This window comes from uncultured Psychroserpens sp. (genome assembly GCF_947492715.1).
Classification (GTDB): Bacteria; Bacteroidota; Bacteroidia; order Flavobacteriales; family Flavobacteriaceae; genus Psychroserpens.
On sequence record NZ_CANLNS010000007.1, the window covers coordinates 1 to 115,343 of the forward strand.

Annotated in this window: 111 protein-coding genes and 1 other RNA gene (1 of these 112 running past the window's edge); 63 read left to right on the plus strand and 49 right to left on the minus strand. The window is 33.1% G+C overall.

The features are described from left to right. The first annotated feature begins 103 nt into the window (after nucleotides 1-103). From Q0787_RS15735 to Q0787_RS15810, 16 genes are all read left to right on the plus strand, one after another. Complete coding sequence (locus tag Q0787_RS15735) at nucleotides 104-664, plus strand: hypothetical protein (RefSeq protein WP_298903796.1); 561 nt, start codon at nucleotides 104-106, stop codon at nucleotides 662-664. Between the two features lie 152 nt (nucleotides 665-816). Beyond that, nucleotides 817-1,317: a hypothetical protein gene (locus Q0787_RS15740; protein ID WP_298903797.1), complete on the plus strand. Its 501-nt coding sequence runs from the start codon at nucleotides 817-819 to the stop codon at nucleotides 1,315-1,317. Nucleotides 1,318-1,411: 94 nt separating this feature from the next. After that, on the plus strand, nucleotides 1,412-2,131 hold the full coding sequence (locus Q0787_RS15745; RefSeq protein WP_298903798.1) for a hypothetical protein: 720 nt from the start codon (nucleotides 1,412-1,414) through the stop codon (nucleotides 2,129-2,131). 172 nt (nucleotides 2,132-2,303) lie between these two features. After that, nucleotides 2,304-3,179, plus strand: a complete 876-nt coding sequence (locus Q0787_RS15750) for a hypothetical protein (protein WP_298903799.1) — start codon at nucleotides 2,304-2,306, stop codon at nucleotides 3,177-3,179. 161 nt (nucleotides 3,180-3,340) lie between these two features. Beyond that, nucleotides 3,341-3,730: a hypothetical protein gene (locus tag Q0787_RS15755; protein WP_298903800.1), complete on the plus strand. Its 390-nt coding sequence runs from the start codon at nucleotides 3,341-3,343 to the stop codon at nucleotides 3,728-3,730. Between the two features lie 160 nt (nucleotides 3,731-3,890). Next, nucleotides 3,891-4,466 carry a hypothetical protein gene (locus Q0787_RS15760; RefSeq protein ID WP_298903801.1) on the plus strand — a complete coding sequence of 192 codons (576 nt, stop codon included), beginning with the start codon at nucleotides 3,891-3,893 and terminating at the stop codon, nucleotides 4,464-4,466. Nucleotides 4,467-4,630: 164 nt separating this feature from the next. Beyond that, complete coding sequence (locus tag Q0787_RS15765) at nucleotides 4,631-5,308, plus strand: DUF6624 domain-containing protein (RefSeq protein WP_298903802.1); 678 nt, start codon at nucleotides 4,631-4,633, stop codon at nucleotides 5,306-5,308. Between the two features lie 210 nt (nucleotides 5,309-5,518). After that, nucleotides 5,519-6,046 carry a hypothetical protein gene (locus tag Q0787_RS15770; protein WP_298903803.1) on the plus strand — a complete coding sequence of 176 codons (528 nt, stop codon included), beginning with the start codon at nucleotides 5,519-5,521 and terminating at the stop codon, nucleotides 6,044-6,046. Nucleotides 6,047-6,278: 232 nt separating this feature from the next. Continuing rightward, nucleotides 6,279-6,575, plus strand: a complete 297-nt coding sequence (locus tag Q0787_RS15775) for a hypothetical protein (RefSeq protein ID WP_298903804.1) — start codon at nucleotides 6,279-6,281, stop codon at nucleotides 6,573-6,575. Between the two features lie 266 nt (nucleotides 6,576-6,841). Further along, nucleotides 6,842-7,987 (plus strand): restriction endonuclease, encoded by a 1,146-nt coding sequence (locus tag Q0787_RS15780; RefSeq protein ID WP_298903805.1) that lies wholly within the window; start codon nucleotides 6,842-6,844, stop codon nucleotides 7,985-7,987. Between the two features lie 301 nt (nucleotides 7,988-8,288). After that, nucleotides 8,289-8,555, plus strand: coding sequence for a hypothetical protein (locus tag Q0787_RS15785; RefSeq protein WP_298903806.1), 267 nt, complete (start codon nucleotides 8,289-8,291; stop codon nucleotides 8,553-8,555). 234 nt (nucleotides 8,556-8,789) lie between these two features. After that, the gene (locus tag Q0787_RS15790) at nucleotides 8,790-9,881 is read left to right on the plus strand and encodes an AraC family transcriptional regulator (RefSeq protein ID WP_298903807.1); all 1,092 of its coding nucleotides are present in this window, start codon (nucleotides 8,790-8,792) and stop codon (nucleotides 9,879-9,881) included. 120 nt (nucleotides 9,882-10,001) lie between these two features. After that, entirely contained in the window at nucleotides 10,002-11,483 is a 1,482-nt protein-coding gene (locus Q0787_RS15795) for a serine hydrolase (protein ID WP_298903808.1), read from the plus strand. Nucleotides 11,484-11,491: 8 nt separating this feature from the next. Beyond that, on the plus strand, nucleotides 11,492-12,181 hold the full coding sequence (locus tag Q0787_RS15800) for a DUF6624 domain-containing protein (protein WP_298903809.1): 690 nt from the start codon (nucleotides 11,492-11,494) through the stop codon (nucleotides 12,179-12,181). A 153-nt stretch (nucleotides 12,182-12,334) separates the two neighbouring features. Next, nucleotides 12,335-12,814 (plus strand): hypothetical protein, encoded by a 480-nt coding sequence (locus Q0787_RS15805; protein ID WP_298903810.1) that lies wholly within the window; start codon nucleotides 12,335-12,337, stop codon nucleotides 12,812-12,814. Nucleotides 12,815-13,036: 222 nt separating this feature from the next. Continuing rightward, nucleotides 13,037-13,582 carry a TIGR00730 family Rossman fold protein gene (locus tag Q0787_RS15810; protein WP_298903811.1) on the plus strand — a complete coding sequence of 182 codons (546 nt, stop codon included), beginning with the start codon at nucleotides 13,037-13,039 and terminating at the stop codon, nucleotides 13,580-13,582. A 205-nt stretch (nucleotides 13,583-13,787) separates the two neighbouring features. Here Q0787_RS15810 and Q0787_RS15815 read toward each other — a convergent pair whose 3' ends face one another. Together Q0787_RS15815 and Q0787_RS15820 are read right to left on the minus strand one after the other, a co-directional pair. Beyond that, complete coding sequence (locus Q0787_RS15815; protein ID WP_298903812.1) at nucleotides 13,788-14,543, minus strand: LytTR family DNA-binding domain-containing protein; 756 nt, start codon at nucleotides 14,541-14,543, stop codon at nucleotides 13,788-13,790. A gap of 2 nt (nucleotides 14,544-14,545) precedes the next feature. Beyond that, entirely contained in the window at nucleotides 14,546-15,625 is a 1,080-nt protein-coding gene (locus Q0787_RS15820) for a sensor histidine kinase (protein WP_298903813.1), read from the minus strand. Nucleotides 15,626-15,766: 141 nt separating this feature from the next. Here Q0787_RS15820 and Q0787_RS15825 point away from each other — a divergent pair, with 141 nt between their 5' ends. From Q0787_RS15825 to Q0787_RS15865, 9 genes are all read left to right on the plus strand, one after another. Next, complete coding sequence (locus Q0787_RS15825; RefSeq protein WP_298903814.1) at nucleotides 15,767-16,603, plus strand: hypothetical protein; 837 nt, start codon at nucleotides 15,767-15,769, stop codon at nucleotides 16,601-16,603. A gap of 72 nt (nucleotides 16,604-16,675) precedes the next feature. After that, the gene (locus Q0787_RS15830) at nucleotides 16,676-17,314 is read left to right on the plus strand and encodes a type II CAAX endopeptidase family protein (protein WP_298903815.1); all 639 of its coding nucleotides are present in this window, start codon (nucleotides 16,676-16,678) and stop codon (nucleotides 17,312-17,314) included. Between the two features lie 78 nt (nucleotides 17,315-17,392). Further along, the gene (locus Q0787_RS15835; protein ID WP_298903816.1) at nucleotides 17,393-17,905 is read left to right on the plus strand and encodes an SMI1/KNR4 family protein; all 513 of its coding nucleotides are present in this window, start codon (nucleotides 17,393-17,395) and stop codon (nucleotides 17,903-17,905) included. A gap of 244 nt (nucleotides 17,906-18,149) precedes the next feature. After that, nucleotides 18,150-18,542 carry a hypothetical protein gene (locus Q0787_RS15840; RefSeq protein WP_298903817.1) on the plus strand — a complete coding sequence of 131 codons (393 nt, stop codon included), beginning with the start codon at nucleotides 18,150-18,152 and terminating at the stop codon, nucleotides 18,540-18,542. Nucleotides 18,543-18,719: 177 nt separating this feature from the next. After that, the gene (locus Q0787_RS15845) at nucleotides 18,720-18,923 is read left to right on the plus strand and encodes a hypothetical protein (protein WP_298903818.1); all 204 of its coding nucleotides are present in this window, start codon (nucleotides 18,720-18,722) and stop codon (nucleotides 18,921-18,923) included. Nucleotides 18,924-19,104: 181 nt separating this feature from the next. Then, nucleotides 19,105-19,314, plus strand: coding sequence for a hypothetical protein (locus Q0787_RS15850; protein ID WP_298903819.1), 210 nt, complete (start codon nucleotides 19,105-19,107; stop codon nucleotides 19,312-19,314). A gap of 142 nt (nucleotides 19,315-19,456) precedes the next feature. After that, the gene (locus Q0787_RS15855; RefSeq protein WP_298903820.1) at nucleotides 19,457-20,566 is read left to right on the plus strand and encodes an HNH endonuclease; all 1,110 of its coding nucleotides are present in this window, start codon (nucleotides 19,457-19,459) and stop codon (nucleotides 20,564-20,566) included. Between the two features lie 271 nt (nucleotides 20,567-20,837). Beyond that, nucleotides 20,838-21,515 (plus strand): DUF6624 domain-containing protein, encoded by a 678-nt coding sequence (locus tag Q0787_RS15860; RefSeq protein ID WP_298903821.1) that lies wholly within the window; start codon nucleotides 20,838-20,840, stop codon nucleotides 21,513-21,515. A gap of 124 nt (nucleotides 21,516-21,639) precedes the next feature. After that, entirely contained in the window at nucleotides 21,640-23,190 is a 1,551-nt protein-coding gene (locus Q0787_RS15865) for a prolyl oligopeptidase family serine peptidase (RefSeq protein ID WP_298903822.1), read from the plus strand. Nucleotides 23,191-23,389: 199 nt separating this feature from the next. Here Q0787_RS15865 and Q0787_RS15870 read toward each other — a convergent pair whose 3' ends face one another. After that, the gene (locus tag Q0787_RS15870; RefSeq protein WP_298903823.1) at nucleotides 23,390-24,457 is read right to left on the minus strand and encodes a methyltransferase; all 1,068 of its coding nucleotides are present in this window, start codon (nucleotides 24,455-24,457) and stop codon (nucleotides 23,390-23,392) included. Nucleotides 24,458-24,609: 152 nt separating this feature from the next. Further along, a complete protein-coding gene (locus Q0787_RS15875; protein ID WP_298903824.1) occupies nucleotides 24,610-25,662 on the minus strand; it encodes a hypothetical protein in 1,053 nt (350 codons plus the stop codon). A 215-nt stretch (nucleotides 25,663-25,877) separates the two neighbouring features. Between Q0787_RS15875 and Q0787_RS15880 the strand changes: the two genes are divergently transcribed. The 14 genes from Q0787_RS15880 to Q0787_RS15945 all read left to right on the plus strand — a co-directional run bounded on the left by Q0787_RS15880 (nucleotide 25,878) and on the right by Q0787_RS15945 (nucleotide 36,656). Then, nucleotides 25,878-26,873 (plus strand): hypothetical protein, encoded by a 996-nt coding sequence (locus tag Q0787_RS15880; RefSeq protein ID WP_298903825.1) that lies wholly within the window; start codon nucleotides 25,878-25,880, stop codon nucleotides 26,871-26,873. Nucleotides 26,874-27,058: 185 nt separating this feature from the next. Further along, complete coding sequence (locus tag Q0787_RS15885) at nucleotides 27,059-27,769, plus strand: class I SAM-dependent methyltransferase (RefSeq protein ID WP_298903826.1); 711 nt, start codon at nucleotides 27,059-27,061, stop codon at nucleotides 27,767-27,769. A gap of 99 nt (nucleotides 27,770-27,868) precedes the next feature. Continuing rightward, nucleotides 27,869-28,966 carry a glycoside hydrolase family 3 N-terminal domain-containing protein gene (locus tag Q0787_RS15890; protein WP_298903827.1) on the plus strand — a complete coding sequence of 366 codons (1,098 nt, stop codon included), beginning with the start codon at nucleotides 27,869-27,871 and terminating at the stop codon, nucleotides 28,964-28,966. A 151-nt stretch (nucleotides 28,967-29,117) separates the two neighbouring features. Continuing rightward, nucleotides 29,118-29,849, plus strand: a complete 732-nt coding sequence (locus Q0787_RS15895) for a hypothetical protein (protein WP_298903828.1) — start codon at nucleotides 29,118-29,120, stop codon at nucleotides 29,847-29,849. A gap of 56 nt (nucleotides 29,850-29,905) precedes the next feature. Further along, entirely contained in the window at nucleotides 29,906-30,925 is a 1,020-nt protein-coding gene (locus Q0787_RS15900) for a hypothetical protein (RefSeq protein WP_298903829.1), read from the plus strand. A 192-nt stretch (nucleotides 30,926-31,117) separates the two neighbouring features. Then, nucleotides 31,118-32,248 carry an AraC family transcriptional regulator gene (locus Q0787_RS15905; RefSeq protein WP_298903830.1) on the plus strand — a complete coding sequence of 377 codons (1,131 nt, stop codon included), beginning with the start codon at nucleotides 31,118-31,120 and terminating at the stop codon, nucleotides 32,246-32,248. Between the two features lie 101 nt (nucleotides 32,249-32,349). After that, on the plus strand, nucleotides 32,350-32,766 hold the full coding sequence (locus Q0787_RS15910) for a lipocalin family protein (RefSeq protein WP_298903831.1): 417 nt from the start codon (nucleotides 32,350-32,352) through the stop codon (nucleotides 32,764-32,766). Nucleotides 32,767-33,190: 424 nt separating this feature from the next. Beyond that, nucleotides 33,191-33,454, plus strand: coding sequence for a hypothetical protein (locus tag Q0787_RS15915; protein ID WP_298903832.1), 264 nt, complete (start codon nucleotides 33,191-33,193; stop codon nucleotides 33,452-33,454). Nucleotides 33,455-33,689: 235 nt separating this feature from the next. After that, nucleotides 33,690-33,875 carry a hypothetical protein gene (locus Q0787_RS15920; RefSeq protein ID WP_298903833.1) on the plus strand — a complete coding sequence of 62 codons (186 nt, stop codon included), beginning with the start codon at nucleotides 33,690-33,692 and terminating at the stop codon, nucleotides 33,873-33,875. Between the two features lie 13 nt (nucleotides 33,876-33,888). Next, nucleotides 33,889-34,347, plus strand: a complete 459-nt coding sequence (locus Q0787_RS15925; RefSeq protein ID WP_298903834.1) for a hypothetical protein — start codon at nucleotides 33,889-33,891, stop codon at nucleotides 34,345-34,347. 43 nt (nucleotides 34,348-34,390) lie between these two features. Next, nucleotides 34,391-34,897, plus strand: a complete 507-nt coding sequence (locus Q0787_RS15930) for a hypothetical protein (protein WP_298903835.1) — start codon at nucleotides 34,391-34,393, stop codon at nucleotides 34,895-34,897. 16 nt (nucleotides 34,898-34,913) lie between these two features. Continuing rightward, a complete protein-coding gene (locus tag Q0787_RS15935; protein ID WP_298903836.1) occupies nucleotides 34,914-35,336 on the plus strand; it encodes a DUF695 domain-containing protein in 423 nt (140 codons plus the stop codon). Nucleotides 35,337-35,399: 63 nt separating this feature from the next. After that, the gene (locus Q0787_RS15940; protein WP_298903837.1) at nucleotides 35,400-36,035 is read left to right on the plus strand and encodes a hypothetical protein; all 636 of its coding nucleotides are present in this window, start codon (nucleotides 35,400-35,402) and stop codon (nucleotides 36,033-36,035) included. A 9-nt stretch (nucleotides 36,036-36,044) separates the two neighbouring features. After that, nucleotides 36,045-36,656 carry a DUF6705 family protein gene (locus Q0787_RS15945; protein ID WP_298903838.1) on the plus strand — a complete coding sequence of 204 codons (612 nt, stop codon included), beginning with the start codon at nucleotides 36,045-36,047 and terminating at the stop codon, nucleotides 36,654-36,656. A gap of 16 nt (nucleotides 36,657-36,672) precedes the next feature. Here Q0787_RS15945 and Q0787_RS15950 read toward each other — a convergent pair whose 3' ends face one another. The 12 genes from Q0787_RS15950 to Q0787_RS16005 form a co-directional block, all read right to left on the minus strand. Then, on the minus strand, nucleotides 36,673-38,211 hold the full coding sequence (locus Q0787_RS15950; protein WP_298903839.1) for a YifB family Mg chelatase-like AAA ATPase: 1,539 nt from the start codon (nucleotides 38,209-38,211) through the stop codon (nucleotides 36,673-36,675). A gap of 106 nt (nucleotides 38,212-38,317) precedes the next feature. Then, nucleotides 38,318-39,652: an NAD-dependent dihydropyrimidine dehydrogenase subunit PreA gene (preA, locus tag Q0787_RS15955; protein ID WP_298903840.1), complete on the minus strand. Its 1,335-nt coding sequence runs from the start codon at nucleotides 39,650-39,652 to the stop codon at nucleotides 38,318-38,320. A 93-nt stretch (nucleotides 39,653-39,745) separates the two neighbouring features. Next, entirely contained in the window at nucleotides 39,746-41,068 is a 1,323-nt protein-coding gene (locus Q0787_RS15960; protein WP_298903841.1) for an FAD-dependent oxidoreductase, read from the minus strand. Nucleotides 41,069-41,071: 3 nt separating this feature from the next. Next, the gene (locus Q0787_RS15965) at nucleotides 41,072-41,938 is read right to left on the minus strand and encodes a nitrilase-related carbon-nitrogen hydrolase (protein ID WP_298903842.1); all 867 of its coding nucleotides are present in this window, start codon (nucleotides 41,936-41,938) and stop codon (nucleotides 41,072-41,074) included. 11 nt (nucleotides 41,939-41,949) lie between these two features. After that, nucleotides 41,950-43,335: a dihydropyrimidinase gene (gene hydA / locus Q0787_RS15970; RefSeq protein WP_298903843.1), complete on the minus strand. Its 1,386-nt coding sequence runs from the start codon at nucleotides 43,333-43,335 to the stop codon at nucleotides 41,950-41,952. 49 nt (nucleotides 43,336-43,384) lie between these two features. Further along, entirely contained in the window at nucleotides 43,385-44,899 is a 1,515-nt protein-coding gene (locus tag Q0787_RS15975) for a sodium/proline symporter (protein WP_298903844.1), read from the minus strand. 1 nt (nucleotide 44,900) lies between these two features. Then, nucleotides 44,901-46,586 carry an NCS1 family nucleobase:cation symporter-1 gene (locus tag Q0787_RS15980; protein WP_298903845.1) on the minus strand — a complete coding sequence of 562 codons (1,686 nt, stop codon included), beginning with the start codon at nucleotides 46,584-46,586 and terminating at the stop codon, nucleotides 44,901-44,903. A 3-nt stretch (nucleotides 46,587-46,589) separates the two neighbouring features. Next, complete coding sequence (locus Q0787_RS15985) at nucleotides 46,590-47,924, minus strand: aminotransferase class III-fold pyridoxal phosphate-dependent enzyme (protein ID WP_298903846.1); 1,335 nt, start codon at nucleotides 47,922-47,924, stop codon at nucleotides 46,590-46,592. Nucleotides 47,925-47,979: 55 nt separating this feature from the next. Continuing rightward, a complete protein-coding gene (locus tag Q0787_RS15990; protein ID WP_298903847.1) occupies nucleotides 47,980-49,449 on the minus strand; it encodes a CoA-acylating methylmalonate-semialdehyde dehydrogenase in 1,470 nt (489 codons plus the stop codon). Nucleotides 49,450-49,678: 229 nt separating this feature from the next. Then, nucleotides 49,679-50,500 (minus strand): hypothetical protein, encoded by an 822-nt coding sequence (locus Q0787_RS15995; protein WP_298903848.1) that lies wholly within the window; start codon nucleotides 50,498-50,500, stop codon nucleotides 49,679-49,681. A 78-nt stretch (nucleotides 50,501-50,578) separates the two neighbouring features. After that, nucleotides 50,579-51,562 carry an alpha/beta fold hydrolase gene (locus Q0787_RS16000; RefSeq protein ID WP_298903849.1) on the minus strand — a complete coding sequence of 328 codons (984 nt, stop codon included), beginning with the start codon at nucleotides 51,560-51,562 and terminating at the stop codon, nucleotides 50,579-50,581. A gap of 10 nt (nucleotides 51,563-51,572) precedes the next feature. Further along, entirely contained in the window at nucleotides 51,573-53,321 is a 1,749-nt protein-coding gene (locus Q0787_RS16005) for a CocE/NonD family hydrolase (RefSeq protein WP_298904017.1), read from the minus strand. A 272-nt stretch (nucleotides 53,322-53,593) separates the two neighbouring features. On the opposite strand from Q0787_RS16005, the gene Q0787_RS16010 reads away from it, so the two are divergent. Beyond that, the gene (locus tag Q0787_RS16010; protein ID WP_298903850.1) at nucleotides 53,594-54,733 is read left to right on the plus strand and encodes a sodium:calcium antiporter; all 1,140 of its coding nucleotides are present in this window, start codon (nucleotides 53,594-53,596) and stop codon (nucleotides 54,731-54,733) included. A 5-nt stretch (nucleotides 54,734-54,738) separates the two neighbouring features. Here Q0787_RS16010 and Q0787_RS16015 read toward each other — a convergent pair whose 3' ends face one another. The 5 genes from Q0787_RS16015 to pabB all read right to left on the minus strand — a co-directional run bounded on the left by Q0787_RS16015 (nucleotide 54,739) and on the right by pabB (nucleotide 61,786). Then, nucleotides 54,739-56,676: a hypothetical protein gene (locus tag Q0787_RS16015; RefSeq protein WP_298903851.1), complete on the minus strand. Its 1,938-nt coding sequence runs from the start codon at nucleotides 56,674-56,676 to the stop codon at nucleotides 54,739-54,741. Between the two features lie 35 nt (nucleotides 56,677-56,711). Beyond that, nucleotides 56,712-57,338 (minus strand): TerB family tellurite resistance protein, encoded by a 627-nt coding sequence (locus Q0787_RS16020; RefSeq protein ID WP_298903852.1) that lies wholly within the window; start codon nucleotides 57,336-57,338, stop codon nucleotides 56,712-56,714. Between the two features lie 57 nt (nucleotides 57,339-57,395). After that, on the minus strand, nucleotides 57,396-59,018 hold the full coding sequence (ade, locus tag Q0787_RS16025; protein WP_298903853.1) for an adenine deaminase: 1,623 nt from the start codon (nucleotides 59,016-59,018) through the stop codon (nucleotides 57,396-57,398). Continuing rightward, entirely contained in the window at nucleotides 59,015-60,292 is a 1,278-nt protein-coding gene (tilS, locus tag Q0787_RS16030; RefSeq protein WP_298903854.1) for a tRNA lysidine(34) synthetase TilS, read from the minus strand. The genes ade and tilS overlap by 4 nt, the downstream gene beginning before the upstream one ends. A gap of 192 nt (nucleotides 60,293-60,484) precedes the next feature. After that, the gene (gene pabB, locus Q0787_RS16035; protein WP_298903855.1) at nucleotides 60,485-61,786 is read right to left on the minus strand and encodes an aminodeoxychorismate synthase component I; all 1,302 of its coding nucleotides are present in this window, start codon (nucleotides 61,784-61,786) and stop codon (nucleotides 60,485-60,487) included. A gap of 85 nt (nucleotides 61,787-61,871) precedes the next feature. On the opposite strand from pabB, the gene Q0787_RS16040 reads away from it, so the two are divergent. Further along, nucleotides 61,872-63,239, plus strand: a complete 1,368-nt coding sequence (locus Q0787_RS16040; RefSeq protein WP_298903856.1) for a DEAD/DEAH box helicase — start codon at nucleotides 61,872-61,874, stop codon at nucleotides 63,237-63,239. A gap of 218 nt (nucleotides 63,240-63,457) precedes the next feature. On the opposite strand, the gene Q0787_RS16045 is transcribed toward Q0787_RS16040, so the two are convergent. The 6 genes from Q0787_RS16045 to Q0787_RS16070 form a co-directional block, all read right to left on the minus strand. Continuing rightward, nucleotides 63,458-64,285, minus strand: a complete 828-nt coding sequence (locus Q0787_RS16045; protein WP_298903857.1) for a hypothetical protein — start codon at nucleotides 64,283-64,285, stop codon at nucleotides 63,458-63,460. A 35-nt stretch (nucleotides 64,286-64,320) separates the two neighbouring features. Beyond that, nucleotides 64,321-64,497, minus strand: a complete 177-nt coding sequence (locus tag Q0787_RS16050; RefSeq protein WP_298903858.1) for a hypothetical protein — start codon at nucleotides 64,495-64,497, stop codon at nucleotides 64,321-64,323. Next, nucleotides 64,497-65,051, minus strand: coding sequence for a sigma-70 family RNA polymerase sigma factor (locus tag Q0787_RS16055; RefSeq protein ID WP_298903859.1), 555 nt, complete (start codon nucleotides 65,049-65,051; stop codon nucleotides 64,497-64,499). The genes Q0787_RS16050 and Q0787_RS16055 overlap by 1 nt, the downstream gene beginning before the upstream one ends. 191 nt (nucleotides 65,052-65,242) lie before the next feature. Beyond that, nucleotides 65,243-66,493: an alpha/beta hydrolase-fold protein gene (locus Q0787_RS16060; RefSeq protein ID WP_298903860.1), complete on the minus strand. Its 1,251-nt coding sequence runs from the start codon at nucleotides 66,491-66,493 to the stop codon at nucleotides 65,243-65,245. 1 nt (nucleotide 66,494) lies between these two features. After that, a complete protein-coding gene (locus Q0787_RS16065) occupies nucleotides 66,495-66,902 on the minus strand; it encodes a MotA/TolQ/ExbB proton channel family protein (protein WP_298903861.1) in 408 nt (135 codons plus the stop codon). Nucleotides 66,903-66,917: 15 nt separating this feature from the next. Beyond that, on the minus strand, nucleotides 66,918-68,249 hold the full coding sequence (locus tag Q0787_RS16070) for a serine hydrolase (protein ID WP_298903862.1): 1,332 nt from the start codon (nucleotides 68,247-68,249) through the stop codon (nucleotides 66,918-66,920). 189 nt (nucleotides 68,250-68,438) lie between these two features. On the opposite strand from Q0787_RS16070, the gene Q0787_RS16075 reads away from it, so the two are divergent. The 3 genes from Q0787_RS16075 to Q0787_RS16085 all read left to right on the plus strand — a co-directional run bounded on the left by Q0787_RS16075 (nucleotide 68,439) and on the right by Q0787_RS16085 (nucleotide 70,867). After that, nucleotides 68,439-69,500, plus strand: coding sequence for a sensor histidine kinase (locus Q0787_RS16075; protein ID WP_298903863.1), 1,062 nt, complete (start codon nucleotides 68,439-68,441; stop codon nucleotides 69,498-69,500). Then, the gene (locus tag Q0787_RS16080; RefSeq protein WP_298903864.1) at nucleotides 69,493-70,209 is read left to right on the plus strand and encodes a LytTR family DNA-binding domain-containing protein; all 717 of its coding nucleotides are present in this window, start codon (nucleotides 69,493-69,495) and stop codon (nucleotides 70,207-70,209) included. The genes Q0787_RS16075 and Q0787_RS16080 overlap by 8 nt, the downstream gene beginning before the upstream one ends. Nucleotides 70,210-70,276: 67 nt before the next feature. Beyond that, on the plus strand, nucleotides 70,277-70,867 hold the full coding sequence (locus Q0787_RS16085) for a hypothetical protein (RefSeq protein ID WP_298903865.1): 591 nt from the start codon (nucleotides 70,277-70,279) through the stop codon (nucleotides 70,865-70,867). Here Q0787_RS16085 and Q0787_RS16090 read toward each other — a convergent pair whose 3' ends face one another. Further along, entirely contained in the window at nucleotides 70,868-71,191 is a 324-nt protein-coding gene (locus Q0787_RS16090) for a hypothetical protein (protein WP_298903866.1), read from the minus strand. A gap of 168 nt (nucleotides 71,192-71,359) precedes the next feature. Here Q0787_RS16090 and Q0787_RS16095 point away from each other — a divergent pair, with 168 nt between their 5' ends. Continuing rightward, nucleotides 71,360-73,087 carry a tetratricopeptide repeat protein gene (locus Q0787_RS16095; protein ID WP_298903867.1) on the plus strand — a complete coding sequence of 576 codons (1,728 nt, stop codon included), beginning with the start codon at nucleotides 71,360-71,362 and terminating at the stop codon, nucleotides 73,085-73,087. A gap of 14 nt (nucleotides 73,088-73,101) precedes the next feature. Here Q0787_RS16095 and Q0787_RS16100 read toward each other — a convergent pair whose 3' ends face one another. From Q0787_RS16100 to Q0787_RS16125, 6 genes are all read right to left on the minus strand, one after another. Continuing rightward, entirely contained in the window at nucleotides 73,102-73,893 is a 792-nt protein-coding gene (locus Q0787_RS16100; RefSeq protein WP_298903868.1) for a DUF6090 family protein, read from the minus strand. A gap of 169 nt (nucleotides 73,894-74,062) precedes the next feature. Continuing rightward, nucleotides 74,063-75,847: a serine hydrolase gene (locus Q0787_RS16105; protein WP_298903869.1), complete on the minus strand. Its 1,785-nt coding sequence runs from the start codon at nucleotides 75,845-75,847 to the stop codon at nucleotides 74,063-74,065. Between the two features lie 166 nt (nucleotides 75,848-76,013). Continuing rightward, a complete protein-coding gene (locus tag Q0787_RS16110; RefSeq protein ID WP_298903870.1) occupies nucleotides 76,014-76,286 on the minus strand; it encodes a hypothetical protein in 273 nt (90 codons plus the stop codon). Between the two features lie 6 nt (nucleotides 76,287-76,292). After that, the gene (gene lpdA / locus Q0787_RS16115) at nucleotides 76,293-77,693 is read right to left on the minus strand and encodes a dihydrolipoyl dehydrogenase (protein WP_298903871.1); all 1,401 of its coding nucleotides are present in this window, start codon (nucleotides 77,691-77,693) and stop codon (nucleotides 76,293-76,295) included. A gap of 97 nt (nucleotides 77,694-77,790) precedes the next feature. Beyond that, on the minus strand, nucleotides 77,791-78,642 hold the full coding sequence (locus tag Q0787_RS16120; RefSeq protein ID WP_298903872.1) for a hypothetical protein: 852 nt from the start codon (nucleotides 78,640-78,642) through the stop codon (nucleotides 77,791-77,793). Nucleotides 78,643-78,727: 85 nt separating this feature from the next. Next, the gene (locus Q0787_RS16125) at nucleotides 78,728-80,146 is read right to left on the minus strand and encodes a serine hydrolase (protein WP_298903873.1); all 1,419 of its coding nucleotides are present in this window, start codon (nucleotides 80,144-80,146) and stop codon (nucleotides 78,728-78,730) included. Between the two features lie 202 nt (nucleotides 80,147-80,348). On the opposite strand from Q0787_RS16125, the gene Q0787_RS16130 reads away from it, so the two are divergent. Continuing rightward, a complete protein-coding gene (locus Q0787_RS16130; RefSeq protein WP_298903874.1) occupies nucleotides 80,349-81,401 on the plus strand; it encodes a sensor histidine kinase in 1,053 nt (350 codons plus the stop codon). Beyond that, the gene (locus tag Q0787_RS16135; protein WP_298903875.1) at nucleotides 81,394-82,080 is read left to right on the plus strand and encodes a LytTR family DNA-binding domain-containing protein; all 687 of its coding nucleotides are present in this window, start codon (nucleotides 81,394-81,396) and stop codon (nucleotides 82,078-82,080) included. The genes Q0787_RS16130 and Q0787_RS16135 overlap by 8 nt, the downstream gene beginning before the upstream one ends. Here Q0787_RS16135 and Q0787_RS16140 read toward each other — a convergent pair. Next, nucleotides 82,077-82,703 (minus strand): type II CAAX endopeptidase family protein, encoded by a 627-nt coding sequence (locus Q0787_RS16140; RefSeq protein ID WP_298903876.1) that lies wholly within the window; start codon nucleotides 82,701-82,703, stop codon nucleotides 82,077-82,079. The two genes, Q0787_RS16135 and Q0787_RS16140, sit on opposite strands and share 4 nt — an antisense overlap. A gap of 22 nt (nucleotides 82,704-82,725) precedes the next feature. Next, the gene (locus tag Q0787_RS16145; RefSeq protein WP_298903877.1) at nucleotides 82,726-83,187 is read right to left on the minus strand and encodes an Lrp/AsnC family transcriptional regulator; all 462 of its coding nucleotides are present in this window, start codon (nucleotides 83,185-83,187) and stop codon (nucleotides 82,726-82,728) included. A 164-nt stretch (nucleotides 83,188-83,351) separates the two neighbouring features. On the opposite strand from Q0787_RS16145, the gene Q0787_RS16150 reads away from it, so the two are divergent. Further along, nucleotides 83,352-84,578, plus strand: coding sequence for an aminotransferase class I/II-fold pyridoxal phosphate-dependent enzyme (locus tag Q0787_RS16150; protein ID WP_298903878.1), 1,227 nt, complete (start codon nucleotides 83,352-83,354; stop codon nucleotides 84,576-84,578). Nucleotides 84,579-84,631: 53 nt separating this feature from the next. On the opposite strand, the gene Q0787_RS16155 is transcribed toward Q0787_RS16150, so the two are convergent. After that, nucleotides 84,632-85,654: a metal-dependent hydrolase gene (locus Q0787_RS16155; protein WP_298903879.1), complete on the minus strand. Its 1,023-nt coding sequence runs from the start codon at nucleotides 85,652-85,654 to the stop codon at nucleotides 84,632-84,634. Between the two features lie 102 nt (nucleotides 85,655-85,756). Here Q0787_RS16155 and Q0787_RS16160 point away from each other — a divergent pair, with 102 nt between their 5' ends. After that, nucleotides 85,757-87,433: a Na+/H+ antiporter NhaC family protein gene (locus Q0787_RS16160; protein WP_298903880.1), complete on the plus strand. Its 1,677-nt coding sequence runs from the start codon at nucleotides 85,757-85,759 to the stop codon at nucleotides 87,431-87,433. Between the two features lie 106 nt (nucleotides 87,434-87,539). Continuing rightward, nucleotides 87,540-88,178, plus strand: coding sequence for a peroxiredoxin (locus tag Q0787_RS16165; RefSeq protein ID WP_298903881.1), 639 nt, complete (start codon nucleotides 87,540-87,542; stop codon nucleotides 88,176-88,178). Nucleotides 88,179-88,240: 62 nt separating this feature from the next. Here Q0787_RS16165 and Q0787_RS16170 read toward each other — a convergent pair whose 3' ends face one another. Further along, nucleotides 88,241-88,708 (minus strand): ankyrin repeat domain-containing protein, encoded by a 468-nt coding sequence (locus Q0787_RS16170; protein WP_298903882.1) that lies wholly within the window; start codon nucleotides 88,706-88,708, stop codon nucleotides 88,241-88,243. A gap of 72 nt (nucleotides 88,709-88,780) precedes the next feature. Further along, on the minus strand, nucleotides 88,781-90,991 hold the full coding sequence (gene katG / locus Q0787_RS16175) for a catalase/peroxidase HPI (RefSeq protein ID WP_298903883.1): 2,211 nt from the start codon (nucleotides 90,989-90,991) through the stop codon (nucleotides 88,781-88,783). Nucleotides 90,992-91,402: 411 nt separating this feature from the next. Between katG and Q0787_RS16180 the strand changes: the two genes are divergently transcribed. Continuing rightward, nucleotides 91,403-91,639: a DUF2007 domain-containing protein gene (locus Q0787_RS16180; RefSeq protein ID WP_298903884.1), complete on the plus strand. Its 237-nt coding sequence runs from the start codon at nucleotides 91,403-91,405 to the stop codon at nucleotides 91,637-91,639. 17 nt (nucleotides 91,640-91,656) lie between these two features. Here the strand turns inward: Q0787_RS16180 and Q0787_RS16185 are convergent, their stop codons facing one another. Next, entirely contained in the window at nucleotides 91,657-93,282 is a 1,626-nt protein-coding gene (locus tag Q0787_RS16185) for an ABC-F family ATP-binding cassette domain-containing protein (protein WP_298903885.1), read from the minus strand. 191 nt (nucleotides 93,283-93,473) lie between these two features. On the opposite strand from Q0787_RS16185, the gene Q0787_RS16190 reads away from it, so the two are divergent. After that, on the plus strand, nucleotides 93,474-94,916 hold the full coding sequence (locus tag Q0787_RS16190) for a hypothetical protein (RefSeq protein ID WP_298903886.1): 1,443 nt from the start codon (nucleotides 93,474-93,476) through the stop codon (nucleotides 94,914-94,916). Nucleotides 94,917-94,970: 54 nt separating this feature from the next. Here Q0787_RS16190 and fsa read toward each other — a convergent pair whose 3' ends face one another. The 4 genes from fsa to ffs form a co-directional block, all read right to left on the minus strand. Further along, nucleotides 94,971-95,624 (minus strand): fructose-6-phosphate aldolase, encoded by a 654-nt coding sequence (fsa, locus tag Q0787_RS16195; protein WP_298903887.1) that lies wholly within the window; start codon nucleotides 95,622-95,624, stop codon nucleotides 94,971-94,973. A 103-nt stretch (nucleotides 95,625-95,727) separates the two neighbouring features. After that, the gene (locus Q0787_RS16200; RefSeq protein WP_298903888.1) at nucleotides 95,728-96,150 is read right to left on the minus strand and encodes a hypothetical protein; all 423 of its coding nucleotides are present in this window, start codon (nucleotides 96,148-96,150) and stop codon (nucleotides 95,728-95,730) included. Nucleotides 96,151-96,195: 45 nt separating this feature from the next. After that, complete coding sequence (locus Q0787_RS16205; RefSeq protein ID WP_298903889.1) at nucleotides 96,196-96,999, minus strand: SDR family oxidoreductase; 804 nt, start codon at nucleotides 96,997-96,999, stop codon at nucleotides 96,196-96,198. Between the two features lie 60 nt (nucleotides 97,000-97,059). Continuing rightward, an RNA gene (ffs, locus tag Q0787_RS16210) (signal recognition particle sRNA small type) lies at nucleotides 97,060-97,158 on the minus strand. 87 nt (nucleotides 97,159-97,245) lie between these two features. Between ffs and Q0787_RS16215 the strand changes: the two genes are divergently transcribed. From Q0787_RS16215 to Q0787_RS16245, 7 genes are all read left to right on the plus strand, one after another. After that, entirely contained in the window at nucleotides 97,246-98,277 is a 1,032-nt protein-coding gene (locus Q0787_RS16215; RefSeq protein ID WP_298903890.1) for a glutaminyl-peptide cyclotransferase, read from the plus strand. A gap of 73 nt (nucleotides 98,278-98,350) precedes the next feature. Next, the gene (locus Q0787_RS16220; RefSeq protein WP_298903891.1) at nucleotides 98,351-99,181 is read left to right on the plus strand and encodes a hypothetical protein; all 831 of its coding nucleotides are present in this window, start codon (nucleotides 98,351-98,353) and stop codon (nucleotides 99,179-99,181) included. 35 nt (nucleotides 99,182-99,216) lie between these two features. Continuing rightward, nucleotides 99,217-99,606, plus strand: a complete 390-nt coding sequence (locus Q0787_RS16225; RefSeq protein ID WP_298903892.1) for a thioesterase family protein — start codon at nucleotides 99,217-99,219, stop codon at nucleotides 99,604-99,606. Between the two features lie 94 nt (nucleotides 99,607-99,700). Next, a complete protein-coding gene (locus Q0787_RS16230) occupies nucleotides 99,701-100,435 on the plus strand; it encodes a hypothetical protein (RefSeq protein WP_298903893.1) in 735 nt (244 codons plus the stop codon). 195 nt (nucleotides 100,436-100,630) lie between these two features. Next, nucleotides 100,631-102,190, plus strand: coding sequence for a hypothetical protein (locus tag Q0787_RS16235; protein ID WP_298903894.1), 1,560 nt, complete (start codon nucleotides 100,631-100,633; stop codon nucleotides 102,188-102,190). Between the two features lie 63 nt (nucleotides 102,191-102,253). After that, complete coding sequence (locus Q0787_RS16240) at nucleotides 102,254-102,856, plus strand: hypothetical protein (RefSeq protein ID WP_298903895.1); 603 nt, start codon at nucleotides 102,254-102,256, stop codon at nucleotides 102,854-102,856. A gap of 73 nt (nucleotides 102,857-102,929) precedes the next feature. Next, nucleotides 102,930-103,373, plus strand: a complete 444-nt coding sequence (locus Q0787_RS16245; RefSeq protein ID WP_298903896.1) for a nuclear transport factor 2 family protein — start codon at nucleotides 102,930-102,932, stop codon at nucleotides 103,371-103,373. 37 nt (nucleotides 103,374-103,410) lie between these two features. Here the strand turns inward: Q0787_RS16245 and Q0787_RS16250 are convergent, their stop codons facing one another. Next, nucleotides 103,411-103,947 (minus strand): RDD family protein, encoded by a 537-nt coding sequence (locus tag Q0787_RS16250; RefSeq protein ID WP_298903897.1) that lies wholly within the window; start codon nucleotides 103,945-103,947, stop codon nucleotides 103,411-103,413. Nucleotides 103,948-104,128: 181 nt separating this feature from the next. Beyond that, nucleotides 104,129-105,403, minus strand: a complete 1,275-nt coding sequence (gene glyA, locus Q0787_RS16255) for a serine hydroxymethyltransferase (protein WP_298903898.1) — start codon at nucleotides 105,401-105,403, stop codon at nucleotides 104,129-104,131. A 190-nt stretch (nucleotides 105,404-105,593) separates the two neighbouring features. Here glyA and fahA point away from each other — a divergent pair, with 190 nt between their 5' ends. Both fahA and Q0787_RS16265 read left to right on the plus strand, forming a co-directional pair. Continuing rightward, nucleotides 105,594-106,886, plus strand: coding sequence for a fumarylacetoacetase (gene fahA / locus Q0787_RS16260; protein ID WP_298903899.1), 1,293 nt, complete (start codon nucleotides 105,594-105,596; stop codon nucleotides 106,884-106,886). A gap of 115 nt (nucleotides 106,887-107,001) precedes the next feature. Further along, a complete protein-coding gene (locus tag Q0787_RS16265; RefSeq protein ID WP_298903900.1) occupies nucleotides 107,002-108,186 on the plus strand; it encodes a hypothetical protein in 1,185 nt (394 codons plus the stop codon). 58 nt (nucleotides 108,187-108,244) lie between these two features. Here Q0787_RS16265 and Q0787_RS16270 read toward each other — a convergent pair whose 3' ends face one another. Both Q0787_RS16270 and ytxJ read right to left on the minus strand, forming a co-directional pair. After that, nucleotides 108,245-109,717, minus strand: a complete 1,473-nt coding sequence (locus tag Q0787_RS16270) for a WG repeat-containing protein (protein WP_298903901.1) — start codon at nucleotides 109,715-109,717, stop codon at nucleotides 108,245-108,247. 15 nt (nucleotides 109,718-109,732) lie between these two features. Next, complete coding sequence (gene ytxJ, locus Q0787_RS16275) at nucleotides 109,733-110,116, minus strand: bacillithiol system redox-active protein YtxJ (RefSeq protein ID WP_298903902.1); 384 nt, start codon at nucleotides 110,114-110,116, stop codon at nucleotides 109,733-109,735. Nucleotides 110,117-110,323: 207 nt separating this feature from the next. Between ytxJ and clpB the strand changes: the two genes are divergently transcribed. Then, nucleotides 110,324-112,933: an ATP-dependent chaperone ClpB gene (gene clpB / locus Q0787_RS16280; RefSeq protein WP_298903903.1), complete on the plus strand. Its 2,610-nt coding sequence runs from the start codon at nucleotides 110,324-110,326 to the stop codon at nucleotides 112,931-112,933. 181 nt (nucleotides 112,934-113,114) lie between these two features. Further along, entirely contained in the window at nucleotides 113,115-114,701 is a 1,587-nt protein-coding gene (locus Q0787_RS16285) for a T9SS type A sorting domain-containing protein (RefSeq protein WP_298903904.1), read from the plus strand. Here the strand turns inward: Q0787_RS16285 and mqo are convergent. Then, nucleotides 114,698-115,343 carry the 3' portion of a malate dehydrogenase (quinone) gene (gene mqo, locus Q0787_RS16290; RefSeq protein ID WP_298903905.1) on the minus strand. It continues 845 nt past the right edge of the window, so only the last 646 of its 1,491 coding nucleotides appear in the window; the start codon falls outside the window, past its right edge; its stop codon occupies nucleotides 114,698-114,700. The genes Q0787_RS16285 and mqo overlap by 4 nt on opposite strands.

Sequence of the window (115,343 nt, forward strand, 5' to 3'; positions counted from 1 at the left end):
CTCGCGGATTTTCTATTCGGTTTGTATTTGCTAATTTAGTTGCTGAAACACGCAACGAAATCATACACAAACACGTTAGCTACAAGCCGAACAAACAACAATAATGAATATGACAAAAAGCATTTTTATAAATATTTGGCTATTCATTCTGATTCTGATTCTTGTTTCATTATCAGTTTGGGGTATTTTTTACATCGACGATTTAGAATTAAAGATATCTGTTCTTGGAATAGTGGCATTGATAGTTGCTGCATTTACATCAGTAATGACAGTAAACATAAATAATAAGAAAACACGAGAAAGAGAATATGAATTGCATATACTAAAAGAAAAACAAAAAGTTTGTGAACACTTTTACAATGCAATTTTCGAAATATTCAAGAATGTAAAAAACAATCGTGATGGTCTTTCTAAGAAAACTATTGAAGAAATGTCTCTTTTCAAAAAAGGACTTATGAACTGGGGAAGTGAGGAATTAATTGAGAAATATATTGAGTATGAAGACAACCTCGAAATTTACAAGGGTAACACCAGTGGAATTTTAAATAATGCAGATGATTTTCTTAGAGAAATGCGGAAAGAACTTGGTTTCAAAGATTCTAAGAGTTTAAAACTAATGACTTTAATATTATCCGCAGAAGCTCGAACTGAATTAGGCCAGTAGCTAACAACGTGTATAGTTAATTACTGGTTTTGTTTGCACTCGGAAAATCCTGCGGATTTCCCTATTGATTCGTTCTCTTTTATTAACTTTAACCTAGCCTACGTAACTAATCATACACGAACACGTTAGCTATAATTAGATAAATTGAATAATTGAAATTGAATAGAGAACCTGTTATAGAACTTATTGACTTATGTATTCCGATTCTGACCGAATATAAGGAGTATTTGAAAATTAAACACCCTTCTTTCAACATTGAGGTTGGAGAAAGTCAAATAGGTAGTTTGACTTCTTATCAAGGGCATCATGTTTACTTGGAATGTTATCGAGACGGTTATATTAATGATGAACCAAATTGTATAACTATGGAAGTTTCAATGAAATCTTTAAATACTGACAAACCCATAATGGATTCGCTAGACGTTTGTTGGGGTGGTGATGGAATACCACCTGAGTTGAATGGATTAGACTTATTATCGGAAGAAATTCCCTGGGGAGAAATAGCAGTAGAGAGGATTAAACAGGGACTTCCTAAACTCAGAGACAACATGGATGAATGTCTTAAAGCATGGGAAGACCAATATCCAAAAAAAAATAAAACAACAGCTAACAATGGCTATAATTCATTGTGGTTTTGTGCCACACCAAAATAAAAGTATTAATCAACGGCTGATTTCTAAGCGGAATAATCCTGCGGATGATTCCACAACGAAATCATAGCCTAGACCGTTATGTGCAATTCGAAAAATGAAAGAATTGAGAAAAATATTCTGTAGTAGAACAAAAGAAATTCCTTCTTTACAAACAATTAAAGAAGAATTAGAGAAGAATGACAGAATCAGAATAGATTACAATTCCAAATTCAATTTTCTTTTTATTAGAAACTTAAAAAAGCAAATAACAAACATTGAAGATTCATTGAATGTTGAAATTCACAAAGGAGAATTTAAAGACTTGAAGTTTTATAATATTTATAATCTTCTATCTAAACCTGAAGTAGAAAAAATTGCAGGACAGTTGGAAGAGGCAACTAAAAGCTACAGATTAATTTCAGAAAGATTGATAAGGCAGTTTGAAGAAAAATATGACTTTAGTTTTACTGATACAAATAAGTCTTTTAGAGAAATTAAGGAACAAATAGAACAAGATAAAAATCAATTATCAGAAAATTGGAGTTATCGATTTCACGGCGGAGATGTTTGTTTCTCTAATTCTAAATCAGGTCAAGTTGTTGATATTAACCTCAAGTATAATGGATTTTATGGAGTATTAGATTTATGGTTTTTTCAGTATTACATGAAAACCACAATTGAATTCAAGTCTATAAGCTCAATTTATATTGACAATACTGCTAAATTACTTCAAACGTTAGATTATCTCAAAGAGAAAGGAAAAGTAAAATTAGTGAAATCGGAATTTGATTTCTTGGACTCAGATAAGTTAATTTGGAATAAAAACAGCACATAACAACGTGTATAGTTCATTGCTCGTTCTGTGTGTACTCGGAAAATCCTGCGGATTTTCCTCTGGTTCGTTTTCTTTTACTAATTTAGTTGCTAGCCAACGCAACTAACCATACACAAACACGTTGTGCGTCATTTAAGAAACTGATATAGAACTAACCAAAATATAAAACTATATGAAATTAAAAAGACTAATATTTACTATTCTCTGCATATTCACAATATCATTTGGATTTTCGCAGAAACAGAAGAATTTCAAAGAAAAGCAATATCTAATTCTTAAAAACGGAAAATATCTAACTCAAGAAAATGACCCAACTGTATTCTTAAAAGTAAAAATCAAAAATGGAAAAAAGCTCGAAAAGACTGAAGTTCTAATTTCTAAAAATGATACCATTTATAAGTATAAAGAAGTAGACGATTACATCGTAAAACCTTTTTTACAATCAGATTTCACAGGACTTACAACCTCTAAATTTAAAGGGGATTTTAAAATTGAAAAGAAAAAACTAGTTTTCTATCCGTGGAAGTTCTCCGCAGAAAAAGATTCTACTTTAAATCAGGAATTAAGTGAAAACTCGTATTATTTAGATATTCCTGATAGGACGGTTTTAAAAGTAAAGTTTCGCTCTTGTCAATTTGGAGCATTGACTTTACCTGTGAAGATATATTTATCATCTAAAGCGGACAGCTTAGTTAATAACATTCAAACTGATGTAAATTTAAATTTTATGATTGGTCATAAATGGGGACACAAGAAGTATTCTCAACTACCAAATGAAAAAGAAGGCACATCATATGAGAATGCTTGGAGCATTAACTTTCTTGTTGGAATGAGTAAAATAGATTTAAAAAAGAATAATACGACACCCGATTTGACTGAAGATATATCAGTACCAGCAATTTCAACCGGATTTGCCTTTGGATATCAATATAGAAAAATCGGTGTCTATATTGCAAGTGGAATTGACAACCCGTTGAGTAAGTATGGTAAGGATTGGGATTTTAAAAATCAACTTTGGCTTGGTTTTGGACTTGGACTTGGACTATAAAAACGAACGCACAACAATGGCTATAAGTAATTGCTTGTTCTCGCCTACTTCTGAAAATCCTCGCGGATTTTCAGCTTGGTGTGTACTTGCAAAGTTGAGTGCTAACACACGCAACTACTCATAGCCGAGAACGTTGTGTACAATATCCACGAAACTCTAAAATGAAAAAAACACTGATTCTAATATTGACTTTTTTACCTCTAACTTTACTCGGACAGCATTTGAAATGTTGTGAATCGGAAAAAGAAGTTGAATCGTATTTGAGCGGAAAGTGGAAAGAAAAAAATGACGAATCTAATACTATTTATGAATATTGGTTTGAAAATGGAAAAGGTCATTTATCGGAAATAGAAATTGCCGAAAATGGTGACGAATTAATTGAACTTGAAGTCCAACCATTTGTGGAAATAATTAAATATGACGGTGGATTTAAAATCAAATTCACTTATCCTTACGAAAATTGGGTTTCGGAATTGAAATACTTGAATTCTAACAAACTGATTTTGATAACGGACAAAAAAGAAATTGAATATTATAAATACAAAAAATAAAAATACTGTACACAACAACGGCTATAGTTCATTGCGGCGGAATTTCCTCTCGGAAATTCCTGCGTATTTGCTAACTTTGATTTACGACGGAATAGTTCTACCGAACCATTCCGCAACGAAACCATAGCCAAGACCGTTGGCAACAATATAACCCAAATCAATGGAAGCCCTTTTTCACTTCATATTTCAGTTATTTAAAATAGCAATTCTTGCGTCTATTTATGCTTCAATTTTAATTGGAATTATATTAATTATTGGAAAATTTAAAAAGACAGAATTTCTAAAAAGAGTAAAATCGGAAAAGAAAAAATATTGGTTCTCTTTTGGGTTTTTAATCTCAATTGGACTTTTAATTTTCTCTTTTACTTATTGGGGAAATCATGGACTTGGAGATAGTGCAAGAATACCTATTGGGAATTTTAAAGAGGTTGGAGAAACTAATGGAATTGATGCCTATATCGAACCTCATAATTATCAATATGGAGCGATGAATGTGAATAGTTTTATTAAATCTGACAATTATCTTGTTGGAAAAACAGAAGTGAGTCCAGTTGACAGACCAAAACCCTTCTTTAGTTGGGATTTATCTAAAGACGAAATCATATTTTATGATTCTGAAAAGGAATACAATGCATTTGCAGATAAAAATAGATTACCAAAAATATCGGAATTTAAAACGTTTCGTGAAAGTTATAGAGAATATTGGAGTGGAATTAGATTTCTGCTATTACCATAAAAATACTGTTGCCAACAACGTGTATAATCAATTGCTCAGTCTGTGTGTACTCGGAAAATCCTACGGATTTTCCTCTGGTTCGTTTTCTTTTGCTAACTTAGTTCTAGCCAACGCAACTAACCATACACGAACACGTTACCTGCAAGCTGAAAAAACATCACGCAATGAATAAAATATATAAAATTTTAATAGTCGGATTTTTAATTTTTGGATGTAAAAATAAAAATGCGAACAAGAAAATAACTGAAGAAAAAGTAGTATTCAATCAAGACTTAGCTGATGAACTTAAAAGAATGGCTGAAGTTGACCAAATTGCTGCTTATATACCGCAAGGAGATTATAAAAAAATGACTGAAGCTCAATGGAATTCATTTAAAGACAGTGTTTTTACAACTCATCAAAAGCGGTTAAAACAAATTTTTGACAAAAACGGATTTGTAGGATTCGACTTGGCAGGAAAAGAAGGTTCTCAAAATTTTTGGTTAATGGTTCAACATTCCGACCATAATTCTGACTTTCAAAAGGAAATTTTGGAAAAAATGAAAATAGAAGTTGAGAATGATAATGCTTCACCTAGTAATTATGCTTTTTTGGTTGACAGAGTAAGTATTAATACAGGAAAAGAACAGGTTTATGGAACACAGTTTACTTATAATGAACTTGGACAAGCATATCCTAAAAATATGTCAGACACAATTGGAATCAATAAAAGAAGAAAAATAGTTGGACTTAAGCCAATCATTGAACGAATGAATGAAATGACAACATCGCATTTTATTATGAATAAAAGTTATTTTAATAAAAAGGGAATATCTGAACCTAAATTATACAAATCTGAATAAAAGCCAGCAGGTAACACCGTGTATAATTCATTGCTAGTAATCGCTTACTTACGAAAATCCTCTCGGATTTTCTATTCGGTTTGTATTTGCTAAATTAGGTGCTTAAACACGCAACGAAATCATACACAAACACGTTGTAGGTAATAGATTTAAAACTCATGAATAAAAAAATTTCTTTTTTACTTTTTACATTTTTAATATTAAATTCTTGTGAGAAATCTAATAGTCAATTCATACATAACAGAAGCTGAAAATAATAAATCTACAATTGAAATTAGTGAAATAAAAATAATTGATAAAAAGGTAGTTGGAATAGAATATTTTCAAAATCTACAAATTGAAGACATGGAATTTGTCAATGACAATAGTCAAAAAATGATTGAATTGTTAAAAGAAAACATTTCCTTAACCAAGGAAAACATTGGAAATTATACTTATTTGTCTCATCAAAATTCAAATGATTCCGAAAAGTATCTTGATAAAATAAAAATTGCTGAATCAGAAATTAAAGATGCCTTAATCGAAATAGACACTTTGGAAAGACGCATTAATCAATATAAAAGAGATATACTAAATATCAAAGAGGACACCGATCCTTCCTTATATGAAATGGATTATATAAAAATAAAGCATATCATAAAAGGAAAAATAGATAATAGAATAGTTAATGATACAGTTCATATCCTTTTTGATGAAGACATGCATTATCAAGAACACAATCCATGGATATTTGATTGATTAAAAAAAACAACAACCTACAACAACGTGTATAATTAATTGCTATGGCAATTGCCTACTTGGAAAATTCCTTCGGAATTTTCTCTGGCACGTTTTTGTTTACTAAATTAGTGGCTTAACCACGCAACTAACCATACACAAAACCGTTGTGTACAATATGAAACAAACCTATATACTATTTCTTTTTTTTCTTTTATTAAATTCTTGTGGATTTGGCAAAAAAGGTATTGAGGTGAAAGTTGAAAATAAAACACAAACCACTCTGCATAATATCATTGTAGTAGCGAGTCCTCAATCCTCTATAATATTTGACAGCATTGCTCCAAACGAAACTATTACTAAATTCTTGGACATGAATGAAACTCAAAGAGTCGATGGTTCATATACCGTAAATTTCACTTACTCTGATGGAGAAGAAATCACTCAATCATTCGGATATTATACGAACGGATTTCCAAACAACTACCTAATTTGCTGTGAAATAAGTGAACATACAGCTTATATAGCATTTGACAGTTATTGTGATTAAAACATACAGTACACAACAACGTGTATAATTAATTACTCGTTGTGTGCGTACTCGGAAAATCCTACGGATTTTCCTCTGGTTCGTTTTCTTTTACTAATTTAGACCTAGCCAACGCGATCAACTATTAAAGCTAGTAGATTTTTGCTCGACATTTTGAAAAAATGACGCCAGCAAAAACGAACTAGGGAAAATAATCACCGAAGGTAAACCATACACGAACACGTTGTGCTTAATTAGAAAGAACCGAATGAACGACATCAAATAATATGTATGAAGAAGATGATTTCCTAGTTTGTCCTGAATCTGAAAATTTTCTCAGCATTCGGGAATTACAAAAAATGTATACTTACGAACCTTCAAAGGAAGAGTGTATTTATAATTTCAAATCTGGACAATGTGGTGGTTCTTGTAATCAAGATTTCCTAAAAGATATAGCGCTTTATATAGTAATTGAAAATCTTGACCGATTAGGCTTGCAAGAATATAAAACAGAAAGTTCTGAAGAAAAAGATGGAGAAATAATTAAAACATCAAAATCTATCAAAGGCTTTTTCTACGATGAAAATAAAGCTATCGGAATAATTCATACATCAACGAATTACAAACTTCTACCTAAAAATTTTGTTGACAAAATATCAAATCTAATTCAGGTTACGGATTTATATGAAGGAGACAGATATTTGTTAGCAAAAACTGCAAAAAAAACATTCGCCTTTGACATAAGGAATTATAGAAAAATCGAAAATATAATTCAGACAATTGATTATGAATATGATTTAAATGTTGAAGAACAATTAATATCCGAAGATGGAACTGTCCTTGTGTTAATTGGAACTGATGGAACAAAATTTGTTCTTATGGGCTTATTAGGAGACGATTATGACAAAGAAGAAAGAGTAACTTTAAGTAGAAAGGTCGAAAGTTCAATACCATTTTTTGAGTTTGAGCCTTTTACCAAAGTAGAATGGAATCTTTTAAAAGATATTAAAGGAACAACATTTGAAAACCTATGTGAAGTTCTTCTTCAAAATAACAATGGAATAAATGATGTTCAAGCAATTGGAAAACCAAATGCAGCAGACAGAGGCAGAGATTTTATTATAACTCGAGAAGTTTACGACCTTAAAGGAAAGAAAAAAGAGAAATGGTTAGTTCAATGTAAATTTTCAAAGCATAGTATTTCACCTGCAACAATAAGTGGATGGACAGACAGAGTTGTAGAACACAATGTAGATGGTTTTTGGCTTATGACAAACAGCGATATAACACCAAGTCTATACGACCAACTAAACGACTCTTCAAAGAATGATAAATTTAATGTAAAAACCGAAATTTGGTCAAGAAACAAATTTGACATTCAATTCAATTTACAAAAGGAATTGTTTTCGACTGAATTTTTTAATGACAAATAACTAAGCACAACAACGTGTATAATTCATTGCTACTGCTGGCTAAGCGAAGGATCTTTTCTTACAATTCACTATATTGTAGTTCAGAATGAAAATCTGAATTAATTAAAAACTGAATAAAAACGTATGCTAACAACACGTATAACCAATTGCTAGTTCTGTACGTACTCGGACACGAGCGAAGCGAACTGGCGCAAGCAAAATCCTACGGATTTTCCTCTAGTTCGTATTTGTTTACTAAATTAGTTGCTCAAACACGCAACTAACCTTATACAAAACCGTTGCCACACATTTGAAAAAACCAATGATTGAACAATTAATCGAGAAAACTAATACAACCGAATTCGATCAAAATGGGCATTTTCATTTGACTGAATTAAAAGGTCTAATCGGACGTTTTAAAACAATGGAATTCAACTTTATTGTAGAAGAACGAGACGATTACGGAAAGATTAGCGAAGTTGACCATTGGAGATTAATTGCTCATAATTTTAAAGGTTTTCCTTACCGTTCTTGTCTTTTCTTTTATTTCCTATTTTATTATTGGTCTTGTAGATTTATTAGGAATTAGAAACTATTTTGATTCTGATTTTACTGATGTTTTGGTTCTAATAGTATCAATTATTTCAACTTATTTCTTTGTAAAGTTTTGTAAGCCTTATTTTGATAGATTTTATAATAAAAACTAGTCTTTATCCCTTATTGTATATAGATGCCCATATATTAATTTTTAGTAATTTGCTTAAATATTAAAAAGTACTTTTATACAGGAGTTGTAAGTAATTCAAAAATATACACAAAACTATTGGAAAACAAATTAGAAATCATTGGTACTATAGGAAAGATTGCTGTATTTATCATGCTACTTCTTTCTGTTTTTCTTTTTACAGTTACAACCAAAAACAAATTATCAAATAGACTGTTTGGTATTTACCTATTAGTCATCGCATTTGACTTAATCGGCTTGTTTACAAACAAAATTTCAGAATTTCCTGACCTTCAAATTTTAAAAACTTCGTCAAGTTTACTGCAACTTCCTTTGTTTTACCTCTACGTATTATCAGCTTGCTATTCAAATTTTAAGATTATTAAAAAACACTTTTATCATTTTGTTTTATTTATAATATTCCTTGTCATTTTTAAAATAACAAACTTGTCTGAGCAAGTTTCTATTCTTTATGAAATAGTAGGAGAAGTCCAATACTTAGTATATATAATAGCGGTTTTTGTAGTACTTAAAAAATACAAAACGGTCTATCTTGAAAATTATTCAAATGCTAATTATGCTATCTATAAATGGTTATTTCAGATAACCGTATTCTCTTGTATAGCACATTCATTTGTTTTTATAAGATGGTATTTATCTAGTTCTGGCTATAAAGAGTATATTCTAAATATTAATTTATTAATAAGTCTATCTGTTTTAGCCATAATTATATTTTTTGTTCTCAAGGCATTGTATCAACCAGAATTATTTACTGGCATCAATATGAATTTAAAGCCTATGAAACTCATCCTTGAAAAGGACAATACTGCGATTATTCAAAAAGACACTTCTGACAATCAAAATCTAAAAAAGCTCACTTCTATTATGGAAGAGGAAAAACCATATTTAAATTTTGAATTAACATTACAAAAACTAGCCATTCAAACGGATATTCCAGAAAGAGATTTGTCTTTATTAATTAATCATGATTTAAACAAGCATTTTTTTGATTTCATAAATGAGTATCGAATAAATGACGCAAAAGCACTTTTAAATGACCCAACTAAAAAAGAGCTAACTGTACTAGAAATATTATATGAGGTTGGCTTTAATTCAAAATCTTCATTTTATACTGCTTTTAAGAAAGTAACAAACCAAACACCCTCAGCATACCGAAAATCAATTAGTTAATAGTAGTCCGATTTTTATTCGAACACATTATTTAGCCAAAAATCAGTTCGACTTTATTTAATCGGACTTTTAAACATCTATAATTATTCATTTTTGTTGAAAATTAATGAAACATCAAAAATGAAACTTACTTACACACTCGTATTCGCTTTTTTAATACAATGCTGTTTTAGTCAAGAAATACCAAAAGAATTAAAAGACCTAGACAAAAAAATAGAATCTTTAATCAAAGAATACCATACTGTTGGCTTGGCTGTTGCTATTGTTAAGGATGATAAAGTTATATACTCTAAAGGATTTGGTTATCGAAACTTAGATAAAAAATTACCCGTAAATGAAAACACCATTTTTCATATCGCCTCAATGACAAAAGCTTTTACGGGTTCTTTATTAGGGATTCTAGAACGAGAGAATAAACTGTCTTTAAAAGATAAACCTGCAGAACATGTTCCTAACTTTGAGTTTTACAATGATAAAATGAATAATCTAATTACTATAGAAGATCTATTAAGTCATAGAAGTGGAATAGGTAGTCACGGAAGCTCTATTACAATGTTTCCAGAAAAAGACAAACTAAAAACAGTTCAACGCCTAAAATATTTAAAACCTCAAGCAGAAATAAAAAACAGTTGGGTATATAGTAATATAGGATATACACTCGCTGGTAGTATTGTAGAACAAGTAACAGATAATAGTTGGGAACATAATGTTAAAGAAAAATTATTTACGCCATTAGATATGAATTCTTCTGTTACCTCAATTGAAGCAATGAAAAAGACTAATAATTTTTCATTAGGCTATGCACGATATAAAGGCACTAATGAGCAAACTATTTTTGAAAATTATTATTCAATTTCACCAGCGGGAGCCATTAAGAGTTCAGTTAACGACCTATCAAATTGGATGCGTGTATGGCTAAACAAAGGAATTTATAAAGGAAAACAAGTTGTTCCTCAAAACTACATTAGAGCCGCTTCTAGGCTTCAAAATATAAAACATGAAGAAAAATACGAAGAAGGTTCATTTTTGTGGGGAGAAGGTTTTGGTTGGCGTTTGCGTTCTTGGGAAGGTCATTATAGAATGAGACATGGAGGTAATACAAACGGCTTTTCAACAGTAATGGATTTATTTCCTATAGACAATATTGGAATCGTTGTGCTTACAAATCAAAAGAATTCTTATTTACCATATGCTATATCTGATTACATCTCAAGAAAATTATTTGGACTATCTGAAATTGAACTTCCAATTATAGTTAATGACAAGTTTAAGCCAAATTTAGAAGACAAACCTATTAACAAGGAAAAACCTCCAACACACGCTCTTCAATTCTTTACAGGAAAATATAACGCAAACGGTTATGGAAAAGTTGAAGTAGTTTTAGAAGGTGGAAAATTATATGCTATTTTACCAAATTTTAAATTCAAATTAGAACATCTAAATTATAATACGTTTTACTTTAAACCATTGAAAGGGTTTGAAGAAGATTTCAACCCAGGATATCCAGTGAAATTTGCAGATGATACTTATGGGAAAATAATAAAATTTGAATTTCACGCTTTAAAAGAACCAATTATATTTTTAAAAGAAAAAACTAAATAGAAAAACATATGAAAAGAATTTTAGCATTGATAATACTTTTAGTTTTCATTTCTTGTAAACAAGAAAAAAGTACTAAAGAAAGCCTTGAAACTGATAAAATAGATATTGAACTCAAAGAAAAACTAGAAAACATCCTTTTAAGAGATCAAGGAATTAGAGAAATTGTTAATGGAAATTTGTCTGATAAAAGAAAAGTTGAATTACTTTCTAAATTGAAACTTAATAAAACAGATATTGAAGTAGATAAGAAGTTTAATTTAATGCGTGAGATTGATAGCTTAAACTTAATTGAAATAGAAAATATTATAAAAAATTATGGGTATCCTAGTAAATCTCTCGTTGGAGAACCAGCGAATAAAGCTGTTTTTTATGTAATCCAACATTCTAATAAAATTGATAAATATCTTCCTCTAATTAGAAAAGCAGCAAAAAGTGGAGATATAACGAAAACGTCATTAGCTCTAATGGAAGACAGAAATTTAATGTATAATGGTCGTGAACAAATCTATGGAACCCAAATAAAAGGAAAAGCGAATAAAAAAGGAGAATGGATTTACTTTTTATGGCCAATTAAAGATATAGATTCAGTAGATATCTGGAGAAAAGAAGCTGGATTTAAACAAAATCTTAAAGAATATTTAAAAAAGATGGATGTCGAATTTAAATTATATAATATCTCTGAATTAAACGATTTATAAAAACTACTTACAACACCGTATAAAATTAATTGCTAATTTCTAGTTTACTTACGAAAATCTTTTCAGATTTTCATTCGTTTTTTATTTGCTAAATTCAATGTTTAAACCACACAACTAATCTTATACAATAATGTTAACCATAATTAAAGAAAAGTGAATAAAGATATTTTAAACATAATAGCTGAAGAATTGTTCCATGATAATGTAGACGCAGAATTAAAAGACGATTGTATATGTTGGAAAGATAATTTTGGTGCGGAAAATGAAATCCGTATTAACCAAATCGCATTTAATGGACATCTTATTGCTTGGTGGCAAGAAAATGAAGTAGGAAAAGAGTTAGTGCGCATTAAAGTCAAAGATGAAATTATTGTTAATTGGAGACCACCAATTAACACAATGGGTTTAGGCTCTTCGGGTTGTGATTGTATTAAATTTTTCTACCATTTTCTCGTGGTAAAATATAGAGACAAGCATAGGGATAGAATTTTTATAATTGACACTAATTATGTTCAAGTAGAGGAAATAGAAAAAGATGGATATACAAAAAATGTGAAATTGAATGGAAATAAATTGCTAGTAAGAGATATGGGATATGATATAACGATATCAACAAGTCAAACTGAAACATAATTACGAGTTTATTGATGATAACTAGCGATCAATCTAGAAATTTTGATTTATAAAAACGTGTGGCAACACCGTGTATAATTCATTGCTAGTAAAGGCTTACTTACGAAAATCCTCGCGGATTTTCCATTTGGTTTGTATTTGCTAATTTAGTTGCTGAAACACGCAACGAAATCATACACAAGACCGTTGTGTGTCATAGAAAATAATGCTAACTAAATTAGAATGAAGAAAGTCGCAGTTTATTGTGGTTCTAACTTTGGAGCCGACAAAATATTTAAAATACAAGCTAATCTACTTGGAAAAGCATTAGCAAAAGAAAAAATAGAACTCATTTATGGAGGAGCTGAAATAGGTCTTATGGGTGCACTTGCAAATGGAGCTTTAGAAGAAAATGGTAAAGTTATCGGAATTTTACCGAAATTTCTAAAATCAAAAGAGAGTGCTCATGAAATGTTGTCCGAATTAATTTTAGTTGACACAATGCATGAAAGAAAAAGCATGATGAATGAGTTATGCGATGGAATAATTGCACTTCCAGGTGGTATTGGAACATTGGAAGAATTAATTGAAATGCTAACTTGGAGACAAATAGGACTTCATCAAAAGCCAATAGGGATTCTAAATATTAATGGTTTTTATGAATCTCTGATTTCACTCTTTCAAACAATGGTTGATAATGGTTTTATGAAAAAAGAAAACTTAAATAAGATTATAATAAGTGATGATATTGACGATTTATTACATCTAATGGAGAACTACAATGAGTGATAATTGAAATACTACGAACACACAACAACGTGTATAGCTCATTGCGGCTGAATTCCTACTCGGAATTTCCTACGCTGCTGAACAATAAGTTTCTGTTAATTTGCTAACTTAGTGCTAACGCAACGAAATCATACACAAGACCGTAATGCTTCATTATGATCCACCCTGAATAGAAGCTAAGTAATTTCATTTTAACGGTTTTTTGTTAATTCAGACTTTTAGATATTATTCCTTTATATTTTCTACTAGAAATAATTACATCGTCATTAGCCATTGTAATCATAAAGGTATTGTTATTTAAATACTTATAATCCTTTATAAAGTTAGTGTTAATTATAAATGACCTATGCACTCTAATGAAATTATTTGGTAATTGTTCTGCTAATAAATTTAACGCAACTCTATAAAGTAGTTTCTTATCCTTTATGTGCAATACCGCATAGATTGTACTCGATTCAATATAAAGAACATCTTCCACATGTATTTTATGCACAAATCCTTTTTCTTTTATATTGAATTCTGTTAAATGTGGTGATATGTTGTTATTATATTCGTGATATAATGACGTAAATTTTTGACTAAATTCTGCTTGCTGCCTTATTTCAACTTCGCCTTTAGCCCGCTTTAAAACTTCTAAAAAACGATCGTCTTCATAAGGTTTTAATAAATAATCAAAAGCTTCTAACTCAAATGCCTTGAGTGCATACTCATCATACGCTGTAGAAAATATGATAAGCGAATTTGCTGTTTTTAATTGAGCAGCTAACTCTACGCCACTAATTCCAGGCATATTAATATCTAAAAAAATGACACTTGGTGTTTGATGCTTTAAAAATTCAAGAACTTCCTTTCCATTTTTGCATTCATAAATCACCTCCACATCTGGATCTCTTGCAACTAAGCTTTTTATATGTCTTCTTGCATGTGGTTCATCATCTACAACCAAAATAGATAAACGCATAATTAATTTATATTTTTAATAGTTATGATAGCTATATAATCCTCAATTCCTTCTTTAGTATCTAAAATATAATTATCTCCATAAACCTGCTGCAATCGCATATCTAAATTTTTAAGTCCAAATTTTGTAGATATTGAAACGTTTGACTTATTATTAATAGTATTAGATAAGCTAATAATAAAGTTATTATCTTTTCTAAAAGCTTTTAGCTTAATGGTTCCTTTACCTTCTAACTGTCCAATGCCATGCTTAAACGCATTTTCTATTAAAGGCTGAAGAATTAGGGTGGGCACCATTATTTCTCTTGTTACATCTTCAACATTTATTTGAATTTCTAATCTATCATGAAAGCGTTCTTCTTCAATTTCTAAATAATTTTTAAAATAATCTATTTCTTCATCAAATGTGATAAGTTGTCTATCTCTTTTGTCTAAAATTTTACGCAATAAATTAGTAATCTTAATAACCATAGATCTTGCCTTTTTATCATCGTAACCAATGAGCGTATTAAGCGTATGTAGGGTGTTAAATAAAAAATGAGGATCTAACTGATTTCTCAAAGTTTCTAATTGAGAAATATGTAATTGATTTTCAAGTGAAACAACTTGTAATTTTTGTTTTTGTAACGACTGATATCCATATACAACCTTAAGGATAAAACCAATAATAATAACATCAATGCAACGTATAATTATTGATTTTAAGATATAAGGCTGAAAGTCAAGATAAACATCAGTTACAGTCATGCTTTTAAAAATTAAAGGAACGACGTAATAAATAACATTAGTGATTACTAAATTAAATAGAACAAGTAAAACTAGTGATACTAAACGCTCAATAACTTGTATTAATACAGACCTTTCTTTTTCAAAAGACTTTACTAATGCATTTATGTAGTCAAGCAATAACGCCCATAAAAAATAAATAGAACTAAATAAAACTATGCGACGTATAAAAAAACCTGTATTAGTAATTTGTTCGGTACTATTTATTTGCATTATAACAGTTACCATAAAAAGTAACGCAATTATGTAGATATATTTTTTAGGAATATCTGTTTTATTTCTTCTTAAAATTTTCATAAGATAAAAGTAGCCAAATAAAATGTGGTTAACCTAATTCTAAATTGTCATTAAAATCTTTAAATGTCACTCACAACAAAAGCCTTTTATTCGACAAAATTGAGCTATAAATTTGGTTCATAATCAAAAATAATAAAAGAAATGAAAACATTAATTTTATCGCTAGTATTTGGTTTTTTAGTTATTGGAAATAGCTTTAGCCAAGAAAAGTATGCTTCAAGTGAAACAAAAGAAGTAATTGAAAAAATGATCAAAGCTCATGGTGGTTATGATCAATGGAAAAGTCTTAAAACCTTAAGTTTTACTAACTCTATGTACAGCGAATCTTTAGGATTTGTTAGATTTTGGGTTTCGGATCAAACAGTTGATATGCAAACGAGACGCTCTTATCAATACTGGCCTCTATTTGGTTCAGAAATGACCTATGATGGTAATGAAGTATGGACAAAAAATTGGCAATCAGGAAATCCCCCAAATCACCAGCACTCAGTTTACTACTATTATGTTAACTTGCCCTGGCTAACACAAGATAAAAATGTAGTCTTAGGTGAAGTTTCCAAATTAAAGCATCCTGCTTTTAAAAATGAGGTTTTTAAAATTAAAATGAGCTTTACAAAATCTCCAACTTTAGGAAAATCTGCTAAAGACACCTTCACCCTCTATATAGACAAAGAAACTTATATTCTTAGTGGTTATGAATATACTGTAAGCTATGGCCCTTTATTAGATGTATTAAATGTACCTGAAACACAAGAGTCTTTTGGGCCAATGCTAAGAATAAACACGTATACTGGAGATATTAACGGTTTGAAATTTCCAATGTTAATGACTACAAAAAGTCTAGATTTAAAACAACAATATGGTGATCATGCAATTTATGACTATAAAATAAACGGAACGTTTGATGAGCAAAAAATGATAAAACCAGAAAATGCTGTTGTAGATACTTCAGTTGATAAAAGAAAATCATCAAATTAAAACACTTTGAAATATCGAGGCTATAATTCTTACATTTTATAGCCTCATTTATAATTGATAAAACTAATTTTTATGAAACAAGAAATTATTTACGATGCTCTAATATTTGCAATAGTTATTGCATTATTACTTTTAGTAAAAGTTCCTTATGTAAAAGTTTTATTACCATTTGCTTTAATTCTTACATACTCATACAAAACACAAGATCTTAAAATTTCCCTTGGTTTTTCAAAACCTAGAAACCTATTAAAATTAGTAGGAACAGCGTTTGGATTGGCTATATTTATTTCTATCTTAAGCACCTTTTTACTTCTTCCTTTTATAGAAAAATTAACTGAAACTCCATTGAAACTTGGAGTGTTTCAACAATTAAAAAACAATTCAACATTATTTTTCACAAGTATTATCATTAGTTGGGTTGTAGGTGGAATTATTGAAGAAACCATTTTTCGTGGATTTATGATTTCTAAATTCATGAAACATATTAATCCGAATTTTGGAGCAATTATTGGTGTTATATTATCTTCTTGTTTGTTTGGATATTTACATTCTTATCAAGGCATTTCTGGGCAAATATTAGTAGGAATTGTTGGTCTAATCCTTGCTGTTATTTATGTAGTTAGTAAAAGAAATTTATGGTTAAATATTCTTACCCATGGGTTTGTAGATACAATTAGTATGCTTATCTTATACTTTGGTTTAATTAATTAAAAAATAGTGTTTTAGAACTATTGAATCCTCCCAAAGTGCTTAAAAGATAAGCATATAAAAATGTATAATTGTTTTTAAATGAACAGTCTACTAAAACAAATATCAGAGAAAGCAATTGCATTAGGTGATTTTGAGTTTACTCAAGAACAGACTGAAAACAAATGGCTAGGAACCAAACCAGCTTCGGAAGCTGAAATAAAACTGACCGAAAAAAGACTCGGAATTGAATTCCCAACCGATTTTAGACAGTTTTTATCAATAACAAATGGATTTTCCGCACCAAACGATATTGAACCTACTCTAGAATCGATTAATAAAATTGACTTCCTGAAAAATATTGACAGTTATATTATAGAAGCATACAGTGTTGACGGAATTGAAAATATTGGAAAACAACTTGAACAAAGCATTATTGTTGGCGGAATAAATCAAGAACAACAATTTCTTCTAATTCCACCGAACTCAACAAATGAAAAATGGAAATACTGGAAATTCGCAAATTGGCATCCAGGAGAAGAAGAACATAAAAACTTGGAAAGTTATTTTAAAGAAGTTTTGAGCTTTATGAAAGAACAAATTGAATCGGAATAAAAACTAACCACAACAACGTGTATAGCCAATTATTCGTTCATCCTACACTCGGAAAACCCTACGGATTTTCCTCTGGTTCGTTTTCTTTTACTAATTTAGACCTAGCCAACGCAATCAACTATTAAAGCTAGTAGATTTTTGTTCGGCATTTTAGGAAAATGACGTTTACAAAAACGAACTAGGGAAAATAATCACCGAAGGTAAACCATACACGAACACGTTGTGTGTCATTTAAACCAAAATTATGGGAAGATGGATGGAATCAATTAATGATAATGGAAATGTAATTGATGAAATTGCACCTCAGTCCATAATTCATTGTTCAAGACATTTGCCGAAAAAAATACGGTATGATTTTCCAATAATAACTGGACTTGACTTGCATTCTGAAAAATGGATAGACGAAGTTCAGTATTTTAAAAATGATGAGATATCTCAATTATACTCTGAACTTATCAGAATAAGAAGATTGTCAAAAATGGAGGAATTCATTTCTGGATTCGATAACAAAAAGTTCTTGGAATACTGGAAAGGAAACGAAATGAAAGAATCTGAATTCCAAGTGGAACTTGACTTTTTGGAAAAGTTTATTCTAAATGCGATGGAACAACAACTTGAAATAAAAATAAGTTTATAAAAACGCCACACAACAACGTTGTACACAATGAAAAAAAACTTAATAACAGTTCTGATCATTTTTTTCATTCTCTTTTCTTGCAAATCAGATAAAAGTGATAATGAAAACTTAGAAATTGACACTTCGCTGCTTTATGGAGTTTGGGCGTTTAACAAATCTGATCCTCATGCAGTTTTCATGATTAATAAGGATGAGTATTATCTAGTTGATTATGATGGCGATGGTTCTATAAATTACACTCTAGAAGGAAAAGAGTTAAAGATATTTTATGATGGTTCTATGCAATGGGGAAAAATAACTTCTGTAACTCAGGATTCATTAAAAATAAAATGGAGAGATACGGATATTGAAACCAAATACGTCAGATTTCCCGAAGATTAGTTCAATATACACAGTGTACAACAATGTGTATAATCAATACTAACCTCCTACTTCAATTTAAAATCTTATATTTAAACAACTAATTTGCATCACCTGAAAATCCTTCGGATTCTCAGCCGCACAAACCATACACGAACACGTTGGTATTCATTCCAGAGCACACTCAAAACGAAAAAAATAAATGAAAAATAACATCGTTCTAAAAATAATTTTTGGAATAATAGCCTTTATTATTGCTGGAATAATTACAGGGTTGGTTTTTATACCAATTCTAAATTCGTTTATAACATCAGAAACTGTACTCGATATTTTACAAATCGCTATGAATATTTTAATGGCTGTTCTAATTTACCGATTGGCACTTCGATATCTATTAAATAAGAGTGAATAAATTAAAACGCTGAATTAGATTACTCTAATGGAGGAAAGAAAATAACCGATTTTTGGGAAAGTGAATCTGAGTATAATTATGAACTAAAATAAAACCTGTAGCTTACAACACCTTATATGTAAGCCAAAAGAAACATCCTGCTATGAAATGTTACATCTGTACAAATGAAATCAATGACAAAAATGAAACAGATGAGCATATAATAATTAATGCAATTGGCGGTAGATTAAAATCAAAAAAACTACTCTGTTCTGAATGCAATAGTGATTTTGGAGAAAACGCTGATAGTGCTTTGGCAAAACAACTGAATTCACTTTCAAATATGTTAATGGTAAGTAGACACAGAGGAGCTGCTCAACCAATTATAGGTGATGACCCAAAGACTGGAAAAAAATATTATTTAGAGGTTGGTGGAGAACCAAAGCTTTTTAAACCAGAAATAACTAAAAAGAAAAATGGAGATAATGAAGAAATATCTGTAACAGCTAGAACAGAAAAAGAATTAAGACAAATACTTTCTGGTTTAGCTAAAAAGCAACCAAAATTTGATTTGGATGAAGCAATGAAAAGTGCTGAGTGGCAAAATAAAAAACTCACAGAACCACTTCATTTTCAAAACACTATTGGCGGAAAAGATGTTTTTAGAGCAGTTACTAAAACCGCAATGAATTATTATATGTATTGTGGCGGAAATAGAAGTCAAATAGAGTATTTAATATCCTACATAAAGGGCGAAACCGAACAAGACATTGTTTGGATGCACTATGTTGACAGCTTATACCCACTTGCAGAAGATAAATGCTATCATATTTTATATTTAATTGGCAATCCAAAAGAAAGAATCTTATACTGCTACGTTGAGTTTTTCAGTACTCATAAATATCTAGTTCTATTAAATAAAGAGTATGACGGAAGAGATTTAAAACAGGAGTATTATTTTGATATAACTGATGTAAAGGAAGAGTCGTTGAAAATAGAAATGAATTATGATAGAAAAACCTTGTTAGGCTTTTTTAAAGATAAAGACGACAAACTTTTTAGTAGAGTTAAGGAAGCATTTGACCATTCCATACAACTAGGATTAAAACGGCAGGATGATAATCGTAGAGGAAATATTTTAGAACGTGCTATTCAAAATAGTTTAGGAAAGTATCCTGAGGGAATTCCAATAACGGAAAAAATGAGGAAAGAATGTGTTGATGAAATTGTTAAAGACATACTACCGTACTTAATTGACAGAATGGAAAAATAGACTACACATAACAACGTGTATAGTTCATTGCTGGATGGGGCTTATAGATTATCTTTGAAATTCTGCCGAATTTTCCTCTGGTTCGTTTTCTTTTACTAATTTAGTTGCTAGCCAACAAGATCAACTATTAAAGCCAGTTATATTTTTGCTCGACATTTTGAAAAAATGACGTAAGCAAAAACGAACTAGGGAAAATAGTCACATAAGATAAACCATACACGAACACGTTGACATTCATTAAAGCAACAATATGAAAGAATATAAATAACGAATGAAATATATTTTATTGATCAGTCTGCTATTAGCAATGAGTTGCTCTAGTAAAACCAAGTCAGAAGGAATCTCGACATCATCGGAGAATCAAGGAAATTTAATTGCAATTCTAGACACTATCTGGAAAACTGAACAGCGACCAATTACATTAAGAGATTCACTTATGAAAATATATGGTGCTGAATCAGAATTAGTTAAGACACAACAAGCTATCTATAAGAAGAACCATATCATAAATGAAAGAAAAGTAAAGGATATTCTAGATAAATATGGATGGCCTTCTAAAGAAACGGCAGGTGAACAAGGAAATTGGACTATATGCAATGTTATACAACATTCAGATAATTCAGTTCGAATACAATATCTTCCAATGATGAGACAAGCTGTAAAAGAGAAAAAGTTAGAGCCTCGATTTTTAGTAAGAGCAGAAGACAGAATAGCAACTGAAAGAGGAGAATTACAAATCTATGGTGGACAAATGAAATACTATCCAGAAACCAAGAGTTTTAACCTTTGGCCTGTTTTTGAACCAGAAAATATAGATAAACGAAGAACTGAAATCGGACTTGATTCAATCGCTATATTTCTAAAGAATAGATTTGATTTCGAATGGAATCTTGAAGAGCAAATTAAGCGAACAGAAGTGTTTGAAAGAGAACGTAAAAAACAAAACTAACGAAATGCCAACAATGTATATGAAATTATAGCCGCCTATCGGTAGACTACCCTTCATACACGAACACGTTACCTGCAAGCTAAAAAAAGACCTGTAACAATCATCAAACTATTGCATCTTTAATATGAACACTAATTCAAAGACAATGCGATTAACCATATTAATAGCAGGTATCATTCTATCCACAATATCTTATGGACAGACTTCATTAAAAGAAATAAGCCTAAATAGCGGAAAACATAAAGTAGGTTTCAAACACTATACAATTATTGATAGCACAAGAACCTATCAAATTAAAAATAATTTCGACAATCAATTCATAAATAGACCAATTCCTATTAGTATTTGGTATCCTGCAACACTTAAAAACAATAATTCTAAACAGTTAACAGTTTTAAATTATTTAGAGATTTTAAAAGAAGAAGAAGAATGGAAAAACTTACCAAATTATTTTTTATTGGATTGGTTCCCTTACTTGTGGAACACGCCTCAAAATAAGGCTCATCTTTCTGAAAAAGTAAATGCCTTTTCTAATCCGACTTTTTTAAATGGAAATTTCCCAGTAATAGTCTATGCACCAAGTTATCAAGCATCTTCAATTGAAAATTTTGCATTATTCGAGTATTTAGCTAGCAATGGTTTTGTAGTAATTTCAAGTCCCTCAAGAGGAACAGACACAAGGTGGTTGGAAGGAGGAACTACAAAAGATATGGAAACACAATCTAGAGATGTAGAATTTCTTTTGAAAGAAATTCATAAATACGAAAATATAGACCTTGATAGGGTCGCACTTATGGGATTTAGTTTTGGCGGACTATCCAACGCAATAACGGCTATGAAAAATAAAAACATAAGCGCTATCGTGAGTTTAGATGGAACGGAAAGATACAACTATGGAGTATTGGAAAAATCACCTTATTTTAACTTAAATAAAGTTACTATTCCATATATCCATTTTGCTCAAAAAGAAATTCCAGAAGACGTCTTGACCAGCGATAAAATTCCTGCCGAATTGAATTATAAATTCCAATTATATGATTCTTTGCAATATAGTAATGCTTACAGTTATAGATTTCACGACCTAACGCATTCCTATTTTAGTTCATTCGGTGTTTTATTTGCCAACAGAGATAAGAGACAAGATAAAAGTGATGCTAAAATAATGGCTTCTTATAATTTGCTTTGTGAACACACCTTGCAATTTTTGAATGCTACACTAAAAAATGAGAAAAAGGCAGGTGATTTCATTGAAAATAAACCTAATGACAATGGTTTTTCCGAAGCTTTGATTTCTAAAAAAATGAAACAAGCAAATAGGAAGGAATTCGATTATAAAGATTTTAATGACTTAGCATTCAGTCAAGATTACCAAGATTTAATTCCATTGCATAAAAGAACAATTGCCAAACATCCAGAGCTTGAGCTTCAAGAAAGTATGCTGAATACATTAGGTTTGCAATTATCATTTAATCCTAAAAAAATAGAACAAGGAGTTAATGTGCTTTTATTGGCTTTGCATCTATATCCGAAATCTGCAAATCTATATGATAGTTTAGCTGAAGTGTATTTATACAATAAGGATTTCAAAAACGCTATTTTGAATTACAAAAGGTCGTTGGAATTAAATCCTGAAAACCAAAACGCAATTGACAGATTAAAACAACTTAAGAAATAGAGTCAACAACCAACAACATGTATAACTAATTACTTGTTCTGCTTGTTCTCATAAAATCCTACAGATTTTCCTCTGGTTCGTTTTCTTTTGCTAATTTAGTTCCAGCCAACGCAACACACGAGCCTAACGAACTGGCGAAGCTAAACCATATACGAACACGTTACCCAAAATTCAACAACTATTTAGGTAACATTAAAACTCAAATATTCACTAGAACCCATAGTTCTACTTCTTCTGAAGAACGCCAATGCTGATCTCGCTTGGTTTTATTAGAAGCTGATTTTACTGTTTTTTTCAAACATCTTTCCAACTGAAACCTATTGCCTTGGGCTAATTCTGTTTCTATAGGATGCTCTGTTGTAACATTAGTTATTTGAGCTAAATTCGAGAAAATTAATACAAGTTTTCCATCTGGCAAAAGTCTTTTTTTTGCCTCAATAAAAAAGTCTGCAAACAACGTCTTATTATAATAAATAGCCTCATCAATATTACTTAAATCATAACTTTCTGGTAACCAAGGCGGATTAAAAACAATCAATTCTGTCTGTTTTTCCCACTTGCCAAAAAGATATCCAAAGTCCAATTCAATTTTTCGAGATAGCTTAGTTGATCCCATAAATTCTATCAATCCAACAATTGCATTCGGATTAATATCAGTCGCATAAACCTTTTGGAAATTATGTTGTATTAATTGCATTGTTAATACTCCACAGCCAATTCCTATTTCTATTGCTGTTTTTTTTGATCCTTTATAACGCTTCAACCAATTATCAAAAAGCACTAAATGTTCAAAACGTGTTGGGAAATATATTCCGTAATAAGGATGCATTTTGTTACGAAGTACTGGTATGGAAATTCCTTTTTGATACCATTGCCAAGAACTATTCAATCCTTGTACTTGAGGAAAAGTTAGACAAAAATGATCATTATCTGGATAAAATTTTTCTAACCAACCTATACTAGGTGATTTCTTTACACTTAGTTTTTGATTGACAATTTCTAATAAAATTAAATTTGAAAGTTTATAATATTCTGATCGATACTTTTGCTGCTCCTTAAAGGATTTATTAGGTAATTTAATCTTCAGATATTTATGTAAATCTTGAAGAAGAGATATTCCATCATTATAAAAATCTTTGATTATTATCGATTCACCTTTATTTAGGGCCTTTATCGTATGTGCAACCACAGTACTACGATTATATGATTTTAGCTTTTCGTTAATTGCAATAGGCTCTGGTTTGTTTACTTGTATCTCAGTAATCATTGATTGGTTTCCTTTTTGATAAGGTAGGCAATCCTTTCTGCATATTACTGTTATCTATAGAAAACATTCAAATAACTTTGGGTTACAATGTGTATAACGAATGGCTACTCCTAGCCTACTCGGACACGAGCGAAGCGAACTGGCGCAAGCAACTATTTCACAAAAATTGCATAAGCCCTAACATAGTTAAAATCATCACTTGGTAATATTACCATCGCATCATTTTTCCAATAGGTGGCTTTAGAACTTAAACTTATACCTGTAAATCCTGCATAATAAATATCATCACCATGTTTCACTATAGAAGATATTTCTCCTACAATAGTATCGGATATGATTTCTCCATTTAACCAAAATCGCAAAATAAGACTATCTCCTACTGCTTGACTTGAACCAGAAACATACAGATTATCATTATCAGCAAGAATTCCAAACGCTCCTGCAAAAGATGTATTGTTTTCAAGAACAGTAATTTGATTATTGTTCCAATAACTGGCAACTTGAATGTCATCATTATTAATTTCTCTATTTTCCCTTAATGCAATATAAACCTCGCCTTGATCTATACTGATATCATTTGCAAAAGCCGAATCTGTACCATCAGTTAAGCTAATTGAAGTACCGTTTACCCAATACTTTGCAATCGAACCTTCCTTTCCTACAATATGAATTTCGCCCTCATAGAGTGCTAACGCTCTTGCAGCAGCGAACTCAGTGCCATCTGTTAATAATGTTGGCATTCCATTTACCCAATAGGTAGCTATATTTCTACCTCCAGGTATCTCTGAATCTTCTTCACCAACAACATAAACATCTTCACCATCAACTAAAATATCATATGCAATAGCATCTCTAGTACCATCCGACAGGTTAACCGACACTCCATTTTTCCAGTATTTTGCTATCGATATTCCATTTCCTAATTCTTCATAGCCCGCAACATACACGTCATCACCAGACACAAAGACTGAAAATGCTTCGGCATTTGTTTGACCATTTGTTAAGACGGTAAGTTCCTCATCAACCCATAATAAGGCTCTATCTAATTCGGAATCTCCTGTATCCGATTCATTAGCATTAGATCCAACTACATAAACTGTTGAATCTTCTGGATTGTTCATTTCAGCATCATCTGAATTATCACTAGAACAAGAAGCTAAAAGCAAGGTTAAACATACCATATTCCATGCAATTGTTTTTTTCATAATTATTACGTTTATTTAGTTATCTATGCTAGCATCGCACTAATTACATTTTGTCATCATAATTTTTAATTTAAAATAATTGAAGACAATACTTTTGCTAACAACGCGCATAGTAAATTACTAGTTAAGCTTGCGCTCGGACACGAGCATAGCGAACTGGTTAAGCAATTCATACACAAACACATTTGTACCACATTATCAAATCGAATTAATTAATGGGAATATTTAACAGAAAAAAGAAATGGGAAAATTTTAATGGAAACATTAATATATACTCAGACCTCAAAAAACCTGATATTCCCAAAATTATAGCCGAAGAGAACATTTATTCTTTACAATTATTCGAATTTAAAAGTCCCAATAACCAAACTTGGGAAACGATGAATGAGCTTTTTAAAAAGTATCCAGAGATTGGACTACGAATAGTTTGGTATCATACACAAGACTTATCCTTTTACAGTCAAATTCCGAATATTAGAAATTTTACAATCTCTTCTTTCAACACAAAAGATTATTCCAAACTGCAGTCTAACACTAAACTCAAACATTTTGGAATTGAGGAAACAAAATCCAAAGCTGTAGATTTATCCTTTATCAAGGAATTTAAGGGTTTAGAATCGTTGTACGTTAACGGAATGAAGAAAGGATTGGAGAACGCAAAACATTTACCGAATTTAAAAACTCTAACGTTTCGAGGTGTAAAATTGGATGACTTGAACTTTTTAACCGAATTAAATAAACTTCAAGAATTAAACTTGCTTTTTGGCAGTTACAAAAACCTTGATTCAATATCCAAACTAAAGGGATTAAAATCAATAGAATTTAGTCGCGTTCGTCAAATCCCAAACTTCGACTTCTTGAATTCATTAGAAAACCTTGAAAAGATGGAATTTGAGGGAATGTCAAAAATGGAGTCCATTCCTGATTTATCCAAATTGGAAAAACTAAAAAGAATTCATATTCATAATAATTTAAGACTCAAAAACATTAAACCTGTTGGAGAAATACCGAATTTAAAACTATTACAACTTTCATTTGCAGAAAATTCAAAATCAAGTGAAAGAAAAAGTCTGATATCACAATCTGTAGAGATATTGATGAAATCAAAGTCAATTGAATACACTAACATCTTACATTGGACTGATGAGAAAACGACTAAAGAACTGATTGAAAAAGGTATTAAAATGTGGAGTTGGGATATAAAAATATAACATGGTACAACAACGCATATAACCAATCGTTAGTTCTCTATGTACTCGAAAACCTTAAGGATTTTCCTCTGGTTCGTTTTCTTTTGCTAATTTAGTTCCAGCCAAAGCAACACACGCGCCTAACGAACTGGCGAAGCTAAACCATATACGAACACGTTGTAAATAATTATAATCAACCATTGCTAATGAAAGAAATTTACGAAGCAAAATTTGTAGAAAAGCTATTTGATAAAATGTCAAGCTCTTATACAAGAGTGAATTACATAACATCATTTGGATTTAGCGAAAGATGGAGAAGACAATGTGTAGAGGAGATTGGAATAGAAAATGGAAAAGTTGTTGTCGATTTAATGACCGGAATGGGTGAATGTTGGAAACATATCTTAAAGAAATCGGATAATAACTCTATACTAATTGGACTTGATTTTTCTTCTGGAATGATTGAACGCGCTAAAAAAAGAAAAGCAAAATTCAGTAAATCGAGAATAGAGTTGTTAAAAGAAAATGTATTTGATAATTCAATCGAAAACGAATATGCTGATTATATAATATCTGGATTTGGATTAAAGACATTTAATGATGAGCAACTTGTAAATCTTGCCAATGAAATTGAAAGAATTCTGAAACGAAATGGAAAATTTTCATTAATAGATGTCTCAGTACCAAAAATTGGAATTTTAAAACCGTTCTATATGTTTTATTTAAAGAGCGTAATTCCGATTTTAGGAAAAGTATTTTTAGGAAGTCCAGAAACATATAAAATGTTAGGTATTTACACACAAGAATTCGGGAATTCTAAAAACGTCCTTGAGATTTTTAAGAAAGCAAATTTTGATGTGGAGTATGTTGAATATTTTTTCGGTTGTGCCAGTGGAATTAAAGGCGTGAAAAAATAACACCATCAAAAACGAACTAAGGAAAATAATCACCGAAAATAAACCATATACAAGGATGTTAACATCAAAAAAAACAGCCCTTTCAATTAAAATAATAAAATGAATAAATTAGTTCTAACAATAGCATTCACAATTATCATTTTCTTAACTGTAAATGCCCAATCTAATAAACTACAAGATTTTTATAATTATGACCCTATTATAGAGCATAAAGTAGATGAAATTTTTCGCACACTAAACGACACCACTCGTGTCGCACAGATGATCGTAACTTCTGCAGGAGAATTAGGCAAACCCGAAAGTGTTATTTTGAAATTAGTATCCGAAAATAAAATTGGAGGTATTGTATATCTAAAAGGTACAAAGACAAATCATAAGCGAATGATTGATACCATAAATATGATTAGCAATTCTCAAAACCAATTACCAATACTGTTTTCAATCGATGCAGAGCCTAGTCTTTTTAATGGTAGACTACAAGGAACAAGTCCCATTATGAATACAATTGATATCAAATCAACTAAACAATCTGATTCTATTGCAAGAATTATTAACGCTAATTTGCTAGATATAGGTTTTCGTCAAAATTTTGCGCCTGTAGTTGATATTAGTCCTCAGAATGAAGCTATAAAGAATAGAAGTTTTGGAAACGACAAAGGAAAAGTCATTGAATTGAGTAAACAGTTTATTCAAACAACGCAAGAGCAAGGAATTATTGCGACAGCCAAACATTTTCCTGGTCACGGATTAGTTAAAGGAGACACTCATAAAAAATCAGTTTATATAGATGGAGAATTGAAAGAGTTAAGTGTTTACCCTCCGCTAATAGAGGCTGGTGTTCTCTCAATAATGATGGCTCATATTACCATAACCAATAATGAAAAATACAGCACTAATGGTTTACCTGCCAGTTGTTCGAGAAATATCGTAACAGATTTACTAAAAAATGAATTAGGTTTCAAAGGACTTATAATAACAGATGCTTTAAATATAATGAAAGCGGTTACCATAATCGATAATGCTCCTTTACTAGCCTCAAAAGCTGGAAATGATATGTTGTTGATGCCAATTGATGAAATCAACACGATCAATTCTATTCTTGACGAAATGAGAACTAATCCGACTTATAAAGAACAGGTTTATCAATCTGTAAAAAAGATTATTCGATTAAAACTATTTTTAGGATTAATACAGTAATATAAAATAACTGTGCCCAACAACATGTATAGTTAATAATGCTTAAAAGATGGTTCTAGAAATTCTGCCCAATTTCCGTTCTCTTCGTTCTTTTTTGCTAACTTACTTCCTAACACTAAAAATCATAAACAAATCCGTTGATAGCAATATTATGAAATACATCATTTTTACAATTTTATGTTTTCTTTCTTTAAACTCAGTAAAAGCTCAAATGGATAAGATTACTGGTACGCCATTAACTGATTTATCAAATATATTCAACCAAAACGAATTTACTGTTGACATAATGGATGATATTGGCGTGGATCCCCTCTTTAATGTATATGTAGAAAAACTGAAAAGTTCCATTCAGAAAAACTATGAGTGGTTTTTAGAATATTCGAAAAAAATTAAACCAGGAAAATCTCTAGAATACCATCCAAATTTTGGGCTTTCAGAAAGTGAATACAAAGAATTTTTAGGAATGACTGGAGGTGTCGAATTACTATCTTCTGGCAAAGAAAAATTAAAAATAGTAAAGAATGATTCTATTATTCAATTGACTGGAATCAATAAGTTAAAAGCGCTCAGTAATATCAAAATTGATTTAAAAAACAATCAAGTTTTCTACAAAAGTTATACGCTTCCATTTAAACAAAACATACATGTAGATGATGCAGACAATGGATTTAAAAGTGAGTGGAAAGGTTATAGCTGGAGTTTTGAAGACCCAAATGCACCTGAAGAATTTGATTTAACTAACATAGAAAGTCTCAATATTAAAGTTGTAAAATTGACCATCGGGCAACTTAACAAAAATGGAAAGGTTTATATGAAACTTGAGGAAAGAATAATGGAAAATGGAGTTAAAACCGTTGATATTCAAGTTCCTGTTATTTTTTAATTAATATAACTGCCAGCATAACTAACCATAAGCAAACACGTTAAATGCAATAAAACATGAAACAAATTATTATTTTCATCCTAGTTTTAGCATCCTTAAATTGTTTCTCTCAAAATTCGCTAAGAGATACAATAAGTGTTGTTAACGATTTTAATAATGATAATATTTCTGATTCATTAACGATTCATACTTTTAGAAAAACAGCAGAGTCAATAGACGTTTATAATAGTCTAACCAAACAATCCTTTAACATTGGTGGTAGAGGTAGCTATAATTGGTCTAAAGCAAACTTCCTTGAAATCATACCACTGCCAGAAGAGCTTGTAATTCCTGCAAATAAACTTTTACTAGATACTATTATTCAATACCTATTGCCTGATTTCAAAGAACCCGACCCTTCATTAGATTGGTTAATTGCTGGATACAAAACTAAAGTTATTGATACCACAGATACGCTTTTTTCTATGACTTTAACCTCTCCCATTTCTAGACATGATACTTTTATTTATCCAGAGGCATCATTCAAGATAATTTCTAAAGATACCTTACCTATTTTTTGGGATAGAGTTTGTAGTGAAGACTACTTGGAGTATAAACACGGAATTCTTGTCTATTATGGGCATAATCATCGCTCAAGAGACTTTGAATTTCAAACTGACACAATATCAAATAATTATGAAATATTTTCCACTTCTCATGGAGTATTTGCTAGAAAAGAGGGGAAATATTCTTGGCTATTTATTACCAACAGTACCTTGACAGGAGGTCCAGAAAAATTGAGATGGAAATCAATAATTAAAACCAAGTATTTTAATAATCATATAATAGTACATCAGGTTGGTGGCATAGGAAATTATAATAAAATTTTTATCATTAATCTTGAAAACGGAAAAATTGGACTGCTTAGAATTGAAGATGAATACTTTTGCTTTAACTCACCTAAATGCTTTGACTTTGAAGTTAAAGCATCTGAACTTATAATTAATTCAAGAAGAACTGAAGCGTGTTACTATGATAAAGGAGCTATTGAAACCTTATCATTTGATATGGAACTCATAATAGAGAAATTAAAATAACAGCACTTAACAACGTGTATAACTCATTGCTAGATAACCTACTCGTAAACGAGCAAAGCGAACTAACGCAAGCTAAATTCGGCACATTTTCCTAATGACTCACTCCCTTTTACTATCTTAGACCTGCCAACATCATAAGTAACCATATATCTACACGCTAGCTGCAAACTAAAAAAGAAGACGCAATTAAAAATGATTTTTAAAATACTGGACTTTTTAATAATAATCAACGCAATTCAAGGTGTAATATTTGCTTTAACCATATTGTTTTCTAAATATTTTAAAAATACTACAAACATTTATTTAGGCATTAGTATGTTGATTGGTGTATTAATTAATGCTCAATACTTTATGATGAAGTATGATTGGTATTCTCACTTTCCAAAACTTGCAATTTTCGAAGACATTGAGTTCGTATTACTTTTCCCTGTTACGCTTTTGTTTTATTACTTAAAATTTCTAAATCCATCTTTTAAATTAAAAGCAAAACACAAACTACTATATCTTCCCTTTTGCATATCAGTTATACTCAATCTATTTGTGGGAGGACATGCGCATTTTAAAATATATACTATCGACAACTTAACTTGGGTGCCAACATTTTATGCCATAGAATATTACGCTTCTATTTTATTAAATATAGTCATTCTAATTGTGGTTTATATGCTTTTATTTAGAAACAAAAGCGCTATAAAAATATTAGTACACCACAATTTAAAATGGATCAAATTGTTTTATTATTTTCATATTGTCTTAATATTTACATGGATTTCTCTGGAAATTTTGGGAAAACTATACCCTTACGAATTTACCTTTATCCTGTGGTTAGTTTTAACTACTTTTTTCTATTGGGTGGGCTATATAGGTATTTTTAAATTTAGGTTAGCTCAAAACAGATATGAAATAAGAAGAGTTATTGATAAAGAAATTAAAACCGAATATAAAAAACCATCCAAAAGCAAAAGCAGTATAAGTGATGAAGACAATAAATACCTTCAAGAAGTCAAAAATATTTTAGAACATGAAAAAATATATAGAAACCCTAAATTAAGTCGGCAAGATATAGCCGAAAAACTAGGAATAAGTGTTGGCTATCTATCACAAGTAATCAATAATAATTCGGAAAAGAGTTTCTCGGAGTACATTAATTATTATCGTGTTGAAGATGTAAAGAAAATGATAACAAATAAGGCTTTTGATAAATACAGTATACTTTCAATTGGCTTGGAAGCTGGATACAACTCAAAATCAGCATTTTATACTGGCTTCAAAAAAGAAACAGGACTAACACCATCCGAATATAAAAAAAGACATCTATCTTAAAATTCTAAAAAAAGTGTCCAATATTGTTCAATTATAACTTTTCAGAACTCCAAAACCTTAGTGTGATACTAATATTGCAGAAAATTTATAATAATAAAACAATGAACAAAACAATTAAATTCGTGCTTATCGCACTAATCGCTATTATGAATCAATCATGTAGTAGTGATGATTCTACTATTGAAAACATTAATGAAACATTCATCAATGGCAAATGGATACTTGTAAAAACTACAGAAAACGGGTTAGATGTCGCATTAAATGTCTGTGACAAAATGAACACTATCGAGTTCATTGATAGTAGTAACGAAGTCATCCAAAAAACACATGTCTTAAATAGTGCAAATATTTGTGAAATTGATACCAATAGTACTGATACATATGTAATTAACGGAAACAACCTTGAAACTACAAGTACTAGTGCTTTTGTAATAGAGCTAGGCAATACTAATGGTGTTCTAGTTTTAAAACACACTCAAAATGAGACAGCTATTGTAAATACATATAATAGGTTGTAGCAACACGGTGTTAAAAATCAACAAAGTATCACTATAATCCCGAATGGATTTGACTACAACATCATCCGTTTGGGATTATTATTGTCTGCCTAAACCTAAAATCCTAGCAGATTTCCCTCTGGTTCGTTTTCTTTTGCTAACTTAGTTTTGACCAACATAACACGCGAGCGTAGCGAACTTGCCTAAACAAACCATACACAAACACGTTGTAACCAATTCGAGAAATTCAATGCGAAAGAAAAAAAATCTGATTTTAATTATAACTTTAATAATTGGGGTTTTATGTTTCTATAGCTTCAAAAACTACGCTGAAAAAGTAAAAGACAAGCATTGTCTTGCTACTCAAGTTTCATCCAAACTATTTGACTTCAACACTTTTGAATTAAAAGTTGACTCAACTCTTAATTTATCCAACTTTAAAGTCGTGAACCAAAATAGCGGAAAAACAATCTTTAAGAATGGAAAAAGCCGAAAAGGAATTAAAAATGAATATGGTCATTGCATTTTTGAATTGTTTTGGAAAGGAAAACTGGTTTATGAATTTGGACATTTTAAAATGAACAATTGGAAGACGAATAATTACGAATTGAACATCGGAATGGAAAATAATGAAATTAAACCGAGTTTGGAAATATATGGACCAGACAGCATAAAAGCCGATTTATATTTTAAAAAAATAACGGAATAAGAACTAGCTGAAACAACGTGTCTAGCAAATTGCATTAACTGGCTAAGAGGACGATCTTTGCACGCTTTTTACTATATTGTTACTACCAAAAATGAATCGTGCACTTTCACACAACTAATCATGCATGAATGCATTGCGAGTAATATACATGGAACAGAAGAAATAGCTAGAGATTATCTGAAGCGGTTGTCGGAGGAAATGAAAAAGCAATACACAATAACACTAAATCAAAACAATGGATAAAAAAATACTTGGGAATTTTATTATATACTTTCCAACCATCGCATATATAGCATATACTATAGTGATTAAAGAAAAGGGCTCTGGAATTGACTGGACTGCCATTGTAATTGCTGGATTTATTAGTATGATAAGCTATGCCATTGGAAACCGTATAAAAAACAAAGGTGAAATTGAATAAAGAAAAAAGAGTAATGAATAGAGAGAAAAAGCCTTTATACCGAAAAGTAAATACAAAAGCACGAGGAGTTCGGCATAATTTCGGAGGAGATTATAAAAATAATAGAAATAAAAAAAGGGAATCAATAGAAGTTGTAAAGGGCTCAATGCATGGCAAGAAAAATAGAGGGTTAGATTATACACCACTTTTTAAATTTCTCTTGTCCAAAGTTGGATATGAATGGAATCAAGTTTTTTCGGAGGCTAAATCTAGACTTGATACAACTGAACCAATATTCTGGTTGGTTGCAAACGATGAAAGCGATAAAAAAGACTATGTAAGATTGGGTGAATCAACCTATTTCTCTGGTTTATTTATTGATGTTGATGGCATTCTCCAACTCACAAATCCGAATCTTAAACCAAAGGATCTCACTCCGTTCTGTAACTGCTGTACGCATACGCTCAACGGAAAACTATTTGGAAGTGAATAGAACACCGCAACAAACAAAATGTATAACCAATTAAAGAAAAACCATGAATAGAAAAATAATTTTGCTCGGCCTTATTTTAATTTCATTCATTTCTTGTAAAGAGAATGAAAATGCTGAATTAACAGAACTCATTACTGTTGTTAATCAACTAAAAACTGATGATAACAATGAGTTTCTATCTACTTTAAAACCTTCTGAAAAGGGTTTAAGACTCATTTTTAAGGATGGAAAATCGGTTAATAAGGTAATCGCATATTCCAAAATGAGATGGGCCGATATTAGTAAGATTCCACAAAATAGCATGAAACCATTAACAGAAAACGCAGAATTAAAAATACTGACTGTCTCAAAAAGCGAACTCAAATCTGGAATCACAAATGGATTTCCAAAGGAATATTTAACTATTGCTAACCATTTACAAGATGGAACAAAATTGTACGCTATGCAATATTTAAATGAGGACGGATCGGAACAGAAAATGCGATCAGTTTTTTTTAAAACTTCTGACAATTGGATGATTGTTCCTCTCGCTTATAAAGCATTTGAATAAATAAACTATAAAAGAAATGGAATGGTTAACAACCAAAACTGAATACGATGGTCTTCCTCTCTACCTGAGACTGCCCAATTATAAAAATGTTTGGGAGTTCAGAGTAAAATACCCACAACTCGTATGTATAACGCACATGTTTGACAGCGTGAAAGATAATGGATTACCAGCGGATGAATACAATAAATCGTTGATGGACTTTGACCGAGAAATTGTTAATCTTTTTGACCCAAACAAAAACGGAATTGTATTTTTAGTAGAAACTTATGGTGGAGCAAGAAATTATTGGTTTTATATAACCGATTCTAAATTCTTCTTTAATGTTTTTGAGGAATTAAAGATTAAGCACTCAGACAAAAAGTTAGAATTGGATTATCAGAATGATTCTCATTGGAATTTCATAAAAGATTATCCTATTAAATTATATAAACCTGAATAAAATCACATAGATAAACTTACTGCACAAACTAAAGATAGCCTTATTAAAGCTCGTATTGAGCAAATGCAAAGTGATGTTAATTCTGTTGCTACTGAGCAAGGAAGTGAATTTAGAAAATTAGAAAATGGTCCACCAAATTACTCTGAATACGTTGTGCCTAGTTTTAATACCGATTTTGAATGGACAGATTTCCCATTAGCGGTTCCTAACTCTGAAGTAAGAGTCCACTTGCATCATAATGGTACGAATAATGAAGGAGGAAAATTAGCTACTGTTTTTAGCATGGAAGATATTGTAAAGACGGTTGGCTTTTATAAAGAAAAAAGTGTAGCTAATTTAGGAAACCTTATGAAAGCGGGAGGAAACATTTCTAATATTTTAGTCTCTCGAAGAGGGTTGTATGCATTGAGAGTAAATGACACTCAAAAGGCACTAGATTTTTACGATGCTATGACTGACCCATCTCTAAAAAATTCTGAAGGTCAAACTTTTCAAGAATTTGTCCTCAAGTCATTTGAAAGAGAAGTCATTAAAAAAACTCAACTCCAATGTGGGAGCTGTACTGAGGAACAAGAAGAAGCTCTTTTTGAATTAAACTTTACTAATTTCTTTAAAACACTTGACTCAGGTTTAAGTCTCTTTGTATCTTTAAGTACAGATTTCAACGGGGATTTTATTTGGGTCTTTTTAACTAATTAAAATACACTAATGATGAACATAAAAATATTGATTATAGCATTTCTTATTTCATGTGGAGCATATTCCCAAGAAACCATAGTGCCACTTGAAAACTTACTTGGCTACGAAAGTGAGCAAAATGAGGTAGTCTATTTTAAAGACGTAAATAATCTTTTAAATAAATATACTGGTAATTGGATATATGATGACGGTACTCATTATCTTAAAATTACTGTCACAAAAAAAGAACATCTGCCACAAGATTTTTTTGGTAAGTTATTAAACCCGAACTATGAAGATAATTTATCCATTAAGATGATATATAAATTGAATGGAGTTGAGCAATATAACACGACATCATTTGGGGCAACTACAGCTTTAATCAATGGAAACGTAATTGAATCAACAAATAAAATTTCATTAGAATATTACGAGCCGACTTCTAGCTGTAGAAGACAAAAACATGCGAACTTGACGCTTGAGTTCAATCCAAGTAATACCTTAGGAGGGAATGGTACATTAGGATGGACTAGGACTAGTAGAATAAGTTATGTTTCACCTAATACAGAATGTCCAGATGGTACACTTGTGGATTCTTCAGATTTTATAATTCCTGCAAATTTAGTTCTTAGTAGAGAATAATAACATAATTTAACCCTTAACCCAACCAACCTTCTCTATCCATGCTTCGATACTGAATGGCTTCGGAAATGTGAGCTCCTGTAATAGTTTCCGATGCTTCCAAATCGGCAATAGTTCTCGACACCTTTAAAATGCGATCATAGGCTCTAGCTGATAAATTTAACTGCTCCATAGCGTGTTTTAAAAGACTAAGCGAAGCATCGTCCAGTTTGCAGTAAGTTCTAATCTGCTTGGTGTTCATTTGCGCATTATAATGAACTGTATTAGAGGTTGCAAAGCGCATGGTCTGAACAACTCGAGCTTGAGTAACACGCTTTCTTATCTCTACCGAAGATTCTCCTTTTCGGTCATCAGATAGTTTATCAAAAGGAACAGGTGTTACCTCAATATGAATATCTATACGATCCAATAATGGTCCAGATATCTTGCTCAAGTAGCGTTGCATTTCAGCAGGAGAAGATGTGACTGGCGCATTCGGATCGTTAAAATAACCACCCGGACTTGGGTTCATACTAGCCACTAACATAAATGACGATGGATAAGTAACGGTAAATTTTGCTCTAGAAATAGTCACTTCTCTATCTTCCAAAGGTTGTCGCATCACTTCTAAAACCTCTCTTTTAAACTCTGGGAGCTCATCTAAAAATAAAACACCGTTGTGTGATAACGAGATTTCTCCTGGTTGTGGGTAACTCCCTCCTCCTACTAAGGCAACATTAGAAATGGTATGATGCGGACTTCTAAATGGCCGTTGCGCCATTAATCCTGTATGGGCTTTAACGCGACCAACAACCGAATGAATTTTAGTCGTCTCTAAGGCCTCATGCAATGTCATTGGAGGCAGTATTGAAGGTAGTCGTTTGGCTAACATTGTTTTTCCCGCGCCTGGAGGACCAATTAAAATAATATTGTGTCCTCCTGCAGCCGCTATTTCCATACATCGTTTAATACTCTCTTGGCCTTTTACATCACTAAAATCGAATTCTGGAAAATCTAAGTTTTTATAAAACTCTTGACGTGTATTGATAATGGTTTGTTCTAGGTCAATATTTTTATCAAAATAATCAATGACTTGTTTTATTGTATTTACTCCATAAACTTCTAAGCCATCAACAATAGCTGCTTCTTTTGCATTTTGTTTAGGGAGAATAAACCCCTTAAATCCTTCTTCTTTAGCCTTTACAGCAATTGGTAAAGCCCCCTTAATAGGCTGAAGATTTCCATCAAGGGATAATTCACCCATAATGAGATAACGACCTAGATGCTCAGCTTTAATTTGTTTGGATGCTACAAGAATACCAATGGCCAAAGTAAGATCATATGCCGATCCTTCCTTTCGTAAATCGGCAGGTGACATATTGATAATTATTTTCTTTCCTGGAATTTTATAACCGTTATTTTGAAGTGCAGCGGCAATTCTAAAGTTACTTTCCTTTATTGCATTATCAGGCAAACCTACCAGATGATAACCAATACCTGAATCGACATTAACTTCAACGGTTATTGTTGTGGCTTCAACACCAAAAACAGCACTACCAAAAACTTTTTTGAGCATACACAGAATATTTTTCTAAATATAGAAAATATTCTACACAAAATATCAAAATCAAATCAAAATATAAAAGTCAGTAAACTCAGAGTATTAATTACAGGTTCATAACTTAGCGTTTCTTCTTTAACGCATCTGAAGGTTCAGGTACAAAATGCCCTTTTCCTCCTGCTCTGTCATCATCAAAACTTACAGGAATATCATCATTAAGCGTACGCTCATTCCAAGTGATACTCTGTGTACCATCATCTTTCTTAACCATTGTGATACAGTCTTCAACAGGACAAACCAATGAGCATAAATTGCAACCCACACAGTTCTCTTCAATGATACTAGGAATCCTATTGGTAGGATCATCAGATAGTGCTATAGCCTGATGTGCACCATCATCACAAGCAATATAACATAGATCACATCCAACACACTTATCGGCATTTATTTCAGCAACTACTTTATGTTTTAAATTCAAGTGTTTCCATTCGGTTACATTAGGCAACGCCTTGCCAGCAAAATCATAAATAGTATTGTATCCTTTATCTTCCATAAATTGACGCAAACCTGCTTCCATTTCACGTACTATTCCAAAACCATAATGCATTACAGCAGTACACACCTGAACAGAAGTTGCCCCGAGTAAAATAAACTCCACAACGTCACGCCAAGTTTCAATACCTCCAATACCTGATAGTGGCACTTTACTTATTTCAGGATGTTGCGCTAAATCTTTGAGCATGTGCATTGCAATAGGCTTAACCGCTGGTCCGCAGTAACCTCCATTAGTTCCTTTACCATCAACAATAGGATATGGAGCATATGAGTCTAAATCAATGCCCACAATACTCTTAATTGTATTTATTAATGAAATAGAATCTGTTCCTCCCTCAACTGCAGCTAGTCCAGGATCTGTGATATGCGAAATATTTGGTGATAATTTTGTGATTACAGGAATATTAGCAGCCTCCTTGACCCAACCAACAATCGTTTTTAAAACATCTGGTTCTTGACCAACTGCAGAACCCATTCCGCGTTCACACATTCCATGTGGACAACCAAAATTAAGTTCAATGCCGTCTGCTCCGGCATTTTCAACGTCTTTTATAATTTGTTCCCATTCGGCTCTGCTTTCTACCATTAAAGACGCAATAACCGCATGGTCAGGGAAATATTTTTTAACCTCCTCAATTTCTCTTAAGTTGTCGGCCAAAGGTCTATCTGTAATAAGTTCAATATTATTGAAACCCATCATTCTGGTATTTCTATAATTCACAGAACCATAGCGACTTGAAACATTCACAACTGGAACGCCCAAAGTTTTCCATACAGCTCCTCCCCAACCCGCTTCAAATGCTTTCATAATTTGATAGCCTGAGTTTGTTGGTGGTGCCGACGCTAACCAAAAAGGGTTTGGTGCTTTTATTCCTCCGAAATTTATTGATAAATCAATCATATTATTTGCTTCTTTTGACTTTCCTGCGAAAGCAGAAATCTATATTATTATGTGTGTCTATTCCATATCAAATATCGAATGACAATCCTTATTCTATTTGTTTAACCAATTGTGAATGCCTTGAGCAGCCATTTTTCCATCGTACGCAGCGTTAACAACCTCAGCTCCTCCATTTATAGCATCTCCTCCAGCAAAATACTGGGGATTTGATGTTTGAAACTCATTGTTAATTATAATTCTAGTTTTATTATCTATGTCTAGGCCATCTATTAAGCTATACAAGTGGCCTTGTTTTGCCTGTCCAGTAGCCTTAATAACCAGATCACAACGTACAACAAATGTGTTATTCATATTCGTTTGTAGCTTACCTTCAATGAGTTCTGTTTTAGCAAATTTTACACCTTCAACAGTTCCATTACCTACAATTGCAATTGGTGTCACATTAAACAAACTATCAACACCAGCACTAATCGCGAGGTCATATTCAAAACCATAAGCTCCCATGTTTTCTTTAGAATTTCTATAAGCCAGAACTGTTTTACGTGCTCCCATTCTAGCGGCTTCGGAAGCAGCATCCATAGCCGTATTTCCACCACCAATAACAACAACTTTGGCAGGCACTTTAACCTCGTGATGCTTCATTCTCAATTCTTCAATAAACTCAACCGCACCAACAACGCCTTTTTTATCTTCCCCATCCAATCCTAAATGTCGCGTTGCTCCTAAACCAACACCAATAAAAATAGCATCATACTTCGTTTCGAGCGCTGCCAATTCATTTTTTGACGTAATGGCATTATTGTATTTTATATGAAACCCCAGTTGATCTTGCAGATATGCAACTTCCTTCAAGACTTCTTCATTTGTAATCTTATAAGGCGCAATACCATAAACTGTTAATCCAGATGGTTTTTCTTTAGCTTCAAAAATATCTACATCATAACCTAAAGTGCGGGCTTCACAAGCACATGCAATTCCTGCTGGTCCAGCCCCAATAACTGCGATCTTTTTACCATTAGATTGACCTGCCTTAAATAGCTCTTTTTTGGAATCTATTGATGTATTTGTAGCATAATTTTGAAGTCTACCTATTTGAATTGGAGGCACATCTTGATGATTATATACGCAAGCACCTTCACACAATACGCCTGTTGGACATACAACACCACATGCATTACCTAACCAATTAGCATCAAAAATGGTCTTAGATGCTCCAGTAATATTATCTGTATGGATTTGCTTTATAAACAATGGAATGTCGATACTTGTAGGACATGCTTGAACGCATGGTGCATCATAGCAAAATAAACAACGTGATGCTTCGTAATACGCCTCAGTATCGTTCATTAAGGGTTTCTTCTGTTTGAAATTCTTATCGAATTCCGCTTTTGTTGTTGGTCTTTTATATTCTGCCATATTCTATAAATCTGTTAATCTACCATAAGTTTCTGGGCGTCTATCTCTAAAAAATTGCCATGTAGATCTTACTTCCTCTATAAGATCTAAATCAAATTCGGCAACGAGCAATTCGTCATCATCGCGTGATGCCTCAGCAAATATTTGTCCTCTGGGATCCACAAAATAGGATTGTCCGTAAAACTTTCCTAAGTTCCATGGTTTCTCTTCACCAACACGATTTATACATCCCATAAAATAACCATTAGCCGCCGCATGAGCAGGTTGTTCCAATTTCCAAAGATATTCGCTCAATCCAGCCACTGTTGCCGACGGATTATAAACGATTTCTGCTCCATTTAAGCCTAAGGCTCTTGCTCCATCAGGAAAATGCCTATCATAGCAGATATAAACACCAACTTTAGCGTACTTAGTTTGAAACACTGGGTATCCCATATTTCCAGGTTTAAAGAAGAACTTTTCCCAAAACCCTGTTGTATGTGGAATATGATTTTTTCTATACTTACCTAAATAGGTTCCATCAGCATCAATTACTGCTGCTGTATTATACAACACACCAGGTGATTCCTTTTCATAAATTGGTACTACAATTACCATATTATGTTTCTTCGCTAATACTTGCATTTTTTCAGTTGTTGGACCAGGAACCGGCTCTGCAGATTCATACCATTTTTTATCTTGTCCTGGACAGAAATACGGCGTGTTGAATATTTCTTGCAAGCATAATATTTGAACCCCTTGTCGTCCTGCTTCTTCAATATATGGAATATGCTTATCATACATCGCATCCATAATTTCTTGAATGGTTCCTTCTCCTTCCGTCATTGGAAGGCTCATTTGTATCAATCCTGACTTTACTTTTCTTGGCATAATATATCTTTCTAAATTACTGTTTTTGATGTTTTTCCTCGTGGAATAAATTGTCCGTGCCCTGCACTTAAAAGGCATTCTTCATTTTCAATAGCGACTTGCCCTCTTAAAATTACCGTTTCCGTTTTTCCCCTGACTTTTTGACCTTCATAACTTGAGTAATCACAGTTCATATGGTGGGTCTCGACTGAAATAGTATGTTCCTTCTTAGGATCGAATATGACGATATCTGCATCACTGCCAATAGCTATCGTTCCTTTTCTAGGGTACATACCAAAGATTTTTGCTGCATTCGTAGAACTTACTTCAACATATTTAGTTAGTGAAATTTTTTCTTTGTGTACACCTTCGGAAAACAATAATTCCATACGATGCTCAATAGCTGGATGCCCATTAGGTATTTTTGAAAAATCATCTTTACCCATTTTCTTTTGTTCCCACATAAAAGGACAATGATCTGTTCCTACCACCTGAACCAAACCCTGATTAATTCCTGACCAAAGTGCTTCCTGATCTTTCTTTTCACGTAAAGGTGGGCTCATAACCCATTTTGCACCTTCAAAGTCATTTTCGTAGAGCGATGCGTCAAGCATTAAATATTGTGTACAAGTTTCTACAAAAACCTTCTGATTACGCTGGGTTGCTTTTCTAACAGCGTTTAAAGCACCTTCGCATGTCATATGAACAATATAACCAGGACAGCCTGTATAGTTTAACATATCAGCAAAACGTGCGGATGCTTCGGCCTCGGTTACTTCTGGCTGGGACAAATAATGATACAATGGCGATAAGTTTCCTTGCGCTCTATTTTTAGCGATTAACGAATCTATCATATCACCATTAGTAGCATGCACTGTTACCAAACCACCATGTTTTTTTACAACCTTCATGAGTTGCACCATTTGACCATCATCAATCATTAATGCACCTTTATAAGCCATAAACGTTTTAAAAGAAGAAATCCCTTCATTCTCAATCATGTCTATAACTTCTTTGGCTACATTAGTATTAAAATCGGTCACAGCCATATGGTATGAGTAGTCTCCAATAGCCTTTCCATTTGATTTTTGCTGCCAAGTCTTTAATGCATTGTGAAGCGTATCACCCTGAGTTTGCAATATAAAATCTATAACCATAGTTGTACCGCCATGCAATGCCGCCCTTGTACCCGTTTCATAATCATCACTAGAATATGTGCCCATAAATGGCATATCAAGATGTACGTGCGGATCAATCCCACCAGGAAACACCAGTTTGTTGGTAGCGTCAATCACTTTATCTGCTTTATAATTTAAATCTTTTCCAATAGCAACTATTTTCTCATCTTCGGTATATACATCAGCAATATAAGTTTCTGATGCAGTAACAACTCGACCATTTTTTATTAAAATTGACATTTTCAGTATTGCTTTTATAAATTAATCTTTGTCTTAAATTTACGTGTTTTTAATTAGTATTGTCACTATTTCCCTGACTTATTGGTTCTTTTTTGGCTGAAATTTTGCTTATAACAATTCCAACGATTATTGCCAAAACAAATGATGGTCCTAATTCCCCAAGTTTCTCGAAATAGACGCCTATTGTTTCCAAAGAGGTAAATCCGAACTTGAAAAGGGGAACTGATAAAAAGCCAGTTATCATAGAAGCAATTGCACCTTTTTCATTGAACTCTTTCCAAAACAACGATAAAATAATAGTCGGGCAAAACGTGGCTGCAATGCCAGACCAACCAAAAATAACAAACCAAAAAATTGTTCTTTCTGGTGTTGTGACGGCCACAAGCATTGCTATTAATAGAGCGAATATTGCTAATAAAAATGTGATAACTTTTGATGTTCTAGCGAGCTGTTTTTCAGTTTTATTGGGTTTAAATATTTGCTGATAAAAATCTCTAGATATCGCACTAGAAGCAACAACCAGCAACGAATCTATAGTAGACATGATTGCCGATAAAACCGCTGCTATATAGATTCCAATTAAAGTAAGTGGCATTATTCTTTCGACCAAAAGAGGAAGCACATTTTGTGCACCATTACCTAAAACCACTTCTGGATCTGCATCTACAGATGTTAGAAGATACCGTCCAAAAATCCCAATAAGTACTGCACAAGAATCTGTTAGTATCGTAAAAACTACAGCCACCCATCTTCCTTTTTTTATTTCGGCAGTGCTCTTTATAGACATAAATCTCACGAACAACTGAGGAGATCCCATAAAACCTAAGCCAATGCATAAAAATCCTAATATCGTAAAGAAATTTATAAGGTTAAAGCCACCTTCACCCCAAATATTTAAAAACGAAGGGTCTAAGGCTAGTAATCCCTGGGTGATTGAAACATCGGAGGATATTGAATAATAAGCAACCAATGGTAATCCAACCAACCCTAAAAGCATGATAAGTCCTTGAAATAAATCAGACCAAGCAACAGCCACAAAACCGCCCGAAAAAATATAGGTTAAAACAATAAAAAAGCCTACGATTGCTCCTGTAAAATAATTCCAACCTAGAAATGATTCAAAAGCAGAACCTGTAGCATCAATTTGGGCACTTACATAAATGATGACAAATAATGACAAAGCTGTTGCTGCAACAATTCGCAGTGTATTCGTTTTAGATTTAAATCGACTTACTAGATAATCTGGGATTGTTATTGAATTGTAACCATCGGAGAGTTTTTTGAATTTTTCGGCCATAAAAAACCAGGAGACTGTTACTCCAATTACTTCTCCAAGCACAACCCAAAAAGCCGAAACACCAACCATGGCTCCTAAACCGGTAAGTCCTAATAGCAACCAAGCCGATTCTCCTGTAGCTCTTGCCGAAAAAGCAACAACCCAAAAGTTTAATTTTTTTCCACCTACATAATAATCCTTGGTCGTTTTAATTTTTTTAGAGGCAACGTATCCAATTAAAAAAAGAATTGAAAAATAAAGGAATAATATGATGTATTTCGTAATCATCCTAACGCTTTTTTTTCATTAATAGATAGTACAATACAAATGAAATTATAAACCCTGAAAACCATGAAATGGCATAAAGGGAACTCATTGCAGGAATCCATTTTCCGCCTATTGCAACAAATGCTCCTATAATTAATGAGAAAATTGCAGCTTTATTTATTCCGCTTCCTCCATATGCATAAACTCCGTCTTCCTTATAGAGGTCTACAATTTGAATTTGTTTCTTTCTAATGAGGTAATAATCACAAACTAAAATTGCCAAAACAGGTCCCAAAACAGCACTAACATCAATTAGCAAACCTTGAATCTCATTTAGCAATAACCACGGAAAAATTAAAATTCCTATGATTCCAGTAATAAAACCTCCACCTCTAAAACTTATTTTTTTAGGAAATATATTAGAAAACGCATTTGCTGGTGCAATTACATTTGCTGCAATATTTGTACTTAATGTAGCTATGATCATAAAAACTTGAGCAATTACCACAACCCAAACACTATCAAACTTTGCAAGTAAAGCAATGGGGTCCCAAGGCGCATCGTTGGCTATTAGAATATCATCAAAATTTATTACTGCCGCGCAGGTTACAAAAATGCCAACAAATGAGTATAACATCATTGTACCGGGCAAGCCTATAAATTGACCTTGTACTTGAGCTTTTTGTGATGACGAATATCTTGTAATATCGGCAATACTTAAAGACATAGTTGCCCAAAATCCAAGCATTGCGGTCAACCAAATAAGATATTTCCAAATTTTACTTCCAAAAGAAGCCTTATCTACTCTTGTTGATACACTTGCAATTGAAGATGTTGTTACATCATTTCTTAATTGAATCTCATAGGTATCGCTTGTCTTAACCTCTCCAATTGCCACATCTGTTTCAGAAAGCCTGTTCCAACCTAACCCATTTCCATTTAATATCAGTTGGTATTCCTTTGCTTTGGCAACACCTTGTTTATCTTTAATTGGATTAATATGTATGAAGTTATTTTTGGCGCTTTGTTCATTATGATAAATTTCAGCAACCGGAACTTCTAATTGTTTTCCTTGCTCTAATACAATTCCAAATCCACCAGCGTTCGAATATCCCCATCCAATTAATATTAAGCCCATTATAATGAGAATTGGAGCAGAATATTCTTCCAGCCACTTGATGCTCTCTGTTCCCTTCCAAATGAAAAACATATTAAAAAGCCAAAAGATTCCAAAACACACGAACTGACCGACAGAAAGCCCGATTGCCGCTTCAGTCCCTGAAATAGCAATAAATATTGAATACATCGCCATTCCACCCAACCAAGTATTGACACCAAACCATCCACAGGCAACCAAACCTCTAATTACAGAAGGAATATGAATGCCTTTAATTCCAAATGACGATCTCCCAATTACAGGAAAGGGCACACCATACTTTACACCAGCATGTCCATTAAGTACCATTGGAATGGTAATAATTAAATTTGCTACACCAATGATTAAGAGTGCTTCAATCCAATTTAAACCCGTTTTAATCATATATGAAGCCAAGAGATATGTAGGAATACAAACAGCCATACCAACCCAAATAGCGGCCAAATGCCATTTACTCCAGGTTCTTTGATTTAGTGGTACAGGTGCAAGATCTTTACTATATAAAGGCGAACTAGAAACGTCTTCTTGTAATTCTACTATATCTTTACTCATAAATTAATTACAGTATTCGTCAGCAATAGCAATAGCTTGAGAAATAATTTTTAAACCTTCATCTACTTCCTCTTTGGTTACATTTAAAGGAGGAGCAATAAAAATCCAATTCCATCTTACGAATGTGAACATTCCTAATTCTCTAATTTTTGAAGCCATCCTAAGTGTTGGTTCCATTTCACTTGGCTTAGCATTCCAAGGTGTTGTGGGTTCCTTAGTATTTCGGTTTTTAACGAGTTCCATGCAACCTAATAATCCTGTATTTCTAAAGTCACCAATTGACGGATGTTTCATTTTTAATTTTTCCACTTCCGTTTCAATGTATTGTCCCATTTCAGCGGCACGATTAACTAAGTCTTCTTCTTCTATAATTCGTATATTTTCTAGAGCGGCCGCACATAGTGTTGGATGCGCTGAATATGTTAGTCCAATTGTCATAGGAACCTCATTAAAATATTCTGCAATTTCATCGGTTACTACAAGTCCGCCTAACGGTAAATATCCTGAAGTCAATCCTTTAGCAAGACACATAAAATCTGGTGTCACACCATGATGATCAATTCCAAACATTTTACCAGTACGTCCAAAACCACTCATGACCTCATCATCAATCATCATAATACCATAGGTATCACAAAGTTCACGAACACGTTTTAAGTACATAGGAGGATATTTTAAACATCCTGAAGAACCAGATTCGCCTTCAAATAGTATAGCCGCAACGTTATCGGGGTTTTCAAATTGAATGACCCTTTCTAAATGCGCTAATGCCCTTTCTCCACATTCTTGCATTGAAGAAGAATTCCATGGACAACGGTAAGCATAAGGGTTTTCTACATGCACTACATTAGGCATGGCCTGACTATCAACAGGAAATCGTCTAGGATCTCCTCCTGCAGTAATTGCACCATAAGTTGCGCCATGATATGCTCTATAGTGCGTAATAATTTTATGCCGCCCTGTATACATTCTAGCCAATTTAATTGCATTCTCAATGGCTTCTGCTCCTCCAAGAGTGAAGAATGTTTTTGTTAAGTTTCCAGGTGTAATCTCTGCAATTTTTTTTCCAAGTTTTCCTCTCACATCTGTAGCCATTCCAGGATAAACATAACTTACCTCTTTCATTTGTCTAGCCACAGCTTCTGTAATTCGTTGATCACCATGTCCAATATTGACATTCATTAGTTGAGATGTGAAGTCTAAGTATTTTTTACCATCTCTATCATACACATATGAGCCCTTTGCATGAGATGCATTTATTGGATTTAGCCCACCTTGTTTTCCCCAAGAAAATAAAGTGTAATCTAAATTATCTTTTATAATTTGATTATTATTCATTAAATATAAAATATTGATTAATAATGAGTTAAAATAATTTACTTTAACAATTTAATTAACTCATCCAATTGGTTTGTGCTTCAGGGTTCCACTTCGTTGTGGTCTTTTTATTTTGTGTCCAAAATTCGATTGAACTACGACCAGTAATGTCACCTACACCAAATTTAGATTCGTTCCAACCACCAAAAGAAAAAGGTTCACGAGGCACTGGAACTCCAATATTAACACCAATCATTCCAGCGCTTGCGCGCTCCATTACTTGTTTAGCCAAGCCTCCACTTTGGGTAAAGACGGCAGCGGCATTTCCATAATTAGAACCGTTTTCAATTTTAATCGCTTCATCTAAATCTTTAGCGCGAATAATTGAAATGACTGGACCAAAAATTTCTTCCCGAGCTACAGACATATCTGTTGTCACATAATCTATAATTGTAGGTCCAACATAAAAACCGCCCTCCTTACCAGGCACTGTGGCATGGCGTCCATCTACTAATATTTTAGCCCCGTTTCTTTCAGCTTCATCAATATAACCTTCGATACGTTCTTTAGCTTCTGCCGTTATAACAGAACCCAGATTATCACCAGGAACAATGGTTTTAGCCTCATCAACCATACGATCAATAATGTGCTGCACTTTATCTACGCCAACCATTACAGAGGCAGCCATACAACGTTGTCCTGCACAACCAGACATAGAAGCCACTACATTAGATGCAGTCATTTCTGGATTTGCATCAGGCAATACTAAAAGATGGTTTTTAGCGCCACCAAGAGCCACACAGCGTTTCAAATTAGACGTTGCTCTTTTGTATACAATTTTAGCAACCTTTGTAGATCCTACAAATGAAACTGCTTCAATTTTTGGATGATCACAAATAGCTTCAACGACATCTTTGCCTCCATTTACAATGTTAAAAACACCATCAGGAAGCCCAGCTTCTTTAAGAAGTTCTGCCATTCGAACGGTACTTAATGGTACCAATTCTGATGGTTTCATAACCATGGTGTTTCCTAAAACCAAGGCATTAGGAATCGTCCAGTGCGGCACCATATTAGGGAAGTTAAAGGGTGTAATAGACGCCACAACTCCTAAAGGTTTGCGTTCTATTCGGCATTCTACACCTTTACTCACTTCTTGTACTTCATTAACAACAATTTGAGGCATAGACACGGCAAATTCACATAACTCCATGCTTTTCTCAACTTCTGCTTTAGCTTCACCGTAGGTTTTACCGTTTTCGAGTTGTACTAAATTTGTAAGTTCGTCAATGTGTTGCTCTAATAGATTTCTATATCTAAAGAATATTTGAACACGTTCTTTAAAGGTCATTCCTGACCATTTGGGAAATGCGTTCTGTGCCGCTTTCACTGCAGCATCAACATCTTGAGTTGTAGACATTGGTATTGAAGAAATTTTACTACCATCTAACGGACTTAAAACATCCATTGAATTTTGTCCATTTCTTTCAAATTTACCGTTAATATAATTTTTTACTTCGGAAAGTGTATCACTCACATTCATCATCAGCTTATCAGATTAATTTTATTAATATTTAAACAAAAAATAAGAATGCCATAAAAATCACAATATAACATTGCGGATTTTTAATCACACTCTAATCAAATATATGAAATATATATTAAAACAAAGGTTTTGCTGAGGTATCATTAATTATTTAAAACCTACATTGAATAATTATCAAAAAACCTAAATCAGTTATTAATTTCCAAAGCACACATAAACCAAGTAATTACTAGCCAATTACACCATCAATAATCGTTTCTAAATTGTGATTCTCTGTAATTCCATTAAGCCAACTCGACGTGTCTTCATGCATTAAAAAGGAGTTTAAAGCTTGGCTTACGGCATGTTTACTCGTTACTGGTAAGCCCTCAACTACAGTTTCTAAATTATCCAGCAACTGTAAAGGTGTAACTTTATCTTCACTAAGTTTAAACGCAATCTTACCAGTAAGGTCTAAAAATTTCAAGTAGTTTACTTTCGTTGTGATAGGTGTGCTAATATTTAATCTCTCAAACACTTCTCTAGTTGCGGCTCTGGTTTGAGGTCCTGAGACACCATCTATAATAATTGATTTTCCGTAGATATATCTAAGCACCATTTGTAAGTATAATGTTTCAGATTGGGAAGACTCATGATAATCAACGATAACACTTGTATCAAAATGCCAGTGATCGGCATGGTTTGGATACAAATGATTAAGTACAATACCAAAGTGTTTTCGTAAAAACGATTCCATGCCTAAGTACAGTTCTTTATGATGAATAAAATTATTGGTAATTAAAGTGAAATCATCCCAAAAAACAGCGTCTAAATCAAAGGCTTTTCCTAAACCATGCTGTCCTGGTTTGTTAACCAATATCCCTGCACTTGTAATAACATTAGGCTTTCCTAAAGGACAATGTGCAAATACTTCATCGAAAGCAGTTTTGAGTTTTTCAAGAAAGTCATTTTCAACTTTAAAGTCCTGCTGTTTTCCTATAGTTCCGTATGGATGTTGCGGTAATCTTGCATAATGCAAAGCAATACCATTAATAGTATTAATTGTTTTCATAAGTAATGATTTAAAAGATTAATAATCTATTAATTAGTATTATAAGGGAGAACTTAAATTTACAAAAACTTTTTAAGTTTAAAGGCTCTGAGTGCTGGTTAAGTTTATTTTTTTTATGAAGTCAAAAGCACGTTTTTCATTGTAATATATGTTCCCTTTTTGAATAAAACCTACATGCCCTCCATGCTCTGGCATTTCTAGATAAATATTTTCATTTTCTTTCGCTTCTTTAATTGGAAAACATTCTGGTGTTAAGAAAGAATCATTAAGTGCATTAATAAGCAATGTAGGTGTATTTATGTGCTTTAAAAATTGTAGACTGCTACATTGCTCATAATAGTCTTGTGCATTTTTAAATCCATGTGCCTTAGACGTATAGACTTCATCAAAATCACGTAAGGTTTTAATGGATTTTAAGGACTCATGAGTTATTTTGTCTGGAAATCTTTCTGCTTTTTTCTTGAGCTTATCAAGAAGGTGTCTTAAGAAGCGATTAGCAAAAGCCTTGTTCTTCAACTTATGCAATTCTACCGAAGAACTTATGAGATGAACAGGAACAGAAACGGCAATTGCAGCTTTCACCTGACTTGGAATATCTCTTTTCTCACCTAAGTATTTGAGTGTGATATTTCCGCCTAAACTAATGCCTTTAATATAAATTTTAGAATACCCTTTTTGTTTAATACAATGTTGTACAACATCATCAAGATCATTTATTGCTCCAGAATGATAACTATTATAAAATCTATTATCCTCTCCACTACACCCTCTAAAATTTACTGCTACTGCATCTATACTATTTTGATTAAAGAGTTTTGCTGGGCCTGTAATATAAGGTCGCTGCCCATGTCCTTCTAACCCATGAAGTAGAATAATGACGGCATTAGAATTATCATTGGCATAACTCCAATCCAAATCTAAAAAATCGTTATCGCGAGTGTCTATGCGTTCGCGCTCTTGTGTAAGTCCCTTAACCTTTCGGAATAAACCAGAATACACTGTAGCAAGAAACCCGTTTTTAAACAAAAACGGAGACTTAAAAGTTGACTCTACTATTGGCATTAAGCGTTAGTTATTTTAAAACCGTGAACTCGATTGAAGAATCGTTATAAACCTTATGAGTTTGCGCCTTAAAATCTTCTTCTTTTGCCTCAAAGATATTGTCTACATAAGTTTGTGGATTTGCATCTATATAAGGGAAAAACGTACTTTGAATTTGCACCTGAATTTTATGTCCTTTTTTGAACGTATGAAACACATCCTGAAGTTCTAAATTTACAGCTGTTTTCTTATTAGGAACGAAAGGCTCAGGGCTACTCATACTATTTCTAAAACGACCTCTAATAGTTTCACTTCTAACGAGCATATGATAATTGCTAAGTTTTAAATGATCTTGCACATCTTCATTGTCTTCAGGTGTTTCGATATCAGGTGGAAACACATCAATCACTTTTACAATCCAGTCTGCTGCAGTTCCTGTTGTAGACACATTAAGTTTCGCTAAAATATCTCCAGCAAGGGTAATATCATCCTCTAATATTTCGGTCTCAAACACTAAAACATCTGGGCGTCTAGCAGCAAAACGCTGGTCGTCTGTCATAAACTTACGTGGTGTAAACACCACTTTGATATCTTCAGAATACGGAACTGGCTTTTTAGGATCACTAACAAAATCGGATGTTGCTATCATGCGATTAGCGCGTTTGGTCAAACGTTCATAGGGCTGCATAAAATAGCTTTCTTTACTTGTATTTGCAGGAGGCCAAGTTTCAAAACTCACCCATTCCATCTTACCTGTATCAAACATATGAGCTTCTGGCAAATCTACTTTTCCGTTGGCATCACCTTTAAGGAAATGGTTAAAGAAAGGAGTTTCGATATCTTTCTGAAAGTAATCTGAAATGTTATCTCCAAAATAAATATTACCAATCACTTGTCGTTCTTTTGTTCTTGCCCAATCACCATGACTCCAAGGCCCGAACACTACGGCATTAAAGTTATCGCTATTCTTTTCAATACTCGAATAAGTATTGAATGGCCCATACAAATCTTCGGCGTCAAACAAACCACCAACAATAAGCGTTGCGGGTTTAATATCTTTTAAATGTTGTATGATTCCTCTGCTCTGCCAGAATTCATCATAATTTGGATGCGCTTTTATCTGCTCATAAAATACATTGTCTTCGTCATAATATTTATCAAGATTGCTTAATGGTCCTGCATCTAAAAAGAACTGATACTGATCTTCTGTACCTATATCTGGGAATTCATACCAAGCCTCTGTTGTAGGTGTTTCTTTCATATAACCAAAAACCGAAGTAGCTCTCCAATAGCTCAATAAAAAAGCCCCATTATGAATAAAATCATCAAAATAGAAATCACCTATACAAGCCTGTGGCGAAGCAGCTTTTAACGCAGGATGACCAGATAGCACAGAGTATGTGGCATAAAATCCTGGATAAGAAATACCATATGTGCCCACATTTCCGTTATTGTTATCAACATTATTAATGAGCCATTCTATCGTGTCATATGTATCACTTGCCTCATCTGTTTGAGTGCCTGTTTTATTTGGAATAAAAGCCCTCATGTTATCATAAACGCCTTCACTATTCCAACGGCCTCTCACATCTTGATACACCATGATATTACCTTCTTCCATAAGGTACTTATTTGGTCCAATTTTTTCGCTGAATTCATTTTCGCCATAAGGCTTACAACTGTAAGGCGTGCGTTTTAATAATATGGGATATGCTTTAGAAGCGTTCTTTGGTGTATAAATGGTTGTGTGAAGCTTTATGCCATCACGCATTTCTATCATCACCTCTTTTTTATCGTAGTTATCTTTTACATAAGTATTTTCTACTTTTTCCTTTTCAATGTCTTTTACTTCAGACGTTTCGGAATGCTTACAATTTATAAGTGTACTTGCTATAAATACAAGAAAAATTAATCGTTTCATACTGGCTGGTGATTTTTAATGTTTAAAGATAATCTATTCTAAATTTATTGAAAGCCTAATTTAAGATTAGATGAATTAAAATAAAAGTTAATCTCATTTATTAGTTTAAATTTGCCAAACAATTTTAATCTATGGCAATGCTCTCTTCTCTTGGTTTAATTCTTATAACTTGTGTTGTTATTTGGCGCGCTTGTGATGGTTTTGAAATGGCTTCTAACTATTTAGGTCGACATATGAAAGAAGGGATTAAAGGCGCGACTATTAATGCAATAGGAAGTAGTTTACCTGAACTTTTCACGACATTGTTTTTTCTATTTGTACTAAAAGATAAGGATGGATTCTCTGGAGGTATTGGAACAACTGCTGGAAGTGCTGTTTTTAATGCAATGATCATTCCAGCTGTTGTTATTTTGGTGGTCATAGGAAAAGGGATTTCGTCAAAAATTGAAATTTCTCAAAAAGTAATCTTACGCGATGGTATTGCATTAATACTAGCCGAATTAGCTTTAATATTTGTTATTACTGGGACCTCTTTAAATTGGGGTCATGGATTAACTTTGATGCTTCTATACATTGTATATGTGAGTTACATGCTATTAAGTCAGGGGTCTGGAGATGTAGAAAATGAGTACGAAGAAGAAGCCGATGGTGGCAATAGAACCATAGCACTTTTTAAGGGCGATTTAGCCACAACCATTCTTGGCGATTCTAAAATTAATACAACTAAAGCTATTTTATTATTAGTTATCTCAGTGTTTTTTATTGGAATAGCATGTTTTTGGCTAGTTGAAGCCTGCGAGCAATTTGGTACTGCTATTGGTATGCCAATATATTTTGTATCTGTAGTATTAGCCTCTGCAGCAACGAGTGTACCAGATACTATAATTTCGTATAAAGATGCCATGAAAGGGAATTATGATGATGCCGTTGCAAATGCCTTAGGAAGTAACATTTTTGATGTATGCTTTGCGTTAGGGTTCCCTCTTTTTCTATTTACACTAATTTATGGTCCTATAGAAATGAGTGCCGAAACTATAGAAAACGTAGGACAGCTTAGGGTATTATTACTTCTCCTAACCATAGTGGTGTTTTTAATTTTTGTGTTTGCAAAAAAAGGAATAAAGCGATCACATGCCAAATTACTTATTACACTTTATATCGTTTTTGTTGCGTATTCAATTGGTAAAGGCATCAATTATGATCTTCCAGTTATTAGAGAAATCTCGGCCTTCTTATCGGCAATATCACATTGGTTTACATCATTATTTTGATGATTCTATAATTCGTCCTCGCTTAACACGATTAGGAAATCATTTTCGTTGAATTCAATATCCATATTTTTATCTGGATTTAAAACAATGCCAAAATTATCTTCGAGTGATTTACACTGTGCTCCTTTTCTAATACCTAAGCATATTTCATCTCTTTGCTGTGCACAAAATATGGCATCTGCAAATTTGATGTTCTGTGGAAATGTGTCAAAATACAAACTGACAGGCTTGACATAAATCTCACTGCCATCTTCAGAAAAGATATCGTCATAAAAAGTCTTCATTAAAGATTCTTCACTCAATTGTGCCAGAATCATCGTGATTAACTTGTTACTAATAATAAAATCATCCACATTAGTTTGCGTTATTATTTCTTGATTCTCAGAATTTAAAACCTGCGTAATAATATGCAAACCATCGTCTTCACTTACTACTTTTCGTAACAACAATAAGATAATCAAGGTGTCTGAATCAATTTTATCGGCAGATTGTTCTTCCATACTTTGAGAAAGAATAACTATTGTATTATAACTTCCAGGATTCATAGCCTCTACACTCTTTAAATCCAATGGATTTGCATCATGCAGTTTAATATTAAAATCTGAAAATTCTGAAGAAATCTCTGTTATGGTATCTTTTAATTCATCGGTTGGCCCATTAAACATAATATCAAAATCAGAATCTTCTAACAAGTAATCTGTTGCTTCTTCAATAAATACTTCGGCCACTTTGTGCCAGCCTAAAATAAGAATACGTTTTTTCTCTTGTTCTAAACGTTTATCTATAATTCTCTTGTCTTTATTTGGAAAATAATATTGTTTATTTTCATAAGCTATTGTAGAGTCGTCTTCAGCTAAAATAACGACACTATCGCCATCTTTGACAACGGTTTCTTTTGGAGGTCTCAAAACTAACCCGTCTTCATCAGAGTAAATCCCTAGAGGAATCCCATCCTTTAAATAATAGCTCAAATCACTAAATAAGACATTATTCCAGTGATCCTCGTAGAAATAGACCTCGCAACCATCAAAAGACAAAATCTCTTTATAAACAGTGTCTAACCCACTAGTTAAAGATGTCTGAATAAGTAGTTTACCCATGATATTCCAGCTATCAATAGCAATAATATTATCGTCCTCGAAGAAACTTATGATATCTCTTTTTTCTTTCGTAAATATTTCAGCAATTATAGGTAATTCATTCGTTCCATTTTGACATGCAGTAATGGCTAAAATCGACTTAACAGATTGCACATCACTAGCTACTTTTTTGTCAATTGTAGCACTTTCTGAGCAATTAGCTAAAATAATGACAGATCTCGCCTGCTCTAGGTTTATACGCTTTAACTCGTTTATATTTGCGTAATCACCTTGAGTTGTAATGACCTCAGTAGTCATCATATCAGGAAGACGCTTTGTGATTAGATTATCCATGGTTTCTTTATCCTCTCCAGATAAAATAACCACTGAAGCCTTAGATTCACTTTCGTTTGCTAAAATAAGTTCTCGTATAACATCAACAACGCGTTCATTCCAACCTAAAATTATGGTATGATTGTTTTCTATGACTTTGCCTCTTCCTTTTCTGAAATCATATAGCATGGTATCTAAAGCCGTAGTTATGAAACCAATTAGCATAGACAGTAAAATGACACCAGTTAAACCCGAAAGTACTGTTAGCACCTTAAGATATGTAGGAGCTTCGTTATCTTGATTCATATTTCCTGGATCTGTCATTTCCAGAAAAGTGACCCATATATCTCTAAAAACATTACCTGTGTAATTGAGGCTTGGAAAAATATGTATGAGTAATAAACGTAATCCAACGAGGACTATAAAAACGACAATAAATATAATGAGAAGGCTTTTAAATATAGACGAACCGCCTTTACTTAAAAAACGTTCAGCCTTATAGTTTAAACGTTCTCTAAACGAATTTTTCATAAATGATTGGTTGATGGTTGATTTTTAATAAAGACTTAGTTGAGTTGTTCAACAAACTCGGCCATAATACCTTTAATATGAGCCGAAGACATCTCCATTATAGTTCCCATATCAAGAATCATTTTTCTTTCAGATTCGTCAAAATGACCATCAGAATAAGCCACATCTAAAGCACATTTAATTAAAAGTTCTTTACCATGCTCATTTAAAGCAGGACCAACGTGTTTCAAGTAAGTAGAAATATCACTACGATCTGCCTGCACTTCTTTAATATAGTCATCTAATTGAAATGACGACATATCATTATGTCCATACTTATTGATAATGGCTAGAACAGCCACTTTCTCATTATTATCAATAACACCATCTGCAAGCATAATTTTAACCATAACATGTCTAATGGCCTGTTCATACATTGCCATAAATGCCTCTTTATCGGTAGATTTAGAAGAATCTAAAACACGTGTAATGAATGTTCCTTTACAATGATTACATTCCACATATTCGCCCTTATTTCCTAATGGGATTAACGGAATAAAATAAAGCGTAAAAAACTGAGTCACTTTTCTATGTCTATAGCCGCGATCTGCCTCGCATTGTGGGCAATCAAAATTTCCAGTAGCTTTTGTAGAACGAACTCCACGTGTTCCAAATATGATCATAAGTTAGGTTTTTAATAATAGTTTAGATTCTAAATATAATAATCTTAATTAAATTATCTAAACTTCTAAACTTACAAACTTAAAGTCCTTGCCATTGAAAAGCCCCTTATCACTAAGTTTTAACGCAGGAATAACCAACAAAGCCATAAACGACAATGTCATGTATGGTGCATTTAAAGTACTTCCTAACGTTTTTGCTTTACAATCTAAGATAGCATAGTCCTTTCCAATGGTCTCCCCATCTTGATCACTCATGATTCCTGCTATTGGAAGCGGCACGATATTGGATTCAGAATCAGAAACAGCACAAATTCCTCCTTTATTTTCTATAATAAGATTAACAGCTTTGCATATCATTTCATCTGAAACACCTACTGCAATTATATTATGAGAATCATGGCCTACAGAAGATGCTATAGCGCCTTCTTTTAATCCGAAATTTTTAATAAACGCCAAAGCAGGCTTATCATTATTATAGCGGTTAACAACAGTCATTTTAAGGATATCTTTTTCTACATTAGATATCAAATTACCTGCTTCAACCTTGGCACTTTCTATTAATTCATTAGTAACTAACTGCCCTTCTAAAGCCTCAATCACTCTAATCTGTTTTGCGTTTGAAGCCACCCGAAAATCCAAAACTTCTTTTTTCTGAGTGTTGAAATTATTAAGCACTTCAAAGTCTATAGGTTTTATATTTGATTGACCGTTTTCACTTACCAATTGGCCATCTATATACGTTTGAAGCACCTTAAACTCTGTTAGGTTTTCAACAACAATGCAATCGGCTTCATCTCCAACCTCAAGTAATCCAACATCAAGATTATAGTGTTTAACAGGGTTAATACAAGCTGCTTGTAATACTTTAAAAACATCAATCCCCTTAGAGACAGCTCTTGCGCAAAGTTTATTAATATGATTAATAATTAAATCATCTGGATGTTTATCATCACTACAAAACATGATATGATCATAATACTCGGGAAGTAAATCAATTAGTGCTTCAAAATTTTTAGCAGCACTTCCTTCTCTAATTAGGATTTTCATTCCTTTTTGAAGCTTCTCTAAGCCTTCTTCGTAAGTAAAACATTCATGATCGGTAGAAATACCAGCAGCAATATATTTTGTAATATCGTCACCAAGCACACCAGGCGCATGACCATCTATTGGTTTTTTATAGTGTTTGGCCCAAGCTAATTTTTTAAGCACCTCATCGTCATCATATATGACTCCAGGGTAATTCATCATTTCGGCTAAATATTTAATATCGGGATTAGCCAAAAGTTGTTTAATCCCATCAGAATCTATAACAGCTCCTGCCGATTCAAACGTAGTTGCAGGCACGCAAGAAGGTGCTCCAAAATTGAATTTAAAAGGCGTTTTTTTTCCATTCTCAATCATAAAATTAACACCATCAATTCCTAAAACATTTGCGATTTCATGAGGATCAGATACCGTTGCAACGGTTCCATGATTCACAGCTATACGCGCAAATTCACTAGGCACCAACATAGAACTCTCAATATGAATATGAGCATCAACAAACCCAGGCAATATATAATGTTCTACATCATGTTCTTTCTCTTCTATAGCAACAATTTTTCCTTCTGAAATAGAAATTTCACCTTTAAAAATGTGCTTGTTTTTTATATCAACTATTTGACCTTGTATGCTTCTCATAGTACTAATTTAATGTGTACAATATTGGTAGTTTTATCTCTAACTTTAAATCTCTCATCTCCGCGTTTTCCAATAACCCAAACAATGGCACCTTTAGAGCAAAGTAGCCAAATATTTTCTTTATCTACGAGAGATAGTTTTTCATCTTTAAAGTACTTACTAAGTTTCTTTTTACCATCCATTCCTGAAGGATAAAAAACATCACCTTCTTGCCATTGTCTTAAATTCAAAGGAAATGTCAAGGTATCTTTATCCACAAAAATAGAAGTGCTGTCTGTTTTTATAGGAGTATCAGCTTTTTCAAATACCAACTGACCCAACGGCATATTAAAGTGTAAGTCGTTTTCACGAATCTCGAATGAATTTAAACTTTCAGAAGGTATTTCGGTTAAAATAAGATGATTTCTATCCTTTAAAAGTCGGTGTGTTTTTGAAAATAATTGTTTACCCGATTGCGCATCCAGTAAATTAGTCACATCATTCCATTCTGAAAACCCATAACCATTAAACAGTTCGTACAAATATGCTTTAGGATTACTCAGTTCTTTAAATTCTGAAATTTTAAATTGTATATTATTATCGGTCTCACCTTCAACTGCGTTTTCAGTGAAAGCCTTGACTCTATCGTCAACGATATCGACAGTATCCTTTAAATTGCTGATGGTTTGTCTGAAATTTGACAATAATTCCGGATTGGTTTCTTTTAAAACAGGAATGACATGATGACGCAATTTATTCCGTAGATATTTATCGGATGTATTACTACTATCTTCTCGCCACTCAATTCTGTTGTCGCTGGCATACATTTCTAATTCTTCTCTTGAAAAAGGAAGCAATGGCCTTACAATATTACCATTAACTTCAGGAATGCCAATCAACCCATTTAAACCTGTTCCTCGTGTTAGATTAATTAAAACAGTTTCAAGATTATCGTCGGCATGATGTGCTGTAAGTATATAATCAAATTTTAAATCTTCGGCTAAATCAGAAAACCAGTTGTAACGCAGTTCCCTTGCTGCCATTTGAATAGATAGTTTTTGCTGCTTAGCATGATTTTCGGTATCAAAATGCTGTGTAAAGATTTCCAAATCCAGTTGATTGGCTAAAGCTATTACAAAGGTTTCATCTGTATCGCTCTCGGCACCACGTAAATTAAAATTACAATGCGCTAGTGTTATATTTAACTTAAGTTCATGACATAAATGCACTAACATCACACTATCCAACCCACCAGAAATAGCAATGAGGATTTTGGCTTCATGTAGAAACGGCATTGTCTTTTTTATATGTAGGTTGAAACGATCTAACATCAAATTCACGACTATTAATTGAATTTATAATAAAAATAAAAATAAAAGCACCAAACCAATTAAACTAAAGCACCATACAAATAGTCAATCATATTTTATAATTATATTCAAATATACCAACAGATTTTTTGTCCCCGAAGGTTAGCAAAGCTAAACTTAATTTTCCAAGACCTCACGCATGGCTTTTGCCTTGACTAAACACTCCTCATACTCCTTTAAAGGATCACTCTTTGCTGTAATTGCTCCTCCAACTGAATATGATACATACTTATTGGTTGCATTATACAAAATACTGCGAATAACCACGTTAAAATCGAAATCATCATTAGGAGAAAAATAACCCACTGCTCCAGAGTAAAGCCCTCTTTTTGTTGCTTCTAAATCTTCGATTATTTTCATTGCTGAAATTTTAGGTGCTCCAGTCATGCTTCCCATTGGAAAGGTTGTCTTAATCACATCTACAGGATGTGTACTTTCATTTACTTTTGAAGTCACTGTCGAAATCATTTGATGTACCTGATCAAATGTATACACCTTGCATAGTTCTTCTACCTTAACACTTCCTTTGGTTGCTGTTTTTGATAGATCATTTCGTACTAAATCAACAATCATTACATTCTCGCTACGCTCCTTTTCATCTTCAGAAAGCTGTTGCCTCAACTTTGCATCTTCTTCTTTATTTTTCGAGCGTTTTGCTGTCCCTTTTATAGGCTGAGAAGTAATCTTTAAACCTTCTTTTTTTATATATCGTTCTGGTGAAGCCGACAACAAATACTTGTCATATACTCTAAAAAACGTTGCAAATGGAGGTTTTGAAATTGCATTAAGTTTGTCATAGGTTTCAAGGGGATTAAGCGTTGTATTTTCAGCGTAAAACTCCTGACAAAAGTTGGCTTCATAAATATCTCCTCTGTGTATATGTGTCAACATCGTATTCACTTTTTCAAAATACTCATCTTTATGTATTCTTAGCTTAATTTTTATCTGCTCTCCTTTGAGGGAAGCTGTGTTGTTATTAAACAAAGTTTCAGCACTTATTGATTTTAAATCATTATCTATGTCATCAGCAACTACGTTTAAATAGTGTACTTCAAGAAGATCACCTTTTAAAAAAAAGAGTTTCTTAGGCTGAAAAAAGAACAACTCAGGAAATTGTAAACCATCAAAATTTTGAGAAGACAAGTGTTCAACATCATTTTTTAAGTCATAAGAAAAATAACCAAAAATCCAATCATCTACTGAAGACTGATACTCTTTAAACTGATTAAAGGCGTCATAATAATCTGTTTGAAACACTGTAAATGCATCTACGGCCAAAACCGCGTCATAACTAGCATACTTTTGATCATAATCATTACTATCTAACCAAACAACTTCATCAAATTGCTGACTCCATATAAGGAGTTGCTGCTTAAAAACTTTAGGGTTAGGGATGTGATGTGTAGTGTGTGTTCTCAATGCAATACTAATGTATGCAAATAACCGAATTAAACCTGTCAATAACAAGTCTGTTTTTCCGAAGTAAAAAAATTACCTTTGCACCATGGAACAGCAAATCTCTTTTACAGATTTAAATCTAAACACACCACTTTATAATGCATTGGGTGATTTAGGTTTTGAATACCCAACTCCAATTCAGGCACAAGCATTTAATGTTGTGGCATCTGGAAAAGATGTTGTAGGTATTGCACAAACTGGTACAGGTAAAACATTTGCTTACATGCTACCAATTTTAAGACACCTTAAATATTCGACTCAAGATAATCCTAGAATTTTAGTTTTGGTACCTACTCGAGAGTTGGTCGTACAAGTGGTTGATGAAATTGAAAAGTTGGCAGCTTATATCAATTTAAGGGTTTTAGGCGTATATGGTGGGACAAACATAAACACTCAAAAGCAAGCTGTTGCACATGGGCAAGATGTTATTGTAGCGACACCAGGGCGTTTATTTGATTTGGCTGTAAGTCGTGTTTTACAACTAAAGTCTATCCAAAAATTAGTGATAGACGAGGTTGATGTGATGCTAGATTTAGGCTTTAGACACCAACTTCTCAATATTTTTGATGTACTGCCCGAGCGTCGTCAAAATATTATGTTTTCGGCAACAATGACTGAAGATGTTGACGATTTAATAAGTGATTTCTTCATTAAACCCCAACGTGTTATTATTGCCGTATCTGGAACGCCACTTCATAATATTAAACAGCAACGTTATGACGTTACTAACTTTTATACAAAAGTTAATCTCTTAGAATACTTACTTCACGATCCTGGCACCTATAATAAAGTGCTCGTATTTGTGGCTTATAAAAAATTAGCCGATATGCTTTTTGCCGAGCTTGAGGAACGCATTCCTGATCAATCTTGCGTGATTCATTCTAACAAAACGCAGAACTACAGGTTGAGAAGTATAGAACAGTTTAGATCTGGTGAACATCGTATTTTAATTGCTACAGATGTTATGGCTCGTGGATTAGATATAGAACACATTAGCCATGTTATTAATTTTGACACTCCAAAATATCCCGAAAATTATATGCATCGTATTGGTAGAACTGGTCGTGCAGAACATGAAGGACATGCCCTTACGTTTTCTACGGAAAAAGAACAGGAAGATCTCCAAACTATTGAAGATTATATGGGTATAAAAATTGAGCAACTTAATTTTCCTGACGGTGTTGAAATTTCTAAACAATTAATTGAAGAAGAGCGTCCTCAAATTAGAGAACGTAACAATCCTACTAAACAGCGACAAGATGAAGATGCTCCAGGACCAGCATTTCATGACAAAAAAGATAAAAATAAAAAAGAGAATCTCGGCGGTTCTTATAAGTTTAAAATTGCGGCTAAATATAAGAAGCCTAAAACTAGAGGTGATAAAAATTATAACAAGAGAAACAAACGTAAATAGTTTAATCTTTCAATAGAACCAGCTGTTTCTAATCACAATCGTCACATTTACATACACTTAAACATTCTCTAGTATTTCTTATAAAAATTCGATTATTTTTACACGGCATTAAGGTAATGTGGTAAAAAAATCCCTTTCCAAATACATGGAAAGGGACTATAGAAAACCCAGTAGACTAGATCGTGTAATTGACATAATTAATCTATAACCCTAGATATCTAGTCTACAACCTTAATGTGGTTTTCTACGATATCTTTAACAGGTACAACAAGTTTACCTTCTTCATTTTTTAACACTACTGAAATATTTTCGATAGCATCAATTTCATAAATTTTATTTTGAAATTCTATCTTCTTTCCTACTTCAAACGTCTTTCTGGTATAAAATGTTTTCAACAAACTGCTCATAACTTCCTTTGCTCCTAACCCAAAGGCTATGGCGAAAGCTAACAAGAAAGCAGCCAAAATCATTGTAAAATTACTTGTGATTATATCGGTATCTACGCCTGCTTGATTTAGAGCTGTAATGGAAATAAAAACAAGCAATAGAAAAAAGACAATCTGGCTTATAATTTTTGCACCAGATAAATCCATGGATTCAAAAAAGGACCTCAATCCCTTTTTAACAAAGTTTGCAAACAACAAACCTCCAGTAAAAATGACAAGAGCAACAAACAATTGCGGTAAATAACTTAAGAAGTTACTAATTTGTTCTGAAATGACTTTTAAATCAAGCATATCAGAAACTATAATAAGTAACATGATATAAATAATCCATTTCACAAACGAACTAACAATCTTTATGGTATCAAATTTGAGCGTCTTTCCTTCTATAAACTCAATTTCATTTAACTTATCATCTAATTTGTTGGCTTTTGCCAGCTTAAGTGCTTTCTTAACGATTTTAACGACAATTTTTGCCACTAACCATCCAATAATTAAGACAACTAATGCGAAAACAACATTCATAAAAACTCTTGATATTTCAGGCCACATACCCGAAAGAGAATCCATCGCTGCATTTTTGTAATTTGTAATTTTATCCATGATTTATTAATTATTAATAGCTTGATTTTAATTCTTTATTTTTTATCCCTTTTGCTCATTACTGTTTCAATAACATCTCCTAAATTATATGAAAATAGCTCAGCCAATTCCATTAATAATTTTGCAATGGCAATATCATTCATAACCTTAGACTTCAATTCCTGCGGAACTGACTTCAATGGCTTATCTATATCTCTGAAAGGATTTTCCATTAGTTAAGGTTATTAGCATATACGGTTAATAATTTATCTTTAGCCCGTTTAATTCTCATTTTAACGGCACTTTCTCCAATTCCTAAAACACTTTCAATCTCCTTTATAGAAAGGTTATCTTGATATTTTAGTAATAGTATCATCTTTTCATCAGGTGATACAAGTTCTAATGCTCTTTTGAGTTTATCAACTCTCATATCGCTAAAATCTGATGATTCATCATAATCTTCAGAAATATTTTCAATATCTGCATAATCTACAGACTGTTTTTCAAATTTCTTAGCGGTATTTCGTGTCACATAATTTACGCAATGATTATAAGTAAAGGCATATAACCATGTAGAAAATTTAGACTTTCCTTTAAAACTAGCGAGCTTCACAAAAAGTTTCAAAAACACGTCTTGTGTTAAGTCTTTTGCTTCGTCTTCATCTTTTGCAAAACCGTAACATTTATTGTACACCAAAGTAGCGAAACGATCATACAAAACTTCAAAAAGTAATGTATCATTATTCTTTACAATAGCACTTACCAGCTCTTCGTCTGAAAGTTTCATAATGTTACCAGAGGGTTGCAATAATCTATAGATTGGTTTTAGTGGTTTGTTTTAAGACACCAACATTAGTATTAAGTCACATTTTTTTTAACTTAAATGTTAAATTTATAAAAATTAACATTGGAAAACCTATAACCTGAGTATAAAAAAAGCGAACCTTTTAAGGTTCGCTTTTAATCTTATTTTGTTTTTTACTTTTTCAAAGCGTCTAGCTTTTCCTTGTAATAAGAATTGCCACTTATGGCAAACGCTTTTTCCACAAACTCAATGGCCTTGATTTTATCCTTTTGATCTATATAATAGTCAGCCATGGCATCATAAGCATTTGCACTTTCGGGATAATACGAAATCGCTTTATTAAAAAATAAATAGGCTTTTTCTGGTTGCCCCATTTGTAAATTCATATAGCCATAACCGTTAAAAAGCTCCTCAATCATTGGAGGTACTTTATAGCCAAAGTTTTTAGCGTAGATCTTTTCTTGATTGTCCAACAATGTTTGTAATAGTTCTACTGAACTCTCAGGGTTATTATACGTTTGTGGTGCTTTAAACTGATACCACTTAAATAACTCAATTAATCCATCTCTCATAGCAGGTAATGGTACTGTGCCATGTAAATCTTCTGGATATACTTTCCAACTGAAATTTAATTTATTTTGCTTTTGCGAGTTTGCAAATTGAGAAAACTCTACAATAGAACGTGCAAACAGGCTATACTCTGAAGTATCCTCCATGATATTATCCATAGTAACCGATGCATTTTGCATATGCAATTGCTCGGCTGCTAAAGCAACAAAAAGACCTTTACCATCAAATGAGTTTGATTTTAATTTCGATTTGGCTTCTTTCAATAATTTTTGATTGTCCCATTCAATACTAGGATCGATAGCTATATAATTCGTAAATAAATGGGGATGATGAATTAATGTATGAATTGTAAATAAACCCGCATACGAATGTCCAATTAAAGTTCTATAATTCGTTGTACGATGCATTTTATTTATATGAGGTATTAATTCCTCTTCGATAAAAGCAACAAATGTTTCTGCACCACCAGAATCGGTTTGCATAGGTGCTCCACGGTTTGATTCTACTTTTGAAATGGTTAAATCTCGAGTTCTATTCGTTCTATTCGAAATCCCTACTAAAATCATATGAGGCATATAATGTCCCCAGTAGTTATCATATACAATCTCTAAATTCGATTTTAATGAAAAACCATCTAGCAAATAAACTACCGGATATTTTATTTTACTTTTTGGGTTATAATTATCAGGATATTTCACCCAAAACTGTTGATAACTATGTAAAGACTTAGAATAAATGCTATCAATAATTTCATTGCTATTTTGTGCTAATTCATTGGCATTAGATTGTGCACTAGCAACAGAATTAAAAAGGATAAGAGCAATAAGGACTATATAACGGGTAATTTCTTTCATATTATTTGTCATTTGTATTCGACATCATTCTTAATATTATAATTCCAATTCTGGCAACAACAAATGTAAACAAGCCAAATGAAGCGGTCAACAACGAAATTTTAAGTCCGCCTGCAAATATAGAAGGGTCAGGATCTCCCATTGCCTCTACCGAATCAAAGGCAGTAATTAAGCCTATAATGGAAGCCAAGAACCCCATAACTAAGCCTAGCAAACTCGCATCTGAGGCCAATTTCAGCATTTTATTGGAAATCTCTAATGATTTTTTAACATTAGCAAATCCTCTAACAAGAAAAAATAACGATGCCAATAAGCAGATTAAAATTAGGGTCATAAATAATGGTCCGCCATCAACAAACATATTAGCTGTAATTGATAGACTTTTCGATGTCATTGTAAGTGTGTTCATAATGTTTAAATTTAGTTATAGTTTTTTAAATAATAATGGTTTGTTATCTCCTCTTGTAAATTTAACCAAGCCTGTTTCGGGATAAAAATCAAGCACAACACCTAAGCTATCAAACGTGAATTGATGCTGTTTGGTAGGTGTAAGCTCTTTAAGGTTGCTTTGTTCTGGCGCTCCAAGTAAGACATTTCCCTTTGCCTTAAAAACAAGTTTATAGGGCACTTCTTCACAGGCGTATTCTCCCACATACTGTTTTACCTGTGCTTCGGTAAGGTCTATTCTTGTGAAATTTGGAAGTATAATAGGCTGTCCATGACTAGCTGCAAACGCCGCCAACATGATTCGCATTTTACTAAAATCTAATCCATTGGCCACTAAGGCAATTGTGGTTTTAGTTAATGGAACATGTACAAGCATAGACTGAAAGCCGTCAATACCACCTTCACTTGCATATAAATCAACGTTGTTCATGTTGGCATAAAAAAGACCATGACATGTATCTTCATTATTTGTCTTTTTCATAGCTTCAAAGCTAGAGCCAGACATTAATTTTCCTTCAAAAAGTGCATTCATGAATTTTGACAAATCTTTAGATGTAGATACCACAGCTCCGGCGCCTCCAGGATTAGACATATCGGTTTCAGGATGAAGGTTCCAAGCTTTACCTTCAAAAACATAAGATTGGCTTTCATTAGCCTTTGCGCCTATTTTACCACCATAATAGGTATTCTTTAACCCTATTTTTTTTAAGATTCTACGCTGGAGACACTGTGGATATAAGTCTTTGTCTAGTGCTTCAACGATATACCCAAGTAAAAGATAATTTGTATTGCTATATTCGGTTTTTTCACCAGGATTAAAATCTAATGAGTACTTTTTAATTCTTGCTAACATTTCACCCTTTGTTGAATGTTTCAGCATCCAATCTCCAAAATTAGGATCATTAGTAATGTTATACAATCCGCTACTATGATTTAAAAGGTTTGAAATTTTAATATTTTCAGAACCAGGAATTTTTGGGTAAAACATTGAAAGCGGTGTATTTAACGTTATGCGTCCTTCATCAATTAACTGAAAAATCATAACAGCTGTAAATGCCTTAGATATTGAGCCTATTCTAAATTTAGTCTTGTCATTGTTTCTTATGCCTTTTTCAACATCAGAAAGCCCAATAGCTCTGTTATAAACCTCTTCATTGTTTTTGGTAATTGTCATGGTAGCCATGAGTTTATCGTGCTTATCAAGGATGTCAAAAAATGAATCGAGCTGTTGATAATTTTGCTCTTGTGAAAAGCAAAGATTAGATAAAAGCAGGCTAATTAGGGTTATCTTTTTTAGTAAGGATATCATGATCTGTTGTTTTTTGATTATGAGCCAAAACTAAAAACAAGAATCTATCAAAATTAACTTTTGCGACCAACGACCTTTTTAAAGCTGGATATGACATCAATGTCAAAACCCTTATTAAATTGGTCGTTCATCTCTAATTAATACTAATGAGGGTAAAATTGTAGTATTATTGTATTGAGAATATTAAATATGTTTACAAAACAGTTCATTCTAAAAAAAATCGGACAAATCCTTTTGCACCTCCTCTTTTGGGTTGCTGTTCTATTTTTCTACACCTATTTTTTTGGGATTAATGGTTCTAAATTTGACGACACATTGCAATTTTCTCTTTTTCTTATGCCAATAACGATAGCAACTACGTATGTAATAACCTATAAATTAATTCCAGATTATCTTATTACAAAACAGTATTGGCGTTTTGTACTATATAGTTTTTACACACTTATCATTTCGGTATACCTATTAATGGTATCCATTTTTTTCAGTTTGATCTACCTATCAAACTTTGAATATGATGATATGAATCCTGCCACAAAAAACCTTATTTTCATTAGTACTGCTGTATATTTAGTTGTTATTATTGTGAGTGGGTTTAAACTCTTAAAACTCAATTTAAAACAGGCATCGAATACACGGTTATTAGAAACAAAAATTTTGGACGCGCAACTTAAACTTAAGGAACAAGAACTTAATTATTTGAAGATGCAAATTCATCCGCATTTTCTCTTCAACACGCTCAATACCATGTATGGTTTTGCCTTAAAAAAAGCAGACCAAACTCCAGACATGATATTAAAACTGTCTAATCTACTAGATTATCTTCTATATCAAGCCGAGAAACCTTTTGTATTACTTTCGGAAGAAATAGCACATATTAAAGACTACATAGCCCTTGAAAAGATGCGATTTAATGATACGCTCAAAGTTAATATCAATATTTCAACCGCTTCAGAATCCATTACAATTGCACCAATGCTTCTTATCCCTTTTATTGAAAATAGCTTTAAGCATGGGGCGATCATCAACGGAATATTAAAAATTGACATTCAGTTATCAGCCACATTAGAGGAGATACATTTCAGCATAAAAAACTCAAACGCTGAAGGTACGTCATCCAAGTCTGGTATAGGCTTAGAAAACATTAAGAAAAGGTTAGAGCTTCTATATTCAGAAAAACACGAGTTATTTATAAATAATACGCCCAACACGTTCGATGTAGAACTCCGACTAAAACCAGTAGGACATGCATAAAACACATCCCATAAATTGTTTGGTAGTAGATGATGAAACTATTGCAAGAGAAATTATTGAGACACATCTCTCAAAAATTGAAAACGTAACAATAGTTGCAAGCTGTAGTAATGCTATTGAGGCTTTTAATTATATAAGCAATCACAATATTGATTTGGTGTTTTTAGACATTAACATGCCCGAAATATCTGGAATATCATTTGCTAAATCTATCAATGCCAATGTCAAAGTAATTTTTACAACAGCTTACCGAGATTACGCTGTTGAAGGTTTTGAACTTAAAGCTGTTGACTACTTGCTCAAACCCATTTCATTAGAACGTTTACAAAAAGCGCTTAATAATTATTTTGAAATTTACGGAAAACAGGAAGCGCAGCAGACCTCATCTATTGAGAAATCGAATTTTATGTTTGTACGTTCTGAGCGCAAAATGATTAAGATTGATTACAACGCCATTATTTATATTGAAAGTTATAGTGATTATCTTAAAATTCATATCGAAGACAAAACAATAATTACAAGAGAAACTATTAGTGCTATTGAAGCTAAGCTACCCAAACAACAGTTTATAAGGATTCATAGGTCGTATATTATTTCAATAGCTCACATACAATCCTTTACAAATGAACACATTACCATAAACAAAAAAGCATTTCCAATTAGTCGAACTTATAAAAAAGAAGTGTTAAAGCATTTAGAAAAATTTTAAAAGTTATTCAATAAAAACGTATATTAGACGTTGCCTTATAAATCACTTTTTTGAAAAAGTCCGCTAAATGAAAGAATACCTACACAAGACTATTCCGAACTTACAGCCTTTTGATTATTCACGTCATCATGATGATTTGTTTATCAATCAGCAGTGGGTTTTAGTGAATGGTATCTCTAAAAAGAAATCTGTTTACACCTTTAAGAAAGATAATATACTCGAAATATCTAGGAAACAATCGGTTATTGAGACCTCATGGACTATTAATATTCAAAACATCTTTTCTATTGAAACCGAAGACGGGCTTATTACAGTTAAAGCCTACTTTAAAGACGATGATGTCCTTGTTCTTAATCATCAAAACAAGAAAGAATTTGCATTATTTATTAATACAACGAAGTATTCAGAAGATCTAAATTCTGTAGAGGATGTTCAAACATTTTTAAGAGAAAAATACAAACAAAAAGTCACCAACTTGATTTATGATCACGAGTTCTATTATATTGAAAAATCTAAGGAATTTGGTCCATTTACAGTTGAGGAGCTCTCAGAAAAAGTAAATAATGGAGACATCAGTGTATACTGCTTTGTTAGGGATGTCAACGAAGATGATTACAGTAAACGACTTCGGATTTATGATCTTATAAAAGAGCTGTAATTACTTAGGTTTTAATGTCATCACGTACTTATAACTTTGATTAAAATAATCTACAAGAAGTTGAGTTTCACTATATAAAGATTCAGGCACTTTTACATAATCTCTCATCACTGCGCCATAAGACCTATATTCTGTGGCATTATATTTTTCTTTAAATGCTTTCTGAGATTCTTTAGATAGCCGAATACCTATTTCTGCATCTTTATTTAATAGTGTAAACATATAGCCATTGGCAGAAGTGTAAATCATTTTTTTTCCTTTTCGCTCAAAATCTGGGCATTGCGCCACAATGCTATCGTAAAATTCAAGTTGTTCTTCCCACATATTACTATACTTATTGGATTTAAATATACAAAAGTAATGCTTCAATATCTCCTTTTATCACCAACTATAACTCATTTCATCCCAACCACACAAAACTCGTTGTAAGCAAGGCTTCTCTATCCTACTTTAGCGATTTATATAGCATTGCTAACTTTAAATAATACAAAGATGAAAAACATAATTTTTTTTCTGCTTTGCCTCAGTATTTGTTTTGTTTCCTGCAAAACTGACAAATCAAACCAACAAGACATTATTACAAAAACACCTCCATTGGCTAAATATACCTGCGCTCCAAGAATTACGGATGCCGATTGGTATAAGATTGATAATAAAGCACCTCTTTTTGAGGGTTTAGGACACCTCAATTATCCTATTACAACGCATAACGATTTGGCACAAAAGTATTTTAATCAAGGTTTAACCTTAGCCTACGCTTTTAATCATGCCGAGGCCGCACGATCATTTTTCTATGCTACCAAATTAGATCCTAGCTGCGCTATGGCATTTTGGGGCTATGCCTATGTGTTAGGACCAAACTACAACGCTGGTATGGAAGATGACCATTATGAGCGCGCATACAATGCCATTCAAAAAGCGAAAGAATTATCTACAAACTGCACTGAAAAAGAGAAAGCCTTAATTAAGGCTATGGCAGAACGTTACGCTCCTAAACCTCCAGAAGACAGATCTCAATTAGATATCAATTATTCAAATGCATTAAAGGCAATTCATGCCAATTATCCAGAGGATTCAGAAGTCTCTACAATGTATGCAGAATCTGTAATGAATCTACATCCATGGGATTTAAATGAAAAAGATGGCACCGAAAAACCGTGGACTCCAGAAATTGTATCGCTTTTAGAAACCATTATAAAAGACAACCCCACTCACCCTGGAGCAAATCATTTTTACATTCATGCCGTTGAAGCGTCTAGTACTCCAGAACGTGCCTATTCATCAGCTAAAGTATTTGATGATGGTACAATTCCAGGTGCTGGTCATTTGGTGCATATGCCATCGCACGTTTATATACGCACTGGCGATTATCATAAAGGCACAGTATCTAATATTAATGCTGTTAAAGCAGATAGCACCTATGTAACATTATGTCATGCTCAAGGCGCTTACCCTCTTGCCTATTACCCTCATAATTATCATTTCATGGCTGCAACTGCTGCTTTAGAAGGCAATAAACATTGGGCCATGATTGGAGCTAATAAAGTATCGGAACATGTGCATCCAGATATTATGGCCGAGCCAGGCTGGGGAACATTACAGCATTACTATGTGATTCCTTATTATTCTATGGTAAAATTCGGAATGTGGGATGAAATTCTCGCTAAAAAAGAGCTTAGCGCATTAAAATATCCGTTAGCCATGCAGCATTACGCTAAAGGAATGGCTTATGTGGCTAAAGATCAATTAGACGAAGCTAAAACAGCATTAGAATCTTTAAGTGTTTATGCTAATGATGATAGTATGAATGACATTACCATTTGGGATATTAATACTGTAGGTACATTAATTGGTTTAGCTGAAATGGTCTTAGAAGCAGAAATACTATCCGCTAATGGAGATTATAAGGCAAGTATAACATTGCTTCGAGACGCTATTGTTATAGAGGATGCTCTTAACTATAACGAACCGCCTGATTGGTTTTTCTCTATTCGTCATCACCTTGGTGATGTCTTAATAAAAAATGGGCAATACGAAGAAGCTATTGCAGTTTATAATAACGATTTAAAGCGTTTGCCTAAAAATGGTTGGGCACATCACGGACTCAAATTGGCCTATGAGAAATTGGGCGACACAGACAATGTCTCAAAAATGGAAGATCTCATAAAAAACAGTTGGGCTACGGCTGATATAGAGTTGTTTGGGTCGAAAGTGAAGTAATGCTGAGGGAGAATTTAATCATTGTTTAGTTCTTTCTTAAGTAAAACAATTACATCATTAATTCTAACTAAAGCCTCTTCAAAAGAACGGAATTGAGATTGTGCGTTGTAAGTAATCCCTACAATACCATTAATAAATTCTTTATCATTTATTAATGTTATTAAATCTCTTTGAAATTGATTAAAATAAATTCCCATTTCTTCTTGAGGAAGTTTACGTTTAATCACATTTCGCTGATTTGGGTCTATAACAAAAGCATTACTTGTATTTATGATTTTCATTGTGGGTCCATGTAATCTATCGTTATGTTCAGCTTTTAATACGTCTTGATTATTTAAAATTGCTTTGTAAAGTTTATCTAAATTTAATAGCTTTATTTTTATAGAATCATTAGATATTAGATTTAAACTTCCACTACTTACCATTTCATTAAATGTAACTTGGTTAATATTAATATCTTTCCAAGTTCCTAAATTTTGAAAGTGAGGTAAAATTTTAATTATAGTATCTTGATTTTTACTAAATCGAAAATTTAAAAAAATGTGAGCTGCATCTAGCTGCTTTTTCTTACGCTGTAATGTTTTTTGCCAAAGTGTTTTATTTTCTTCAAGATCTATTACTAGCCTATTTAAATAGCTTAATTCTATAGTTCTTTCTTTTCTTTCTTCATTCCAGTTATTAATCTGAAGTGCAATCAAAATCCCAATCACCACAAGAATGATTTCACCTATGGCATACAAGAGGTATTTCGAAAATTTATTCTCGGAAAGAAGTCGTTGACGGATTCGCCTAAAAAACTTAATCATTTACTTTCTCAAATTGAAAGCAAATTAGGTTGATGGATAGTTGAGGTTGGTTAACTATATGTGCTTAAAGATATTAAAATGTTACAAGCCATAGAAATATCCTACAAAAAAAGCGAACCAAATAGGTTCGCTTTATAGTTTAGAAAATTAAAAATTTTAATTGTTGTGCCTATTCTTTTATCTTCTTACCAACAAGGCTTCTACCATTTTGAAATAATGTCATACTCTCTACAACACCATTGGCATCTCTACTAAAACTAACTTCTGCTTCGACTTCTTTGACATAAAACCTATCTTCAGACTTAGGGTGGATTACTACTTTTCTTTGTCCGTTAGGCTCGGCAGTAAGGCTGTTTTCTTCTCTTGCAATTGTAATAACAAGTTCTGGAGCCATCTGGTACTTACCGACATAATCGTTCAATTTTGCAACATCAATTTCAAATGTTTTTATATTACTAACATCCACATTTAACGTCTTTAAAACTTCAATACCATGCGTGTTTCCAGGATCGAGTTCAATAGATTTTTTGTAATTAACAATAGCTTCTTCCTTATTTCCGTTTTCCAATAATGCCTCAGCATAGCTATCATAAACGTTTGATGACTCTGGATGTTGATCAACATTTAACTTAAAAACAGCTAAAGCATTTGTCAATTCTTTTTTTCCCATATAATAATATCCTAAATTATTTATAGCACGTTCGGAAAAATTATAATCTCCCGATTTATTTGTTTTCAAATCATTATAAGCTGATGCTACATTAGACGCCCCTTTAGCATCGATAATCGTCTTTAATTTAGCCGCTATCGAAGGTTTAATAACGCATCTGCTCCCCATAGATTCTCCTGTTTTCCATTGAATCCAATCGCAATATACTTGCCTATATATATTATGACCAGCTCCTCCATTCGTAATCATAATAAAACCGTCGTTAGTCTCTGGGTTTACTCTAAAAAATGCATGCCAACCAGTATTTGCTCCACCATGACCTTTCAGTTTATAGGTTGTGTTAGGAATGGTTTCAACTTGATAACCCAATCCATAACTATCATTTGAAACTGGAGCGGGTTCCATCATACTTTCAATAGTTTTATTTGCTAAAACTTTATTATACTTTTTGTTGTTTTTATGGGCATATAGACTGGCATAAGCAAATCTGGTAAAATCCTCGATGGTCGTGTGTAATCCAGCTGCTGCTTGAGCCGTAAACAATTCAAAATCTATTTGTTCTCCAAAATTGTCATACTCTAGAGATGAGTTCTCCAAGATGTCTTTATCAATTTTATAGCTACTATCTTTCATCCCTAAAGGATTTAAAACTTGCGTTTGGATATAGTCTTCAAATTTCTGTCCTGTAACCTCTTCTACAATCAATTGTAAAATAGTATATCCTCCTCCAGAATATTTCCATTTCGTACCTGGCTCCATTATCATTTCTACTCTACCTGGTCCATTATTTCTACCATTTAAAGATTCTTCAATTGTAGACAATCGGTCATTGGGCGTCCATCCAGGATAACCATGAAGTGACAATCCTGCAGTGTGGCTTAACAATCTTCTTATCGTCACATTTTCAGCATCGAAATCTGATTCTGGTAATGTCCATCGTGTTAAGTATTTTTCGGCAGGAGCATCTAAATCAATTTTACCGTCTTCAACTAATTTCATAATTCCCCATGCTGCAATTGTCTTTGAAATAGAACCTATATTAAACCCTGTTTTGGTGGTCACTTTCTTGCCTCTAGCGACATCTGCATAACCATAGGCTTTCTCTAAAACAATCTTACCATCATCAATAATGGTGATTGCTGCCCCTGGGACAACGAACTCTTCTAATAATTTTGGAATTTTTTGGTCTAATTCTTTAGTAAAACTATTGGCATCTTGCGATTTATTTTGACCTGACAGTGTCAGCGATATCAAAAGGAAGAACAATGAGAATTTTTTAAACATATTTAATGAATTTAAATGATTACTACAGTTAGGTATGCTTTTATGACGACAAACTAATAGCTTCGTTACAATAACTAACTGTCAATAAAGATATTAAATAGTAACTGAGTATGCTATTTAAACGAAAAAAAAGCGAACTCAATGAGTTCGCTTTTTTTGTTTTACTTTATATCTTTTCTGAATGGACTTCCAAATGGCAGGTTACATGATTTTTAGCAATGTCATCTGGTAAAATTTTAATATAATTAATAATTTCAGTTACACTAAAAAAAACCCTATCCTCAATAAATTTTAATTTTTTTAATTCCTCAATGGCTTCTGGTATATATACTTTTTCTCCAATTCTTGGAATATAATTCATTTCTAAAACCAGCGTAGAGTATGGGCTTACGCCATTATCAAAATCATCATGAAAAACTTCAAATGTAACCCTTGTCATCGCTTCTTATATATGCAAAGCAATATCATCTGTTGCTGCCAAAGCAGCTTCTTTAATAGCTTCTGTAAATGTTGGATGCGCATGAGACATACGCGATATATCTTCGGCAGAGGCTCTATATTCCATAGCAACAACAGCTTCGGCAATCATATCGGCAGCACGAGCACCAATCATGTGTACACCCAAAATTTCATCTGTATTTTTATCGGCTAATACTTTTACAAAACCGTCAATATCCATACTCGCTCTACTTCTTCCTAAAGCACGCATTGGAAACTGTCCTGATTTGTATTCAATTCCAGCTTCTTTTAACTCCTCTTCTGTTTTACCCACAGCGGCTACTTCTGGCCAGGTATAAACAACTCCAGGGATTAAGTTATAATTAATATGTGGTTTTTGTCCAGCTAAAGTTTCAGCAACCAATACACCCTCTTCAGAGGCTTTATGAGCAAGCATTGCTCCTTTTACCACATCACCAATAGCGTAAATATTACTAGCACTTGTTTGTAAGTGATCATTTACCTCAATTTGTCCTCTATCGGTTAATTTCACACCTGCAGCCTCTGCGTTTAATCCGTCAGTATATGGACGACGACCAACAGACACCAAACAATAATCTCCTCTAAACTCTACCTCTTCACCTTTTTTATTATCGGCTTTCACGACTACCTCATCACCATCACGTTCTACAGATTTCACTTTGTGAGACATATTCATCTTAAACTTGGCTTTTTTAAAGACTTTGTTTAACTCTTTCGATAAGCCTGCATCCATTGTTGGAATGATACGATCCATATATTCTACAATCGTAACTTCAGATCCTAAACGTCTGTAAACTTGACCAAGTTCTAAACCAATAACACCGCCTCCAATCACTATCATGTGTTTCGGTATTTCTTTTAGTTTTAAGGCCTCGGTAGATGTTATGATGCGTTCTTTATCTAATGTTATAAAAGGCAAACTAGATGGTTTAGATCCCGTAGCTATAATTGTGTTTTTTGCCTCGATTTCTCCAGCATCCTTTCCATCAATTATAATGTGGGTTGCATCTTTGAAACTACCTACACCTTCATAGACATCAATCTTATTTTTTTTCATTAAAAAATCAATACCACTTGTAGTTTGGTCAACAACAGCTTGCTTACGCGCAATCATCTTTTCGATGTTCACTTTAACATCACCTGGAATTTCGATACCATGGTCTTCAAAATGCTTTACTGCATGCTCGTAATGATGAGACGAATCTAAAAGTGCTTTACTTGGTATACAACCAACGTTTAGACATGTTCCTCCAAGCGTAGAGTATTTTTCGATTATTGCTGTTTTCATCCCTAATTGAGCACAACGAATTGCCGCTACATACCCACCAGGACCAGAACCTATTACTGCTACATCATATGATTTCATAAAAAAATATTTATCCGTTTTTAATAAAATGAGTACAAAAATACGAATGTTTTATGGGAAGACAATAAAAAGAGAAGTCATAAATAGTAATGAAAAATTAAATTTTCTTTGCAACTAAAGTTAAGTCTGGTTCATGAACAGTTAAAGATTTTACAACATTATTTTCTATCTGAAATGTGATATAAACCGATGAAATCCCGTTATATAGAAACTTATTCTCGCCTACTCTAATTAAACCACCACCACCTTTTCCTAATTTACCTAGTGAAATCACTTTTCGCATATTAAGGGAAATGGAAAACCCATCATTCTCTCCTTCTCCATATCTATAGTCTCCAATGTATTTTTCTTGCTCTTCTTTAGTTAAGGCTTTATAAGTGGTTATATCTTCGGCTTCAAATGTTTTTAAGAAATCTATGAGTTTTTCAGAATTAATAATATCATCGTTAGTCATCGCATCTTTCATGCGCAAACCTGCCTTTGCATGCTGGAGTAAACTAATGCCATGAGGACCTGGTTGCGACTGAATACCTGGCGTCATCTCAACCATAGCTTTTACAATGTCAAAAGCGCCTAACATAGCATAGGTAAACATTGTAGGCCTTGCACCTTTGCTCATAAGGTAATTTACAATATCGCGTCGTCCAACATGAGAAGCAGCTCCTATAGCCGATTCCCAATCACCAAAACTCCAATCCCAACTGGCACGTGCTAATTCTGGTCGTTTATCTACCATTTTTTTTACGGTTTCGATATCGAAATGTGATTTCCCGACAATTTCATTAACCACAGCATCGTCTATTGAAGGGTAACGATGGCAAGGATTTTTAATAGTCTCCTCTCCAATTGCTATTGATTTGGCATAACTAATACTAGGTATAGAAACAGCTAAAAGCCCAAATATTGAACTCTTAACTGCCGCGCGTCTGGTTATAACATTTCCTTTCATGATAATATATTTGTAGAAAAGATAGATATAAATTCGCAGCGTATATTGTGCTTTAACATTGTGTTATGTTAAATATTATCAATGTTTAATCTAATGACATACCTCCTATTTTCATGTGGGCATCGGCTCCTTTTTCCAAAGTTATAAGCAGGCTGTTATTCTCAAACTTGATTTCAATGTTGTCATCTTGAGTAAGCATAACACCTTTTACACTTTGTTCTTTAAGCTCGTTATGTATTTTCTTGAACATGGCAATATGATCATTCATTGGCATTAAGTTTAACATTTCTTCTGAAAAATTCTCCTTGACAAAGGTTTCCCATGCTTTGGCATTATCGTCTTTAATCACCTCTAAAAAGCGGTCAAGAATCCTTTCTATTTGTCTTTCAGATTGAGCATCTGCTTGAGACTGTCTGAGTTTCGTATTTGGTTTAAAATCTGACTTTAGTACGATACCAGCCAAATTTGAATTAAGCATTCCATAACCACGATTGGCATGATTACTCATCATAATAATGATAATATCTTCATTGAGATATCGCCAAAAATCGGCAAAAAAGATTCCATTACCTCCATTATGTGCTATAAGTTCTGTTTGACGTGGTGTTGGAAAAATTGCCCAACCATAACCATAATGAGATTGCGCACCTTGACCTTCTTCGATATGCTTAGTATACATTTTTGCTTTAGACGTTTTAGATAAAATAGTATTGGTAGTTAATGCTTGATGCCATTTATACATATCTTCTACAGTAGATAAAATACCACCATTTCCTTTAAGGTGCCAAGAAATACCATCGTTCCATTTTTCATTTGGTTTGCCCCATTCGCCAGTATCCTTATACCCCATGGCTACATCATTTTTATCATATTTAGGTCTTATATAACCCGTTTGTTCCATTTGAGCTGGATTCCAGAGTTGCTTATATAAGAAATCCTCATAGCTTTCTCCCGAAATTTGCTCAATAATCATTGCTAATAAGGTATAACCAACATTAGAATATTCATACTGAGTTCCAGCTTTAAATAACATTTCTGACGCCAAAGCCTTTTCAATAAATTCGTCTTTAGAAATAATATGATAGTCATGCCCAATTCCTGGAGGAAGACCTGACGAATGCGTTAATAAATGATGAATGGTCACATCATCCCTGTTTGCAGGCACGTTTTTGAAATACTTAGTAATCTTATCATTTACTGATAATTTACCGAGTTCTTCTAATTTTAATATTCCAGCAGCTGTGAATTGTTTCGTTATAGACCCGATATCAAAAACAGTATTAGATTTATTTTTAATATTAGCTTTTTTATTTGCAAAACCATAACCATCGGAAGTAATAATCTCTCCTTTATGAGCTACAAGAACACTCCCAGAAAATTGGTCGCTCTCCAATTGTTTGAGATAACTCGTTACCCGTTTTTGTAAATTTTGTTTGGTTTCACTTTGTGCTTGACAGCTTAGACATAAAAATAAAATAACTGTCAGTTTTAAGATTGATTTCATGATTTAAGTATTATAAATTTACATCAAACTTAGGCTTGTAAGGTCCATATTAAAAATAAAAGTGACCAACACAACTGTGATGTGATTTTTAGACGAAACTCATAAAAATTCGTGATTTCATAACATATAAACTCGTCTTTATCACAAATTTCAGTTCTTATCTTTAAGTTTAAAAATTTCAATATACATTTACCTTCAGTTTATGAAACGATATATAGAAATAGCTTTAAATATTTTATTTTGGCTCGTTTGTTTTTATTTGATTTTTTCGATTATTAGTCCCCAAAACAGAGAGGTTGAAATAATAAACGGTCGGGAAACGGTAAGAATCTCATATGATCATATGAGCATTTTAGGCACTATAGTTGGGTTTATACTGAAAATGGGATTGTATTATTTCAACGTCTATTTTTTGTCTAAATATTTTAATAAAAGACAGTTCAGAACCTACTTCATTTTACTTCTGCTTACCACCATAATTACCATTGGCATTGAGCTTCTAAAGAATCTTATAATTTATGGTGAAGAATTTGTTTTATTCGAAACATTTATTGCAACACTCTGGATGTATATGTTTTTCGTTGGAATTTCATTTGTGCATATAATTGTGCTACGTTGGCAGAAAGAGGAAGCATTAAAACAACAGCTAAGAGAAGACAAATTAGCCGCAGAATTACAACTATTAAAATCACAAATTAATCCGCATTTTTTATTTAATGCTTTAAATAACTTACTATCTATTGCAGAAAAACATAAGCAATCTGAAGTTTCAAAAGGGATTGCACAACTATCGGAGTTATTACGTTTTCTATTGCATGATACGTCAGAGCATCTCATTGCCTTATCTAAAGAAGTAGAGTTCATAGAAAACTACATTAAGCTCAATAAACTTAAGTTTGATATTAATGACCCGCTCTCCATTTCATTTAAAACAAAAGGCCAATTTGATACTATTAAAATTGCTCCGGCTATATTAATTCCATTCGTAGAGAATGCCTTTAAGCATGGTATTGATATTTACAATACGTCTTTTGTAGATATACAGTTAACTACAAATGAAAAAGACATTCATTTTCTATGTAAAAACTCATTAGCAGAAAAAAAGAACCCAAATAGTAGTATAGGCAAAGATTCTGGTATCGGGCTTCAAAATGTAAAACGCCGACTTGCAATTTTGTATCCAGACAAGCATCAGTTGCGAATTACTCAACATGATAATAACTATATTGTTGATCTTAAATTAACCTATGATTGATGCTATAATTATTGATGACGAGCCAAAAGCAATAGAATTATTGGAAAACTATTGTGCAAGATCCAATGATATTTACCATGTAAAGTCGTTTAGGAATCCTATTGAAGCCCTGCAATTTATTGAACATAAACCACCTCATCTCATTTTTCTTGACATTAATATGCCCAACCTCTCTGGAATACAGTTGGCAAAATTAATACCTAACGAGTGCCATATTATATTCACAACAGCTTATTCAGAATACGCTGTAGAAAGTTACAATCTGAATGCCATAGATTATTTATTGAAACCTATAACTCACCAACGATTTTTAAAAGCCATTGAAAAAGTGTCTTCTATTATAAAAACAAGAAATGATCTTATTAGTAAGCATACGAAAGCAACCATTATGGTAAAAAGTGGTTATGAGAAACACCAACTTGTACTCGATGATATTTTATATTTAGAAAAAGATGGTAATTATATGGTGTATCATAACTTAACAAAAAAAATACTGGCCAGAGAAACAATAGGCGAAGCTCTAGAAAAATTGCCTAACACTTTTATTCAAACACATAAATCATTTATTGTATCAATTAAGCACATAGAAAAATTAAAGTCGAAATATGTATATATTAATGACATCAAAATTCCTGTGAGTAATCGTTACAAATCAACATTAGAAGACAAACTTTCTTAAGATGGAAACCCAAGCATCTCTCCCATTCCAACGGTAAACAACCAACAGCCATAGATAGCATGTTCTATAGAAACCAAAAGGGTTGATTTTGTCTTCTGAAATGTCAACGCAAATAGAATTCCTCCTATAAAAGTCAGTAACATTACGAGTCCATTTTTAAAGAAAATATGAGCTAAGGAAAATAGCATGGCATTCACAATTAGAAAAAGCGTATTACTTTTAAATAACTTAATATATCGCTTAAAAAAGAAGGTTCGATAAATTAATTCCTGAGGATATACTGAAAAAAAGCTATAAATAAATAAAATTCCTAGCCATAAGAGTGGTTTATTAAGAACCACGACAAAAAGGTTCTCAGGATCAACAATCCACATGTAAAGTGCCGTTAAAACAGCAATTAGGACTAACTGAATAATTGTCCGTTTAAAAAACAATGTCCAGTTTAATTCAGGTGACATTTTAAACTTTAGTTTTTCAATTTTTAATAAGACAAAAATCACATATAAAAACCCTAAACATCCAATAACCATTTTAATCCAAACCGGATAATCAATAGCAAAGCTCACTGGTATTAATATGAAAATGACAAAAAATTCGGAAAGTTTATAGGTTGTTGATTGCATGCTCTAAATATAGACAATTAGTTTAGATACATATTGCTGTTGTATGTTTTACTTCGTTAATCATAAACGTACTATGCGTACTACCAATATGGCTAATACTCGTTAGTTTTTTCACCATAAATTCTCTAAACTCATCCATATCGGCAACAAGGACTTTTAAAAGGTAGTCATAGTCGCCACTAATATGGTAACACTCCAAGACTTCATCTAACTTTGCAACTTCTTTTTCAAAATCGACAACAAAATTTTTGGTATGTTGAAGCAACTTAATACTACAAAATGTTACAAAACCTTTATCTACTATTTTTTTATCAATAAGTGCTACGTATTTAGATATGACTCCTTCGCGTTCTAATTTTTTAATGCGCTCATAAACCGCTGTAACCGATAAGTTCAATTTATTGGATAACTCCTTATTCGTTTGCTTACTATCCTGCTGAAGAAAGTGAAGTAATTTTTTATCGATAATATCTAATTGTGCCATATTGAAAAATTTTCGGTTTTACGAATTAAAACTCAACCTTGTTATTAAATTAAACTAGAAAAACACCATTATATAGTTTTATTTTCTAAATATAGTAATTATCATTGATTTATTATCTAAATAATACGATTTTTGATGTGATATTAACTAAAAAAAATAATCTAATGGCTTTTAAACCAGCTAATAACATTCAAGATCTTCAATATTTTGGTGAATTTGGAGGTGTTAATCCTTCTATTTCAGATTCGTCTACTTACACTTTTTTATCTGCTAAAACAATGTTCGATACTTTCGAAGGTAATGCAGATGGCTGCTATTTATACTCACGCCACTCCTCGCCCTCTAATTTATATTTAGGTGAAGCTCTGGCTGCCATGGAAGGCACAGAAACAGCTAATGTATCGGCATCTGGTATGGGAGCAATTACTCCTGTTTTAATGCAACTTTGTGGTGCTGGAGACCATATTGTATCAAGTAGAACAATCTATGGAGGCACATATGCTTTTCTTAAAAATTTCACACCACGCTTTAATATTAGTACATCTTTCGTAGATATTACAAAATTAGATGTTGTAGAGGCTGCAATTACTAAACACACAAAAGTTATATACTGTGAATCTGTGAGTAACCCGTTATTAGAAGTCGCAGACATTAAAGGTCTTGCCGCTATAGCTAAGCGCCATAATTTAAAATTAGTTGTTGACAACACCTTCTCTCCTTTATCAATTTCGCCTGCAAAATTAGGTGCAGACATCGTGATACATAGCTTAACCAAATTTATTAATGGTTCTAGTGATACTGTTGGTGGAGTGGTTTGTGGTACTCAAGAATTTATCAATGATTTGCGCAATGTTAATGATGGTGCATCTATGTTATTGGGATCTACTATGGATAGTTTACGCGCTTCTTCAGTTTTAAAAAACTTGAGAACCCTACATATACGCATGCAACAACACAGTCTGAATGCCACATATCTGGCTCAACAATTTGAAAAAGATGGATTAAAGACCGTATATCCAGGTTTGCCATCACACCCTTCACATGAATTATTTAAAAACATGATGAACGAAAAATATGGTTTTGGTGGCATGCTTACTATTGATGTTGGAAGTTTAGATAAAGCCAATGAGCTTATGGAAATGATGCAGGCGAAAAACTTAGGTTATTTGGCTGTAAGTCTTGGTTTCTATAAAACCTTATTCTCTGCCCCTGGAAGTTCTACCTCTTCTGAAATTCCAGAAGATGAACAACAGGCTATGGGATTAAGCGATGGCTTAATTCGTTTTTCCATTGGATTAGACGCAGATATCGAACGCACCTATAAAATGATGCGAACTTGTATGGAAGCACTTCATATTTTAGAAAAAGAACAAGAGGCAATTTTAGCTTAAACCTCTTTTAAATCACGTTATAAAGAGCCTTTTGGACAGTGTTCAAAGGGCTTTTATTTTCCTTTTAACCGCTCCCATAGCGCAGACATAGTAAAACTAAAATCATCCATTTCGGGAGTAAAAGGTTTCATATCTAAACGTTCACCAACTTTATACAACTTTAAATTAAAAACAGGTTTGTAACCTTGTTTCGTTTTTACTAACGGATAACGCAAATCCTTATAAAGGTAATCACCATTATCCAAAGATTCTATGCTGTAATAATCATTGCTAAACCATGCCAAATCAGCAATGTCTTTATAATCTTCAGGTCGTAAAGCTCTATCCTTTGGAAGTATTTGCCATTCCGAAAAGTGATTAGATTGATCTAATAAAGAATAAAACGCCACATGGTAATTGTTTTCAGTTTCTGCAATACCATACCATAATACGTTGTTAAATATTGAAGGTTGAACACTAAAGCGTTCATAGACTATATCTTCTTTGATCAAAGATGATTTAAAAACATGTTGAACATATAACTTATTAAAAATAGTAAATAGCATATACGCTGAACTGAGACCCAAACCTAATTTTAACCAAAATCGACGTCGCTTATTTTGTCTTTTATAAAACATTAAAATAATCATGCATAATAAAAAAGGTATGGTGTACATGGGATCGGCAACTGCGATATTATTAAAGGCCACACGATAATTAGAAAATGGAGCAAATAGTTGCGTCCCATAAGGCGTAAAGCAATCTAAAATTGGGTGTGTAAACAGCGACCAAAAAAACAGAGCTGTCCAATTTTTTTGAGTTGTAGTACCCAATCGTTTTCCCCGATCGTATAACTTATGCACTAACCAACCTAATAAAAAAGCGGCTAAAACAGAAAATAAAACAGAATGCATAAATCCTCTGTGGAATAACATAGCATCTATTTCATTACGATGAAATAGACTTCCTATAAATACATCCAAATCTGGAATAGTTCCGCCTATCGCACCAAACAATAAGGCTTTATTTCCAATTTTTTTACCCAAAACCGCTTCTCCGCAAGCAGCACCTAAAACAATTTGAGTTAATGAATCCATTTATATTTTCAGAATTGAAACGCAAAAATACGGAACAATTATGATTTGCACATTAGGTAACATTATCGTAACATTACAAGAACAAATAGTCACTAAAATCAAATGAGCGAAGACAATAACATTTCAGAATTTAAAGCTAAAGATCAGAATATAGTTGAAAATAAAGAACTTAATTTCTATGAAGCACTTATTCCAGTTATCATATTAATGGCTTTATTGGCTTATAATATCTTTTTTGTTGAAAGCCAAGAGTGGTTTGGTACTTATACCAATCAAATTATTCTCCTCCTTGGTGGATTGGTTGCGGCTGCAGTTGGTTTCTTTAATAAAGTGACTTTTGGAGGGATGCTCAAAGAAATATGGGAAAATCTAAAAAGTGTATTTGTACCAATTATGATTTTATTTCTGGTTGGTGCTCTTGCTGGTACATGGCTCATTAGTGGTGTTATTCCAGCAATGGTTTATTACGGTTTACAAGTGTTGAGTCCAGAAATATTTTTACCAGCTTCTGTTATTATTGCTGCAGTAATTTCTATTGCCACTGGTAGCTCATGGACGACGTCGGCTACTGTTGGTATTGCCCTTGTTGGTATTGGAACAGCATTAGGCATTCATCCTGGAATGATCGCAGGTGCCGTTATTTCGGGGGCGTATTTTGGTGATAAAATGTCTCCTTTAAGTGATACAACCAACCTTGCTCCTGCCATGGCTGGAACAGATTTGTTTACACATATTAAATATATGGCCTATACAACGGTTCCAACCATTATTGTAACCTTAATTGTCTTCGGAGTTATAAGTGCCACAATAGAAACCTCAGGTAATGCAGATGTCTCTCAGATTCTTGACACCATTGGCACAACTTTCAACATCACACCTTGGTTATTTTTAGTCCCTGTAGCTGTTGTTGCTTTAATATTACTGAAAACCAAGCCGCTTATTGCGCTTAGTTCTGGAGTAATTTTAGCTATAATTTTCGCCCTAATCTTTCAAGGAAACATTGTAGATAAGATTACTGATTCTAAAGGAAAAACTATTGTTAATGCTGTCTTTACTGATACAAATATCCCTATAGATGACGCTACTTTTATGGCTAATCTTTCAGAAAGAGATCTGCAAACCATTAAAGAAAATGAAGACATATCACCTCTTTTTGATGCTGATAAGGATATAGAAAAAAACTTCTCAAATGAAGAATTAATAGGGTTGTTCGCTTTTGCAAACTATGATGACGCAACTCTTAAAACAAAGGTGGATAGTTTAAGTAGATTATTAACTATTGATAAGCTCAAAAAATTATTTAACTCTGGTGGAATGAATGGTATGATATGGACCATTCTATTAATTGTTTGCGCTATGGTATTTGGCGGTATTATGGATGCCATTGGTGCTTTAGCAAGAATTACTAAAGCTTTACTATCTGTAGCCACAACAATATTTGGGTTGTTTGCCAGTACTGTCGTTAGTTGTCTTGGTCTTAATGCTATCGCTTCCGATCAATATCTTGCCATAGTCATTCCTGGAAAAATGTTTAAAAAGGCTTTTGACGACAAAGGACTAGCTCCAGAAAACTTAAGTAGAACGCTAGAAGATTCTGGTACTGTAACGTCTGTACTCATTCCTTGGAATACTTGTGGTGCCTATCAGTCTGGTGTATTAGGAGTTGAAGTAAGTCAATATTTCATGTATGCTATTTTTAACTGGATGAGTCCATTTACAACATTATTGTTTGCCGCTTTCCGAATAAAAATAAGGCAAATTTCGGGTAAATTGAACTAAACTATAGTAGCATAAAATTAAATGATATTCATCATTTTTTAGGAAGGTTTGATTAACTATATTTGCAGCCAAATTTAAAATTTAACTCAAAAAAAAATATTAAAAAATGGCTGTATTAGTAGGAAAAAAAGCACCTCAATTTAATGCACAAGCGGTTGTAAATGGTCGCGAATTTGTAAGCAACTTTTCTTTAGATCAATTTATTGGAAAAAAACACGTGGTATTGTTCTTTTACCCAAAAGACTTTACGTTTGTTTGCCCAACCGAATTACACGCATTTCAAGAAAAATTAGAAGCATTCCAATCTAGAAACACAGAAGTTATTGCGGTATCTACAGATACTGAGCAATCGCACTGGGGATGGTTACAATTAGACAAAAACAATGGTGGAATTAAAGGTATTACTTATCCGCTAGTTGCAGATACTAATAAAACCATTTCTAAAAACTATGATGTTTTAGCAGGTGATTATTTTTATGATGAGAACGATATGCTACAGGCAGAAGGGGAATTAATTGCTTATAGAGGATTGTTTTTAATTGACAAAGAAGGTATTGTACGTCATCAAATTGTAAACGATTTACCATTAGGAAGAAATGTTGATGAAGCATTACGTATGGTGGACGCACTTCAGTTTGTTGAAGAAAATGGAGAAGTTTGTCCAGCCAACTGGAATAAAGGAAAAACAGGAATGCAAGCTACTCATGAAGGCGTTGCAGAGTTTTTAGAAAAGCACGTGAACTAAACCACGTTATAGATCAAAAAAAAGCCACTTGTAGTTATAAGTGGCTTTTTTTTTGACTAAGATTACAACAATCTTTCTAGATTTTTAAATTCTTTTTCTCTTGCATGATCGCGAGCAGTTCGACCTTCGTTATCTTGAATAGATTTATCTGCTCCTCGTTCTAGTAACATTTTAACAATGGACACTTTGTTATACATTGTTGCAAAAATCAAAGGGGTTGTCCCTAAATTATTTCTAGCATTGATATGTGCACCATGATCTAATAACAGTATTGCCAATTTTTCATTTCCTTTGAAGCATACACCAATAAGCGCAGTATTACCTGTACCATCTTTCGCATCAATTTCGGCATTCTTATCTATTAATATTTTGGTTGCGTTTTCGTTATCAAAATACGTAGCAAAAATCAACGGTGTAAATCCGCGAGAATCTTTACCATTTACCAAATTAGAATTGGCCTTTAAGATACTTTCAAGTTCGTCGCTCTTTTTATTTCGTATTGCTTCAAAAAGTAAATCCATGTCTTTCATATTAGCACTTATTATTTAAAAGGAATTGGTATATGTCTATATCAATTCCCTTTAAGTATGCATTGTATTATATTATTTCAAATCAAATCGATCTAAATTCATCACTTTTGTCCAAGCGGCAACGAAATCATTAACAAATCTCTGTTCTCCATCATTCGCACCATAAACTTCACAAACTGCTCTTAATTCAGTATTAGAGCCGAATATAAGATCTGCACGTGTTCCTTTAAATTTAACCTCACCAGTTCTACGATCACGTCCTTCAAAAATTCTATCGTCTTGTGAAGTAGCGCTCCATGTATAAGTAAAGTCTAAGATATTTGTAAAGAAATCATTATTCAAATTTCCAATATTATCTGTAAATACCCCAAGATTAGAACCATCATAGTTAGCTCCTAGCACTCTTAAACCACCAACTAATGCGGTCATTTCTGGAATTGAAAGCGTCAATAGATTCGCTCGATCAACTAACAAGTCTTCGGCAGCAACCTCAAGATTAGGATTCATGTAGTTTCTAAATCCGTCTGCCAAAGGTTCTAAATAACCAAACGATTCTAAATCTGTTTGCTCTTGAGAAGCATCTCCTCTACCTTGCGTGAAAGACACCGAAATACTATAACCTGCATTTTTAGCTGCTTCTTCAATTCCTGCATTACCTGCTAAAACAATTAAATCTGCCATGGATATTGTACCACTGAAATCATTTTGAATACCTTCTAATACATTTAAAACTTTGTTCAACTCTGATGGATTATTAACCTCCCAACTTCTTTGTGGTTCTAAACGTAATCGACCTCCATTGGCTCCTCCTCTCATATCAGAACCTCTATATGTTGATGCAGACGCCCAAGCCGTAGTTACCATTTGTGACACAGAAAGACCTGAAGCTAAAACCATTTTCTTTAATTGAGAAACATCGGTATCTGTTAAATTATAGTCAACACTAGGAATAGGATCTTGCCATAATAGTTCTTCCATTGGTACCTCTGGACCAAGATATCTAGATATTGGCCCCATATCTCTATGAGTTAATTTATACCATGCACGAGCAAAGGCATCCTCAAATGCTTTATGATCTTTATGAAATCGTTCCGATATTTCTAAAAACCCAGGATCTACTTTTAAGGCCATATCTGCTGTGGTCATCATTAATGCTTGCCTTCCATATGGATCTCCAGCTTTTGGTGCCATTGGCGCATTAGAACCTGCTGTTGGTGTCCATTGGTGCGCTCCAGCTGGGCTTTTAGTTAATTCCCATTCGTTATTCAATAATACATCGAAAAAGTCGTGATCCCATTGAATTGGGTTTGGTGTCCACGCACCTTCCAGCCCACTTGTAATGGTATCGTCTAAAACTCCAGAACCAAAAGTGTTTTTCCATCCAGTACTCATTTCTTCTATTGAAGCTCCATGCGGTTCTGCTCCAACGTATGTATCTGGATTTGCCGCTCCATGCGCCTTACCAAATGTATGTCCTCCTGCAACTAAAGCTACAGTTTCCTCATCGTTCATAGCCATACGTCCAAAAGTAATACGAATATCATGAGCAGATTTCAATGGATCCGGATTCCCATTTGGTCCTTCGGGGTTAACATAAATTAATCCCATGTGAACAGCACCTAAATGCCCTTCTAAGTCGCCATCACTGGTGTCATAACGATCATCGTTATCTAACCAACCTGTTTCACTTCCCCAATAAATATCTTGCTCTGGTTCCCAAACATCTTCTCGTCCTCCAGCAAAACCAAACGTTGTGAATCCCATAGATTCTAAAGCACAATTTCCAGCTAAAATCATCAAATCAGCCCATGAAATTTTGTTTCCATATTTCTTTTTTACTGGCCATAATAATAAACGTGCTTTATCCAAGTTACCATTATCTGGCCAACTGTTTAATGGTGCAAACCTATGAGTACCAGTACCTGCACCTCCTCTACCGTCACCAACACGATAAGTACCCGCACTATGCCAAGCCATCCTAATCATAAACCCTCCATAATGACCATAATCTGCCGGCCACCAATCTTGTGAATCTGTCATTAAATCGATAACATCTTGCTTTAGAGCGGCAAAGTCAATACTATTAAACGCCTCTGCATAATCGAAATCTTTACCCATTGGATTTGATTTAGATGCATGTTGACGCAAAATATTTAACTTTAATTCATTAGGCCACCAATCTCGGTTTTTGGTTCCGCCTCCAGCTGTTTTCTTTTGTGTTCCACTTAAAAAAGGGCATTGACCTGCATCACCATCCATATGGTGATTCTCATGATTATCCATAATTATATTGTTTTAGAAGATTTTTGATGTTATAAAGTTAGAAAATTTACGACCCAAATTTTAGCATATGAGCATTTTTTAAACTTATAAGACAATAGTTAAAACTTATCACGTACAGAGATGGTCATTAATTTTGATTATAATAAAGACGCGTTAGGTTTTAAATAAAAATGAAAAAACCATATTCTAAGCGAATATGGTTTTTTAACAACCTAACTAAATCAATCAAAATATTATCTAGCGATAATTACCTTGTTTGTTTAACAAAACAAATAAAAAATTAAACAAAAATTAAAACGTTATAAAATATTTAACGTTTAAACTCACAATATATCAATTGATTAAATGGTACATTTTTTGTAACTTATAGAATAATAAAGAACCTATTTAATAACCATAAATCTTAATATTATGTCAGATACAACATATACAAAAATTTTTTCGGGAAGTTTTATCATTGTTCAATTAGCAATGGATAGACTGAAAAGCGCAGGAATCAATGCAATTATTAAAGATGAATCCGAATCTGGTAGACTCGCAGGTTTTGGTGCGTCAATTCAAGGGTATCAAGAACTTTATGTAAGTGACGACGAATTAGAACACGCTCAAGCCATCATTGATAGCGTCAACGAAGAACTACAACCATAATATTATATTTCTGGTGTTTACACTGTTACGGTATACATTTTTTCGCGAAGCTCTTTAATCTTCTTATCGCTCATATATTCGTCAAAGGTCATATAGCGGTCTATGATACCACTTGGTGTTAGTTCTATAACTCTATTGGCCACAGTTTGAGCAAACTCATGATCATGAGTTGTAAACATCACAGTTCCCTTGAAATTTTTAAGCGAATTATTAAACGCTGTGATACTTTCTAAATCTAGGTGATTTGTTGGTTCATCTAACATAAGTACGTTAGCTCTAACCATCATCATACGACTTAACATACAACGTACTTTTTCTCCTCCAGATAATACATCTGATGTTTTGAGGGCTTCTTCTCCACTAAAAATCATTTTTCCTAAAAAGCCTCTTATATAAACTTCTTCACGTTCTTCTTCAGTTGTAGCCCATTGGCGCAACCAATCAACTAAAGACAGTTTATTATTAAAATACTCGCTATTATCTAGAGGTAAGTAAGACTGAGAGGTTGTAACTCCCCAAGCATATTTTCCTGAATCGGCCTTTTGATTGTTATTTATGATTTGATAAAAAGCTGTTGTTGCTCTTGAATCTTTAGAGAACACTACGACTTTATCTCCTTTATTTAAATTGATATCTATATTTCTAAATAAAATGTCACCTTCTATAGAAGATGCTAATCCTTCTACATTTAAGATTTGATCTCCAGCTTCACGATCACGCTCAAAAATGATGGCAGGATAACGACGACTCGATCGTTTTATATCTGCAATATTCAATTTTTCAATCATTTTCTTTCTACTCGTGGCTTGTTTAGACTTGGCAACATTGGCTGAAAATCGTCTAATAAATTCTTCAAGTTCCTTTTTCTTCTCTTCAGCTTTTTTATTCTGCTGTGCATGTTGCCTAGCGGCAAGCTGAGATGATTCATACCAGAATGTATAATTTCCAGAAAAGTGATTTATCTTACCAAAATCAATATCAGAAATATGAGTACAAACCGCATCTAAAAAGTGTCTATCATGCGATACAACAATAACACAATTATCATAATTTGCTAAAAAGTTTTCTAACCAAGCAATCGTTTCATAATCCAAATCATTGGTAGGCTCATCCATTATAAGCACATCAGGGCTTCCAAACAATGCTTGTGCTAAAAGCACACGAACTTTTTGTTTACCATCTAAGTCTTTCATTAAAGTGTAATGAAACTCTTCTTTAATTCCTAAGTTGGACAACATTGCAGCTGCATCGCTATCAGCATTCCAACCATTCATTTCTTCAAACTCTACTTGAAGTTCTCCAATTTTTTCAGCGTTCTCATCAGTATAATCTGCATAAAGTGCATCAATTTCAGATTTCAATTTATACAAGGGCTTATTTCCCATTATAATGGTCTCCAAAACTGTATGCTCATCATATAAATTATGATTTTGTTCTAAAACCGACATTCGTTTGCTAGGCTCTAAATGCACATGCCCAGAAGTTGGGTCTTGCTTCCCTGCAAGAATCTTTAAAAATGTAGATTTTCCGGCGCCATTGGCTCCAATAATCCCATAGCAATTCCCATTGTTGAATGTTGTATTAACTTCATCAAAAAGAACTCTTTTTCCAAATTGAACCGAAAGATTAGATACTGATAACATAATGTCTTTATTAATTTTTTGCAAAAGTAGAAAAATCTCTTCACCGAGAGAAACTAAAAGCCTTTAATTTTACAAGTATAATTGATTCAAAATTATAGTAAAATCAACATTTAACAACGTATTAACAAGAGTTACTATTCGCAAGGTTTATTTTTGTTAGAAATAGATAATACCTACGATTTAAAATACTTATGAAACTATATTTAGTTACATTCTTAATATCCTCACTCTTTTTAGGTTGTAATTCTAATGCTGAAAAAGGAGATGCTGCCTACTTTGGCGGCGAAATAATTAACCCAAACAACAACTACATTACCATTTACAGTACTGAATCAGAGCGTGACACAGTGTATTTAGACGATAACAATCGATTTTTATATAAGATAAAAGATTTACAAACAGGATTATATTCGTTTACACATGGTGGCGAATACCAAACCTTACTTATTGAACCTAACGACAGCATTCTTTTTAGACTTAACACTAACGATTTTGACGAGTCGCTTGTTTATACTGGGAAAGGTTCTAAAAAGAACAATTACTTTATTAAAGCCTTCCTTCATGATGAAAGTGAAAGTAAAAAATTTCAAAAACTTCAACATTTAGAGCCCGAAGAATTTGAAGTTCATATAAAAATGCGGAAAGAGAAAAAAATTGAGAATTTAGAACGCTTCTTAGCATCTCATCAAGTTTCGCCTTTATTTGACAAAATAGCAAGAGCCAGTATTAATTATGACTATTATGCATATAAAGAGCTCTATCCTTTTGGTTATTTTGGAAACAATCAATTAATTCATTTTAAAGATCTACCAGAAGGTTTTTACAGCTATCGTTCTGATGTTAATTTTAACGATGCAAGCCTTAGTGGTTTATATTCTTATAACCGTTTTTTACTTTGGTATTTTCAAAATATTGGTCTTCAAAAATACTATCAAGATGGTTCTCACTTAGCTTTTAACAGGCACTCTCTAGATTATAATCTTGATAAATTAACAATGATTGATAGCGTGGTTCAAAATGAGACCATAAAGAACTACCTTCTCATGTACGCTACCCGCGAATTTATATTTAATAGTAGTAATGCTGAAAAGTCTAAAAGTATACTAGATGCCTACTTAGAAAAAAGTACAGACGCAAAAAGAAATGAATACATTAATAATTTAGTGAGTGCAACAACGAATCTTTTCCCTGGAAATACAATTCCTGATGTAAAGATTGTGGACTTTAATAATAAAGTTGTAGACCTGCATTCTGTAATAAAACAACCAACAGTTATCTATTGTTGGTCTTCAAATTTTAAATGGAGTTATCGAAATAATCATTATATGATGAAAACTCTAAAAAAAGACTATCCAGAAATGAATTTTATCGCTATTAATATTAACGATATGAATACCATTTCTTGGAAGAAAACTTTAGGACTTTTAAAATTCCCTACGGAAAACGAATATATGTTTAAAAACCCTAGTGAAGCGATTAAAACCTTTGCTATTGTATATTCTCAAAAAGTAATTATCGTTGATAAAAATGGCACTATAATAAAGCCAAATGCCGATTTGTTTGGAAAAAATATAGGGTATCATATTGAAGCCGCTTTAGAGTCGTCTGCCTCAAAAAAATACACCTTAAAATAAAAAACTCCTGATTATCACTAATCAAGAGTTCTTCAAATATTTTATATAATGTAATTAATTGCCCTTTTTATAATCGGCAAGAAACTTCTCTAAACCTATATCTGTTAAAGGATGCTTCAACAGCCCCATAATTGAACTCAGAGGACCAGTCATAACATCTGCACCCAATTTTGCACAATCTATTACATGCATTGTATGACGTACAGAAGCTGCTAATATTTCGGTATCAAAACCATAATTGTCATAGATCATTCTAATTTCTGCAATTAAATTTAAGCCATCTGTAGAAATATCATCTAAACGACCAATAAAAGGTGAAACATAAGTTGCGCCAGCTTTTGCAGCCAATAACGCTTGTCCTGGAGAAAAGACTAAAGTGACATTTGTTTTAATCCCTTTATCTGTAAAATATTTACATGCTTTCACGCCATCTTTAATCATTGGCAATTTCACTACGATTTGTTCATGTAAGTCTGCTAGGGCTTCCCCTTCTCTTACCATGCCTTCGAAATCTGTAGCAATGACTTCAGCAGAGACATCACCATCAACAATATTGCAAATATTAACGTAATGCTTCATGATATTGTCATGACCTGTAATACCTTCTTTTGCCATCAACGATGGATTGGTAGTTACACCATCTAAAATACCAAGGTCTTGCGCTTCTTTAATCTGATCGAGATTGGCTGTATCAATAAAAAATTTCATGTGTAGTTATGTTATAGTTGTGTTTAAAATTATGTGCACGAATTTACAATTTTATCACACCTTCCGAAGAACATATTATGAAATGATATTAACAATATACAATCTATGGGTTAATGATAATGGTATATTCTTTTGATGTAGAATCTGAACACAGCGGATCATCATATTGATCTGTATCATAGTCATAACTTAAAGGAGGATCTACAAATAAGTAAACGGTAAAAGTGTAAGTTCCCGGATGTGTTGGCAACCCTTCTATAGAAACCGTTCTGTAATTAACAAATAGCTCTAAACCGTCAGGCAAATTATCATCAACTTCGAAAATATAACCATAATCGTCATCTCGAGGTTCATTTTTAATCTCGGCTCTAAACTCATCATAATAATAAGATTCCACTGTGCCTACTTCAAAGGACTTATTTGGTAATTCTGGTCTGCGATTAATAATACAATCAAAGACGTCCTCACAGCTAGACAACATAATTGAACTTAAAACAAATAATAGTAGAGGTAATAGTCGTTTCATAATGATTAATGATTTCTCAACTAACATCAAAAAACATACCAGAGGTTATAATTTATAATGATTAAGCAACAATTTCTCATAGACTTTATCTGGAAGAATACGTTTCAAAACAATCGAGAATTTTTGCATAAACGCTCCAACTTTATAGTGAATTTTTGGCGTTTTAGTGTTGATAATTTTATAAATCATTTCAGACACCATTATCGGATCGCCCCCACTATCAACATCATCGTCAATAGCTTTTAATACATTTCCATATTTTTTCTCATACGGAGATCCTTTTACAACAGGTGCATGGTATCTTCCAGCGGCAATATTTGTGGCGAAATCTCCAGGAGCAACATTAGTCATATGAATATTGAAATCTCTTATTTCCATTCTAAACGCCTCAGTAATCAGCTCTAGTGCACCTTTGCTTGCGCTATAAATACCTCGATATGGCAACCCCATATATCCAGCAATTGAAGTTACATTAATAATCAATCCTGAATTTTGTTTTCGCATTTGTGGTAAGACCGCTTTAATTACATTTATAGGACCAAAAAGATTAGTTTCGAAATTACGTTTAATTTCTTCATTAGGTATTTCTTCAATTGGACCAGTAATACCTGCGCCAGCATTATTAATAAGAATATCTATTTTTTCAGATTGTTCTACCACAGTTTTGATTGCATTATCAATAGAATTAATATCTGCAACATCTAGAGCTACTAACTTTATTTTCGAGTCTGGATAGCGTTCTGGAGATCTACTTGTTCCATACACAGTATACCCCTTTTGAGAAAGAAATTCTCCTATAGATTTACCTATTCCTGAAGACCCTCCTGTAATTAAAACAACTTTGGACATATTATTATGGGATAATTTGATTTCAAAAGTACAATAAAATAGGAAAGTATTGGGTACAAAAAAAGGCAAGCTACCTACATCACACCGCTACGACCGCGTACCTTTGCTTCGTTCCCGACCTGGAGGATTAAGCAGGAGCTGGTTGTGTAGGACTTGCCGACTGCAAAGATACAATCTTTTAATACTTTTGCAATGATTTTTTAAACTGAATTTTATTAAATAACTTGCATCAAAATCATATCAAAAATGCGACCAATTAAAGCTTTCATAATCACTATTTTAAGTATCACAATATTCTCATGTGGAAACTCTGGAACTCAAAAAACTAAGTTATCTATTGAAACAGGTGCTAAAAACAATGTGGTTAAACTTGGAGAAACCGTCAATTTATCAATAAAAAACCCTAAGGGATTGGAAATTTCTTCAGTAAACTACAAATTAAATGGAGTTCCTATTGAAGACACATTTCTACTTGATGACGAACGATTAGGCATTCAAACGATTACTGCTACAGTAAAATATGACGATACTTCTCAAGATATTAGCACAAAACTTACTATCCTAAATAATCAAACCCCAAAAGTATATAGTTATAAAATCATTAATACTTACCCACACGACATCACGTCTTATACTCAAGGTTTAGAATTTCATAATGGCGAATTGTATGAAAGTACAGGACAATATGGTGAATCTAAATTGAGAAAGGTAGATTATAAAACAGGTGAAGTTTTACAAAATGTCGATTTAGAAAATCAATACTTTGGTGAAGGTCTAACTATTTTTAACGACCATATTTATCAACTCACATGGCAAGAAGGGCTTGGTTTTGTTTATGACGTCAACACTTTAGATAAAACAAGTAGCTTTACCTACGGAAAAAGTAAAGAAGGATGGGGTATTTGTAACGACGGAACACACATTTATAAAACCGATGGAACCGAAAACATCTGGTTCCTAAACCCTGAAACCTTAGTTGAAGAAGGTAAACTGCAAGCCTACCGCGAAAAAGGAAAAGTTAAAGGTCTTAACGAATTAGAATGGGTTAACGGAAAAATTTATGCAAACCGATATCAATTTAACGGCGTTGCTATTATAAATCCTAATAATGGTGCTGTTGAAGCCGTTATAGATTTCTCTCCTCTCAAAAAATTAGTGACACAACATGATGGTTTAGATGTACTCAATGGTATTGCCTACAACCCCGAAACCAAAACTTTATTTGTTACTGGTAAACGCTGGGACAAACTATTTGAGGTAGAGATTATTGAAAAGTAGCTTTTGCTCAACCAAAAGTCATATTCACTCATTCTCAATTTGAAAGCTATTATGGTTTTTCGTTCTTTGAGTCATGAGAACATCTATTCAAGTTAGCATCCCAGAACCTTGTCATGAAGACTGGAATCAAATGACTCCAAATGAAAAAGGTCGTCACTGCATATCGTGTCATAAAACGGTAACAGATTTTACAGCATCAACAGATGAACAAATCGTTAAAACATTACAAAGTGAGACAAACCTTTGTGGACGATTTAAACCAACGCAACTCCAAAGAAAACTAGTATTAAGCCGAAAAGAGAGAAACAATTATTTATCTTATGTTGCCTCTACTCTTTTTGCATTTTTAAGCCTCGGAGCTCAAGAGGTTAACGCTCAAGGCAAACCTCAAATCATTAAAGTTGACTCTACAGAACACGTCAAACTAAAAGGTAAAACAGCTGTTTCTATTCTTGACCATAAAATGATCACTGTTACGGTTTATGGAGAATCAAAAAACAGATTGGCTTATGCTTTTATTTCATTAAAAGGAAGCACCAACAAGGTGAAAACAAATATGGCTGGAGACGCCACCTTAAAATGTAAAATTAATGATACTATACGTGTTGAATGTAGTGGTTTTGAAACCGTAGATGTACTTGTTAAACAAGCTAGTACTTATAAAATCACATTGGAACCCATTTATTATAAGATTTCTAGTGTCGTAGGCATGGTGTCTTCTGTTGAAGAAGAAAAACGTCCAAATGCATCGAATGTCCAAATTATTGGGAGAATAAGCCCTACATCAATACCAATTCCAACAAAAAAAGAACGTCGCATGCTTATTAGAAATGGAACTATTGAACGTACTTCTGTTGGAAATTTTCTATATAATATAAGTTCTATTTTCAGAAGGAAAGAATAATATCTACTTTTAAGTTTTATTTCAAAAATGAAGGTATGCAAACGCACGAACAGCAGCTTATTGTTACAAAAGACCATTTAGATGAAAGGCAACATGTTAACAATGTGCGCTATGTAGAATGGGTTCAAGACCTAGCCGAAGCACATTGGCTTTTAAAATCAACAGATGCTATGAGAGCCGAATTTTATTGGGTTATGATAAGCCATCATATTCAATATAAAGCCGAAGCTCTGTTGGATGATCTTTTATTGCTTAAAACTTATGTGACCAAATCTCAAGGTGTTAAATCAACAAGAATAGTTGAGATTTATAATGCTGCAACAGGTCAACTGCTCACGAGCTCGGAAACTATTTGGTGTTTTATGTCTTTCCAAACTCATAAACCAACTAGAATTCCAGAAAACATCAACTCCTTGTTTAGTTAAAAGAACATTAAAAGCACTGTTAAAGTCTCTTAATTAGCATATGCCTATTCTCAAAATTCTTTTAATTTGAGATAACAACCATCAACATAACCATTTGAAATTACTGCGATTATTTATCTTGCTAATTATCCCTTTGTGTTCAAATGCACAAACAATTAAGGGTATAATCTATGATGCCGAAGCCACAATTAAAGGGGCTAAATTTGTCAATAAAACTCAAAACATTTTAACCTACTCAAATGGTAAAGGTGTTTTCGAAATTGAAGCAAAACTTAACGACACCATTGTTGTAAGTTCCCTTTTCCATCATCAAAAAACCATTACAGTAACTCAAAATTATTTTGGTCAAGATGTGGTTATTGAACTCAAGAAGGTAACTAATGAACTTGATGAAGTTGAAATATCTAAGGTTAACGAAAAGAAAGTGGATACACTGCTCATTGCAAATACAACAGCAAAACAAGGACAAATAGCCTTTAAAGAACGTGTGTTTGGAAGTGGTAAAAATTTACAACCTACACTCGATTTGATTAAGTTGGCAAACTTAATAGGGAAACTCTTTAAAAAGAAAGAGGAAACTATTAAAATTATTGAAGTTGAAGATCTACAAAAGCTATTTAAAAAAGGCGCACTTTTTAATGAAAAGTTCTTACGTGATGAGCTTAAAATTCAAAAACAGCACGAATACTTATTCTTTGTTTATTGCAATGCCCAGCAACTAAACTCATCATTACTCTCAAAAAGTAACGAGTTTAGTCTCTTAGATGAACTACTTAAACATAGTAAAGCCTTTAACATTCTTCTTGAAGAACATAACAAAAAAGATTAACCCTAAATATTTTTTTACATCTATACTAAAAGATGACTTCAAAAGTTATATTTTAGTGCCTCCATGCACAATTAGTGCTTTAATACTATGTTTTAGAATTAAAAACCATTATAATTTAAATGGAAAATTCATAATTAGTACCAAAACATCTTAAAATCAACAGTTTAAGAGCTATAAAAAGAATAAAACGAACAGATGAAACGACTTTTATATTTTCTACTTACCATTTCTATACTTATGCTTTGGAGTTCATGTCGTAAAGATTTTGATTTTTCTCCCAGTACTGGAAACTTAACATTTTCAAAAGACACAGTCTATTTAGACACGGTTTTTACTAACATAGGATCTAGTACGTATAATTTAAAGGTATATAACAGAAGTAACGAAGACATTTCAATTCCAACAGTTCGCCTTGGACAAGGAGAAGCATCTAATTATAGATTAAATGTAGACGGACTTCCTGGAAAAGAATTTCAAAATGTCGAGCTTTTAGCCAATGACAGCTTATTCATTTTTGTTGAGACCACTGCTGATATACAAGACCTCGCCCAAAATAGCTTAGAATTTTTATACACAGATGCTATTGAATTTGATAGCGGTAATAATTTGCAGAAAGTAGAATTGGTAACTCTTATAAAAGATGCAGTGTTTATCTATCCAGATAGAGACAATACAACAGGCATTATTGAGACACTAACCTTTGATACTGATGGCGATGGCACTCCAGATGAAACACAAATACAGGGGCGTTTTCTTGAAGATGATGAACTTACGTTTACCAATGAAAAACCCTATGTTATTTATGGCTACGCCGCTGTAGATGAAGGTGATGTCTTAACAGTAAATGCAGGTGCTCGTGTTCATTTTCATGCCAATTCTGGTTTACTTGTAACTAATAATGCATCTTTAAAAGTAAATGGCGCATTGAGTAACGATCCAGAATTATTAGAAAACGAAGTGATTTTTGAAGGCGATCGACTAGAACCTGGGTTTGCCGATATTCCTGGACAATGGGATACCATTTGGCTATTTAACGGAAGTGTTGATAACGAAATTAATTACACTACTATCAAAAATGGAACTGTAGGTATTTTGTCTGAAGGTGATGCCATGGCAACCAATGATAAATTAACCATTAATAATTCGCAAATCTATAATTCTAGTAACTTCGGAATTTTAGGACGTGCAACCTCAATAGCTGCCGAAAATCTAGTTATAAATAATTCTGGACAATCCTCTTTTGCTGGTACTGCAGGAGGGAAATATAATTTCACCCATTGTACTATAGCTAATTATTGGAATAATAGCTTTAGACAGTTCCCTTCGGTGTTACTTAATAATTTCTTTACAGATATCAACGGAAATGACAATGGTTTAGATTTAATTGAAGCTAATTTTAACAACTGTATTATCTTCGGAAATGATAATCCAGAGATCATTTTGGATGATATTAACGACGGCTCGGCTTTTACGTTTAAGTTTACTAATTGCCTAATTCGTTTTCAGGATAGTAATAATAACTTCCCTCAAGAACAATATAATATTAGTAATGGGGACTTATACGATGATTGTATTTTTAATAGTAATCCAGATTTTAAATTTCCTTTTGAAAACATGCTGATGATTGGTGATGATTCTGCAGCAAATGGTGAAGGGGATCCATTATTTTTAATTACGACAGATATTTTAGGAACAACCAGAACATCTCCTCCAGATATTGGAGCTTATCAGCATGTAACTTTTGATGAAGATTAACGTTGTTTTGGAACAATTATTGATGCCTTTTAAGCAAGTTAAACCTTAAAAAAATCAATAACTATGGCATCTAAAATTCTAATTAAAAGTATCTTTCTTTTGTGCATAACTTTGAGTTTCACAAATCTTCAAGCGCAACAGCACGAAGTTGAACTTCTGGGACTTGAAACCATTCAATTTAGTACAATCAACAACGATGATGTTTATTATTATACTGGTCAAATCCGTTTAAAAGACCAACAAACATTTAATGGTTTAATCAGTATCAACCATAAGCGCTATAAAGATTACACTACAATTTTAAAGACAAAAGACAAATGTGTTTACATACCTAATGAAAACATCGATACTGTTATTTTGTATAAAGACGATAATCGAGATTATACCGAAACAACCTTTGTTTCAATTAAAGGTCATGACAAATTGTTTCGGGAAATCTATAAAAAAGACAATAGTACCATTGTTTATGATTTGCTAAAAAAACCATTTGATGGTAAAATAATGAACGACATTTACATCAAAGAAAATGGCAAGTTGGTTAGTATTTTTAATTTTTGGTCTTCTGGTCCCAAAAAAGATTTAATTAACTACATCAATAAAAGAGACACAAAAACGTATAAAAGACGCGACTTTAAGTCTTTAAAAGACCTCTTTGCAAAATTATAGATTAACAAGCAGTTAACATGTTTGATAGGGTTATTTCATTAACTTAATTGCTTAATTAAAAACTCTAACAACCATGAAACGCATTATTTTTGTCCTTTTAATAACTTTAAGTGCACAAATATGTATCGCTCAGTCTGCAAAAGAAGGCGTTACAAAAGCATGTATGAATTATCTAGAAGGCTTTTACGAAGGAGATACAACAAAACTTAAAGCCAGTCTGCAGCCTACACTCCATAAATTTGGATTTTGGAAAAATAAAGACAAGGTTGATTATCGCCAAGTTAAACATATGTCATTCGAGCAAGCCTTGGCATTTGCAACAGACGTTAAAGACAATAAAAAATTTCCAGCTAAAGATGCTCCCAAGGAAGTAACTATATTGGATATTGGTGAGACCATTGCCGCTGCAAAAGTTAAAGCATGGTGGGGAATTGATTTTATCCTCTTGTCAAAACGTGGAGATAAATGGATGATTGAACAAGTCCTTTGGGAAGGCCCACTAAATAAAGAGCATTAAATATATTGGCCTTTCAAATTGAAAGGTCTTTTTTATTTCATTTTTGAGAAACGACTCTAGTTCTCAATAACCTGTCATAAGGTGTTTCTAATGTTACAGTGAGAATCATGTATAAGACATATCCAATGAACAAAATTATCCCTATCAAAGTTGCAATTGGAAACGCAGCATGTTCATTAAACCAAATAGGCTCAGGCAAGTTCAAACCTATATGAATTAATTCCCAAGGTAACAGTTTAAGCGCTGTTCTCTTAAGACCTGTTAGTACTGAAATTTGCGAATTGGGTATAGCATTCAATACTTTCAATCCCATTATTCTTTTCCCAATAGTTGTCTTATATTTTGACGTTTCAGAACATATAAAATAGAGCCAAGTTGGTAATGAAATTGTTAGCCAAACATACATTTGAACATTCCACCCTACTCTAAACCAATCTTCTGTAATCCCAAAATAATTCCGTAGCGGAACTAACACAAATAACTGTAAACACAGCATTACAAAAAGGTATACTATAGTAACATCCATAGTATAGGCTAACGATCTTTTTATAACATAATTAATTTTGCCTGGCATAACCATTTGATTTTTGATCAAATCTACGAGCAAAATTGATTAAGATGTAATAAAAGGGATTGAGCTGTTATAATCCATGTTTCAATTGTCATACTATCTATACCAATTGACAAACTAATACCTAATAAAAAAGCCTTCCAAATTTGGAAGGCCTTTTTTATGTTTTAGGACGCTTACAATTTTAAGCATTAAACAATGGTTTGCCACTCATCATATCATTTACTTTATCTGCAATAGCTTCCAATTTAGCATCGTCTTGATAGTTCATCAAAGCTTCGTCTATAAAACCTACAATGGTTTCCATATCATTTTCTTTTAATCCTCTTGTCGTTATAGCAGCCGTCCCTACTCTAATTCCAGATGTAACAAACGGGCTCTTATCATCAAATGGAACCATATTCTTGTTGACGGTAACATCTGCTTTTCCAAGAGCTTCCTCAGCTTCTTTACCAGTAATATCCTTGTTTCTTAAATCGATTAGCATCATGTGATTATCTGTACCTCCAGAAATAATATGATATCCTCTATCAACAAAGGCTTTAGCCATCGCTGCAGCATTGTGCTTTACCTGAAGCATATAATGCATAAAGTCATCAGAAAGTGCTTCACCAAACGCAATAGCCTTAGACGCTATAATATGCTCTAATGGACCACCTTGATTTCCAGGAAAAACTCCAGAATCTAATAGTCCAGACATTTTTCTAAGGTTGCCATTTTTAAGCCTAATTCCAAATGGGTTCTCAAAATTTTCACCCATCATAATTAAACCTCCTCTAGGTCCGCGTAATGTTTTGTGAGTTGTAGTTGTCACCACATGACAATGTGGTAGTGGATCGTTCAAAATACCTTTAGCAATTAAACCAGCAGGATGAGAAATATCGGCCAATAAAATCGCACCAACATTATCTGCAACTTCTCTAAATTTTGCAAAGTCCATATCTCTAGAATATGCCGAAGCACCAGCTATAATTAGCTTTGGTTTTTCTTTTTCGGCAACATCCGAAAGCATATCATAATCGATACGTCCTGTATCTTTTTTTACACCATAAAATGTAGGGTTATATAATTTTCCAGAAAAATTCACTGGAGAACCATGAGTTAAATGACCTCCATGAGATAAATCAAAACCAAGAACAGTATCTCCTGGTTTTAAACATGATGCAAAAACAGCTGTATTAGCCTGACTTCCAGAGTGTGGTTGCACATTTGCATAAGCTGCTCCAAACAAGGTTTTAGCTCTGTCAATAGCAATTTGCTCAACCTCATCAACAACTTCACAACCGCCATAGTAACGCTTACCTGGATAGCCTTCAGCATATTTATTGGTTAAAACAGAACCTGCAGCGTCCATAACTTGGTCACTTACAAAGTTCTCAGAAGCAATAAGCTCTAAACCGTTTATTTGTCGTTCTTTTTCAGCATTTATGAGTTCGAAAATTTGTGAATCGCGTTGCATATATCAAGTTTGAATTAAATTTTACCAAAAATAAGAAATCATTGTATTAAAAAGATTTAAAAAATGGAGTTTAACGCCATGTTTTATGAGCAGGTTATTAACAGGTAAATTTAGTTTAAATTTTTATGGTTTTATGCAATTAAATATGTAGGTTTGAATAGAAAATAAAAACAACAAAACTCTCTATAATATGCCTTTATCTGCAAATAATCCTGATCGCTCATCTTGGTTACACGTTGGAAAAAACTCAGATTTCCCAATTCAGAACATTCCTTTTGGAGTATTTCTTACACGAGATGATATTATAACCATTGGAACTCGAATTGGAGATACAGCCATCGACCTAGGAGCACTACACCAATTAGGTTATTTCGAAGGAATTCCTTTAACAGATGACATTTTTCTTCAAGACACCCTAAATGATTTTATTGCAGACGGAAGAAAAACCTGGCGTTTAGTGCGTAACCGCATTGCCGAAATTTTTGATGCCGAAAATGATAAATTAAAAAACAACACCCCACATAAAGAAATTGTATTATTTCGTTTAGATGAAATTGAAATGCAATTGCCAATTCAAATTGGTGATTACACAGATTTCTATGCGAGTAAAGAACATGCCACTAATGTTGGTACCATGTTTAGAGATCCTGATAACGCTTTAATGCCAAATTGGTTGCATTTACCTGTTGGGTATCATGGACGCAGTTCATCGATTATTCCATCAGGCATACCTATTCATCGACCTCAAGGACAAACAATGCCTGAAGGTGCAAAAAAACCTGTTTTCGGTCCTTCAAATCTTGTTGATTTTGAATTAGAAATGGCCTTTGTAACAACAGATGCCAATGACTTAGGTGAACCAATTCCGATAGATGAAGCTGAAGAATATATATTCGGACTAGTATTATTTAATGATTGGTCTGCACGTGATATCCAAAAATGGGAATATGTTCCGTTAGGACCTTTCTTAGGAAAAAACTTTGCGTCTTCAATGTCGCCATGGATTGTAACTTTAGACGCTCTAGAACCTTTCAGAGTTGACAGCCCTAAACAAGACCCTAAACCTTTGGATTACTTGCAATCTAAAGGCAAAAAAAGTTTTGACATTCACTTAGAAGCAGCAATACAACCTAAAGGTGCTAAAGAAACTACAGTTTGTAAATCAAACTTTAAATATATGTACTGGAACATGTCTCAACAATTAGCACACCACACTGTTAATGGTTGCCCTGTAAATTCTGGAGACATGATGGGAAGTGGAACTATTTCTGGACCAACAGAAGATTCTTATGGCTCTATGTTAGAGTTGTCTTGGAAAGGAACCAAACCATTAAAAATGAAAGATGGTAGCGAACGTAAGTTTATTAATGATTATGACACGGTTATTATGCGAGGCTACTGTGAAAATGATGGAACACGTATTGGATTTGGCTCTGTGAAAACGCAATTATTACCTGTGTTTAACCCCAAGAAAAAGAAATAAAAACACCTTATTATATATAATTTAAACTCGAGCTAAATAATAAATTTTACCTCGAGTTTTTTCTTTGGCATCATATTTGGAATTGATTAATAAATAATCAATAAAATCCAGAATTATGAAGCAATTACTACTCACAACAGTACTTCTTCTGGTACTAACATCGTGTAGCGGAAGAAAACAAATTGAAAAAGCAATTAGTCATGGTAATTATGACCAAGCTATTAATGACGCCCTACGAAAACTCGAAAATAACAAAGATAAAAAGCGTAAGCAAGATTATATTGTTATGCTCGAAGAGGCTTACTACAAAGTTTTAGAAGAAGACCTACAAGACATCCAGCATTTAAAAAAGGATGGAAACCCTGAGCAATACAAAGTTATCTATGAAATCTATTTGGATTTAGAAGCGAGACAAAATGCTGTCAAACGTGTTTTGCCACTACAAATTAATGGTAGAAATTTAAACCTAAAGTTTAATGATTATACTACAGAAATCGTTGATTACAGATATAAAACCTCAGAGTATTTAATAGATGAAGGCATTGCGCTTTTAGATTCTGAAGACAAGTATAACGCTAGAGAAGCCTATAACATATTTAAATATATTGAAAATATCAATCCAAACTTTGAAGAGACCAGAAGTTTAATGACAGAGGCTCATCAAAAAGGAATCGATTATGTGATGGTGTCTATAGAAAACCAAACACGTCAAATCATTCCACAACGACTGGAAGCCGATTTATTAAATTTTGATACCTATGGATTAAATCAGTTTTGGACTGTATATCACGCTAATCAAGTTTCAGATATAAACTATGACTTTGCTATGCAATTACAATTAAAACGTATTAACATTTCACCAGAAGAGGTAAATACGATCCAAAGGTTAAAGCAAAAAGAGATTATTGACGGTTGGGAATATCAAACAGATGGTAATGGTCATATTATGGTTGATAGCCTTGGCAACAAAATAAAAATTGACAAGATTGTTAATGTAAGAGCGCGTTACTTTGAAGTCAACCAATTTAAATCTACGCAAGTTATTGCAGATGTAGTATATACAGACTTAAAAACAAATCAAACACTGGATGCGTTTCCAATTGATAGTGAATTTGTATTCGAACATATTTATGCAACCGTTAGAGGAGATAAAAGAGCGTTAAACAGAAGAGAGTACGATTTAACCCGTAATAGGCCTTTACACTTCCCTACCGATGCGCAAATGGTATATGATACAGGTGAAGATTTAAAACTGAAATTAAAAAACATCATCAACTCTTATCGAATGAGAAGAAGTTGATTCATCTATATATTTCAAGCAAAACTCCCAAAGTAATTAACTTTGGGAGTTTTTATTTCTAAAATTTTGTAGTGATATTTCCAGAAAGGTCAATATTGAAACTACGACCTTCGTCATCTCCAACACTAATCCAATTTTTACTATGGATTCTCATTTTTGGGTACTTTGGTGGAATGAGCTCTTTAAATTCTAAATCTAAAATACCGTGTTTATTATCGGTGCTTATAACAATAAAATCCTCATACTTTCCAACATATCTATATTTAAAATCTAATACGACTGTATCATTTTCATCCACCACACCATTTTTACCATCTATTCCAACAAAATAGTAGGTTTTGTTATGTTCTTCATCCTTAAATAATGTTTGAACAAAGCTATATTTAGGCGGTATAATTTCTTTGCCTTCTAAATTAACAATACCGCTTTTTCCATCCTTTTTTACTCTGAAATATCTGCCCAACACCACATATTCAATAGTATCATAGATTTGAGGAATCACGATTTCACCTTTAGTATTAATCAAACCATATTTTCCATGATTTAGAGAAAATTTTGATAGACCATGCGTAAAAACAAAATGACTCCTGTACACGTCAAAAGGAATTATAACGTCATTATTTTCGTTAATAACTCCATAGCGATTATTCTTTTTCACACTAGCTACTTCATAATAAAAGGGAAGAGCTTCATCATATATAAAAGGAATTTTAACTTCATTCTTAATATCAACATAACCAAATTTGTTGTCTTTTCCCATTGCAAATAAGTCATGAGTAAATATTGGGTAGCCATTTGAATAATCTAGAGGAACTAGTGTTGTTCCTTGGTAATCTATTACACCAATTTTCAATTCGGTATTCGATATGTTTTTCACAACCGAATACATCTTTTCAGGTTCAATAACATCTAAGTTTTGAGGGTCTAAATAGTCATTATTAAAAAGTAATATGTCGTCATATATAAATGGTATTACGACTTCATTATTATAATCAACAACACCATGTTTCCCACCTTTTATGCACACAAACCTTTCTGTGTCCTGCGGATAATAATCTTTAACATAATCATACTCCAAAGGCAATATGATAGCACCTAAACTATCCAGAACTCCTCGCTTTTTGGTTTTACTGCTCGTAACATATAAGACGTTATCTTTCAAATAAACATTGGAATATGCGCCTTCCAAAATCTTCTCAAACTTGGAATTATATACTTCGGTTAAATAATAGTTTTTGCGCGCAATGTCGTACTTGCCATATGTTGAAATTCTATCATAAACAGGTTCTAGTAAAATGTCCCCATATGCATTTAGTAAACCGCTTCCTTCCTTTGTTTTTATAATATAATTGCCTTCTCGGTTATATTCTATATTTTCATAAGTTTCGGGACGTAATTCCCCTGTTTGCCCGTCCTGCAATTGATACAATTTAGTTTCAAAATCGTAAAATATTTCAAACTGTTGAGCAGATAGCATATTTACATAAAGTAAAATCAGAAACGTAAATATGGCTTGCTTTAGCGCTTTCATATGATTAAGAAATCACTAAATAAACTGTTCCAAATCAATGTCATTTATAGCTCCATGAGATGCATGGGCAACAGTAGATCCATTTTTTATAATGAGTAATTGTGGTGATTGATGAATAACCTGAAATTTATACCCTATTTCATTAGATACATCCCTAAAACTAAGTAAATCCAAATAATACAAATCAACATTCGCATCCACATCATAAGCACTAACAAACTGATTCATTACCATACTGCTTATACCGCAGCGAGTAGAATGTTTAAAAATAACCTGCGTTTTTGACTGTGATCGCTTCATAATGTCATCTAATTGTGACACATGAATTAAGGCTTGCCAAGGCAATACTTTTTCTTCTTTTGGTTCAGATGAACCGAATATACTTTTTAAAAATCCCATAGTTAATTTTTATATAAATTATGTATGTATAAAATACATTTCCATTGTATAAGTCGTACCTTTAATATAATCTTACAAACTGACGAAAAGTCACGTTATCACACACTAAATCGGTCATTTTGTCGTTTAATTTTCATCATTTGCAATTGGTAAGGTTATTGACTTATCACTAGCATAAATTACTAATATAATAATAGTTTAAAATATATGAATTTTAATAATTATACAATAAAATCTCAAGAGGCCATTCAGCAAGCTCAGCAACTAGCTCAAAGTATGGGACATCAACAGATAGAAAACGAACATATTGTTAAGGCTATTTTTGAAGTCGATGAGAACGTACTACCATTCATTCTAAAGAAATTGAATGTAAATATAGACATACTGAAATTAGCATTAGATAAACAAATAGAAAGTTTCACTAAAGTTTCGGGAGCAGATTTAATGATCTCCCGCGAGGCTAGTAAAACATTAAATGAAGCATCCATTATTGCAAAAAAAATGAATGACGACTTCGTTTCTATTGAACATTTGATTCTAGCAATCTTTAAATCAAAAAGTCAAATTGCTCAAATGTTAAAAGATCAAGGTGTTACCGAAAAAGGACTTAATGCTGCTATCGAAGAATTACGTAAAGGTGATAGGGTCACATCTCAGAGTCAAGAAGACACCTATAATTCACTTAATAAGTATGCAAAAAACCTCAATCAACTTGCTAAAGATGGAAAATTAGATCCCGTTATTGGTCGTGATGAAGAAATAAGACGAATTCTTCAAATTTTATCTAGACGTACTAAAAACAACCCTATCCTAGTTGGAGAACCTGGAACGGGTAAAACTGCTATTGCAGAAGGCTTAGCACATCGTATTGTAGATGGTGATATTCCAGAAAATCTCATTGATAAGCAAATTTATGCGCTAGATATGGGTGCTCTTATAGCAGGCGCAAAATTTAAAGGCGAGTTTGAAGAACGACTAAAAGCTGTAATTAAAGAAGTAACGACTAGCGATGGCGACATTGTTTTGTTTATAGATGAAATCCACACTCTTGTTGGTGCGGGAGGCGGACAAGGAGCAATGGACGCTGCCAATATTCTAAAACCAGCTTTAGCGCGTGGAGAACTCCGCGCTGTTGGAGCAACTACCTTAGACGAATACCAAAAATATTTTGAAAAAGACAAAGCACTCGAACGTCGTTTTCAAAAAGTAATGGTTAATGAACCAGATACAGAAAGCGCCATATCCATACTAAGAGGTATCAAAGAAAAATATGAAACACATCATAAGGTACGTATTAAAGATGAGGCTATCATAGGCGCTGTTGAACTGTCAGAACGCTATATTACTAATCGCTTCCTTCCTGATAAAGCTATAGACCTTATGGATGAAGCAGCTTCGAAATTGCGTATGGAAATCAACTCCAAACCAGAAGAACTGGATGTGTTAGACAGAAAAATCATGCAACTCGAAATTGAAATTGAAGCCATTAAACGCGAGAAAGATGAAGTAAAACTTAAAGCATTGCGTGCCGATTTAGCAAACCTAAAAGAGGAGCGTAATGAAATTAACGCAAAATGGAAAAGTGAGAAAGAAGTTGTTGATAATATCCAAACAGCAAAATCGAATATTGAAGACTTTAAACTTGAAGCCGAACGCGCCGAACGTGAAGGTGACTACGGAAAAGTAGCCGAAATTCGCTATGGTAAAATTAAAGAGGCTCAAGAACAGTTAGAAGTATTACAAAAAGAATTGAAACAAAATCAAAATGAAAGCTCTCTAATTAAAGAGGAAGTTACGTATGATGATATTGCAGAAGTGGTTGCGAAATGGACAGGTATTCCAGTAACAAAAATGCTTCAGAGCGAACGTGATAAACTTTTAAAATTAGAAGACGAATTGCACAAACGTGTTGTAGGGCAAGAAGAAGCTATAACAGCTGTTAGTGATGCCGTTAGACGCTCTAGAGCTGGCCTTCAAAACCCTCAAAAACCAGTGGGAACCTTTTTGTTTTTAGGAACCACAGGTGTAGGAAAAACAGAATTAGCAAAGGCTTTAGCCGAATATTTATTTGATGACGAGAACGCCATGACAAGAATAGATATGAGCGAATTTCAAGAAAGTCATAGCGTAAGTCGATTGGTTGGAGCACCTCCAGGTTATGTTGGATATGATGAAGGTGGACAACTTACGGAAGCTGTGAGAAGAAAACCATATTCAGTTGTTCTACTAGATGAAATTGAAAAAGCTCATCCTGACACTTTCAATATTCTTTTGCAGGTGCTAGATGAAGGACGTTTAACAGATAATAAAGGTCGTGTAGCAGATTTCAAAAACACTATAATTATCATGACCTCAAACATGGGAAGTCAGATTATTCAAGAACGTTTTGAAGCTACTAAAGACATAGACTCTGCCATCGAAATAGCAAAAATCGATGTTCTTAGCTTACTAAAACAGAGCGTACGACCAGAATTTTTAAATCGTATAGACGATACCATAATGTTTACGCCGCTGAGCAAAGCAAACATAAAAGATATCGTTGGCTTGCAGTTAAAGGGTGTTCAAAAAATGATTGCAAAACAAGGAATCACTTTTGATGCCACGCCAGAAGCCATAGCATATTTGGCCGAAAAGGGATATAACCCGGAATATGGGGCTAGACCTGTAAAACGTGTGATTCAAAAAGAAGTATTAAATGCTTTAAGTAAAGAAATCTTGTCGGGACAGATAACAACCGATAGCATTATTTTACTAGATTCATTTGATAATAAACTCGTATTTAGAAACGAAGCTAGTTTCGTCTCAGAAGAAATTTAAATGATACTGTAACAAAATCTTTGTACAACAGTCTTTTAAGTGGTTGGTTAGTTGAAAAGCAACGTAAGTTTTAGAAATAAAACGAGCGTTGCTTTTCCGTTTTACAAACTATAAACACCTGACAATTAACGATTACTTCGGATAAAATTTACTATTTTTATAAGAATTAATCCCTTTTATCATGGCTACAAAATACACTACCTCGCTCCTATTAATTCTTATTTGCACTTCCGTTTACGGACAATGGATTGATTTTGATGACGAAACCGATTCACGTATAGTTATTACCAATGTTACAGGAAACAACGATATCAATGCTGTAGATGATCAAGAAAAAGACTTAGCTGTAGGTGATTTTGATAGGGATTCAAGAATGGATTTGGTTGTCGTAAGAAAAGCACCATTTTCCTCTCCTGGCGCCAAAACTGACTTACTATTTATGAATAGAGACGGCGTTTTAACAGATGAAACCCACCTTTATGCTCCGGAATTCTTATCGGATGTCACAGATTCTAGAGATGTAATTTGTATTGATGTTAATAATGACGATTGGCCAGATTTATTTGTCATTAGCACTTTTGAAGATCAACCTAAATTATTTATTAATCAAGGAAATGATATTGATGGTAACTGGCAAGGATTTGAAGATGAGACAAGTACACGTTTACCCACAATAACTGTCAATCCTATCCAATTTTGTGCTGGCTGGGGAGGCGATCTCACAGGTAACAACTTTAATGATTTATACATGATAAATTATGCGCCTTCAGGAAACGCTCGCGATGTTTTACTCATCAATGATGGCACTGGAAATTTTACAGACGAGACCATAGCCCGTTTAGGAGATTTAAGAAATTCTAGCTTTGGTACTGGTGTAGAATTTCACGATGTTGATAACGATTCAGACTTAGACATTATTAAAAACCTAGGGTTAAACGATATTACTCCATTTAATACCAAAGGCACCATAATTTTATATAATAATGGTGATGCCACATTTACCAACTGGCAAAGACTTCCAGGACCAAATCCTTATATGTTTACCGCAGGTGATTTGGATGATAATGGCATGCTCGATTTTTACTTAGTTGATGATGCTGCCGATTATGTCGATAAAATCACAAGTGTTGTGATAGATCAAAACGTCACATCAACCCAATATAATATGCCTACCAATAGAACTGACGGTTTCGGTGGAAATGTAAAAATGGTGGATATTGATGATGATGGCGATTTAGATGTAGGTCTATCTAGTGTAGATACAGATCTTCCTCCTTGTGAAACTAGTGCGATTAGGCGATTTATTATTTTTGAAAATGACGGCCTACATAGTGGAAATTTAACGCATCCATATGGAGATACCATGAACCCATGGAACGTTTCTACCTATGACCATGACTATATTGATATTAATAATGATGGTTATATGGATATCATTCTTGGAACTTGCGGCGGCTATAAAATTTTCATGCAAGAGAGCACGACACTCTCAAGTGAAGAACTAGATACCGAAAATAGGGTGTCCATAAAACCAAACCCCAGCGACGGACTCCTCACAGTGTCGTTAAGCGATGCCATGATAGCTAATTTTTCAATTCACGTGTATAGCATTAACGGTAAACAACTTCTAACTATAGACGACAATAACAGCAATAGAATTTCTAATGACATAACGATAGACATTAGAAACCAAATAAGTAGTGGCATCTATTTTTTAAAAATTAAATCTGGCGTAGAAACTATAACGAAAAAAATAATTATTGACTAAACATCTAATAAGTCCTTACATCTAGCCAGTTGTTGCTTAAACATAGTTTCGCTCATATCAACGCGCCACGTTGGTACAATCCTTTTGCTTAATTCTTTCCCTTTTTCAGAGTGTAGAAGTTCTGGAAATGCTTTATCTAAAACGTCTAACATAACGTGTGTTGCTGTTGATGCACCAGGTGAAGCCCCTAATAAACAGGTGACACTTCCATTCTCACTGCTTACCACTTCAGTTCCAAATTGTAGAACTCCCTTTTCAAATTCATTTTTCTTGATAATTTGAACGCGTTGTCCAGCAACTAACAATTCCCAATCTTCACTTTTAGCCTCACTATAAAACTTCCGAAGTTCTTGCATACGATCTTCATGATTCATTGTCACCTGCTCGATAAGGTATTTGGTTAATGGAAGATTGTGCCAAAACGCTCCCAACATAGGTGAAATATTATTCCATTTTATAGACTTAAATAAATCTAGGTTTGATCCTTGTTTTAGAAATTTAGGGCTAAAACCAGCAAAAGGTCCAAATAACAACTCTCGCTTCCCATTAATAAAACGTGTATCAAGATGAGGCGTGGACATTGGTGGATCATTTGGTCCTGCCTTGCTATAGACTTTAGCAAAATGTTGCTTAATTATGTCC

Bases quoted from the DNA above. Each gene is read 5' to 3' on its own strand.
- Q0787_RS16040 (WP_298903856.1), top strand. From the start codon at position 61,872: ATGGAACAGCAAATCTCTTTTACAGATTTAAATCTAAACACACCACTT.
- Q0787_RS15825 (WP_298903814.1), top strand. From the start codon at position 15,767: ATGAAAACATTAATTTTATCGCTAGTATTTGGTTTTTTAGTTATTGGA.
- Q0787_RS15830 (WP_298903815.1), top strand. From the start codon at position 16,676: ATGAAACAAGAAATTATTTACGATGCTCTAATATTTGCAATAGTTATT.
- Q0787_RS16270 (WP_298903901.1), bottom strand. From the start codon at position 109,717: ATGAAAGCGCTAAAGCAAGCCATATTTACGTTTCTGATTTTACTTTAT.
- Q0787_RS16055 (WP_298903859.1), bottom strand. From the start codon at position 65,051: ATGAAACTTTCAGACGAAGAGCTGGTAAGTGCTATTGTAAAGAATAAT.
- Q0787_RS16060 (WP_298903860.1), bottom strand. From the start codon at position 66,493: ATGAAAGAAATTACCCGTTATATAGTCCTTATTGCTCTTATCCTTTTT.
- Q0787_RS16020 (WP_298903852.1), bottom strand. From the start codon at position 57,338: ATGATCATATTTGGAACACGTGGAGTTCGTTCTACAAAAGCTACTGGA.
- Q0787_RS16090 (WP_298903866.1), bottom strand. From the start codon at position 71,191: ATGTGGGAAGAACAACTTGAATTTTACGATAGCATTGTGGCGCAATGC.
- Q0787_RS15980 (WP_298903845.1), bottom strand. From the start codon at position 46,586: ATGAGTAAAGATATAGTAGAATTACAAGAAGACGTTTCTAGTTCGCCT.
- Q0787_RS16250 (WP_298903897.1), bottom strand. From the start codon at position 103,947: ATGCCAGGCAAAATTAATTATGTTATAAAAAGATCGTTAGCCTATACT.
- Q0787_RS16120 (WP_298903872.1), bottom strand. From the start codon at position 78,642: ATGAAAGGAAATGTTATAACCAGACGCGCGGCAGTTAAGAGTTCAATA.
- Q0787_RS16165 (WP_298903881.1), top strand. From the start codon at position 87,540: ATGGCTGTATTAGTAGGAAAAAAAGCACCTCAATTTAATGCACAAGCG.
- Q0787_RS16095 (WP_298903867.1), top strand. From the start codon at position 71,360: ATGAAAAACATAATTTTTTTTCTGCTTTGCCTCAGTATTTGTTTTGTT.
- Q0787_RS16215 (WP_298903890.1), top strand. From the start codon at position 97,246: ATGCGACCAATTAAAGCTTTCATAATCACTATTTTAAGTATCACAATA.
- Q0787_RS15820 (WP_298903813.1), bottom strand. From the start codon at position 15,625: ATGAAAATTTTAAGAAGAAATAAAACAGATATTCCTAAAAAATATATC.
- Q0787_RS16000 (WP_298903849.1), bottom strand. From the start codon at position 51,562: ATGCCAATAGTAGAGTCAACTTTTAAGTCTCCGTTTTTGTTTAAAAAC.
- glyA (WP_298903898.1), bottom strand. From the start codon at position 105,403: ATGCAACGCGATTCACAAATTTTCGAACTCATAAATGCTGAAAAAGAA.
- Q0787_RS15985 (WP_298903846.1), bottom strand. From the start codon at position 47,924: ATGAATAATAATCAAATTATAAAAGATAATTTAGATTACACTTTATTT.
- Q0787_RS15945 (WP_298903838.1), top strand. From the start codon at position 36,045: ATGATGAACATAAAAATATTGATTATAGCATTTCTTATTTCATGTGGA.
- Q0787_RS15745 (WP_298903798.1), top strand. From the start codon at position 1,412: ATGAAAGAATTGAGAAAAATATTCTGTAGTAGAACAAAAGAAATTCCT.
- Q0787_RS16205 (WP_298903889.1), bottom strand. From the start codon at position 96,999: ATGTCCAAAGTTGTTTTAATTACAGGAGGGTCTTCAGGAATAGGTAAA.
- Q0787_RS16220 (WP_298903891.1), top strand. From the start codon at position 98,351: ATGAGAACATCTATTCAAGTTAGCATCCCAGAACCTTGTCATGAAGAC.
- Q0787_RS15950 (WP_298903839.1), bottom strand. From the start codon at position 38,211: ATGCTCAAAAAAGTTTTTGGTAGTGCTGTTTTTGGTGTTGAAGCCACA.
- Q0787_RS16125 (WP_298903873.1), bottom strand. From the start codon at position 80,146: ATGAAATCAATCTTAAAACTGACAGTTATTTTATTTTTATGTCTAAGC.
- Q0787_RS15870 (WP_298903823.1), bottom strand. From the start codon at position 24,457: ATGATTACTGAGATACAAGTAAACAAACCAGAGCCTATTGCAATTAAC.
- Q0787_RS15750 (WP_298903799.1), top strand. From the start codon at position 2,304: ATGAAATTAAAAAGACTAATATTTACTATTCTCTGCATATTCACAATA.
- Q0787_RS15785 (WP_298903806.1), top strand. From the start codon at position 8,289: ATGATTGAACAATTAATCGAGAAAACTAATACAACCGAATTCGATCAA.
- Q0787_RS16155 (WP_298903879.1), bottom strand. From the start codon at position 85,654: ATGGATTCATTAACTCAAATTGTTTTAGGTGCTGCTTGCGGAGAAGCG.
- Q0787_RS16235 (WP_298903894.1), top strand. From the start codon at position 100,631: ATGAAACGACTTTTATATTTTCTACTTACCATTTCTATACTTATGCTT.
- Q0787_RS15905 (WP_298903830.1), top strand. From the start codon at position 31,118: ATGATTTTTAAAATACTGGACTTTTTAATAATAATCAACGCAATTCAA.
- Q0787_RS16015 (WP_298903851.1), bottom strand. From the start codon at position 56,676: ATGAAAAATTCGTTTAGAGAACGTTTAAACTATAAGGCTGAACGTTTT.
- Q0787_RS16080 (WP_298903864.1), top strand. From the start codon at position 69,493: ATGCATAAAACACATCCCATAAATTGTTTGGTAGTAGATGATGAAACT.
- preA (WP_298903840.1), bottom strand. From the start codon at position 39,652: ATGATTGATTTATCAATAAATTTCGGAGGAATAAAAGCACCAAACCCT.
- Q0787_RS15760 (WP_298903801.1), top strand. From the start codon at position 3,891: ATGGAAGCCCTTTTTCACTTCATATTTCAGTTATTTAAAATAGCAATT.
- Q0787_RS15835 (WP_298903816.1), top strand. From the start codon at position 17,393: ATGAACAGTCTACTAAAACAAATATCAGAGAAAGCAATTGCATTAGGT.
- Q0787_RS16010 (WP_298903850.1), top strand. From the start codon at position 53,594: ATGGCAATGCTCTCTTCTCTTGGTTTAATTCTTATAACTTGTGTTGTT.
- Q0787_RS16110 (WP_298903870.1), bottom strand. From the start codon at position 76,286: ATGACAAGGGTTACATTTGAAGTTTTTCATGATGATTTTGATAATGGC.
- Q0787_RS15860 (WP_298903821.1), top strand. From the start codon at position 20,838: ATGAAATATATTTTATTGATCAGTCTGCTATTAGCAATGAGTTGCTCT.
- Q0787_RS16240 (WP_298903895.1), top strand. From the start codon at position 102,254: ATGGCATCTAAAATTCTAATTAAAAGTATCTTTCTTTTGTGCATAACT.
- Q0787_RS15920 (WP_298903833.1), top strand. From the start codon at position 33,690: ATGGATAAAAAAATACTTGGGAATTTTATTATATACTTTCCAACCATC.
- Q0787_RS15880 (WP_298903825.1), top strand. From the start codon at position 25,878: ATGGGAATATTTAACAGAAAAAAGAAATGGGAAAATTTTAATGGAAAC.
- Q0787_RS16265 (WP_298903900.1), top strand. From the start codon at position 107,002: ATGAAGCAATTACTACTCACAACAGTACTTCTTCTGGTACTAACATCG.
- Q0787_RS16130 (WP_298903874.1), top strand. From the start codon at position 80,349: ATGAAACGATATATAGAAATAGCTTTAAATATTTTATTTTGGCTCGTT.
- Q0787_RS15850 (WP_298903819.1), top strand. From the start codon at position 19,105: ATGAAAAATAACATCGTTCTAAAAATAATTTTTGGAATAATAGCCTTT.
- Q0787_RS15865 (WP_298903822.1), top strand. From the start codon at position 21,640: ATGAACACTAATTCAAAGACAATGCGATTAACCATATTAATAGCAGGT.
- Q0787_RS16100 (WP_298903868.1), bottom strand. From the start codon at position 73,893: ATGATTAAGTTTTTTAGGCGAATCCGTCAACGACTTCTTTCCGAGAAT.
- Q0787_RS15795 (WP_298903808.1), top strand. From the start codon at position 10,002: ATGAAACTTACTTACACACTCGTATTCGCTTTTTTAATACAATGCTGT.
- Q0787_RS15925 (WP_298903834.1), top strand. From the start codon at position 33,889: ATGAATAGAGAGAAAAAGCCTTTATACCGAAAAGTAAATACAAAAGCA.
- Q0787_RS16105 (WP_298903869.1), bottom strand. From the start codon at position 75,847: ATGTTTAAAAAATTCTCATTGTTCTTCCTTTTGATATCGCTGACACTG.
- Q0787_RS16200 (WP_298903888.1), bottom strand. From the start codon at position 96,150: ATGAAACGACTATTACCTCTACTATTATTTGTTTTAAGTTCAATTATG.
- Q0787_RS16185 (WP_298903885.1), bottom strand. From the start codon at position 93,282: ATGTTATCAGTATCTAATCTTTCGGTTCAATTTGGAAAAAGAGTTCTT.
- Q0787_RS15965 (WP_298903842.1), bottom strand. From the start codon at position 41,938: ATGCCAAGAAAAGTAAAGTCAGGATTGATACAAATGAGCCTTCCAATG.
- Q0787_RS16135 (WP_298903875.1), top strand. From the start codon at position 81,394: ATGATTGATGCTATAATTATTGATGACGAGCCAAAAGCAATAGAATTA.
- Q0787_RS16050 (WP_298903858.1), bottom strand. From the start codon at position 64,497: ATGGAAAATCCTTTCAGAGATATAGATAAGCCATTGAAGTCAGTTCCG.
- Q0787_RS15975 (WP_298903844.1), bottom strand. From the start codon at position 44,899: ATGATTACGAAATACATCATATTATTCCTTTATTTTTCAATTCTTTTT.
- Q0787_RS15735 (WP_298903796.1), top strand. From the start codon at position 104: ATGAATATGACAAAAAGCATTTTTATAAATATTTGGCTATTCATTCTG.
- Q0787_RS15815 (WP_298903812.1), bottom strand. From the start codon at position 14,543: ATGCGTTTATCTATTTTGGTTGTAGATGATGAACCACATGCAAGAAGA.
- Q0787_RS15895 (WP_298903828.1), top strand. From the start codon at position 29,118: ATGAAATACATCATTTTTACAATTTTATGTTTTCTTTCTTTAAACTCA.
- Q0787_RS16150 (WP_298903878.1), top strand. From the start codon at position 83,352: ATGGCTTTTAAACCAGCTAATAACATTCAAGATCTTCAATATTTTGGT.
- clpB (WP_298903903.1), top strand. From the start codon at position 110,324: ATGAATTTTAATAATTATACAATAAAATCTCAAGAGGCCATTCAGCAA.
- Q0787_RS15755 (WP_298903800.1), top strand. From the start codon at position 3,341: ATGAAAAAAACACTGATTCTAATATTGACTTTTTTACCTCTAACTTTA.
- Q0787_RS16170 (WP_298903882.1), bottom strand. From the start codon at position 88,708: ATGAAAGACATGGATTTACTTTTTGAAGCAATACGAAATAAAAAGAGC.
- Q0787_RS15840 (WP_298903817.1), top strand. From the start codon at position 18,150: ATGGGAAGATGGATGGAATCAATTAATGATAATGGAAATGTAATTGAT.
- Q0787_RS16285 (WP_298903904.1), top strand. From the start codon at position 113,115: ATGGCTACAAAATACACTACCTCGCTCCTATTAATTCTTATTTGCACT.
- fahA (WP_298903899.1), top strand. From the start codon at position 105,594: ATGCCTTTATCTGCAAATAATCCTGATCGCTCATCTTGGTTACACGTT.
- Q0787_RS15855 (WP_298903820.1), top strand. From the start codon at position 19,457: ATGAAATGTTACATCTGTACAAATGAAATCAATGACAAAAATGAAACA.
- Q0787_RS15940 (WP_298903837.1), top strand. From the start codon at position 35,400: ATGCAAAGTGATGTTAATTCTGTTGCTACTGAGCAAGGAAGTGAATTT.
- Q0787_RS16140 (WP_298903876.1), bottom strand. From the start codon at position 82,703: ATGCAATCAACAACCTATAAACTTTCCGAATTTTTTGTCATTTTCATA.
- Q0787_RS16190 (WP_298903886.1), top strand. From the start codon at position 93,474: ATGAAACTATATTTAGTTACATTCTTAATATCCTCACTCTTTTTAGGT.
- Q0787_RS15780 (WP_298903805.1), top strand. From the start codon at position 6,842: ATGTATGAAGAAGATGATTTCCTAGTTTGTCCTGAATCTGAAAATTTT.
- Q0787_RS15995 (WP_298903848.1), bottom strand. From the start codon at position 50,500: ATGAAAACAATTAATACTATTAATGGTATTGCTTTGCATTATGCAAGA.
- Q0787_RS15810 (WP_298903811.1), top strand. From the start codon at position 13,037: ATGAAGAAAGTCGCAGTTTATTGTGGTTCTAACTTTGGAGCCGACAAA.
- Q0787_RS16180 (WP_298903884.1), top strand. From the start codon at position 91,403: ATGTCAGATACAACATATACAAAAATTTTTTCGGGAAGTTTTATCATT.
- Q0787_RS15960 (WP_298903841.1), bottom strand. From the start codon at position 41,068: ATGGCAGAATATAAAAGACCAACAACAAAAGCGGAATTCGATAAGAAT.
- Q0787_RS16085 (WP_298903865.1), top strand. From the start codon at position 70,277: ATGAAAGAATACCTACACAAGACTATTCCGAACTTACAGCCTTTTGAT.
- Q0787_RS15990 (WP_298903847.1), bottom strand. From the start codon at position 49,449: ATGATGAATGTGAGTGATACACTTTCCGAAGTAAAAAATTATATTAAC.
- Q0787_RS15875 (WP_298903824.1), bottom strand. From the start codon at position 25,662: ATGAAAAAAACAATTGCATGGAATATGGTATGTTTAACCTTGCTTTTA.
- ytxJ (WP_298903902.1), bottom strand. From the start codon at position 110,116: ATGGGATTTTTAAAAAGTATATTCGGTTCATCTGAACCAAAAGAAGAA.
- Q0787_RS15885 (WP_298903826.1), top strand. From the start codon at position 27,059: ATGAAAGAAATTTACGAAGCAAAATTTGTAGAAAAGCTATTTGATAAA.
- Q0787_RS15930 (WP_298903835.1), top strand. From the start codon at position 34,391: ATGAATAGAAAAATAATTTTGCTCGGCCTTATTTTAATTTCATTCATT.
- Q0787_RS16160 (WP_298903880.1), top strand. From the start codon at position 85,757: ATGAGCGAAGACAATAACATTTCAGAATTTAAAGCTAAAGATCAGAAT.
- Q0787_RS15845 (WP_298903818.1), top strand. From the start codon at position 18,720: ATGATTAATAAGGATGAGTATTATCTAGTTGATTATGATGGCGATGGT.
- hydA (WP_298903843.1), bottom strand. From the start codon at position 43,335: ATGTCAATTTTAATAAAAAATGGTCGAGTTGTTACTGCATCAGAAACT.
- Q0787_RS15890 (WP_298903827.1), top strand. From the start codon at position 27,869: ATGAATAAATTAGTTCTAACAATAGCATTCACAATTATCATTTTCTTA.
- Q0787_RS15935 (WP_298903836.1), top strand. From the start codon at position 34,914: ATGGAATGGTTAACAACCAAAACTGAATACGATGGTCTTCCTCTCTAC.
- Q0787_RS16245 (WP_298903896.1), top strand. From the start codon at position 102,930: ATGAAACGCATTATTTTTGTCCTTTTAATAACTTTAAGTGCACAAATA.
- Q0787_RS16075 (WP_298903863.1), top strand. From the start codon at position 68,439: ATGTTTACAAAACAGTTCATTCTAAAAAAAATCGGACAAATCCTTTTG.
- Q0787_RS15910 (WP_298903831.1), top strand. From the start codon at position 32,350: ATGAACAAAACAATTAAATTCGTGCTTATCGCACTAATCGCTATTATG.
- Q0787_RS16145 (WP_298903877.1), bottom strand. From the start codon at position 83,187: ATGGCACAATTAGATATTATCGATAAAAAATTACTTCACTTTCTTCAG.
- Q0787_RS15800 (WP_298903809.1), top strand. From the start codon at position 11,492: ATGAAAAGAATTTTAGCATTGATAATACTTTTAGTTTTCATTTCTTGT.
- Q0787_RS16065 (WP_298903861.1), bottom strand. From the start codon at position 66,902: ATGAACACACTTACAATGACATCGAAAAGTCTATCAATTACAGCTAAT.
- lpdA (WP_298903871.1), bottom strand. From the start codon at position 77,693: ATGAAATCATATGATGTAGCAGTAATAGGTTCTGGTCCTGGTGGGTAT.
- Q0787_RS15900 (WP_298903829.1), top strand. From the start codon at position 29,906: ATGAAACAAATTATTATTTTCATCCTAGTTTTAGCATCCTTAAATTGT.
- ade (WP_298903853.1), bottom strand. From the start codon at position 59,018: ATGAGAAGCATACAAGGTCAAATAGTTGATATAAAAAACAAGCACATT.
- Q0787_RS15765 (WP_298903802.1), top strand. From the start codon at position 4,631: ATGAATAAAATATATAAAATTTTAATAGTCGGATTTTTAATTTTTGGA.
- katG (WP_298903883.1), bottom strand. From the start codon at position 90,991: ATGGATAATCATGAGAATCACCATATGGATGGTGATGCAGGTCAATGC.
- fsa (WP_298903887.1), bottom strand. From the start codon at position 95,624: ATGAAATTTTTTATTGATACAGCCAATCTCGATCAGATTAAAGAAGCG.
- tilS (WP_298903854.1), bottom strand. From the start codon at position 60,292: ATGCCGTTTCTACATGAAGCCAAAATCCTCATTGCTATTTCTGGTGGG.
- Q0787_RS16225 (WP_298903892.1), top strand. From the start codon at position 99,217: ATGCAAACGCACGAACAGCAGCTTATTGTTACAAAAGACCATTTAGAT.
- Q0787_RS16070 (WP_298903862.1), bottom strand. From the start codon at position 68,249: ATGATATCCTTACTAAAAAAGATAACCCTAATTAGCCTGCTTTTATCT.
- Q0787_RS16045 (WP_298903857.1), bottom strand. From the start codon at position 64,285: ATGGATAAAATTACAAATTACAAAAATGCAGCGATGGATTCTCTTTCG.
- Q0787_RS16005 (WP_298904017.1), bottom strand. From the start codon at position 53,321: ATGATAGAAATGCGTGATGGCATAAAGCTTCACACAACCATTTATACA.